This window comes from Sediminicola luteus, assembly GCF_002514735.1.
GTDB lineage: Bacteria > Bacteroidota > Bacteroidia > Flavobacteriales > Flavobacteriaceae > HQA918.
On record NZ_NBWU01000005.1, the window covers coordinates 57,672 to 173,014 of the forward strand.

Annotated in this window: 83 protein-coding genes, 3 tRNA genes and 1 pseudogene (1 of these 87 only partly in view); 60 read left to right on the forward strand and 27 right to left on the reverse strand. The window is 44.5% G+C overall.

Annotated features, from left to right (window positions below; translation table 11 throughout):
- Positions 1–52 precede the first annotated feature (52 nt).
- The 9 genes from B7P33_RS15550 to rplM form a co-directional block, all read right to left on the reverse strand.
- Positions 53–2,446, reverse strand: a complete 2,394-nt coding sequence (locus B7P33_RS15550) for an efflux RND transporter permease subunit (protein ID WP_097443138.1) — start codon at positions 2,444–2,446, stop codon at positions 53–55.
- 109 nt (positions 2,447–2,555) lie between these two features.
- Entirely contained in the window at positions 2,556–3,560 is a 1,005-nt protein-coding gene (locus B7P33_RS15555) for a hypothetical protein (protein WP_097443139.1), read from the reverse strand.
- A gap of 3 nt (positions 3,561–3,563) precedes the next feature.
- Entirely contained in the window at positions 3,564–4,244 is a 681-nt protein-coding gene (locus tag B7P33_RS15560; protein WP_097443141.1) for a hypothetical protein, read from the reverse strand.
- Between the two features lie 141 nt (positions 4,245–4,385).
- Positions 4,386–4,940 (reverse strand): ribosome recycling factor, encoded by a 555-nt coding sequence (frr, locus tag B7P33_RS15565; protein ID WP_097443142.1) that lies wholly within the window; start codon positions 4,938–4,940, stop codon positions 4,386–4,388.
- 24 nt (positions 4,941–4,964) lie between these two features.
- Positions 4,965–5,669: a UMP kinase gene (gene pyrH, locus B7P33_RS15570; RefSeq protein WP_097443144.1), complete on the reverse strand. Its 705-nt coding sequence runs from the start codon at positions 5,667–5,669 to the stop codon at positions 4,965–4,967.
- Between the two features lie 118 nt (positions 5,670–5,787).
- Entirely contained in the window at positions 5,788–6,753 is a 966-nt protein-coding gene (gene tsf / locus B7P33_RS15575) for a translation elongation factor Ts (RefSeq protein ID WP_097443146.1), read from the reverse strand.
- A gap of 106 nt (positions 6,754–6,859) precedes the next feature.
- Positions 6,860–7,912 carry a 30S ribosomal protein S2 gene (gene rpsB, locus B7P33_RS15580; protein ID WP_097443148.1) on the reverse strand — a complete coding sequence of 351 codons (1,053 nt, stop codon included), beginning with the start codon at positions 7,910–7,912 and terminating at the stop codon, positions 6,860–6,862.
- A 204-nt stretch (positions 7,913–8,116) separates the two neighbouring features.
- Complete coding sequence (gene rpsI, locus B7P33_RS15585) at positions 8,117–8,503, reverse strand: 30S ribosomal protein S9 (RefSeq protein ID WP_097443150.1); 387 nt, start codon at positions 8,501–8,503, stop codon at positions 8,117–8,119.
- Positions 8,503–8,958 (reverse strand): 50S ribosomal protein L13, encoded by a 456-nt coding sequence (rplM, locus tag B7P33_RS15590; protein WP_097443151.1) that lies wholly within the window; start codon positions 8,956–8,958, stop codon positions 8,503–8,505. Before rplM ends, rpsI begins: the two co-directional genes overlap by 1 nt.
- Before the next feature lie 286 nt (positions 8,959–9,244).
- On the opposite strand from rplM, the gene B7P33_RS15595 reads away from it, so the two are divergent.
- The 6 genes from B7P33_RS15595 (at position 9,245) to B7P33_RS15620 (ending at position 17,430) form a co-directional block, all read left to right on the forward strand.
- Positions 9,245–11,920 (forward strand): DUF5916 domain-containing protein, encoded by a 2,676-nt coding sequence (locus tag B7P33_RS15595; RefSeq protein ID WP_097443153.1) that lies wholly within the window; start codon positions 9,245–9,247, stop codon positions 11,918–11,920.
- A 2-nt stretch (positions 11,921–11,922) separates the two neighbouring features.
- Positions 11,923–12,408: a DUF4440 domain-containing protein gene (locus B7P33_RS15600; RefSeq protein WP_172435971.1), complete on the forward strand. Its 486-nt coding sequence runs from the start codon at positions 11,923–11,925 to the stop codon at positions 12,406–12,408.
- A 52-nt stretch (positions 12,409–12,460) separates the two neighbouring features.
- Complete coding sequence (locus B7P33_RS15605; protein WP_097443156.1) at positions 12,461–13,477, forward strand: LacI family DNA-binding transcriptional regulator; 1,017 nt, start codon at positions 12,461–12,463, stop codon at positions 13,475–13,477.
- A gap of 338 nt (positions 13,478–13,815) precedes the next feature.
- Positions 13,816–15,396, forward strand: coding sequence for a solute:sodium symporter family transporter (locus B7P33_RS15610; protein ID WP_097443541.1), 1,581 nt, complete (start codon positions 13,816–13,818; stop codon positions 15,394–15,396).
- A 7-nt stretch (positions 15,397–15,403) separates the two neighbouring features.
- A complete protein-coding gene (locus B7P33_RS15615; RefSeq protein WP_097443158.1) occupies positions 15,404–16,258 on the forward strand; it encodes an inositol oxygenase family protein in 855 nt (284 codons plus the stop codon).
- Positions 16,259–16,278: 20 nt separating this feature from the next.
- A complete protein-coding gene (locus B7P33_RS15620; protein WP_097443160.1) occupies positions 16,279–17,430 on the forward strand; it encodes a hypothetical protein in 1,152 nt (383 codons plus the stop codon).
- A gap of 245 nt (positions 17,431–17,675) precedes the next feature.
- Here the strand turns inward: B7P33_RS15620 and polA are convergent, their stop codons facing one another.
- Both polA and B7P33_RS15635 read right to left on the reverse strand, forming a co-directional pair.
- Positions 17,676–20,501, reverse strand: a complete 2,826-nt coding sequence (polA, locus tag B7P33_RS15625) for a DNA polymerase I (RefSeq protein ID WP_097443162.1) — start codon at positions 20,499–20,501, stop codon at positions 17,676–17,678.
- A gap of 413 nt (positions 20,502–20,914) precedes the next feature.
- Complete coding sequence (locus B7P33_RS15635) at positions 20,915–21,901, reverse strand: isoaspartyl peptidase/L-asparaginase family protein (protein WP_097443165.1); 987 nt, start codon at positions 21,899–21,901, stop codon at positions 20,915–20,917.
- A gap of 99 nt (positions 21,902–22,000) precedes the next feature.
- On the opposite strand from B7P33_RS15635, the gene B7P33_RS15640 reads away from it, so the two are divergent.
- The 3 genes from B7P33_RS15640 (at position 22,001) to B7P33_RS15650 (ending at position 24,426) form a co-directional block, all read left to right on the forward strand.
- Positions 22,001–22,723 carry a copper homeostasis protein CutC gene (locus B7P33_RS15640; protein WP_097443167.1) on the forward strand — a complete coding sequence of 241 codons (723 nt, stop codon included), beginning with the start codon at positions 22,001–22,003 and terminating at the stop codon, positions 22,721–22,723.
- Between the two features lie 92 nt (positions 22,724–22,815).
- A complete protein-coding gene (locus B7P33_RS15645; protein ID WP_097443169.1) occupies positions 22,816–24,036 on the forward strand; it encodes a metallophosphoesterase in 1,221 nt (406 codons plus the stop codon).
- A gap of 90 nt (positions 24,037–24,126) precedes the next feature.
- Positions 24,127–24,426, forward strand: coding sequence for a thioredoxin family protein (locus B7P33_RS15650; RefSeq protein WP_097443171.1), 300 nt, complete (start codon positions 24,127–24,129; stop codon positions 24,424–24,426).
- 539 nt (positions 24,427–24,965) lie between these two features.
- On the opposite strand, the gene B7P33_RS15655 is transcribed toward B7P33_RS15650, so the two are convergent.
- Positions 24,966–28,313 carry a glycosyltransferase family 117 protein gene (locus tag B7P33_RS15655; protein WP_097443172.1) on the reverse strand — a complete coding sequence of 1,116 codons (3,348 nt, stop codon included), beginning with the start codon at positions 28,311–28,313 and terminating at the stop codon, positions 24,966–24,968.
- 166 nt (positions 28,314–28,479) lie between these two features.
- Here B7P33_RS15655 and B7P33_RS15660 point away from each other — a divergent pair.
- The 4 genes from B7P33_RS15660 (at position 28,480) to infB (ending at position 33,355) form a co-directional block, all read left to right on the forward strand.
- Positions 28,480–28,551 (forward strand) — tRNA-Gln (locus B7P33_RS15660).
- Between the two features lie 228 nt (positions 28,552–28,779).
- On the forward strand, positions 28,780–29,241 hold the full coding sequence (gene rimP / locus B7P33_RS15665; protein ID WP_097443174.1) for a ribosome assembly cofactor RimP: 462 nt from the start codon (positions 28,780–28,782) through the stop codon (positions 29,239–29,241).
- Positions 29,242–29,262: 21 nt separating this feature from the next.
- Entirely contained in the window at positions 29,263–30,495 is a 1,233-nt protein-coding gene (gene nusA / locus B7P33_RS15670) for a transcription termination factor NusA (protein WP_097443176.1), read from the forward strand.
- Positions 30,496–30,547: 52 nt separating this feature from the next.
- A complete protein-coding gene (infB, locus tag B7P33_RS15675; protein WP_097443178.1) occupies positions 30,548–33,355 on the forward strand; it encodes a translation initiation factor IF-2 in 2,808 nt (935 codons plus the stop codon).
- A gap of 316 nt (positions 33,356–33,671) precedes the next feature.
- Here the strand turns inward: infB and B7P33_RS15680 are convergent, their stop codons facing one another.
- Positions 33,672–34,052 (reverse strand): SPOR domain-containing protein, encoded by a 381-nt coding sequence (locus B7P33_RS15680; protein WP_097443179.1) that lies wholly within the window; start codon positions 34,050–34,052, stop codon positions 33,672–33,674.
- Positions 34,053–34,270: 218 nt separating this feature from the next.
- On the opposite strand from B7P33_RS15680, the gene B7P33_RS15685 reads away from it, so the two are divergent.
- The 14 genes and pseudogenes from B7P33_RS15685 to sov all read left to right on the forward strand — a co-directional run bounded on the left by B7P33_RS15685 (position 34,271) and on the right by sov (position 59,458).
- Positions 34,271–35,614, forward strand: a complete 1,344-nt coding sequence (locus B7P33_RS15685; protein WP_097443180.1) for a c-type cytochrome — start codon at positions 34,271–34,273, stop codon at positions 35,612–35,614.
- A gap of 35 nt (positions 35,615–35,649) precedes the next feature.
- Positions 35,650–38,775: a TAT-variant-translocated molybdopterin oxidoreductase gene (locus B7P33_RS15690; RefSeq protein ID WP_097443181.1), complete on the forward strand. Its 3,126-nt coding sequence runs from the start codon at positions 35,650–35,652 to the stop codon at positions 38,773–38,775.
- Between the two features lie 39 nt (positions 38,776–38,814).
- Positions 38,815–40,215 (forward strand): annotated as a pseudogene (nrfD, locus tag B7P33_RS15695) (NrfD/PsrC family molybdoenzyme membrane anchor subunit); the annotation flags it as partial.
- A gap of 60 nt (positions 40,216–40,275) precedes the next feature.
- Positions 40,276–40,800, forward strand: coding sequence for a DUF3341 domain-containing protein (locus B7P33_RS15700; RefSeq protein WP_097443182.1), 525 nt, complete (start codon positions 40,276–40,278; stop codon positions 40,798–40,800).
- Between the two features lie 49 nt (positions 40,801–40,849).
- Positions 40,850–41,407, forward strand: a complete 558-nt coding sequence (locus B7P33_RS15705; protein ID WP_097443183.1) for a c-type cytochrome — start codon at positions 40,850–40,852, stop codon at positions 41,405–41,407.
- Between the two features lie 18 nt (positions 41,408–41,425).
- The gene (locus B7P33_RS15710) at positions 41,426–42,748 is read left to right on the forward strand and encodes a quinol:cytochrome C oxidoreductase (RefSeq protein WP_097443184.1); all 1,323 of its coding nucleotides are present in this window, start codon (positions 41,426–41,428) and stop codon (positions 42,746–42,748) included.
- 30 nt (positions 42,749–42,778) lie between these two features.
- Complete coding sequence (locus B7P33_RS15715; RefSeq protein WP_245871816.1) at positions 42,779–43,837, forward strand: cytochrome c oxidase subunit II; 1,059 nt, start codon at positions 42,779–42,781, stop codon at positions 43,835–43,837.
- 36 nt (positions 43,838–43,873) lie between these two features.
- The gene (locus B7P33_RS15720; protein ID WP_097443185.1) at positions 43,874–45,661 is read left to right on the forward strand and encodes a cytochrome c oxidase subunit I; all 1,788 of its coding nucleotides are present in this window, start codon (positions 43,874–43,876) and stop codon (positions 45,659–45,661) included.
- 113 nt (positions 45,662–45,774) lie between these two features.
- A complete protein-coding gene (locus tag B7P33_RS15725; RefSeq protein WP_097443186.1) occupies positions 45,775–46,596 on the forward strand; it encodes a GIN domain-containing protein in 822 nt (273 codons plus the stop codon).
- 42 nt (positions 46,597–46,638) lie between these two features.
- On the forward strand, positions 46,639–47,664 hold the full coding sequence (gene ruvB, locus B7P33_RS15730) for a Holliday junction branch migration DNA helicase RuvB (RefSeq protein WP_097443187.1): 1,026 nt from the start codon (positions 46,639–46,641) through the stop codon (positions 47,662–47,664).
- 58 nt (positions 47,665–47,722) lie between these two features.
- The gene (queG, locus tag B7P33_RS15735; RefSeq protein WP_097443188.1) at positions 47,723–48,661 is read left to right on the forward strand and encodes a tRNA epoxyqueuosine(34) reductase QueG; all 939 of its coding nucleotides are present in this window, start codon (positions 47,723–47,725) and stop codon (positions 48,659–48,661) included.
- Positions 48,662–48,772: 111 nt separating this feature from the next.
- Positions 48,773–51,070, forward strand: a complete 2,298-nt coding sequence (locus B7P33_RS15740; protein ID WP_097443189.1) for an NADP-dependent malic enzyme — start codon at positions 48,773–48,775, stop codon at positions 51,068–51,070.
- A gap of 676 nt (positions 51,071–51,746) precedes the next feature.
- Positions 51,747–52,328, forward strand: a complete 582-nt coding sequence (ruvA, locus tag B7P33_RS15745) for a Holliday junction branch migration protein RuvA (protein ID WP_097443190.1) — start codon at positions 51,747–51,749, stop codon at positions 52,326–52,328.
- Between the two features lie 5 nt (positions 52,329–52,333).
- Complete coding sequence (sov, locus tag B7P33_RS15750) at positions 52,334–59,458, forward strand: T9SS outer membrane translocon Sov/SprA (RefSeq protein WP_394341535.1); 7,125 nt, start codon at positions 52,334–52,336, stop codon at positions 59,456–59,458.
- Positions 59,459–59,774: 316 nt separating this feature from the next.
- Here the strand turns inward: sov and B7P33_RS15755 are convergent, their stop codons facing one another.
- Positions 59,775–60,395: a GNAT family N-acetyltransferase gene (locus B7P33_RS15755; protein WP_172435972.1), complete on the reverse strand. Its 621-nt coding sequence runs from the start codon at positions 60,393–60,395 to the stop codon at positions 59,775–59,777.
- A 665-nt stretch (positions 60,396–61,060) separates the two neighbouring features.
- Here B7P33_RS15755 and gcvH point away from each other — a divergent pair.
- The 4 genes from gcvH to B7P33_RS15775 all read left to right on the forward strand — a co-directional run bounded on the left by gcvH (position 61,061) and on the right by B7P33_RS15775 (position 63,516).
- A complete protein-coding gene (gcvH, locus tag B7P33_RS15760) occupies positions 61,061–61,441 on the forward strand; it encodes a glycine cleavage system protein GcvH (protein ID WP_097443192.1) in 381 nt (126 codons plus the stop codon).
- Positions 61,434–61,829 carry a VanZ family protein gene (locus B7P33_RS15765; RefSeq protein ID WP_097443193.1) on the forward strand — a complete coding sequence of 132 codons (396 nt, stop codon included), beginning with the start codon at positions 61,434–61,436 and terminating at the stop codon, positions 61,827–61,829. Before gcvH ends, B7P33_RS15765 begins: the two co-directional genes overlap by 8 nt.
- Before the next feature lie 53 nt (positions 61,830–61,882).
- A complete protein-coding gene (locus B7P33_RS15770; RefSeq protein WP_097443194.1) occupies positions 61,883–62,587 on the forward strand; it encodes an energy transducer TonB in 705 nt (234 codons plus the stop codon).
- Between the two features lie 104 nt (positions 62,588–62,691).
- Positions 62,692–63,516 (forward strand): energy transducer TonB, encoded by an 825-nt coding sequence (locus B7P33_RS15775; protein ID WP_097443195.1) that lies wholly within the window; start codon positions 62,692–62,694, stop codon positions 63,514–63,516.
- A gap of 136 nt (positions 63,517–63,652) precedes the next feature.
- Here the strand turns inward: B7P33_RS15775 and B7P33_RS15780 are convergent, their stop codons facing one another.
- From B7P33_RS15780 to B7P33_RS15790, 3 genes are all read right to left on the reverse strand, one after another.
- Positions 63,653–64,981, reverse strand: coding sequence for an OmpP1/FadL family transporter (locus B7P33_RS15780; RefSeq protein ID WP_097443196.1), 1,329 nt, complete (start codon positions 64,979–64,981; stop codon positions 63,653–63,655).
- Positions 64,982–65,187: 206 nt separating this feature from the next.
- Positions 65,188–65,643, reverse strand: a complete 456-nt coding sequence (locus B7P33_RS15785; protein WP_097443197.1) for a DUF1801 domain-containing protein — start codon at positions 65,641–65,643, stop codon at positions 65,188–65,190.
- A gap of 89 nt (positions 65,644–65,732) precedes the next feature.
- Positions 65,733–66,602: an MBL fold metallo-hydrolase gene (locus B7P33_RS15790; RefSeq protein WP_097443198.1), complete on the reverse strand. Its 870-nt coding sequence runs from the start codon at positions 66,600–66,602 to the stop codon at positions 65,733–65,735.
- Between the two features lie 131 nt (positions 66,603–66,733).
- Here B7P33_RS15790 and cyoE point away from each other — a divergent pair, with 131 nt between their 5' ends.
- The 17 genes from cyoE to tsaB all read left to right on the forward strand — a co-directional run bounded on the left by cyoE (position 66,734) and on the right by tsaB (position 82,390).
- Positions 66,734–67,627 carry a heme o synthase gene (cyoE, locus tag B7P33_RS15795; protein WP_097443544.1) on the forward strand — a complete coding sequence of 298 codons (894 nt, stop codon included), beginning with the start codon at positions 66,734–66,736 and terminating at the stop codon, positions 67,625–67,627.
- A gap of 11 nt (positions 67,628–67,638) precedes the next feature.
- Positions 67,639–68,223 (forward strand): cytochrome c oxidase subunit 3, encoded by a 585-nt coding sequence (locus tag B7P33_RS15800; protein ID WP_097443199.1) that lies wholly within the window; start codon positions 67,639–67,641, stop codon positions 68,221–68,223.
- Positions 68,224–68,369: 146 nt separating this feature from the next.
- Complete coding sequence (locus B7P33_RS15805) at positions 68,370–69,344, forward strand: cytochrome c oxidase subunit 3 (protein WP_097443200.1); 975 nt, start codon at positions 68,370–68,372, stop codon at positions 69,342–69,344.
- Positions 69,345–69,371: 27 nt separating this feature from the next.
- Positions 69,372–69,755, forward strand: coding sequence for a cytochrome C oxidase subunit IV family protein (locus B7P33_RS15810; protein ID WP_097443201.1), 384 nt, complete (start codon positions 69,372–69,374; stop codon positions 69,753–69,755).
- 206 nt (positions 69,756–69,961) lie between these two features.
- Entirely contained in the window at positions 69,962–70,588 is a 627-nt protein-coding gene (locus B7P33_RS15815; RefSeq protein ID WP_097443202.1) for a hypothetical protein, read from the forward strand.
- A gap of 1 nt (position 70,589) precedes the next feature.
- Positions 70,590–71,321 carry an SCO family protein gene (locus tag B7P33_RS15820; protein WP_097443203.1) on the forward strand — a complete coding sequence of 244 codons (732 nt, stop codon included), beginning with the start codon at positions 70,590–70,592 and terminating at the stop codon, positions 71,319–71,321.
- A complete protein-coding gene (locus B7P33_RS15825) occupies positions 71,318–71,845 on the forward strand; it encodes a DUF420 domain-containing protein (protein WP_097443204.1) in 528 nt (175 codons plus the stop codon). The genes B7P33_RS15820 and B7P33_RS15825 overlap by 4 nt, the downstream gene beginning before the upstream one ends.
- A complete protein-coding gene (locus tag B7P33_RS19290; RefSeq protein WP_141402500.1) occupies positions 71,838–72,056 on the forward strand; it encodes a hypothetical protein in 219 nt (72 codons plus the stop codon). Before B7P33_RS15825 ends, B7P33_RS19290 begins: the two co-directional genes overlap by 8 nt.
- Positions 72,057–72,209: 153 nt before the next feature.
- Positions 72,210–73,457, forward strand: coding sequence for an ABC transporter permease (locus tag B7P33_RS15830; protein WP_097443545.1), 1,248 nt, complete (start codon positions 72,210–72,212; stop codon positions 73,455–73,457).
- Positions 73,458–74,699: an ABC transporter permease gene (locus tag B7P33_RS15835; RefSeq protein ID WP_097443205.1), complete on the forward strand. Its 1,242-nt coding sequence runs from the start codon at positions 73,458–73,460 to the stop codon at positions 74,697–74,699.
- Positions 74,700–74,772: 73 nt separating this feature from the next.
- Positions 74,773–75,879: an efflux RND transporter periplasmic adaptor subunit gene (locus B7P33_RS15840; protein ID WP_097443206.1), complete on the forward strand. Its 1,107-nt coding sequence runs from the start codon at positions 74,773–74,775 to the stop codon at positions 75,877–75,879.
- A 102-nt stretch (positions 75,880–75,981) separates the two neighbouring features.
- A complete protein-coding gene (locus B7P33_RS15845; RefSeq protein WP_097443546.1) occupies positions 75,982–76,683 on the forward strand; it encodes an ABC transporter ATP-binding protein in 702 nt (233 codons plus the stop codon).
- Positions 76,676–77,905, forward strand: coding sequence for an ABC transporter permease (locus B7P33_RS15850; protein ID WP_097443207.1), 1,230 nt, complete (start codon positions 76,676–76,678; stop codon positions 77,903–77,905). The genes B7P33_RS15845 and B7P33_RS15850 overlap by 8 nt, the downstream gene beginning before the upstream one ends.
- 2 nt (positions 77,906–77,907) lie before the next feature.
- On the forward strand, positions 77,908–79,164 hold the full coding sequence (locus B7P33_RS15855; RefSeq protein WP_097443208.1) for an ABC transporter permease: 1,257 nt from the start codon (positions 77,908–77,910) through the stop codon (positions 79,162–79,164).
- Positions 79,165–79,205: 41 nt separating this feature from the next.
- Entirely contained in the window at positions 79,206–80,324 is a 1,119-nt protein-coding gene (locus B7P33_RS15860) for an efflux RND transporter periplasmic adaptor subunit (protein ID WP_097443209.1), read from the forward strand.
- Between the two features lies 1 nt (position 80,325).
- Positions 80,326–81,681 carry a TolC family protein gene (locus B7P33_RS15865; protein WP_097443210.1) on the forward strand — a complete coding sequence of 452 codons (1,356 nt, stop codon included), beginning with the start codon at positions 80,326–80,328 and terminating at the stop codon, positions 81,679–81,681.
- 19 nt (positions 81,682–81,700) lie between these two features.
- Positions 81,701–82,390, forward strand: coding sequence for a tRNA (adenosine(37)-N6)-threonylcarbamoyltransferase complex dimerization subunit type 1 TsaB (gene tsaB / locus B7P33_RS15870; RefSeq protein ID WP_097443211.1), 690 nt, complete (start codon positions 81,701–81,703; stop codon positions 82,388–82,390).
- A gap of 41 nt (positions 82,391–82,431) precedes the next feature.
- On the opposite strand, the gene B7P33_RS15875 is transcribed toward tsaB, so the two are convergent.
- From B7P33_RS15875 to B7P33_RS15890, 4 genes are all read right to left on the reverse strand, one after another.
- Positions 82,432–83,259, reverse strand: a complete 828-nt coding sequence (locus tag B7P33_RS15875; protein WP_097443212.1) for a mechanosensitive ion channel family protein — start codon at positions 83,257–83,259, stop codon at positions 82,432–82,434.
- 71 nt (positions 83,260–83,330) lie between these two features.
- Positions 83,331–85,361, reverse strand: coding sequence for a thioredoxin domain-containing protein (locus B7P33_RS15880; RefSeq protein WP_097443213.1), 2,031 nt, complete (start codon positions 85,359–85,361; stop codon positions 83,331–83,333).
- 118 nt (positions 85,362–85,479) lie between these two features.
- Positions 85,480–85,680: a dodecin family protein gene (locus tag B7P33_RS15885; RefSeq protein ID WP_097443214.1), complete on the reverse strand. Its 201-nt coding sequence runs from the start codon at positions 85,678–85,680 to the stop codon at positions 85,480–85,482.
- A gap of 107 nt (positions 85,681–85,787) precedes the next feature.
- The gene (locus B7P33_RS15890) at positions 85,788–86,684 is read right to left on the reverse strand and encodes a NifU family protein (protein ID WP_097443215.1); all 897 of its coding nucleotides are present in this window, start codon (positions 86,682–86,684) and stop codon (positions 85,788–85,790) included.
- 169 nt (positions 86,685–86,853) lie between these two features.
- Here B7P33_RS15890 and B7P33_RS15895 point away from each other — a divergent pair, with 169 nt between their 5' ends.
- Entirely contained in the window at positions 86,854–87,858 is a 1,005-nt protein-coding gene (locus B7P33_RS15895) for a PorP/SprF family type IX secretion system membrane protein (protein WP_097443216.1), read from the forward strand.
- Positions 87,859–87,913: 55 nt separating this feature from the next.
- Here the strand turns inward: B7P33_RS15895 and B7P33_RS15900 are convergent, their stop codons facing one another.
- Entirely contained in the window at positions 87,914–89,068 is a 1,155-nt protein-coding gene (locus B7P33_RS15900) for a vWA domain-containing protein (protein WP_097443217.1), read from the reverse strand.
- 209 nt (positions 89,069–89,277) lie between these two features.
- Between B7P33_RS15900 and B7P33_RS15905 the strand changes: the two genes are divergently transcribed.
- The 8 genes from B7P33_RS15905 to acs all read left to right on the forward strand — a co-directional run bounded on the left by B7P33_RS15905 (position 89,278) and on the right by acs (position 104,076).
- Positions 89,278–91,458, forward strand: coding sequence for a histidine kinase (locus B7P33_RS15905; protein ID WP_097443218.1), 2,181 nt, complete (start codon positions 89,278–89,280; stop codon positions 91,456–91,458).
- Positions 91,449–92,180, forward strand: coding sequence for a LytR/AlgR family response regulator transcription factor (locus B7P33_RS15910; protein WP_097443219.1), 732 nt, complete (start codon positions 91,449–91,451; stop codon positions 92,178–92,180). Before B7P33_RS15905 ends, B7P33_RS15910 begins: the two co-directional genes overlap by 10 nt.
- 16 nt (positions 92,181–92,196) lie before the next feature.
- Positions 92,197–92,706 (forward strand): gamma carbonic anhydrase family protein, encoded by a 510-nt coding sequence (locus B7P33_RS15915; protein ID WP_097443220.1) that lies wholly within the window; start codon positions 92,197–92,199, stop codon positions 92,704–92,706.
- Positions 92,707–92,940: 234 nt separating this feature from the next.
- A complete protein-coding gene (gene fabD, locus B7P33_RS15920; protein WP_097443221.1) occupies positions 92,941–93,825 on the forward strand; it encodes an ACP S-malonyltransferase in 885 nt (294 codons plus the stop codon).
- 136 nt (positions 93,826–93,961) lie between these two features.
- Complete coding sequence (locus B7P33_RS15925) at positions 93,962–99,043, forward strand: Ig-like domain-containing protein (RefSeq protein ID WP_172435974.1); 5,082 nt, start codon at positions 93,962–93,964, stop codon at positions 99,041–99,043.
- A gap of 8 nt (positions 99,044–99,051) precedes the next feature.
- Positions 99,052–100,023 carry a PorP/SprF family type IX secretion system membrane protein gene (locus B7P33_RS15930; RefSeq protein ID WP_097443547.1) on the forward strand — a complete coding sequence of 324 codons (972 nt, stop codon included), beginning with the start codon at positions 99,052–99,054 and terminating at the stop codon, positions 100,021–100,023.
- A gap of 14 nt (positions 100,024–100,037) precedes the next feature.
- On the forward strand, positions 100,038–101,966 hold the full coding sequence (locus B7P33_RS15935; RefSeq protein WP_097443223.1) for an OmpA family protein: 1,929 nt from the start codon (positions 100,038–100,040) through the stop codon (positions 101,964–101,966).
- A gap of 202 nt (positions 101,967–102,168) precedes the next feature.
- Complete coding sequence (acs, locus tag B7P33_RS15940; protein ID WP_097443224.1) at positions 102,169–104,076, forward strand: acetate--CoA ligase; 1,908 nt, start codon at positions 102,169–102,171, stop codon at positions 104,074–104,076.
- Positions 104,077–104,330: 254 nt separating this feature from the next.
- Here acs and B7P33_RS15945 read toward each other — a convergent pair whose 3' ends face one another.
- Positions 104,331–105,578, reverse strand: a complete 1,248-nt coding sequence (locus tag B7P33_RS15945; protein ID WP_097443225.1) for an NRAMP family divalent metal transporter — start codon at positions 105,576–105,578, stop codon at positions 104,331–104,333.
- Between the two features lie 464 nt (positions 105,579–106,042).
- On the opposite strand from B7P33_RS15945, the gene B7P33_RS15950 reads away from it, so the two are divergent.
- Positions 106,043–108,355 (forward strand): GumC family protein, encoded by a 2,313-nt coding sequence (locus B7P33_RS15950; RefSeq protein WP_097443226.1) that lies wholly within the window; start codon positions 106,043–106,045, stop codon positions 108,353–108,355.
- Between the two features lie 66 nt (positions 108,356–108,421).
- Here B7P33_RS15950 and B7P33_RS15955 read toward each other — a convergent pair.
- The 3 genes from B7P33_RS15955 to mutS all read right to left on the reverse strand — a co-directional run bounded on the left by B7P33_RS15955 (position 108,422) and on the right by mutS (position 112,159).
- A tRNA-Leu gene (locus B7P33_RS15955) sits at positions 108,422–108,506 on the reverse strand.
- Positions 108,507–108,650: 144 nt separating this feature from the next.
- A tRNA-Gly gene (locus tag B7P33_RS15960) sits at positions 108,651–108,726 on the reverse strand.
- An 817-nt stretch (positions 108,727–109,543) separates the two neighbouring features.
- Positions 109,544–112,159 carry a DNA mismatch repair protein MutS gene (gene mutS, locus B7P33_RS15965; RefSeq protein WP_216359398.1) on the reverse strand — a complete coding sequence of 872 codons (2,616 nt, stop codon included), beginning with the start codon at positions 112,157–112,159 and terminating at the stop codon, positions 109,544–109,546.
- Between the two features lie 385 nt (positions 112,160–112,544).
- Between mutS and B7P33_RS15970 the strand changes: the two genes are divergently transcribed.
- Positions 112,545–113,078, forward strand: coding sequence for an RNA methyltransferase (locus B7P33_RS15970; protein ID WP_097443227.1), 534 nt, complete (start codon positions 112,545–112,547; stop codon positions 113,076–113,078).
- A gap of 271 nt (positions 113,079–113,349) precedes the next feature.
- Here the strand turns inward: B7P33_RS15970 and folK are convergent, their stop codons facing one another.
- On the reverse strand, positions 113,350–114,495 hold the full coding sequence (folK, locus tag B7P33_RS15975; RefSeq protein ID WP_097443228.1) for a 2-amino-4-hydroxy-6-hydroxymethyldihydropteridine diphosphokinase: 1,146 nt from the start codon (positions 114,493–114,495) through the stop codon (positions 113,350–113,352).
- A gap of 220 nt (positions 114,496–114,715) precedes the next feature.
- On the opposite strand from folK, the gene sppA reads away from it, so the two are divergent.
- Positions 114,716–115,343 carry the beginning of a signal peptide peptidase SppA gene (gene sppA, locus B7P33_RS15980; protein WP_097443229.1) on the forward strand. The gene runs 1,130 nt beyond the window's last position, so 628 of the gene's 1,758 nt are visible here — the first part of the coding sequence; the start codon lies at positions 114,716–114,718; its stop codon lies off the right edge, out of view.

Genomic DNA, 115,343 nt, shown 5'->3' on the forward strand with positions numbered 1-115,343 from the left:
AAAGATAGTTTTTTTGCTAAAAAAGGCCAGCAATGAAAATCAGAAAGAAGGCTTAATTGCCCTCTTGGTCTACCTCTGACGGCAAGATATTGATCTGTGGTTTTTTTAAAGTCTTTCGGTTGGCGATACTACGCTCTAAAGAAAGCAGTAAAGAGGGTAGTAATACCAAATTGGCCAACATGGCGAACAATAGGGTGGCCGAGACCAAGGCCCCAAGGGCAACCGTACCCCCAAAATTGGAAATGACGAATACCGAAAAACCAAAGAACAGAACAATGGAAGTATAGAACATACTTACCCCGGTCTCACGTAAAGAGGCATATACCGATTTACGGATCTTCCAGCCGCTACTGTTCAGTTCTTGTCTGTATTTGGCCAGAAAATGTATGGTGTCGTCTACCGAAATACCAAAGGCGATACTGAAAACCAAAATGGTACTCGGTTTTATGGGTACGCCGGCAAAGCCCATAACACCGGCGGTTACTACCAAGGGGAGTAGGTTGGGGATCAACGATATCAAGATCATTTTAACCGACCGGAACAAATAGGCCATGAACAAAGCGATTAAGCCAATGGCCAAAGCTAGTGAGAGTATGAGGTTGTTTACCAGGTATTTGGTGCCTTTTAAGAACAATAATGCTTTCCCGGTCAAATACACCTCGTAGCGCTCGCTTGGAAAAATTTTGGCGACCTCTTCCAGAAGGTCTTTTTCAACTTCTTCCATACGTTCGGTATCCATGTCGCGCATATAGGTGGTCATGCGGGCCACTTGTCCGGTACTGTCTACAAACCCACTTAGAAGGTCACTGTTGTCCGACGATTTTCGGGCGTAATCGAGTATAAAGCTGTTCTCTTGGGAGGTGGGTAATTGATAGTATTTGGGAATGCCGTTATAAAAGGCCTGTTTGGAGTATTTTACCAAATTAACCACAGAAACGGGCGTTGATAGTTCAGGGACCTCTTCAATGGCCTGGCCCAGGCGGTCCATACGTTTTAGGGTGGCTGGCTTCATGATTCCCTTTTTTCGCTTACTGTCTACCACGATTTCTACCGGCATTATCCCTTTGAATTCCTCTTCAAAAAAGCGGATGTCCTCAAAAAAGGCTTCCCCCTTTGGCATGTCTTCAATAGGGCTTCCAGAGATGTCGATTTTATAAATACCGATAATACTGATGACCAGTAGGATGACAGACGTGATATATACATTGATACGTTGGTGACGAACAATGTTTTCCATCCATTTTACAAAACTGTCAATCCATTTTTTGTTCAAATGCTTCAAGTGCTTGGTCTTAGGCATCGACATAAAACTGTAAACGATAGGAATGATCAAGAGCGACAGTATGAAAATGCCTAGAATATTGATCGAGGCCACGATACCGAATTCCTTCAGCAATTTACTGTTGGTAAGAATAAAGGTGGCGAAACCCGAAGCCGTAGTGGCATTGGTCATTAAGGTGGCATTACCAATTTTGGCGATTACACGCGTTAAAGACAGAGCTTGGTTTCCGTGCTTCTTGACTTCTTGTTGGTATTTGTTGATCAAGAAAATACAGTTCGGGATCCCGATAACAATGATCAAGGGTGGGATCAGGGCGGTAAGCACCGTAATCTCGTATTGGAAAATACCCAAGGTGCCAAAAGACCACATTACTCCGATCAGTACGATACACATCGAAATCAGTGTGGCGCGTACGCTTCTAAAGAAAAAGAAGAAAATCAAAGAGGTGACCAACAGGGCGGCCAAAACAAACTTGCCCATCTCGTCAATAATGTTCTGGGCATTTTTGGTGCGTACATACGGCATGCCGGAAATACGTACATCCATTTGGGTCTCTTCCTCAAAATTGGCGACCAAGGTACTGAAGTCTTCCAGGATGAAGTCTTTACGTACATTGGTATTCACGATGTCTTTATCTAAATATACCAGGGTGCGTACCGTGCCACTCTCTTTGTTGAAAATCAAGTTTTCGTAGAAGGGTAGGTTGTTGAAAAGATGCTCGGTAAGGGCGTTTATTTCGCTTTTATCCTGAGGTGTGTCTTTTAGCCAGGGCTTTAGAGTAAATTGCTCGTTTATGGTATCCTTGACCAATTCTTGTAGGTTGTCCAATGACAGTACAAAGTCAACCTCAGGGAAAGCCTGAAGTTGTTTGCTTAATTTATTCCATCGGTTGAAATGGTTTGGAGTGAACAGGCTGGAATCTTTGATACCCAAGACCATTACATTTCCTTCTTCCCCGAATTGTTCCAAGAAGGTCTGGTACTCTATGTTAGTAGGATGGTCGTCCGGAAGAAGGTTTGCCTCAGTAGTAGCGAACTTCATGTGTTTCCACTGAAACCCCATAAAAACGGTTACCCCTGCAATTAGGGTAAGTATGAGAATACGGTTCCGTAAAATGGTGCGTGCCACAGTGGCCCAAAAGCCTTGTGTTATTTTAGATACCATAGATGGCCATTAATTGGCGGCAAAGGTAAGGATTATGCTATAGGCTTCCTACCGCAAACGAAGGATCTAACGGCAAATTAAGATGTATACCGGTTTTGGTTATGTTGAGCTAAGAAGAAACGCCCCATTTGGCCAAAAGATAGTTGGTGATCTTTCGTTTTTGGGATTCGTCGAACAATACTTCGGCTAAGAAGAATTCGTTGAATTCGGCGGCGATGTAGGTGTCCATATTTCGATTACGGTACAATCTGAGTTCGTCTATTATGGGCCCCATTTGGCCGTTTGAAGTATTAACGGTATGGTTTACGCGGGTTACACCATCTACCGAAACCAAAAGTCTATTGGCCGATTTGTCGTATTCGATATAAAATACATGAACCTGGGTGTCAAATGGAATTAGGGGTAGCCAACTTGTACCGCTGTTGGTTTTTCGACAATAGCCGAAATAGAAGGTGCTTCGGTCGTTGGTGGTGCTTACTTGCCAGGCCCCACCAATACGTGGTCCGTTCGGATTTTGTTGCGAGGTAGATGAAGAGCTGGCAATAAACGAATTATAATTCCCTGGATTGGGATTGGTCGCTCTCATTACGAAAATAAAGGTGAAATCGTCCGTAAGATTGGGTGAGATGTCTTTGAACAAATGGTCGTCTACTCCATCTCCCTGTACCTTGGCGTTGGTACGGTAACTGGGCGAGGTTGCGGTATTTGGCACATAGGTAGCCGAGGCCCAGGGGTCAATACTGGTTCGGTATCTGTTGTGTGCTGTGAGATGGTTATTGTTCGGAGTATCATTTATTCCATCGTTATTCGTGTCGCGGTACGAAATGTCTACCCATTGAAAAACATCGCCACTAAAAAACGGTTGAGAGGCATTATAGCCATTGGCAATGCCATTTGCGTTGAAATTGGTGTAATTGTAGTCGATTATGGTCTGGGTACTATCGGCCCTATAACGTGCGATCATACCCGGTAGGTTTTTGGGGTAATCGATCTCTACATAGTAAGGCGCGGTAGTGTAGCGGTTGGTACGCAGAACTGAGGAGAATACCTCCTTGTCTTGGGCTTGCACCAAAATAGGTAGTAAAACACAAAGTATTCCTAAAATTCTTCGCATTGGCTAGTTGCTAAAAGTAATGGTACAAGTAAGCCCTTCGGGTTCGTTGTTGGTTACTTGGGTAGTATTCAGGCGTAAAATGTCACCTGCGCTCACCGTAACGCTACCGCCAACAGTGGCTTGTCCTGTGTAATTTCCCGATGCAACCGATACAGTAACCACTGTGCTTTCCGAGCCTCCTTGTCTATGTCTAAGGGCTACTTGGGTGTTTCCGCCGCCAGAACCTGCGGTATACACGGAAGCCCTTATTCTTTGAATTTCCATGCCGTCCAGTTCATCTGGAATCACATATATAATCTGTCCATCTCTAGCGAGTACCAATTCTTCGGCCAAATATTCATTGATACTAACATGTTGGTAGGTTATGGCTTGATCTACATAGGTTTTGGTAGCGGCATCATTGTTATCTACCGGGGTGCCGAGGTTTTTAATGAGGGCACCATTGGCATCATTGCCAAAGTTCAAAAGTTCTTCAAGGTCTTTGTTGATGTTCCTGAGGCTGCCATCGGATAGGCCAACATAGAGTTGCCCGCTGGGCAAAGCACGGTACATATCGCCTTCCGAAGCGGTGTTATAGGTGGTAGCAGCGGCATCGGTGATATCGGTTTGCGCCTGTATTTGAAAACAACATATAAAAGCAATGGCAAAACAGCCTAAACGGGCTTTTATGGAATGTAATAACATAGGGTGTATATTCTGGACCAAAAACAAAGTAAAGCGGCTTGTTCCGTATAGGGAAATATTAGTTGTAGATTGGTAAAAAACTGTTGTATAAACCAAAAAAGACGGCACTTGGGCCGTCTTTTGCAATAGTATATTGATCGGTTAAACCGTCATAATCTCTTTTTCCTTTACCTCGTAGATGTCGTCGACCTTTTTGGTGTAACTATTGGTCAGGTCTTGGATATCCATTTCGGTATTCTTGGTCAAGTCTTCAGAAGCTTCTAAGTCCTTGAGCTCTTTATTGGCATCTTGGCGGGCGTTACGGATACTGACCTTGGCATGCTCGGCCTCTGCCTTGGCTTGTTTGGTCAATTCCCTACGTCGCTCTTCGGTTAATGGGGGTACACTGATAATTATAGTCTCGCCATTGTTCATGGGGTTAAAGCCCAAGTTGGCATAGGTAATGGCCTTTTCGATTTCTTGAAGCATGCTCTTTTCCCAAGGTTGAACCGAAATGGTACGGGCGTCAGGGGTATTTACGTTGGCAACCTGCGATAAAGGGGTCTGTGAGCCATAGTAGTCTACCATAACCGTAGAGAGCATTACGGGACTGGCCTTACCTGCGCGAATCTTGGCCAAAGCTTTTTCTAAATGGCCCAGGGCGGCGTCCATATTTTCTTTAGTGCTGTCTAGAATAAATTTTATGTCTTCTTCCATAATATCTAAAAATTGGTAGCTTGCTTATTTAACGGTAGTTCCGATCTGTTCCCCAGATAGCAACTTTTGAAGGTTGCCTTGGGTGTTCATATCGAAAACCACAATAGGTAGTTCGTTTTCTTTGCTTAGGGTAAAGGCTGTGGTATCCATGACCTTTAAGCCTTTGTTCAATACTTCGTTAAACGAAATCTTATCGAATTTGGTAGCCGTGGCATCTTTTTCAGGGTCGGAAGTGTAGATACCATCAACTCGGGTGCCCTTTAGAATTACATCGGCTTCAATTTCTATGGCGCGTAGTACGGCTGCGGAATCGGTAGTAAAGTATGGGTTTCCGGTTCCTCCTCCAAAAATGACCACTCTGCCTTTTTCCAGGTGTCGAATGGCTCTTCTTCTGATAAAGGGTTCGGCCACTTCGTTGATCTTTACCGCCGATTGTACCCGGGTTTCCAGACCTACGTTTTCCAAAGCGCTCTGTAGGGCCAAGGCATTGATTACCGTGGCCAGCATGCCCATATGGTCGCCTTGTACCCGATCCATGCCCGCACTTACACCTGAAACGCCCCTGAAAATGTTTCCGCCGCCAATAACAATGGCTACCTGGGTGCCTTTGTCAACAACGGTTTTGATTTCCTCCGCATATTCGGCCAGCCTTATAGGGTCTATGCCGTATTGTTGGTTACCCATTAGGGCTTCGCCACTTAATTTTAATAAAATGCGGTTGTATTGCATGGATTTAAGATTAGATTTTGGCAAAAATAATCAATTTTTAGGTGGGTAGGCCGTCGAATTTATAGAAACGAAAAAGGGCCGCCGAATGGCAGCCCTTTTGTATGCGATTATACTATGGTTATCCCAAAGAAACACGTTTGAATCCGGCAACTTCAACCTCGCCGTAAGAAGCTACGTGCTTGGCAACGTTGGCTTTTTCGTCTTTGATGAATACCTGGTCTAACAAACACTGCTCTTTGTCCAGGGTGGTGTTGTCAGAAACGAATCTGTCCATTTTACCTGGAAGGATCTTGTCCCAAATCTGCTCTGGCTTACCTTCGGCCTTCAATTGGGCTTTGGCGTCTTCCTCGGCCTGGGCCATAACCTCAGGGGTCAATTGGGACATAGAGATGTACTTAGGTACATTTTTCAATGTTTTTCCTAAACGGGCCAACTCTTCGTTGTCTTTTTCGATTACAGCGATACGTGCTTCGGTTTCAGAGGCAACATAAGCCGGGTCGAAATCTTTGTAAGACAAAGTAGTGGCTCCCATAGAAGCAACCTGCATGGCCAAATCTTTAGCCAACTCTTCGGCTTTGTCGATTTTAGCGGTAAGACCTACAACAGCACCGATCTTGTTGATGTGTACATAAGAACCAACATAAGGAGCTTCTACTTTTTCAAAAGCTTTAATCTCTAGTTTTTCACCGATAACACCAGTTTGCTCGATCAATTTGTCGGCAACGGTCATACCATTGAAGTCAGAGGCCAACATTTCTTCTAAAGAAGCGTAGTTTAAAGCGTGCTGGGCCAATTCTTTGGCCAAGCTTACGAAACTTTCGTTCTTACCTACGAAATCGGTCTCACAACCCAATACGATGGTAACACCTACAGTATTGTCGGCGTTAACAGCAGCTGCAGCGGCTCCTTCGGTAGACTCACGGTCGGCCCTTTTAGCGGCAACCTTTTGTCCTTTTTTACGAAGTACCTCAATGGCCTTGTCAAAATCGCCTTCGGCTTCTACCAAGGCTTTTTTACAATCCATCATTCCGGCCCCAGTGGCCTTTCTTAGTTTGTTTACTTCTGCGGCGGTAATCTTTACCATTTTTATCGCTTTTTAAAATTCCCCTAAAATAATTCCTGTATTACTACTTGGGTTTAGGGCAATGTTAAATTAATATTTAGTTATATCAATTCTATTGAAAAGGGGCTTATTCGATTCCTCCTTTTACTTCGTCTTGCCAAGTTTTCAACTCATCCCACTTGCCATCGGCAGCCATTTGGGCTTGCTTTGGCCAAGAGGCTGGGTTCTTAGAAGCATAAGCACCACCGGCTTCGGCCAAGATGGCTTTAAGGTCTTCTTCGCTTTTAGCGGCCAAATCGGCATAGGTGTTGATGCCTTTACCTTGGAAGATCTCGGCGATTTTTGGGCCAATACCTTCAACTTTGGTCAAATCTTCAGTGGCAGCTGTGGCCTCAGCGGCTGGAGCAGCCTCTGCAACTGGAGCGGCGGCTTCGGCTTTAGGAGCTTCCTCTTTTTTGGCAGCACCTTCTTTTTCAGCTTGCTTTTCAGACTTACGCTCGGCCAAACCTTCGGCAACGGCAGCAGTAGCGGCGGTCATAATAGCCTCGATAGAACGAGAAGCATCATCATTGGAAGGAATAACGAAATCGATAGGCCTTGGGTCGCAATTGGTATCGACCATAGCGAAAATAGGGATGTTCAACTTCTGGGCTTCCTTAACGGCGATGTGCTCACGCATAGTATCAACGATGAACAACGCACCTGGTAAACGGGTCATGTCAGAGATAGAACCTAAGTTCTTTTCCAGCTTGGCACGTAAACGATCTACTTGTAAACGCTCTTTTTTAGAAAGGGTGTTGAAGGTACCGTCTTTCTTCATACGATCGATAGAAGCCATTTTCTTAACGGCTTTACGAATGGTTACGAAGTTGGTCAACATACCACCTGGCCATCTTTCAGTGATGTACGGCATGTTTACGGCTCCGGCCTTTTCGGCTACAATGTCTTTAGCTTGTTTCTTGGTGGCTACGAAAAGGATTTTTCGTCCACTAGCGGCCAATTTTTTCAAGGCTTCTTGAGCCTCTTCGATCTTAGCGGCTGTTTTGTAAAGGTTGATAACGTGAATACCGTTACGCTCCATATAGATGTATGGGGCCATGTTCGGGTTCCACTTACGGGTAAGGTGACCAAAGTGTACACCTGCCTCTAAGAGGTCTTTAACTTCTGTTTTGTTTGCCATTTTTGTATAATAGTTTACGTTCCGTTGAATTAGCAATGGTAAAGTGGTACGCTTGGCGAGCCTCTACCATTTAGATGCTAAACTAATTTCCAGACCCGTTGGGCCCAGAACAACGACAACAATTTAAATAGTGCGGATAATACCGCGGGTTTCAATGAACATAAAAGGGTCGGTGACCCACCGACCCGAACAACCGTAGTTGTATTAACGTTTAGAGAACTGGAATTTCTTACGGGCCTTTTTCTGACCGAATTTCTTACGTTCTACCATACGTGGGTCTCTAGTCAATAGACCTTCAGGCTTTAAGGCAGTCCTGTTTTCAGCGTCTACCTCGCAAAGGGCGCGGGATAGGGCCAAACGGATGGCCTCGGCCTGTCCGGTAATACCTCCACCGTATACGTTAACTTTAACGTCGTAGGTGTCTTCGGTACCGGTCAAAGCGAAAGGCTGCTTTACCTTATATTGTAGAGGAGCCGTAGTAAAGTACTCGGCCAACTCTTTTTTGTTTACGGTAATGTTACCACTTCCTTGTGATACATATACACGGGCAACGGCAGTTTTACGCCTTCCAATTTTGTGTATTACCTCCATTACTTAATATCGTTTAAGTTTATTGCTTGCGGCTTCTGGGCTTCTTGCTTATGCTCGGCACCGGCATAAACTTTTAGGTTACGGAACAAATCGGCTCCCAACCTGTTTTTAGGAAGCATACCTTTGATGCTCTTTTCAACGATACGCTCTGGGGTTCTTTCCAAAACCTCGGCAGCAGTCCTTGAACGTTGACCACCTGGGTAACCGGTGTGACGTATATAGGTTTTTTGCTCCCACTTTTTTCCAGAAAGTTGGATTTTTTCGGCATTGATAACGACTACGTTATCGCCGCAATCCACGTGCGGTGTAAAACTAGGCTTGTGCTTTCCACGTAGCAAAACCGCTACTTTAGAAGCCAATCGGCCCAACGTTTCCCCTTCAGCATCTACTAGCAACCACTGCTTGTCAACGGTCGACTTGTTGGCCGATATGGTTTTGTAGCTTAATGTATCCACACTAACTAATATTTGATTATTAAACAGTCCAATCCCGATAAACGGGCTGCAAATGTACAATTATTAAGTTGAAATCCAAATGCTTGTTCCTAGAAATTTTTAGGGCGCTGGCCCGCTTCCTAGAACTAGGGTGTGTGCAAGTATAAATGAAGTAATCCAAAGGTAAGAAAACCTAGGCTCTTGTTAGCTTCTCGAGGGAGTAAAGATGTTAAGATTATCTAAAAAAACACGAAGATTGTAACAGTACCGAAAATGCTTGGTCTTTCCTATAAACCATCAATCAATTATGAAATCCAGAATTTGCTGCGCCATACTATTGCTTTTTGGCTTGGGGGCCTTTGCTCAAGATGCAGAGGAAAACAAAAAGCAAGGGGAGAATGGGGTTACCCTGATTCCAAGACGTATATATACTACTCAAAAAATTACAGGGGAGGCCCCGAAGATCGATGGTCTTTTAAACGACGCGGCATGGAAAACCGTGGATTGGGGCAACGATTTTATACAATGGACCCCCGATGAAGGGGAAGCCCCGAGCTATCAGACCAAATTCAAGATCCTTTATGACGATAAGAATATCTACTTTGGGGTATTGAGTTTGGACGATGAGCCCGATAAGATCGTAAAACGACTGTCGCGCCGCGATGGGTTCGAAGGCGATTGGATTGAGATCAATATAGATAGTTATCACGATCTGCGGACGGCTTTTTCATTTAACCTTTCGGCTGCGGGTGTAAAGGGCGATGAATTTATCTCGAACGATGGCCAGAATTGGGACGAAAGTTGGAACCCTATTTGGTATGCCAAAGCCCAGGTTACCCCGGAAGGATGGGTGGCCGAAATTCGGATTCCCTTAAGTCAATTGCGTTTTGGTAATGCCGAGGAACAGGTTTGGGGGCTACAGGTTATGCGTCGCTTTTTCAGGAATGAAGAGCGGTCTACTTGGCAATTGATACCACGGGAAGAAAATGGTTGGGTCAGTAAATTTGGAGAACTTCATGGCCTAAAAGACTTGGTGCCCCAAAAACAATTGGAAATACAGCCGTACATGGTTGCTTCCCTCGATACCTATGAAAAGGAGGAAGGGAATCCGTTTCGTGATGGTTCTGATTATACGCTCAGCGGAGGAATAGATGGTAAGGTCGGGGTGACCAATGATCTTACCTTGGATTTTACCATAAACCCTGATTTTGGCCAGGTAGAGGCTGACCCCTCTCGTATTGCGTTGGACGGCTTTCAGATTTTTTTCGAAGAACGCCGCCCATTCTTTGTAGAGAACAAGAATATTTTTGATTATAGATTGTCGTCTTCCGAGGCTGGGAACACCTTTGGGTTCGACAACTTGTTCTATTCGCGCCGTATCGGTCGCAGTCCGCATGGTTCTCCTGACCTTAACGATGGCGAATTTGCCGATACCCCCGACAATACTACGATTTTGGGCGCGGCTAAATTTAGTGGTAAGACCAAAGACGGTTGGTCTATAGGGGTATTGGAGTCGGTTACGGCCTCTGAAAAATCGGAAATCGAAGATGAGAACGGTAACCGGCGCGAGGTAGAGGTAGAACCCTTGACCAACTATTTGGTAGCCCGATTGCAAAAAGATTTTAACGACCGCAACTCGTATATAGGAGGTATAATTACGGCAACCAATAGAAATTTGCCCGAGAATCTGGAGTATCTACACAAGTCGGCCTATACCGGGGGGCTAGATTTTAAACACCGTTGGAACGATCGTAGCTGGTACGTTGGGGGCGATGTGGTCTTTAGTCAAGTTCGTGGGACCACGGAGGCCATAACCCGAACCCAGCAAGCGAACGAGCATAATTTTGACCGGGTAGATGCCTCGTATTTAGATGTAGATCCCAATGCTACCGATTTGGTGGGTACAGGGGGTAACCTACAATTGGGCCGTATTGGTAAAGGTATAATCTTCGAAAGCGGATTTACCTGGCGTTCGCCTAAACTGGAGCTGAACGATATTGGGTTCCAGCGTTTGGCCGACGATTTAAGGCATTATACGTGGGCGGGTTACCGTATCACCAAGCCCTTTTCCATTTTTAGGCGTATCCAATTCAATTACAATCATTGGTTTGCTTGGGACTATGGCGGCAACATCAAAAGGGTACAATGGAATACCAATACCAATATGACCTTTAAAAACAACTGGAATGCAGGTACCGGGTTCAATTACAAACCTACCTTATATAATAATACGGCCCTAAGGGGTGGGCCCCGTTTAAAACTGAACCCGGCCTTTAGCCAATGGTTATGGTTCAATACCGACCGGCGGAAAAAGGTGTATTTCAATGGGTTTATGAACTACGAAGTGGCCAAACAGAGTGCCTTTGGATATTTAGGGGTTGAAGCCGGGGTTACCTACCAACCGATTAATGCCTTAAAACTATCGGTCTTTCCGGAATATGGTAAGTTTACCGACAAGCTCCAATATGTAGAGAATGTTTCCCATGGCGATCAAACCCGCTATGTGAACGGCGATATTTCGCAGGAGACCCTGAGTGTTTCGTTGCGTTTGAGTTATAATATTAATCCGGACCTGACCCTACAGTATTGGGGGCAGCCCTTTGTCTCAAGAGGCCGCTACACCGATTTTAAATATGTAACCGACGCTACTGCGGCCGATTTCTACGACCGTTTCCATCAATATACCGACCAGCAAATTGCTTTTGATACCGATTCGGAGCAATACGAGATCGATGAAAATAACGATGGGGAAGTTGACTATAGTTTTGGCGACCCCAATTTCTCCTTTGTACAGTTCCGGTCGAACCTGGTACTGCGTTGGGAATACATTCCGGGCTCTGAAGCATATTTTGTATGGTCGCAAGGGGTAACCGGTTCCGGGGATCCCATGGCGAGCCTTGGAAATAACCTCGACACCCAGATTTTGGGGCAGACCTTGAACAATACGTTTCTGGTGAAATTAACCTATAGATTTATCCTTTGATGATGAAAAGGAGGATACAGCCGATTGGCCTGATAGTGTTTGTAGCTTTATTGGTCATAGGTTGTGGGCAGGGTAATGGTGTCTTTACGGATAAGCCTTCTAGGGTTGGTTTGTTGGCTACCTTAGACACCTTTAACCTTGCTTTTGAAAAAGCCGATGTAAAACGTTTAGATGCTTTGGTTTCCGATGGCTATGTACATACCAATGGAAGTTGGGCCCCCATTGGCAAAAAGGAATGGCTAGGGTATATACAACAGCGTAAAAACCGATTGGACAAAAAGGAATTACATTTACTTTCTTATCAAGTCCTCGATACCAAAGTGCATTGCCATAATACCATGGCTATCGTAACCAGTAAGGTCGAGGTTACTGAATTGGACAACGGACTTAGGGTGCATAAGGCTTTTCGGGTAACCCAAGCCTGGTCTTTTAAAGATGGGCAGTGGAAACGGGTAGCTTTTCAAGATACACCCATCGCGATCCAATAAAAGTTTGGTTCCTGATTTGGAAGGTTGGCCCTGCTTTTCATAGTTTAGGGGCATGGCCAAATACAGTAGCATTACCGATATCGCCAAAGCCTTGGGCCTGTCGCCCTCAACGGTCTCCCGTGCCTTGAACGACCATTATTCCATAAGTGGAAAGACCAAGGAAAGAGTTTGGAACTATGCCAAGGAAACCGGATTTCAAAAAAATCTGAATGCGGCCAATTTACTGCATGGTAAATCGAAGGTGATCGGGGTCTTGGTACCCGAGGCCACCAGTCATTTTTTTGCTACGCTTATCAGTGGTACCCGTAACGGATTGGCCGGTAGTGGATACGATTTGATTATCTTGGAATCGAACGAATCCTATGAACAGGAAGTGCGTAACCTACGGTATCTCTGTTCTATGCGGGTCGATGGCATTTTGTATGCTCCCAGTGTGGCTACTACCGATTTTTCTCATTTAGATTTGGTACAGAAGAATAAGATACCATTTGTGAACATCGATCGCGAAGTACAGGGGTTTCATTGTTGCAAGGTATTGTTGGATGATGGCTATGGCGCCCGACTGGCCGTTGAGCATCTCATTCAACGCGGGGCAAGGCGTATAGCCCATTTGGCCGGACCTAAAGAAGTCACCAATGCTGCCCAACGTTTACAAGCCTATAAAGACGTGCTCCAAGAACACCATATTCCATTTGATTCGGCACTGGTGGCGTTTTCCGATTTTAGAATGCCCAGTAGTGCCCCGGCCATAAGCCGTTTGTTCGACCAGAAACCGGAAGCCATTTTTTGCGTAAATGACGAAACCGCCCTAGGATGTATGGCCGAAGCCCGGAAACGAAAACTAAAGGTGCCCGACGATGTACTTGTGGTAGGCTTCGACGATGAGATCTATAGTCAGTACTTTAACCCAGGTCTGACCACAGTGCACAGCCCAATCGATCAAATGGCCCAAATGGCCGTAAAGAAATGCCTGAGGTTGATCCAAGATTTCGATGCCGTGGTGGTAGAGCGTATGGTGCTTCAGCCCGAACTGATCATCCGGAAATCTTCGCTGCGAAAGAAAAATTGATAACCCTTGTTTTAATCCGGCCAAGCCGTTATGGATCGTATCGATGGAAAATCCCCGCTTAGGTATATATGGACTACTTTAAAGCTTGTCTTCCATAGGTTCTTGTTTGCAATACAAAGGTTAGTGGGTTGAGAATCAACAGCAATAACCGGTGTTGGGCTTCGCTGTATGATAGGTCGATTTTTATGGGACACTCTTTGTAAAAGGTAGGTGAATACCGCTTCTAGTTATGCAAACGCTTGCGTAATTTACTTTACCCTTCTAGGGAATTCCTGAACTAAAATAGATAGTATTGTAGGGAACAAGGCGTTTTTCTTGTTCCGAATCAATTGATGTTTATGCAGGTTTTACTCTCCTTTATCGGTTTCACTCTTTTCGTTGGCTTTTACGCTTGGTATAAACTTAGAAAAGAAAAACTCGATACCAAGGACGGGTATTTTTTAGGGGGAAGGAGCCTTACGGGTATCGTGATTGCTGGATCTATGCTGTTGACCAATATCTCTACCGAACATTTGATTGGTATGAATGGCTCTTCCTATAAAAATGGCTTTATCATCATTGCTTGGGAGGTTACTTCAGCCCTGGCACTGGTGATTGCCGCCCTGTATTTTGTGCCTACTTATTTAAAAATGGGGCTAACCACCATACCCCAATACCTAGAAAATCGTTTCGATGGTACTACCCGTACCCTTGTTGCTTTTTTTCTATTGATTTCTTTTGTGGTTACCCTGTTACCTATTGTATTGTACACGGGGGGGATTAACCTAGAAAGTATCTTTAATGTTTCGGAAGTTTTGAATGTCTCTAAGACCCAAGGGCTATGGATTACCGTAATTGTAATCGGCGTCATTGGGTCTTTATATGCTATTTTTGGTGGACTAAAAGCCGTAGCCTATAGCGACACCATTAACGGCATAGGTTTGTTTATCGGAGGGTTGGCCGTACCGATTTTGGCCCTTTGGGAGATTGGCGATGGTAACGTGCTATCGGGTCTCGATAAGGTGTATCAAAATAGCCCGGAAAAATTCAATGTAGTGGGGGCGGCCGATTCCGTAATGCCTTTTGGGGTACTTTTTACCGGTCTCATGATCAATCAGATTTATTTCTGGGGCATGAACCAGACCATAATACAACGGGCCCTTGGGGCCAAGTCGTTGGCCGAGGCCCAAAAAGGCTTGCTGTATACCGGTGTATTGAAAATATTGGTGCCCATTATCATTGTATTGCCAGGGGTAATCGCTTTCTACTATTTCGGCGAGCAGTATTATGGGCCCGGGCAACAAGATCTCATTTATCCGGAATTGATCAAAAAAGTGTTACCACTCAGCTTCGTTGGCTTTTTCGCCGCCGTAGTACTTGGGGCCGTACTCAGTACCTTTAATAGTGTTCTGAACAGTACTGCTACCATATTCAGTGTTGGTATCTATAAGCGTTTAGTAAATACCGAGGCTTCCGACAAACGTTTGGTGCGTGTAGGTAAAGGGGTTTCTGTAATCTTGGCTTTGGCGGCCATAATCGCCGCACCTTTCGTAGCTAATGCTCCCGACGGCTTGTACCAGTTATTGCAACAGCTGAACGGTATTTTCTTTATACCCATTGCTTCGATTATGTTGGCCGGCTTCTTTTTGCCGAAAATATCGGCTACGGCTGCTAAAGCGGCCCTATTCGTGGGCTTGGCGTTTTATCTGTTAACCACCTTCATTTTTCCGGTAGATATCCATTTCGTACATATCTGGGGTATTGAATTCGTGCTCAACTTGGTGGTTATGTTCGTGGTATCACGCTTTTACCCGAGACAATCTTTTGAAATGCCACCTAATCCGGTGGGATTGGAGTTGAAGGAATGGAAGCATACCAAACCCTTCGGACTTATCTTATGTATCATTATAGTAGCCATATATATTTGGCTAGGTCAATAGTAAAGCTATGGAAGCAAAAAAGAACAATTTAGAGATTGAAGACTTTTGGGAAGCCGATTTAAGGGCCCGTTATCCGGAGATTGGAGAAAAAGAAAAAGAGGCTTTTCGCGATTATGATAATCCGGGAAGGGATACCGTTGAGGCTTTTTATAAAGAGAACCATAAAAAGCAGACCTATGAGTTCGTATTATCGAAAGAGAAAGAGTTCCTGACATTCGATAAACGTGAAATGACGCTCTGGGAGGCGGTGGAGTATTTGAATACCCTGGTCGATGATTCCGATCCGGATATTGACCTGGATCAAACCCAGCATTTGTTGCAAACCGGTGAGGCTATTCGTGCCGATGGTCACCCCGATTGGATGGTGCTGACCGGATTTTTACACGATTTAGGTAAAGTTCTCTGTCTTTTCGGTGAGGAACAATGGGCCGTAGTGGGCGATACCTACCCCGTGGGTTGTGCCTTTTCCGATAAAATCGTGTATCCTCAGTATTTTAAGAACAATCCCGATTACGATAACCCGAAATACAATACCAAGTATGGGGTATACGAACCCAATTGTGGGTTACGCAATGTGCATATGTCTTGGGGACACGATGAGTATCTCTATCATATTATGAAGGATTATTTGCCCGAACCGGCTTTGTATATTATTCGTTATCACTCTTTTTATGCACAACATAGAGAGGAAGCTTATGCGCATTTAATGGATGAACATGATCACGAAATGTTCAAATGGGTAAAACTCTTTAATCCGTACGATTTATACACCAAATCGCCTGTAAAACCAGATGTTGACGCCTTAAAACCCCTATATGAGGCCATGGCTGCAAAATATTTACCAGAGAAGTTGCGTTTTTAAGTAGGAATAACCCTACTGTAATGAGAAAGCTCATCATATTAGTGGGGCTCTTGGTTATTCCAGGGGCCCTTTTTGCTCAGGTACTTATTAATGCTGCCGATGTGTCTACTTACGCAACGGCTTCCGAAGGGGAAATGTACATTGATGAGAACAACGTGTATTACCTCGGATTGACCAACGGAAACTTAAAGCCGGTTGGGGTGGTTACCCAATTAGGTACGGCCGATGGCGAAGTCCTAAAATGGAATCAGACCAACCAAAGCTGGGAGGCACAAACGCCCGATATTGGCGCGCTTACCGTGAGTATGGGAACTGTGCGTACCGCCGATAGGGCCCGGGTAGTGGTAGCCTCGGCAGCAAATATTAATACGGGTGCCAGTTTTACCGTAACCCCGGCTTCGTTTGATCTTAACCAAACCACCGCGAGTGTCAGTGGCACTGCCATTACGGGTTTGGAGGGGAACCTGAGGTTTGTTTTTCAACCAAACTTGTTAAGTACGAGTGCCCGTACCAATTTTGATGCCGCCTTGCGGGTCAATGGCACCCGGGTCAGTGAGGTGGCTGGAGGGTTATACGCCCGTGTAGATACCAACCATAACGAGACCGGGGGCAGTTTTGTTTTTGAATACGAAGGTGCCATAGCTTCGGACCAGTTTGAATTTGAATTGATACGTGAGGCGAATATCGGTGGGGTACAGTTAGTAAGTGCGGGCTTACGGCGCAGTTATATTTTTATTGAGCAATACAGCGATTTGGATGTGGTCACCTCGGTATCGGCCCCAACCGACTTAAGTATTGCCCAAGGTCCGACAGGTCCAACAGGACCGCAGGGTCCGGTAGGGCCACCCGGTCCGCCGATCAGTTCCCCGACCGATGTATACCACGCTACAGGCAATGTGGCCGACGATGGTGATGCGAACTATATTTTGGGGGCTACCGTATTGCGAACTGCCGAGGGCAGGTATACCGTAACCTTCGATACGGCCCATGCCAACGGGGCCGATTATCCGGTACTCTTTTCCATGCAGCAGAATATAGGTCAAGACGATTATGTTCCGGCCTATACTAATGTTACGGCTATGGGTTTCGATGTAGAGATTACCGAACAGGATAATGGTGGCACCGCCGGGGTATATCGCGATGCTGGTTTTAGTTTTTATGTGCCTTTATAGGCTATTACTGCATAGACCTAGCTGAAATGGCAGAAAGATGGAATATAAAGGGTGTTGTGAATTAATGATAGAAGTCGTGTATGTTGTGGTTCCCAGCGTTATCCAAGAAAAATTTGATTTGCTATAACTTCTTGGGGCATGATAATCGAAAACACTATACTGGTAAATTAAATGAGTTTCGTGTAAACTCCATTACATTATTGGATCGAGTAATCGAAAAGGCATTTTCAAATCTTCAAATTAAATTAATGCGCCTCTAACCAATTCGCACCCAAACCTACCTCTACGTCTAAAGGCACGGCCAAGGTGTAGGCGTTTTCCATTTCGGACTTGATCAGGGCGCTTAGTTCGTCCAATTCGGGTTTGTAGATATCGAACACCAATTCATCGTGTACCTGTAATAGCATTTTTGAGGTATACTTCTTGGCTTCCATTTTTTTATGGATGTTGATCATCGCCAATTTTATGATGTCGGCCGCACTACCTTGAATAGGGGCGTTTACGGCATTGCGTTCGGCCGCCCCCCGTACCACGGCATTTCTCGAGTTGATATCTTTTAAATAGCGCTTACGGCCCATTACCGTTTGTACATAACCATTTTCGCGGGCAAAGGCGACTTGGTCGGCCATATAGCTCTTAAGTTTCGGATAGGTCTCGTAATAGGTGTCGATGAGTTCCTTGGCCTCTGATCGGCTGAGGTCGGTTTGGTTGCTCAAGCCAAAGGCCGATACCCCATAGATAATCCCAAAATTCACAGTCTTGGCATTGCTACGTTGTTCTCTGGTAACCTCATCCAGGGCTACATTAAAAACCTTGGCAGCGGTGGAGGCATGAATGTCGGCCCCGTTTTTAAAAGCGTCCATCATGGCTTCTTCTCCACTAAGGGCGGCAATGATCCGCAATTCTATCTGGGAGTAATCCGCGGCCAGCAGAATATGCTCGCTATCTTTGGGTATAAAGGCCTTGCGCACTTCGCGCCCCCTTTTGGTACGGATGGGTATGTTCTGTAAATTGGGGTTGTTACTACTTAAACGACCCGTTGCCGCTACGGCCTGACTGTATATGGTGTGTATACGTTGGGTATTCGGGTTTACCTCGTTCGGTAAAGCGTCTACATAGGTACTCTGTAGTTTTTTATACGAGCGCCATTCGAGTATATCGGCCACGATCTGGTGGTCTTTGGCCAAATAAGACAGTACATCTTCGGCGGTGGAATATTGTCCGGTCTTGGTCTTTTTGGGTTTGTCCACCAATTTGAGTTTATCGAACAAAATGGGGCCCAGTTGTTTGGGCGAGGCCAGGTTAAAGGTTTCCCCGGCTTGTTCGTATATGCCGGCCTCCAATCGGTCTATGTCTTTACTGAGTTCGTTAGAGAGCTCTTTTAAATAGGCCACATCTACATTGATACCGGCCATTTCCATTGCCGATAATACCGAAACCAAAGGTTCTTCCAAGCTTTGGTACAATTCAGTAAGCTTACCTTCTTCCAGCTCTTTTTCGAAATGTTCTTTTAGTTGTAGGGTTATATCGGCATCTTCAACGGCATATTCGGTCTGTTTGGCCAAATCTACCTGGCGCATACTCAATTGGTGTTTGCCTTTTTTACCGATCAGGTCGCTAATGGGTATGGGTTTGTAGTTCAAATAGGTTTCTGCCAAGACATCCATATTGTGCCGCATATCGGGGTTGATCAGATAATGGGCGATCATGGTGTCGAACAAGGGCCCTTTTACCGGCATGCCATAGTTGGCCAGTACCTTGATATCGTATTTAAGGTTTTGACCTATTTTTTCGATTTTTTCGTTGCTGAAGAAAAGGGCAAAGCGATTCAATAGGGTAATAGCCGCTTGTTTGTCTTCTGGAAAGGGCAGGTAATAGCCTTTTTGGGTTTCCCAGGCAAAGGCGATGCCTACCAACTCGGCCTGAAGCGGGTTCAGACTGGTGGTTTCCGTATCGAAACAAACGCTTTTTTGCTGCATCAGTTTTTCGATCAACAGCGCTACGCCGGTCTCGTGGGTTATGGCCTGATAGTGGTGGTGGTTGTTTTCGTGGGTCTTAAACCCGGAATCGGTTTCCGAAGCGGTGGTACTACCTCCACCTGGGGTAGCAAAAAGGTCGAACTGACCCGTATCGGCTGTGGTGGATTTTGGTGAACTGGCCACCTTTGGAGCTTGTCCTTCCGGCGTCTTGCCAAAGGTCTTTCGGAGGTTGTCGATCAGCCTGCGGAATTCCAACTCGCCAAAAACGGCCTCTACGGCGGCGAAATCGGGTTCTTCCATAATCAAGGTGTCGGGTTCGAAGGCCACGGGGACATCGAGCATAATGGTGGCCAGTTGTTTCGAGAGTAGCCCCAGTTCTTTGTTGGCTTCCACCTTTTCCTTCATCTTGCCCTTGAGCTCATGGGAATTTTCGAACAAGCCTTCGATGGAACCATAGGCGGCCAAGAACTTTTTGGCGGTCTTATCGCCTACGCCCGGTAGGCCAGGAATGTTGTCTACCGAATCGCCCATCATGCCCAAGTAATCGATTACCTGCTCGGGGCGCTCTACCTCAAATTTGGCCTGTACCTCGGGTATGCCCCAAACCTCGTAGGTATTGCCCATACGTGGCGGGCGATACATAAAGATATGTTCCGAGACCAATTGGGCATAGTCTTTATCGGGGGTAACCATATAGGTGGTAAAGCCTTCCTTTTCGGCCTTTTTGGCCAAGGTGCCGATAATATCGTCGGCTTCGTATCCTTCTTTGACTATGGCCGGAATGTTCATGGCTTCCAAAATCTTTTCGATATAGGGTACGGCTATTTTTATGGCCTCTGGGGTCTCGTCACGATTGGCCTTATACTCTGGAAATACCTCGAGCCGATCTACACTACCGCCCTTGTCGAAGCAAACGGCCAAATAATCGGGGCGTTCACGTTTGATCACATCCAAAAGGGAGTTGGTAAAACCCAATACGGCCGAAGTGTCCATGCCTTTGGAGTTGATACGTGGGTTTTTTATGAATGCGTAATAGCCTCTAAAAATTAGGGCGTAGGCATCTAGTAGAAAAAGCCTTTTGGTCTCGGCCATGGGTGTTTGTTTTTGAGTATTGAAATGATGGTTACGGTAACTGCCGCTACTTTGATAGATAAAATACGGGAGCCGTTTAGGCTAAGATACGATTCGAAATAGATATGGCAAGTGGCCCCGGTATCCCGGATTCTGGATCAGGGGGCGTAGCGGTTAGCCCACAGGCCTTTAGGGGAAATCGTTCCGGTTTCTTGGTTTTGCTCGTTTTGTTGGGCCCTGTCCTTGTAACGAACCGCTTATGGGCCGAGGACTATGAGCGTAGCACCCGGCCTGCCGTAGGCAGGGAGCCCCAAAAATCAAATATAATCCTTGAAAGGTGTAACAGATGGGCGCTTTAAGCTCCCCACTCCCTCAGGGAGAGGGGTCGGGGGTGAGGGCCAAGTCGGCCGACTAATTTACGGATGAGCGTGTAACTACCCCTTCAAATGCGAGCCTGAGGGTACATTTTCATGTCCGTCTGGGGAGTATTTTCGATAGCTAAACCCACTGTGGATGCAATAAGAACCGGTACGGCCCTGTTTGTCCATGGCGATAAAGCCTACCTGAAAATCTTTGCTGGGGTTCTTTTTTACGATACGGGCAATGGCTTCTTCACAGGCTTCCTGTGGGCTGCGACCCTGGCGCATAAGTTCTACGATCAAAAAGCTGCCGACCGTTTTTACGACTTCTTCGCCAACACCGGTGGCCGTGGCACCGCCAACTTCGTTGTCAATAAAAAGTCCTGCCCCGACAATGGGCGAATCGCCCACACGGCCGCCTAGTTTGTAGGCCATGCCACTAGTGGTACAGGCACCGGAGATATCACCGTTTTGGTCTAGTGCCAACATACCGATGGTGTCGTGGTTCTCTATATTGATAATGGGTTTGTATTGGGCGGTCTCTAGCCATTTTTCCCATTCTTTTTTCGATTTTTCGGTAAGGAGGTTCTCGGCTTTAAAGCCTTTTTCGAGGGCGAATTGCTTGGCGCCGACCCCAGCCAACATGACATGGGGGGTGTCTTCCATGACCTTACGGGCCACCGAAATGGCATGGGTAATGTCTTGCAGGTAAACCACGGCCCCGCAGTTGCCGTCCTTGTCCATGATCACGGCATCCAAGGTTACGTTACCATCGCGATCGGGCCTACCACCTTTACCTACGGTTTGGTTGGTTACATCGGCTTCTTCTACCATGACCCCTTGTTCCACCGCATCTATGGCACTGCCTCCTTTTTCAAGTACTTCCCAGGCTTTTTGGGTGGCGTTTAGAAAATTCCAAGTACAGATAACCACGGGTTTTATGACCTCGGCGGCCAATGGGGTAGTTGCTGTCGGTTTTTCTTTGCAAGAACCCATTAATGGGGTGGCGACTAGGGCCGCGGCCCCAGTGGCGGTACTTTCAATGAATTTTCTTCGTTTCATGTTTTCGTTGTGATTTGTTGGGCCTGTTGTCCGGGGATTTGGAAATGGGATTCGGATCACAGGTACATTTATAGTACTTTAGTGCCTAAATATAGGGTAATGCTAGTAGAAGTTTGTGCCAATTCGATGGAATCTGCCCAAGCGGCGCTGAACGCCGGGGCGGATCGGATAGAATTATGTGCCGAGTTGTCGGTCGGTGGGGTTACCCCATCGTACGGTTTGTTGAAAAAAGTGATGGATACCGTGCCGATCACTACTCATGTGTTGGTTAGGCCGCGTAGTGGTCATTTTACCTATACCGATGCTGAATTCGAAAGCATGCTTAACGATATTGACCTTTGCAGGGAGCTGGGGGTGCATGGTGTCGTAAGCGGGGTGCTTTTACCCGATGCCCGGTTGGATTTGGCCCGAACACAACAACTGATCGATCGTGCCAAGGGTATGGCTTTTACCTTTCATAGGGCCTTTGATTGGGTGCCCGATCCGGAGGCTACCTTGAAGAAATTAGAAACTATTGGGGTCGACTGGGTGCTGACCTCGGGGCAGGCTCATTCGGCCGAAGAAGGTCTTGGTCTGTTAAAACGATTGCAGGCCCAAGTACAACATATAAAGATCATGCCGGGTGCAGGGGTAAAGGCGGCCAATGCGAAACTGTTTAAAGAGGCAGGTTTTGCCGCCATGCATCTTTCGGGCAGTAGTCTGGTGCCTTTTCAGGGCCAGGTGGGTAACATTCCCATGAGTGCCTCGTCTAACCCAAAAGACGATAGCATACTGTATTCCAATGAAAAGCTGTTGCGCCAAGTGCTCGATTTGGTTAAATAAATCACAAAATAAGCCTGCTATCCCCCTTTTTTGTATTTCTAGGTGTAACCTTTGGTAAACATCATAGACTTAGGTGAAGTAATTATAGATTTATGTGGATACGCTTACTGATTTTGTTCGCCCTTTTGGCATTTTTGACCTTTTACGTTTTTCAAGGGTTTAAAAACCTGGGTAAAGGCTTATGGTTGGGTTATATTTATGTGGCCCTCTCGGTCCTGGTTTTCGCTTGGGTCATCTACCTTTTTAATGTTGATGGGACCAGCGATTTGGCCAAGTCATACTCCTTAGGGCTTACCCTGACCCTTTTGGTCTTCGGATTAGTCGCCTTGCCCTTTTTGTTTTTAGAGGATATAGGCCGTGTCGGTGTGGGGCTGTATCAAAAATTTTGGAGCGAATCCAAAAGTTTCCAATTGCCCGGAAGACGGAAGTTCATAAGCCAATTGGCCCTTGGTTTGGCGGCGATTCCCTTTGGGGCCATGTTGTACGGCATGGTACGGGGCAAGTATAATTTCAAGGTACTTAAATACGATTTGGCCTTTGATGATTTGCCCGATGCCTTCGATGGCTACCAGATTACCCAGATTTCAGATATACACAGTGGCAGTTTCGACAATAGGGAAAAGATAGCCTATGCCATTGATCTGATCAACCAACAAAAATCGGATGTGCTTTTCTTTACTGGCGATATGGTAAACAACAAGGCCGACGAAATGGAACCCTGGAAAGACCTTTTCGCCAAACTCGATGCCCCGGATGGTAAGTTCTCCGTTTTGGGTAACCACGATTATGGCGATTATGTACGATGGGAAAGCAAGGAGGAAAAAGCGGCCAATTTAGATCGTTTAAAGCAGTTGCAACAAGAAATGGGCTTTAACCTATTGCTTAACGAAAGCACCTATCTTGAAAAGAACGGACAACGTTTGGCCTTGGTCGGGGTAGAGAATTGGGGCCGTGGCGGTTTTAAAAAAGCCGGCGATCTTACCAAAGCAGCCGAGCAGGTAGGTGAAGAAGACTTTAAGATATTGTTAAGTCATGATCCATCGCATTGGGAAGATGTGGTGATTTCCGACCCATACCATTATCATTTAACATTAAGCGGACATACCCATGGCATGCAGTTTGGTATCGAGATTCCGGGATGGGTAAAATGGAGTCCGATCAAGTGGCGCTATAAGTATTGGGCCGGAATCTATAAGGAAGCCGGGCAATTCATTAATGTAAATCGTGGTTTTGGTTATTTAGGTTACCCAGGTAGGGTAGGTATGTGGCCCGAGGTTTCCGTGATTACCTTGAAAAAGAAAGCAAATGTTTAACAAGATATCGATGGAAACTGCATTAAATAAGGGACTTCCTTGTTTTTTTGCTTTTTTTCTTACATTTGAGTAATATTCGAATTGGTGCTTATGTCAAAGTTTGGAGAACTAATTGATGCGAATGTTCCGGTGCTATTGGATTTTTATGCAGATTGGAATGAGCAATCCATTGCCATGCACCCTGTCTTAAGGGATGTGGCCGCCGCCTTGGGCGATAAAGGCAAGGTTATTAAAATAGATGTGGACAAAAACAAAGAATTGTCCCAAGCATTGCGAATCAAAGGCCTACCAACGCTGATGATCTACAAAAAAGGGGAAATGGTCTGGCGCCAAAGCGGCGAACAAGATGCCAATACCCTCATTAGTCTCTTGCGGGACTATCTCGTATAAAAATATCGGAGCCTTAGTGCTCCGTTTTTTTTTGATGCCTCAATAGTGCCATCTGGGACCTGATGGATTCAGACGAAAAGAGCAAAAAAGGAATTTCGAAAAATAGGTCATTTACTTTTTTACCGTTCGTAAACCAATCTGAATTCGATAATCATATCTATGCTTTAATCAGATGTTCTACGAAAAACGTTGAATATCAAATAGTCTATGTTCGAGGATTGAAGTAAATTAGTTTTAGGATTTCAGTGGTAATCCGATACGGGGGTTTCATGAGTGATACTATCAAATGTAATAAAATATCAAAGGGTTTACTTGAAAACAAAAAACGGGACCCCGTGAAGGAATCCCGTTTTAAGAGGCTGTTTTGAAATGTGTGGTTGGAATTTTTATAAACAATTTTTGATGCCAAATGAGGCAAAATATTCAAGCATAGCAGTAGTTACGGTTTAATATTTTGGCGAAATAGGGCGCAAAAAGAGTCATAAAAAAACAAGTGACATATTTCAAAACAGCCTCTAAGTGTTTTTGTTGCGCTTTGTTTATTGCGCGCTATCCGTTCTAAGACTGTCTTGTGCCCTGTTTTGCTCCGGGTTCCCGGAATCCATTTGTACGGTATCTACCATGTCTGGGTCCAGTTCACGGTTTAAACTGCGTTCTAAGGCATTGCCTTCATAAAAATGACGGAACTTGTCTATATATTCGTTGAACTGTAAGGTCTCTTTTTCAATGAGCGTTTCGTCTCGGTTCTCGATCAAAATATCGAGGTTGCGACGGTAACCCTCCATATTGGCGATAATGTCCTCGATCTTTTCATATTGCTCGTCTAGGGTAAGGCTGGCAAAATAATCGAGGTATTCTTGATATACACCTTTAAGCTGACCGAACAAAGCCTGGGCCTTCTCCGTTTCACCAACTTTGTAATAGCCGTCTACAAATGGTTCTACGAAAGAATAGTATCCGAAACGATCTACCGGCATGTTCTGCATGGCGGTTTCAATCACATCCTTGGCCTTGTCTATCTTACCTTCTGCAATCAAAGTCTCAGTAAGTCGGGCCATATTGCCACGGAACGACAGGCTTTGGGTACGGGTCTGGGTGTCAAGATATACATTAGGGTCGCTAGAGTTGCCCCATTCCCAGTTTTTCACGATATCGTACATCAGGTCTCCATCGATACGGCCCATTTCGTAGGCATTTTTACGAGGGGTCTTGATCGGTACCAGTTTGTAGCAAAGTCCATCCAACTGTAAGTAGTCTTTTAACCATATATATTCGCCGCTATCAAAACTTCCTCCGGAGAAATAAATAGGTCTGTCCCAATTGTTGTTGGCTAATAAATCCAACATCAAGATCCGGTTTTTAGGTAGTGCGCTTTGGGGTAGGTCAATATCAATATAGTCTACGATCAATGCCGAGTCTTTGGCTTTTACCAGACCACTGGCCAAAACCTTATCCTTGTCTACCGGTACACGGATTTTGTTGGTGGGGTAGTATACCAGTTCCAAAGTACTTTCGGGATAGGCCCTAAGATCGGCACCCTGTTTTTCTAGAATGTACTTGAACTTGGTTTGGGGTTTGTCGCTGCCTACCCAATCCATAAAATCGTTAATGTCCCAGCGGTTCTCGGTTACTTGTTGGTAGTATATGGCATCACGGGTGCCGTAACGGTATTTATCGTGGGTCAGTTGCGAAGGAATAGGTTCGCTGCTGTAGGCCTTTTTCTTCATTTGGTCTATATACCAATCGGTGGCGAAAAGGCTGGTGTTTACCACGCGTACATCGGCACGGAAGCCTTCTATTTCCTGTAGGTACCAAAGCGGAAAGGTGTCGTTGTCCCCAATGGTAAACAAAATGGCCCCCACATCTTTTTCACAGCTGTCGAGATAGGCCTTAGCGGTAGAGTTGGCGGTATAACGCCCCGATCTGTCGTGGTCGTCCCAGTTCTGGTAGGCCATAAGTCCGGGTACGGCCAACAGACAGGCCATGGTAATAACCGGTGCGGCCAGCTTGGGCGAAAGGAACTTTTTGAACCCATCGTACAGTCCATAGGCCCCGATACCGATCCATAGCGCGAACACATAGAACGAACCCACCAACGAATAGTCCCTTTCCCTAGGTTGGAAGATATAGGGGTTGGTATAGAACTGTATCGCTAGACCGGTGAACAAAAAGAACACCAAGAGCACCCAGAATTGTTTGGGGTCTTTTTTGATCTGGAAGAGTATGCCTATGATACCCAATAGTAAAGGCAGAAAGAAATAGGTATTCCGGCCTTTGTTGTTGGCAATGTCCGAGGGTAGGTTATCCTGACTGCCCAAACGGATCTCGTCAAAAGCGTTGATACCGCTGAGCCAGTTACCATGCTCGTCGTAACGGCCCTGTACATCGTCTTGTTTCCCGGTAAAGTTCCACATAAAATAGCGCCAGTACATAAAGCCGAACTGAAAACGGATCAGGTAATCGATATTGTCCATTAGGCTCGGGGGCTTCACCTCCACGAAATCTTGGAACTCCCGAAGGAAACGGATGTACTCCGAAACCTCCACATCGCCATTGGACAGCCCGGCCTTGAGCTGGGCCACGGCCTGCCGCAATTCCTCATTGCTCAGGTACTCGGTCTTAATCTTAAAGTCGATTGGACCGAAATAACGCATATAGTTCTCGGCATGCTGTTCGCTCCACATACGGGGCATAAGGCCCACATGTTTTTCGTTGGGCCCGGGTATGGCACCCTCGTAGCGGTTCACGATCTCGTATTTGCCGGTCTTGTGGTTCTTTTCGTATTTGGGCTTGTCGTCCCTGTCATCCCCCGAAGGGGCGAACATATCGGAATAATAGGCCCCATAGACGGGCGAATCTACCCCGGGGTACTGTTCCCGGTTATAATAGGCCAAGAGCGAACGGGCGTCCGATGGGTCGTTCTCGTTGATCACCACCTTGGCATTGGCCCTGATGGGCAGCATAAGCCAAGACGAAAAGCCCAAGAACAGGAACAGGGCCGAGAGCACTAGGGTATTGGCCGTACGATAGCCATTCTGGCGGGTATAGCGCAGCCCAAAATAAAAGGCCGCCGCAAAGCCCAGCCCCACGATGAGGGTGCCCGAGTTAAAGGGTAGCCCCACACTGTTTACGAAGAACACCTCGCCCCAACCAAAGATCTTGAGTACATAGGTGAGCGAGAACTTATAGACCAACATCAATACGGCCACCACGGCCACATTGGCTAAAATGAAGTTGACCGGGGTCACCTTTTTGTAGTTCTTAAAGTAGTAGAGCAGTCCAATGGAGGGTATGGCCAAAAAGCCCATGAACTGTATCCCGAAGGTAAGCCCGATCACGAAACAGATCAACACCAACCAACGGTTGCCCCTAGGGCTGTGCATATCGTCAACCCAACGTAGGCCCAGGTACAATTGCAGGGCCATGATCAAACTGGCCATGGCATAGACCTCGGTCTCCACGGCATTGAACCAAAAACTATCGGAATAGGTAAAGGCCAGGGCCCCTACCATGGCGGCACCCAATACGGCCCAGGACTTCGATGGGCCCATTTCCTTGCCCTTGCCCACCAAATGGCGCAACAGGTTGGTCAGGGTCCAGAACATGAACAGTATAGTAAAGGCAGAGGATACGCCCGATACGTAGTTGATCATACGGGCCACCTGGTCGGCCTCGAGGGCGAACATGGCGAAAAAGGCCCCGATCATTTGCAAGAGCGGTGCCCCCGGGGGGTGGCCCACCTGTAATTTGGCCGAAGTGGCTATGTATTCACCGGCATCCCAAAAGCTGCCCGTGGGCTCTACGGTGATAAAGTAAGTGATCAGGGAAATCAAAAAAGCGGACCAGCCTAAATAAACGTTCCACTTTTCGAAGGTTTTCGAGAACATGCAGTATAAATTTAGCAGTTGGGGCGAATTTAGTAATTATACCGGATTCGTGGGATATTATTTCCCAAAGCTTTAACAGCTATTTTGAACTGAATTTCCGTTTTCGTGTAAAAAATGTTTGCATGCTCAAAAGTTTCTTTTAAATTTGCACGCTCAAAACAGGAATTGGCCTATGGTGTAATTGGCAACACAGCTGATTTTGGTTCAGTCGTTCTAGGTTCGAGTCCTAGTAGGCCAACTTAAAAACACTCTCGAAGAAATTCTTGGGTGTTTTTTTTTAGAAAACGAAAAAATACTGTTTTGAAGATTTCGTTTTCTTGGTCCTTCAAAACGGTTTTACCGTTGACCAAAAAATATTGTATTGCAGCTATTTACTTAATTAATGTATATTTGCAGTGCAGAAAGGGTTAAAGTTAATTGAGGGGACTACGGGTCCCCTCTTTTATTGTAATTTAGACAAGAACTTATGTTCAAGGATGTAGTCGAGGAATTGTTGGAAGAAGCATTGGCGAAAAAACCGTCATTGTTCCTTATTGAGTTCTATGTGTCGGACAGTAATGCCATTCGTGTAGTGCTAGACGGCGATAACGGCGTAAATCTTAAAGATTGCATGGATGTTAGCCGTGCCATTGAACATAACCTGGATCGCGAAGAGCAAGACTTTGCTTTAGAGGTGACCTCTGCCGGGGCTACCTCACCATTGGTTAACCCAAGACAATATGTAAAAAACCTTGGCCGTGTACTAGAAGTAAAAACGGCCGATGGGAAGTTTGAAGGGCAGTTGGCCCATGTAGATGGAACGTTGATACGATTGGAGTGGAAAGCAAGGGAGCCGAAACCCGTAGGTAAGGGCAAGCATACCGTGCTAAAACAAAAAGAAATCGAAATGGCCGATATCGAAGAGGCCAAGGTGGTAATAAAATTTTAAAAGCATTTTAATAGCAGGAACATGGAAAACATTGCGCTGATCGAGTCATTCTCGGAATTTAAAGACGATAAATTCATAGACAGGGTTACCCTCATGGCCATTTTGGAAGAGGTGTTCCGTAATGCGCTTAAGAAAAAGTTCGGTTCTGACGATAACTTCGATATCATTATTAACCCTGATAAAGGGGATTTGGAAATTTGGAGGAACCGTGTTGTTGTTGAAGATGGGGAAGTAGAAGAGCCCAATGAAGAGATTTCTTTGACTGAGGCCCGTAAGATCGAACCCGATTTTGAAGTGGGTGAAGATGTGTCTGAAGAAGTTAAACTTATGGATTTGGGCCGTAGGGCGATTTTGGCCTTACGTCAAAACCTGATTTCTAGGATCCATGAGCACGACAATACCAATCTATACAAGCAATTTAAAGACCTTGAAGGTGAGATTTACACTGCAGAGGTGCATCATATACGTCATAGGGCTATTATTTTGTTAGACGATGAGGGCAATGAGATCATTTTGCCCAAAGATCGTCAGATTCCATCGGACTTCTTCCGTAAAGGAGATAATGTTAGGGGGATTATTGATAGTGTAGAACTTAAGGGTAACAAGCCGGCCATTATTATGTCGCGTACCTCGCCTAAATTCTTGGAACAATTGTTCTTCCAAGAAATACCTGAGGTATTCGATGGTCTTATTACGATTAAGAAAGCGGTTCGTATTCCTGGTGAAAAAGCCAAGGTAGCCGTAGACTCTTACGATGATCGAATTGACCCCGTAGGTGCCTGTGTGGGTATGAAAGGATCGCGTATCCATGGTATTGTACGTGAGTTGGGTAACGAAAATATCGATGTTATCAACTGGACAAACAATCCGCAGTTGTTGGTTACCCGTGCGTTAAGTCCGGCCCGTGTTACCTCGGTAAAATTGGACGACGAGAAAATGACCGCCGAAGTATTCTTGAGACCAGAAGAGGTTTCCAAGGCTATCGGTAGAGGTGGGCATAACATTAAATTAGCCGGTCAATTAACTGGTTATGAGATAGATGTATATCGAGAAGGTGTAGAGGAAGATGTAGAGCTTTCTGAGTTCTCCGATGAGATCGATGCTTGGATAATCGAAGAGTTCAAGAAAATCGGTCTAGATACCGCCCGTAGCGTCTTGGAACATGACGTTAACGATTTGGTAAAACGTACGGATCTAGAGGAAGAGACCGTACTTGAAGTAGTTCGCATTCTTAAAGAAGAATTTGAAGATTAAGCTATATATTAGCGCAGAATTTTAGCAGAGGAATACAGGAATAATAGTTTTTATGACGAATAACGCAACGATAAGGCTCAACAAAGTCTTAAGGGAACTTAACATTTCATTGGATAGGGCAGTGGATTTCCTGGCGTCTAAAGGACACGCCATTGAGGCCAGGCCTACCACTAAGATATCCCGTGAGATACATCAGATCCTTTTGGACGAGTTCCAGACGGATATGAGTAAAAAAGTTGCGTCCTTGGAGGTGGGTGAGGAAAAACGCAAAGAGAAAGAGGCGATTCGTCTGCAGCTCGAAAAAGAGCAAGAAGAAAAGCGTATAGCACGCGAAAAGCGTGATGCTTCCAAGGTCATTAAGGCCAAAGCCTCGCTTTCGGGTCCGACTACCGTTGGTAAAATCGACTTAGATGGGGATAAAAAGGTTGAAGAACAGCCTGCACAGCCCGAGCCTAAAGCCGAAACCCCAGTTAAGGAGGAGGCGCCTAAAGAGGAGAAAGTAGCTGAGGTTAAAACGCCTGAGGTAAAGGAAACGCCTAAGCAACCTGAAGCCACCAAGGAAGAGAAAAAGCCTGTGGTTGAAACGCCTAAGGCGGAGGTGAAAAAGCCGGAGCCTGTAAAAGAAGCGGCCGCGGTTAAAAAAGAGGAATCTCCTGCTAAAGAAGAGGCGGCCAAACCGGAAGCTGATAAGCCTCAAGAAGAAAACGGTACCATTAAGACCCAGTATCAAAAGCTGACCGGTCCTAAGATTACGGGTGCTAAAATCGACCTATCGAAATTCGAGCGTCCTAAGAAGAAAAAAGAGGACAATAAAGATGGTGGGGCCGATAAAAAGAAAAAGCGGAAACGTATTGCCGGCAACAAGCCAAGACCTGGAGGTCAGGGCCAAGGCGGTGGTCGATTCAATAAAGGTAAAAAAGGAGGTCAACGTGCCAATAATGCACCTAAGGTTGAACCTACCGAAGAAGAAATCCAAAAGCAGGTACGGGAAACCCTTGAAAAACTTCAAGGTAAATCCAAGAAGGGTAAAGGGGCCAAGTACCGTAGAGATAAGCGTGATCAGCATAGGCAGCAGACCGAAAGGGATCTAGAGCAGCAAGAATTGGAAAGCAAAATCCTAAAGGTAACCGAGTTTGTTACCGTTGGGGAGGTTGCTACCATGATGGATATTCCGAGTACCCAAATTATTGGTACCTGTATGTCCTTAGGTATCATGGTTACCATGAACCAGCGTTTAGATGCCGAGACTTTAACTATCGTGGCCGATGAGTTCGGGTATGAAGTAGAGTTTGTTACTGCTGAAATCGAAGAGTCTATCGTTGAAGAGGTCGATGCTCCAGAAGATTTGCAAGAACGTGCCCCGATCGTTACGGTAATGGGTCACGTAGATCACGGTAAAACCTCTTTACTCGATTATATACGTGAAGAAAATGTTATTGCCGGTGAAAGTGGGGGAATTACCCAGCACATCGGAGCTTATGGTGTTACCTTGGAAAGCGGACAAAAAATTACTTTCTTAGATACACCGGGTCACGAGGCGTTTACTGCAATGCGTGCTAGGGGTGCCCAGGTAACCGATATCGCCATTATCGTAATCGCGGCCGACGACGATATAATGCCGCAAACAAAGGAAGCCATCAGTCACGCGCAAGCGGCAGGGGTGCCAATCGTGTTTGCGATTAACAAGGTCGATAAGCCAACCGCGAATCCCGATAAGATTAAAGAAGGGCTTGCCCAAATGAATTTATTGGTAGAAGATTGGGGTGGTAAGATTCAATCCCATGATATTTCTGCCAAAACCGGTACCGGGGTAAAGGAATTGTTGGAAAAAGTATTGTTGGAGGCCGAACTCTTAGAATTGAAAGCCAATCCTGACAAGCTGGCAACGGGTACCGTGGTAGAAGCCTTCTTGGATAAAGGTAGGGGTTATGTGTCTACTATCTTGGTTCAGGCAGGTACTTTGAAAATCGGTGATTATGTATTGGCCGGTACTACCTCAGGTAAGGTCAAGGCTATGCACGATGAGCGTGGTAATAATGTAAAAGAAGCAGGTCCTTCAAGACCAATTTCCATATTAGGTCTCGATGGTGCGCCTCAGGCCGGTGATAAGTTCAATGTGTTGGAAGATGAGCGTGAAGCCAAGCAGATCGCTTCCAAACGTGCGCAATTGCAACGTGAGCAGAATGTACGTACCCAGCGACATATTACCCTAGACGAAATCGGACGTCGAATTGCCTTGGGCGACTTTAAAGAACTGAATATTATCCTTAAGGGTGATGTGGATGGTTCCGTAGAGGCTTTGACCGATTCCTTCCAGAAATTGTCTACCGACGAAATACAGGTGAATATCATCCATAAGGGTGTTGGGCCAATTACGGAATCCGATGTATTGTTGGCTTCTGCCTCTGATGCGATTATTATCGGGTTTAACGTAAGACCGATGGGTAACGCCAGAATGGTGGCCGATAAAGAGGAAATCGATATCCGTATGTACTCTATCATCTACGATGCGATCAACGATTTGAAAGATGCCATGGAAGGTATGTTGTCGCCAGAGATGAAAGAAGAGATTACCGGTACGGCCGAAATCCGTGAGACCTTTAAGATTTCTAAAATCGGAACCATTGCAGGTTGTATGGTTACCAATGGTAAGATCTTTAGGAACTCGCAAATCCGCCTAATCCGCGATGGTGTTGTAATCTATACCGGAGAGTTGGCGTCCTTGAAGCGCTTTAAAGACGATGTTAAAGAAGTGTCTAAAGGATACGATTGCGGTATGCAGGTGAAGAACTACAACGACATTAAGGAGCTCGATGTTATCGAAGCCTTCCAAGAAGTAGCTGTTAAGAAAAAGCTGTAAGGCTATAACAACTAATAGATGTAAAGTCCTGGTCTTGTACTGGGGCTTTTTTTTTGTGTCTTAAGTTCCCTGCATATTAAAAATTAATAGTTGTTAGGGTAGGTGTTTATTCTGAGATCAATTCAAGTATTTCGACGTTTGGGCTTTCGGAGAGAATGGAGTTTCCGGCTTGGATAGGGAGTGTTTCAATAAATTGTGTAATGAGTTTGCCAAAACCTTGTCAATGATAAAAGTCATTGTTGGTTTTTCAGTAGTTGGGTAGGCCGATAATGGCCACGAAGTTGTTCTGGCTTTTGGGGTAGGGGTTGGCCTGTTTTTAGTCCTTGGTTTTGGTGGCGGGTAATAAGGCCCCGGGAAATTTTTTACGTACCTCGATCAATTGGCGTTCGGCTTCCAATTTGGTGTTGAAGCGCCCGATTTTAACCTTATAGTTAGGTTGGTCAAATGTGATTTTCACGCTCCAGTCCGGAAATTCTACCCGGGCTTCTTCCTTTGCTTTTTGTGAAGCTGCATGTGTGCCCGAGAAGATTTGAATGCGGTAGTAGCCCTTTTCTTTGTTCGATTCGGTGTATAATTCCAAAAGCCTATCGATTTTTGGGTCTTGCTCAATTTCGGTGGTGGCTTCCTGACCGTGGGCCAATTGAAGTCCGCCTAAACAAATTGCGCAATAAACGATTGATAATAAAGGCTTTTTCATGGATGTAAAATTTGTATTACAAAGATAATTTTTTGGGGTTTAAGCCCAGTGAATATAACTTATTTAGACGAATTATAAATTGTGCATTATAAAAGTATTAACATTTCCCATGTGAAGCGTATCACTTATTTTTGTGATCAATTTTAATGGCGGTTACTGCCTGTTTTTTTAGGTATAAGTAATAACCGTGCCAGGATTTCGATTGAAATAACTTTAACATGAAAAAGGTTCTGTACCGTAATCAATTCTCTAACGTTTTAGGTGTCAGTTTAGTAGTATTTCTACTCTTTTCCTCCATGGTTTTTGCCCAAGATGAGGCTGCGGCCGAGGGGGCTGCCGCCGAAGTGGCCGCAACTGGTGGTGATGTAGCTAATGGAAAGAAGCTCTTTAAGCAAAACTGTGCCGCGTGTCACGCTTTAGATCGTAAAATGACTGGTCCTGCCCTTGCCGGTATCTCTGAAAAAAGAGAGCGCGAGTGGTTGTATCAGTGGATTAAAAATAGCCCGGCTATGATTAAGGCGGGTGATCCGGATGCGGTTGCTATATATAATGAGTACAACCAAGCGGCTATGACGCCGTTCCCGACACTTTCCAATCAGGATATTGACGATATTTTGGCTTATGCCGATGCGCCGCCAGAAACACCAAAGGCTGTGGCTGCTGCCCCGGCAGGTGAGGCTGCTGCTCAAGAAGGTGGTGTGACCAATGAATTGATTTTGGCTGTTTTGGCCTTGGTGTTCGGTCTGTTGGTGATGATGTTGGTGTTGGTAAACAAGACCTTGCGTCGTATCGCCGAGGCTAATGGAGTAGATTTATCGCAAGTAGGTGAGGCGCGTATGCCACTTTGGAAGGCGTTCGTTAAGAATCAGTTCTTGGTGTTGGTTTCTGTGGTTTTCTTGTTGTTGATGGGTGCCTATTTCGCTTATGGTTATATGATGCAGATTGGTGTTGATCAAGGGTATGCCCCGGTTCAGCCAATCCATTATTCGCATAAGATTCACGCGGGAGACAATGAGATTGAGTGTAAGTACTGTCACTCTTCTGCTAGGGTTTCCAAGACTTCCGGTATTCCTTCGCTTAATGTGTGTATGAACTGTCACAAGTCTATTTACGAATACAAAGGAAATCCAGAAGGGCCATCTGCTGAAGATATTGCTAACGGGTATACCAATGAGTTCTATACTGGAGAGATCAAGAAATTATACGAAGCTGTTGGATGGGATGAGGAAAACCAGCGTTATACGGGTGAAACCAAACCTGTAGAGTGGGTTCGAGTGCATAACCTACCGGATTTTGCCTACTTCAACCACTCTCAGCACGTTAGTGTGGCTGGTGTAGAGTGTCAAACTTGTCACGGTCCTGTCGAGGAGATGGAGATTATGTATCAATATGCGCCATTGACGATGGGTTGGTGTGTTGATTGTCACCGCGAGACCAATGTTAAGGTTGAGGGTAACGAGTATTACGCCAAGATCCACGAGGAACTTTCCAAAAAGTATGGCGTAGAGAAACTGACCGCGGCCCAAATGGGTGGGTTGGAATGTGGTAAGTGCCACTATTAATTAATAGAACAAGAAGATAATTTCATATATATCGTATGGCTTCAAACAAGAAATATTGGAAAAGTGAGGCGGAGTTAAATCCTAACGATTCCATTGTTGAGACGTTAAAGCAGAACGAGTTCGTTGAGCAAATCCCGGTAGACGAGTTTCTTGGGGATAAAGAAACTTTAGCTTCTAGCTCAACCAATAGGCGTGACTTTTTAAAGTATGTCGGATTCAGTACCGCAGCGGCTTCTTTGGCTGCCTGTGAAGGTCCGGTTAAGAAATCCATTCCTTATGTAGTACAGCCAGAGGAGATCGTGCCTGGGGTGTCTAACTACTATGCTACCACTATAGCTAATGGTTTCGATTTTGCCAGTGTGTTGGTACGTACCCGTGAGGGGCGTCCGATAGCTGTTGGTGCGAATCGCGAGGCCAAAGTAATGGGTAGTGCTAATGCTAGGGTGCACGCTTCCGTGCTTTCGCTATACGATAGTACCCGGCTACAGGGTCCTAAAATAAATGGTGAGGATGCCGATTGGTCCGATTTCGATGCGGGGGTTGTTTCCCAGTTAAAGGCGGCCCAAGCTTCTGGTAAGCAAATCGTATTGTTGACCCAGACCTATGCCAGTCCGTCGGCTTCTAAATTGATTTCAGAGTTCGGTGCCCAGTTCGGTACCGTACGTCATATAGCATACGATGCGGTTTCTGAAGATGCTGCCTTAGATGCTTTTGCTGCCAAATATGGCGAGCGTGCCTTAGCGGATTACGATTTCGCCAAAGCGGATGTTATCGTGTCATTCGGAGCCGATTTCTTGTCGGATTGGAATGGTGGTGGTTACGAAGGTGGTTATGCCAAAGGACGTATTCCAGCAAAAGGAAAAATGTCCAAGCATATCCAGTTCGAGGCCAATATGAGCTTGAGTGGTGCCAATGCCGACAACCGGATTTTGGCAACACCGGCAGTACAAAAGAGGGCTTTGGCTGCTTTGTATGGTAAGTTGACCGGAAGTGCCATTAGTGTCGATCTTCCTGAAAATGTCGCTGCTGCCGTAGATGCTGCCGCGAAACACATTAAAAAAGCTGGTGAGAAAGCGGTTGTAGTTACCGGACTTAATGATGTTAATGCCCAGGCGGTTGTTTTGGCTATTAACGAGCACTTGTCCAGTGCGGCTTTTGATGCCGAAGCGCCAAAATATGTAAGACAAGGTAGTCGTAAAAATGTAGCCCAATTGATCAGCGATATGAATGCTGGTAAGGTTGGGGTATTGGTTATGGATGGGGTCGATCCTTTGTATACCTTGGATAATGCTACGGAATTTGCCGCTGGTTTGGAAAAGGTAGGCTTAAGTGTGGCTTTCTCTCAAAATGCCAATGATACTGCCCAGGCGGTACAGTATGTGGGTGCCGCTTCCAATTATTTAGAGGCTTGGGGCGATGTGCAGATGAAGAAAGGTTTCTATAGCCTTCAGCAACCTGTAATTAAAGAGTTGTTCGATACAAGACAGTTGCAGACTTCACTTTTAAAGTGGATGGGTAACGATACGTCTTACTATCAGTATATAAAAGATAATTGGAATACTTCCATTTTGGGTGGTTTAGATTGGAACCAGGCCTTGCATGATGGGGTGTTTACCGCGCCTATACTTGCTCCTGAGGAAGTAGTTGAGGCTCCTGTTGTAGAAGAGGCTACTGAAGAAGTGGCGGCGCCTTCTGCTGCTGCCCAAGCCAGAAGTTTGGCCAAGGCCAATGCAGATGGTATGGAGTTGGTACTGTATTCCAAAGTGGGAATGGGCGATGGCCAACAGGCCGGAAACCCATGGTTGCAAGAGTTTCCAGATCCTATTTCAAGGGTGTCTTGGGATAACTATGTTACCGTTTCCAAAGCCGATGCCGAAGCTATGGGGCTTGTTAATGAGCATGTAGCCAATGGCGGTTTGGATGGTAGCTATGTAAATATGACCGTAAATGGCGCAACTTTAGAAAATGTGCCGGTAATTATACAGCCAGGTCAGGCTCCAGGTTCTGTTGGTCTTTCCTTCGGATATGGAAGAAAAGCCGGGCTTAAGGTTGAGATGCAACAAGGGGTGAATGCCTACGCCTTGTATGCTGGAGGTGTGGCCGAGCAGTCGGTTAGCCTTGAAAAAGTAGGTGGCATGCACGAGTTTGCCTGTGTGCAGTTGCACAAGACCTTAATGGGTCGTGGCGATATCGTAAAAGAAACCACCCTTGAAATTTTCAATACTAAGAAAGCTGCGGAGTGGAATGTGAAACCAGAGGTTTCCCGTGACCACGCCATGATTCCTGCTTCTTCTCCGGAAGCCGATATGTGGGATAGCTTCGATCGTAGTATTGGGCATCACTTTAACCTTTCTATCGATTTAAATGCTTGTACTGGTTGTGGTGCTTGTGTTATCGCCTGTCATGCTGAGAACAATGTTCCTGTCGTAGGTAAACAAGAGGTTAGGGTATCCCGTGATATGCACTGGTTGCGTATCGATAGGTATTATTCGTCCGAAGATACCTTCGCTGCCGATGATCATAAGAAAGAAAGTTTTGAAGGCTTGTCCGGTGATAAAGGAAGTTTGGGAGGATTCGGTGAGTTGGAAGATCCATCTGCCAATCCACAGGTAGCTTTCCAGCCGGTAATGTGTCAGCACTGTAACCATGCGCCTTGTGAGACGGTTTGTCCGGTTGCTGCAACTTCGCACGGTCGTCAAGGTCAGAACCATATGGCCTATAACCGTTGTGTGGGTACTCGTTACTGTGCTAACAACTGTCCGTATAAAGTACGTCGCTTCAACTGGTTCTTGTATAACGACAATGACGAGTTCGATTTCCATATGAACAACGACCTTGGTAAAATGGTCTTGAACCCCGATGTAACCGTGCGTTCCCGTGGGGTTATGGAAAAATGTTCTTTCTGTATCCAGGCTACCCAGGCCATCATTCTTCAAGCGAAGCGTGAAGGTAGGCCGGTTGCCAAAGGTGAGTTTAACAATGCCGTGGCTTGTTCTGCAGCCTGTGATACGGGTGCTATGCGTTTCGGTGATGTAAATGAGGAAGGAAGCGTAATCGCTGATCTTGTTGCCGATGACAGGGCCTACCACTTGTTGGAGCATGTCGGAACCAAGCCTAACGTAGTGTACCAAGTTAAAGTAAGGAACACTACTGAAGCATAATCGAAAAAGAATAAAGGAAACGTAATTATAAAATAAATTATGGCGTCGCATTACGAAGCACCTATACGTAAACCGCTTGTAACCGGAGATAAAGGCTACCACGATGTAACCGTGGATATCGTTGCTCCGGTAGAGGGTAAGGCCAATAAACAATGGTGGTTGGTCTTTTCCATTGCCTTGGTTGCCTTTTTATGGGGTCTAGGGTGTATTATCTACACCGTATCTACCGGTATCGGAACTTGGGGATTGAACAAAACAGTAGGCTGGGCCTGGGATATTACCAACTTCGTTTGGTGGGTAGGTATCGGTCACGCTGGTACGCTGATTTCGGCGGTATTGCTTTTGTTCCGTCAGAAATGGAGAATGGCGATTAACCGTTCTGCGGAGGCTATGACAATTTTCTCTGTAATCCAGGCGGGTCTTTTCCCAATTATCCACATGGGTCGCCCGTGGTTAGGATACTGGGTATTGCCAGTGCCAAACCAATTCGGGAGCCTTTGGGTGAACTTTAACTCGCCGCTTCTTTGGGACGTATTCGCGATTTCTACCTACCTATCGGTTTCTTTAGTGTTCTGGTGGACAGGTCTTCTACCAGATTTCGCCATGATCCGTGATAGGGCCGTAAAGCCTTTCCAAAAGAAAATATACAGCTTGCTAAGTTTCGGTTGGTCCGGTAGGGCCAAAGACTGGCAACGATTTGAAGAGGTGTCCTTGGTATTGGCCGGTTTGGCAACGCCATTGGTACTTTCTGTACACACCATTGTATCGTTTGACTTTGCTACCTCTGTAATTCCAGGATGGCACACCACCATTTTCCCACCTTACTTCGTTGCGGGTGCGATCTTCTCTGGTTTCGCCATGGTAAACACCTTGTTGATCATTATGCGTAAAGTGGTAAGTCTTGAGAATTACATTACCCTACAGCACATCGAATTGATGAACATCGTAATCATGATTACCGGTTCTATCGTTGGTTGTGCCTATATCACCGAGCTTTTTATTGCTTGGTACTCCGGTGTGGAATATGAGCAGTATGCTTTCTTGAACAGGGCTACCGGACCTTACGCTTGGGCGTACTGGGCCATGATGACCTGTAACGTGTTCTCGCCACAGTTTATGTGGATTCCGAAGTTGAGAAGAAGTATCATGTTCTCTTTCATTATCTCTATTGTAGTGAACATAGGTATGTGGTTCGAGCGTTTCGTAATTATCGTAACCTCTTTGCACCGCGATTACCTACCATCTTCTTGGACCATGTTCTCGCCAACCTTTGTAGATATCGGGATCTTTATTGGAACAATCGGATTCTTCTTCGTACTCTTCCTATTGTATGCACGTACCTTCCCGGTAATCGCACAGGCAGAGGTGAAGTCTATCTTGAAGTCTTCAGGAGAAAAATATAAGAAACTAAGGGAGGCCGGTGAGCCCACCTATACCATGACCACCAATGGGGTAGTGAACGATCTAACCCAAGGGTCTAATAACGAAAAGCAGTAAAAAATGGCAGCATCTAAAGTAGTACAGGCATTTTTTAACGACGACGAGGTTTTGATGAAGGCCGTAAAAAAGGTCAAGTCGGAAAACCATCATATCGAAGAGATTTATTGTCCGTTCCCAGTTCACGGCCTAGACAAGGCTATGGGCTTGGAAGGTACCCGAATCGCTATTATGTCCTTCATTTATGGATGTATCGGATTGACTGTCGCGATTACCATGATCAATTATATCATGATTGCCGATTGGCCTCAGGATATTGGAGGTAAGCCTAGTTTTAGCTATTTGGAGAATATGCCGGCCTTTGTACCGGTAATGTTCGAGTTAACGGTTTTCTTTGCGGCCCACTTAATGGTGATCACCTTTTATATGCGATCTAAGCTGTGGCCTTTTAAAGAAGCTGAAAACCCTGATGTAAGGACTACCGATGATCATTTCTTGATGGAAATTCCCGTACACGGAGACCATCAGGGGTTAACCGATATGTTGTTGGCCCACGGTGCCGTTGAGATCAACATCACTGAAAAGTAGTAAGCCAAGGTCAAAAGACCGGAACTAGTATAAAAACAAAATTGAACTGATGAATACAGTAATGAAATATGGGTTTCTTTTAGGATTGGTAGCCGTGTTGGCTTCTTGTGCCGATTCGAACCGTCCTAACTACCAGTTCTTCCCGAATATGTATGAGTCTGTAAGCTACGAGCCCTACCAGCAAGTAGAATTCCTGCCAGGTACCATGGAAGCTATGGAGCCGGTAGAAGGAACGATTGCCCGTGGGTATATGCCATACAAATTCAGCAATAGCCCAGAAGACCGTGCCTTGGCCAAATTGGATCCAAGTCCTTTAGATTCCTTGAATATGGAGAAAAACCTAAAGGTAGGTAAAGAGCTTTACGATATCTATTGCGCCGTTTGTCACGGTGCCAAAGGTGACGGTAACGGTATTTTGGTAGAGCGCGAAAAAATATTGGGTGTACCTTCTTATGGAGATGCCGGTAGGGAAATTACCGTGGGTGGTACCTACCATACTATCTATTACGGATTGAACTCCATGGGATCCTATGCCAACCAATTGAATCCAACCGAGCGCTGGCAAGTGTCGGAATACGTGGTGAAATTGAAAAATGATTTAAAATAATATCTATATACTGATCGTATGTATACCTTTTCGAGTAAGCTTAAAATAGCCTCATTTGTTTTAATGATCGTAGGTGCCTTGGCCATAGGTTATGGCTTTTTGTCGTCTCCTTCTACTGTTGAGGAAGCCAAGGCCTTGGTTGCTGCCCACGACGATGGTCATGGCGATGCCCATGCCGCACCGGCCGCTCATGGAGAACATGCTTCTGCCGAGGCCCACGACGACGGACATAGCGCTGAGCACGATGCCCACCTTTTGAGCCAATTTAAAAACAGGCCTTGGGCCGCCTTGTATGTAGGCGCCTTCTTCTTTATGATGATCGCTTTGGGCGTTTTGGCCTTTTATGCCATTCAAAGGGCCGCCCAGGCGGGATGGTCACCCTTACTTTTCCGGGTTATGGAAAGTATAACCTCCTATATCGTACCTGGCGGGATTATCGTATTCGTGATTTTGGTACTTTCAGGTATGCATATGAACCACCTTTTCGTGTGGATGGATGCCGATGTAGTGGCTAACGATCACTTGTTACAAGGAAAACAAGGGTATTTGAACGTACCTTTCTTCTTAATCCGCGCCGCTGTATATTTAGCGGGTTGGATCGCTTACCGTACCATTTCTAGGAAATTATCCCTAAAGCAGGATAATGCCGAGGATACCAAAAGCTACCGAATGAACTTTAAGGTTTCTGCCGGATTCTTGGTATTCTTCTTGGTTTCTGAGTCCATGATGTCTTGGGACTGGATTATGAGTGTAGATCCGCACTGGTTCTCTACGCTTTTCGGATGGTATGTATTTGCCTCTATGTTCGTTTCCGGTATTACCGTAATCGCCATGGTAACCATCTACTTAAAATCTAAAGGATATTTAGAGCAAGTGAACAATAGCCATATCCACGATTTGGCCAAGTTCATGTTCGGTATCTCTATCTTCTGGACTTACCTATGGTTCTCACAGTTTATGTTGATTTGGTATTCCAACATTCCGGAAGAGGTAACTTATTTCATTACAAGGATCGAAGATTATAAACTACCCTTCTTTGGAATGGTAGCCTTGAATTTCATCTTCCCATTGTTGGTGTTGATGAACAGTGACTACAAGCGTATCAACTGGTTCGTTATCATGACCGGTCTGATCATCCTTTTCGGTCACTATATAGATATTTTCAATATGATTATGCCTGCTACCGTAGGAGATCAATGGGGTATCGGTGTACCTGAGATCGGGGCCGTGCTTTTCTTTGCCGGAGCCTTTATCTTTACCGTGTTCACCACCCTTACCAAAGCACCATTAGTGCCTAAAGGGAACCCGTTTATTGAAGAAAGTAAGCATTTTCATTATTAATCAGTAGTTAAGAATAATACAGACGTACCAATGGTTTCAACCTTATTGACATTATCTGTTTTGGTTTTGGTGGGCATCGCCATCTGGCAGATGACCAAAATCTTCGAATTGTCCCAGTTCCAAACAGAGAACTCGCAAGTAGCCAATGATAAGGACAACAAAATGAACGGATATTTGATGTTCGCTTTCCTTATCTTCATCTATGGTATTACCATTTTCAGCTTGGTAAAGTACACCAAGGTCCTTTTGCCTGAAGCAGCCTCTGCCCACGGAAGTGATTATGACACTTTGATGTGGATTTCGATGGCCATCATCTTCTTTGTACAGACCCTTACCCAAGCGCTTTTACATTACTTTGCTTATAAATATCACGGTAAAGAAGGTCGTAAGGCCTTGTTCTTCGCCGACAACGATAAATTAGAGCTTATTTGGACCATTATTCCGGTAATTACCTTGGCTGGTCTTATCCTTTACGGATTGTATACTTGGACCGAGATTATGTTCGATAATGCCGAAGACGATCCCATTACCATCGAATTGTATGCCCAACAGTTTAACTGGACGGCCCGTTATGCCGGTGAGGATAATGTTTTGGGTGATGCCAATGTTCGCTTGATCGATATCGATAACGCCAATATCTTGGGTATCGATACCGCCGATCCGAATGCCAATGACGATGTTATCGTTAAGGAAATACATATTCCGGTCGGGAGAAAAGTACACTTTAAAATGCGTTCGCAAGACGTGTTGCACTCCGCTTATTTCCCACACTTCCGTGCACAAATGAACTGTGTGCCCGGAATGGTGACCGAATTCGCTTTTACCCCTACCATCACTACGGCCGATATGCGTCAAAAGAAAGAAATTCAGGATAAGGTAAAACGAATTAATGCCATCCGTGCCGAAAAAGCGGCCAAAGGTGAGCCTAATTCAGATCCATGGGAATTTGATTACGTATTGCTATGTAACAAGATCTGTGGTAAATCGCACTACAATATGCAAATGCGTATCGTAGTAGAGACCGAAGAAGAATATAACAAATGGATGGCCGAACAATCTACTTTCGGTAAGAGTATCGCCGCCAACTAAGAAAGAGTATTAGCTAACAGAATATAACTAATAGATATGTCAGGAGCACATGATCATCACCATAAAGAGACTTTTATAACAAAGTACATCTTTAGCCTGGATCATAAAATGATTTCCAAGCAATACCTGATTACAGGCCTTATTATGGGCTTTATCGGAATTGCGATGTCTTTATTGTTCAGGATGCAGTTGGCTTGGCCAGGTGAATCTTTTCCGATTTTCGAGACCCTTTTGGGTAAATGGGCACCGGGTGGTGTTATGGATGCCGACGTGTATCTGGCCTTGGTAACCATTCACGGTACCATAATGGTATTCTTTGTATTGACCGCCGGATTAAGTGGTACCTTTAGTAACTTGTTGATTCCGTTGCAGATTGGGGCCCGTGATATGGCTTCCGGACTATTGAACATGATTTCGTACTGGTTGTTTTTCCTGTCCAGTGTTATCATGATCATCTCCTTGTTCGTTGAAGCAGGACCTGCTGCAGCCGGTTGGACGATTTATCCGCCGCTATCGGCCTTGCCACAGGCACAAGGTGGTTCCGGAATGGGTATGACCCTTTGGTTGGTATCCATGGCCATCTTCATCGCTTCATCACTCTTAGGTTCCTTGAACTATATCGTAACGGTATTGAATTTGCGTACCAAAGGTATGAGCATGACGCGTTTGCCTTTGACCATTTGGGCCTTTTTCGTAACCGCGGTAATCGGTGTGGTTTCTTTCCCGGTACTATTATCAGCTGCCTTGCTGTTGATCATGGATAGAAGCTTTGGTACTTCTTTCTTCCTTTCGGATATCTTTATCCAAGGTGAGGTATTGCACTACCAAGGTGGTTCACCCGTATTGTTCGAGCATTTATTCTGGTTCCTAGGTCACCCTGAGGTATATATCGTATTGTTACCGGCCTTGGGTATTACTTCCGAAGTAATGTCTACCAATGCGCGTAAACCTATTTTCGGTTACCGTGCCATGGTTGCCTCTATTTTGGCCATTGCTTTCTTATCTACGATTGTATGGGGTCACCATATGTTCGTATCCGGAATGAATCCGTTCCTAGGGTCTGTATTTACCTTTACAACTCTTTTGATCGCTATTCCTTCTGCGGTTAAAGCCTTTAACTATATTACTACCTTATGGAAGGGTAACCTGCAGATGAACCCTGCCATGTTATTCTCTATCGGTTTGGTTTCTACCTTTATAACAGGTGGTCTTACCGGTATCATCCTTGGGGATAGTACCTTGGATATTAACGTGCATGATACGTATTTCGTGGTAGCTCACTTCCACTTGGTAATGGGTATTTCCGCATTATACGGTTTATTCGCTGGAGTGTACCACTGGTTCCCTAAGATGTACGGGCGTATGTTGAACAAAAATCTTGGGTTTATCCACTTCTGGATTACCGCAGTCTGTGCCTATGGGGTATTCTTCCCAATGCACTTTGTGGGTATGGCGGGTGTACCACGTCGTTACTATGAGAACACCGCTTTCCCTATGTTCGACGATTTGACCGATGTGCAGATTTTGATAACTACTTTCGCCATTATCGCCGGATTTGCCCAGTTGGTGTTCGTTTACAACTTTATCCATTCTATTTTCTACGGAAAGCCTGCTACACAGAATCCGTGGAAATCGAATACTATGGAATGGACGACGCCGGTTGAGCGTATCCACGGAAACTGGCCAGGTGAAATTCCTGAAGTTCACCGTTGGGCTTATGATTATAGTAAGACCAATAAAGATGGGGAGTATGTAATCCCCGGTCAGGATTTTGTGCCGCAGACCGTGCCATTGCAAGATAATGAAGAGGAAATGCATCACTAAGATCGATGTATCCAAAATAAAGAAGGGCTTCCGTTTCGGAGGCCCTTTTCGTTTTACGTAACTTTTTGATTAGTTTGGTGTCTTAATGGTAACAGAAGTATAAATCACGAGATATGAAAGCCAAAATAACGATACTACTGGCCCTTGGTGTGGGTTTGCTCACCTTCGGTCAAAAGAAACCCAGTATTAAAGGAAGCAGGGTTGTGGTACAACAGGAAACCGATCTAAACGCCTTCCATACGGTACGTTTGGAAGACGAGCTGGAAATCACCCTAAAAAAAGGGGGAGAAGGTGTTTTCGTAAATGCCGACGATAACCTTCATGAGTTATTGAATTTCGATGTTACCGATAGCATACTTACCATAAGTTGTTTTTACAAAATAAAAGGTAAGAAGAAACTCGAGATCAATGTATCCTATAAATCCTTGAAGAAGCTGCATATCATTCAAGGTACCCTAAAAACCGTATCCCCGATCGATTCAGATAAGGTAGCAGTCCTTATTTCAGATAATGGTCGTTTTGAAGGCGAGGTGCATGGCGATTTGGTTACTTGGGAAATGATGGACAATGCCCGGGCCAAAGCCCAGATAAAAGCCGATAGCTTATCGTTGGCATTAACCGATAAGATTGTATTGGATGGCGTGGTAGATGCCCAAGAAATTGCAGGTAACCTACAAGGCAATGCCAAATGCGACCTTACGGGTACGGTACATAGTACGACAATGCAGCTACAGGGAAATGCCTCGGCGCGTATGGAAAAGTGTATTGCCGAGATGGCCAAACTTACCCTTGGGGGTAAGTCCGATGTTCGCGTGCAGGCCAACCAGCAATTGAATTTAGAATTATCGGGGAGCAGCAGGACCGAAGTTTATGGCGAACCTGCCATTACCCTGAACGGATTCTTCGATACCGCACAGTTACTGAAGAAGAATTAGAGGTGGCTATCTAAACCAGCCTTTTCCTTTATATTTGTGGGTATGAACGAGCACTTAGATCCCACATCGGCCCATTTTTCCCATGAGGAAATGGATATTGAAAGGGCCTTACGTCCTTTAAGTTTTGACGATTTTACGGGACAGGAACAGGTGCTCGAAAACCTTAAGGTATTCGTAGAGGCCGCCAATATGCGTGGCGAGGCCTTGGACCATACCTTGTTCCATGGCCCTCCCGGTTTGGGAAAGACAACCTTGGCCCATATTTTGGCCAATGAATTGGGGGTGGGGATCAAAATTACCTCAGGCCCGGTTTTGGACAAACCCGGTGATTTGGCGGGTCTTTTGACCAATCTCCAGGAGCGCGATGTGCTTTTTATAGACGAAATCCATAGGTTGAGCCCAGTGGTTGAAGAATACCTCTATTCGGCCATGGAAGACTATAAGATTGATATCATGATCGAATCGGGTCCCAATGCGAGAACGGTGCAGATTCATTTAGCGCCATTTACCTTAATCGGCGCCACAACAAGATCCGGATTGCTTACCGCACCTATGCGTGCCCGTTTTGGAATCCAGAGCCGATTACAATACTACAGTACCGAATTATTGGCGACTATTGTGGATCGTTCTGCCGAAATATTAAAAGTTCCTATTGATTATGAAGCCGCCATCGAAATCGCGGGCCGATCTAGGGGAACCCCACGTATCTGTAACGCACTCTTGCGCCGGGTACGTGATTTTGCCCAAATCAAAGGGAACGGACATATCGATATGGCCATTGCCAAGTATGGTTTAAAGGCGCTGAACGTAGATGCCCACGGCCTCGATGAAATGGACAATAAGATATTGGCCACCATTATCGATAAATTCAAAGGCGGACCTGTAGGGATGAGTACTTTGGCCACGGCCGTTTCGGAGAGTGGGGAAACTTTGGAAGAGGTATACGAACCCTTTTTGATACAACAAGGCTTTATCGTACGTACCCCGCGCGGTCGCGAGGTAACGGAACTGGCCTATAAACACCTAGGCCGATCCCGCGGCGACATTCAAGGTGGGTTGTTTGGGTAATCTTGTCAATGCACTGTCATTTCGACCTTGGGGAGAAATCACATAAAAAGGGAGCACCATCAACCTAAAACAAACCTATAGCGACCTGATCAAAACCGAAGCCAAACGCCTCGGGTTTTTGGCATGTGGCGTCTCCAAAGCAGATTTTTTGGAAGAAGAGGCCCCGCGATTGGAACAATGGCTCCAAAAAGGCATGCACGGCCAAATGGGGTATATGGAAAACCATTTTGATAAACGCCTCGATCCCCGAAAATTGGTGCCGGGGGCCAAATCGGTGGTTTCCTTGTTGTTAAATTACTTTCCAGAGAACCAGCAGCGCCAAGATGCCTACAAAATCTCGAAATATGCTTATGGCCAAGATTACCACCATGTGATCAAAGGGAAACTACGTGAATTGCATCATTTTATAACTACCGAAATCGGGGAGGTCGGCGGAAGGGCTTTTGTAGATTCGGCCCCGGTACTCGATAAGGCCTGGGCGGCCAAAAGTGGTTTGGGCTGGATTGGTAAACACTCCAACCTTTTGAGTAAACAAACCGGCTCTTTTTATTTTATTGCCGAACTTATTTTAGATCTAGACTTGGAACCCGATGGGCCTACTACCGATCATTGCGGCCAGTGTACCGCCTGTATCGATGCTTGCCCTACCCAAGCGATCGTGGCGCCCTATGTGGTCGATGGATCGCGATGTATTTCTTATTTCACCATAGAGTTAAAAGAAGCTATCCCTGCCGAATTCAAAAACCAACTAGACGACTGGATGTTCGGCTGCGATGTTTGCCAGGATGTTTGTCCGTGGAACCGTTTTGCTACCCCCCATAACCAATCCGAATTTGAACCGCATCCGGATTTACTGAACATGGGCAAGTCCGATTGGGACGAAATTACCGAAGAAGTATTCCGGACCGTTTTTAAAAAATCCGCTGTAAAACGCACCAAATTCTCCGGGCTCACCCGAAACATCCGATTTCTGCATAACCACCAAAATGGGAAGTAGAGGTTTTTGAATCGTTGATAATAAATAGGTTATAGATCTAGGTGCAAAGGGGTAGTTTTCGATTCCTCCATTCTATAGAGAACCGTACCTTTGCAGCTTAATCCGTCGGATATGAATGAGCAGCAGAAAAGGAGACAGGCTTTGGTATACCATGCCAAACCCCAACCTGGAAAAATAAAGATAGTACCCACCAAACCTTACGCGACCCAAATGGATCTTGCCTTGGCCTATTCCCCCGGGGTGGCCGAGCCTTGTTTGGAAATCGCCAAAGACGTAGAAAACGTATATCGTTATACCGCCAAAGGAAATATGGTGGCCATTATCTCGAATGGAACTGCGGTTTTGGGCTTGGGCGATATTGGCCCGGAAGCTTCCAAGCCGGTTATGGAAGGCAAAGGCCTGCTGTTCAAGATTTTTGCCGATATAGATGGAATCGATATCGAGCTCGATACCAAAGATGTAGATAAGTTCGTAGAGACCGTAAAAACCATAGCTCCTACTTTTGGGGGTATCAACTTGGAAGACATTAAAGCGCCGGAAGCCTTTGAGATCGAACGGCGCCTTAAAGAAGAGCTTGATATTCCGGTCATGCACGACGATCAGCACGGTACGGCCATTATCTCGGCGGCCGCATTATTGAATGCAGCGGAATTGGCCGGTAAAAAAATGGCAGACCTAAAGATCGTGATCAGTGGGGCAGGGGCTGCGGCTATTTCCTGCTCTAGGCTTTATAAGGCATTCGGTACCCGTGCCGAGAATATGGTAATGTTGGATAGTAAAGGGGTTATCCGACAAGATCGTGAGAACCTTACCAAGGAAAAGGAAGAGTTCGCTACCCATAGAAAAATAGATACCCTAGAAGAAGCGATGGTAAATGCCGATGTATTTATCGGACTTTCCATTGCCGATATCGTGAGTCCGGCCATGCTCGAATCTATGGCCAAAGACCCTATTGTTTTCGCCATGGCCAATCCGAACCCTGAGATTGCCTACGATTTGGCCTGTAAGACCCGTAAAGATATTATCATGGCAACGGGGCGTTCCGATCACCCGAACCAGGTGAACAATGTATTGGGCTTCCCTTTTATTTTCAGGGGTGCCTTGGATGTGAGGGCCACCAAGATCAATGAAGAAATGAAAATGGCCGCGGTACGGGCCTTGGCCGAATTGGCCAAAGAACCAGTACCGGAGCAAGTGAATATTGCCTATGGTGAAAAAAGCCTAGGTTTTGGTACCGAGTATATTATCCCGAAACCGTTTGATCCTCGCTTAATATCGACCATTCCACTAGCGGTGGCCAAAGCGGCTATAGAAAGTGGCGTGGCCCAGGCACCAATTGAAGACTGGGATCGTTACGAAGAAGAATTGCTAAAACGCTCGGGTAGTGACAATAAAGTGGTTCGTCTTATGCACAACCGTGCTAAACTGAACCCGAAGAAAATCATCTTTGCCGAGGCCGATAACCTCGACGTACTAAAAGCCGCCCAAACGGTTTACGACGAAGGTATCGCCACACCGATCCTTTTGGGGAATCGTGAGATTATTGAAGAGCTACAACAAGAAATAGGGTTCGATGGCGAGTGTATGATCATCGATCCCCATATGGATGAATCCAAGGCGACCCGAGAACGTTATGCCCAAAAATTCTTTGAGCAGCGTAACCGCAGGGGTGTCACCTTATACCAGGCCCAGATTAAGATGCGCGAACGCAACTATTTTGGTTCCATGATGGTGCTCGAAGGGGAGGCCGATGGAATGGTTTCCGGATATACCCGGGCCTATTCTACCGTAATCAAACCTATTTTTGAAGTCATCGGTCGTGCCAAAGGGGTTGAGAAAGTGGCCACCGTAAACATTATGGTTACCGATAAAGGGCCTTTGTTATTGGCCGATACCTCTATAAACATAGACCCAAGTTCGGAAGATATTGCCGAAATCGCCAAAATGACGGCCAATGTAGGTAAAGCCTTTGGTTTTGATCCGGCCATGGCCTTGTTATCTTACGCCAACTTTGGCTCTTCCAACCATCCGAATGCCATAAAAATGAGAAGGGCGGTTAAGCAGTTACATGAAGAATGTCCCGATTTGGCGGTAGATGGTGAAATCCAAATCGATTTTGCCTTGAATAGGGAGCTAAGTCAAAGTCAGTTTCCCTTTTCACGATTGGCTGGTAAAAAGGCCAATACCCTTATTTTTCCGAATTTGGAGTCGGCCAACATTACTTATAAACTTCTAAAGGAGGTGAATAAAGCCGATTCGATCGGACCTATTATGATGGGGTTACGCAAATCGGTGCACGTGTTACAATTAGGTGCCAGTGTCGATGAAATCGTTAATATGGCAGCTGTAGCCGTAATCGATGCCCAGGAACGTGAGAAACGTAAAAAAGCCCATTTGAATAAACAATAGGATTTTTAAGTACGAGGTTCGGACTTGGAAATTGGAATAGGGAGATTTTTTCAATGTACCAATGTAACCATGTATCGATTAAGCAATTGGTCAATTTGATGATGTATCAATTTGAAAATGGGTGCGAAAAGTACGAGTTTGGTAGTACGAAGTTCAAGGGACTTTTTTGATTGAAAATTGATTATAGCTGATTGATTAATGTGGTACTGTAAAACTGTAGAATCGTTTAAAGAACTCTCTGTGCCACTCTGCGCCTTCTCAGTGAAACTCTGTGTAACAATCTGTTTTTGGGGTCACTTCGGGGGCTAAAACATCCCCTTGGGGGATTAAGGGGGATATTCGTGTCAGCTTCTTCAATGTATCGATTTATCAATGTACCGATGAAGCAATGTACAATGTAACCGCGTGGTGATTTGAAAATTTGAAAATGAAGTTGGATTACGAAGTTGGTTGTACGGGTAAATCGATTAATGAATATTCTGCAATGCGCCAGTGTTCCAAAACACCAGTGAATTTGGTTGATCTAACCTTCAAGGCATGGGGCTTCTCATGTAAATTGAGAAGATAAACCATAAACGCTAAACATATAAACCAATAATACCATTGGGTTCCTTAGATTTGTAGTTCAGACGATTCTTTGTCAATTTCGATTAGCTAACCCAAAACAAGTATCCCCATGATCACCCATCTCAACGGAAAACTCGTAGAAAAGAACCCAACTTTTGTAGTTTTAGAATGTAGTGGGGTGGGCTATTATGTGAATATTTCCCTGAATACCTTTTCCAAGATTCCGGATCGAGAAAACCTGCGTTTACTTACCCATTTACAGATAAAGGAAGATGCCCACACGCTTTTTGGGTTTATGGATGAGGGCGAACGCGCCATGTTCCGTTTGCTAATTTCCATTTCGGGTATAGGTGCTAGTACGGCCCGAACTATGTTGTCATCTTTAAGTCCTGAGCAAGTTCGCGATGCTATCTTAAGCGATAATGTAGGCCAGATTCAATCTGTAAAAGGCATTGGTGCCAAAACGGCCCAAAGGGTAATTATAGAGTTAAAAGACAAAGTACTCAAATTGCCCGAAATGGGCGAAGTTTCCACTGTTACAAACAATACAAATAAAGATGAAGCGTTATCTGCTTTAGAAGTCCTTGGCTTTGCCCGAAAACAGGCGCAAAAGGTCGTGGACAAGATCGCTGGCGAAGATCCTTCCCTAAAGGTGGAGGAGCTGATAAAGCTGGCGCTTAAAAATTTGTGATAAGTTTGAAAACAGGGGCAGTAAAGACATCTAAATATGCATTTAGGAGATTAACCCTATGCGTATTTTTCCTCTTGGCCATGGCGGTAGGTTATGGTCAGGATGCAGAAGGGCAGGCGCAGGACTCCGTAAAAACCGGGTACGACCTGGGCCAATTGTCTTTAAAGAACCCCAATAGTATCGTTTCCAAATATAGTTACGACCCCAAATTGGATCGGTATGTATACACTGAAAAAATTGGGGATTTCGATATCAACTACCCCATAATCCTTACGCCCCAACAGTACTACGAATTGGTGCGTAAGGAAACTATGAAAGACTATTTCAAAGAGCGGGTCTCTGCCTTCGACGGAAAGAAAGAGGGTAGTGAAGAAGCCCGTAAAAACCTATTGCCCAACTTTTATGTAAACAATTCGTTCTTCGAATCGGTTTTTGGGGGAAATACCATAGAGGTAATCCCGCAAGGTTCGGTAGCCATGGACTTGGGCGTTATTTGGCAGAAAAACGATAACCCGGCCTTATCGCCACGAAACCGTTCCAACCTTTCCTTTGATTTCGACCAGCGTATTAGCCTATCGCTTTTGGGTAAGGTGGGTGAGCGTTTACAAGTAACGGCCAATTACGATACCGAGGCTACCTTCGATTTCCAGAACTTGGTGAAATTGGAATATACCCCCACCGAAGACGATATTATCAGAAGTATTGAGATTGGTAATGTAAATATGCCGCTCAACTCATCGTTGATCACCGGGGCCCAAAGTCTTTTTGGGGTTAAGACCCAGTTGCAGTTCGGTAAAACTACGGTATCTGCCGTTTTCTCAGAACAACGCTCCCAAAACAATACCGTAGTGGCCCAAGGCGGTGGCACGGTTGAAGAGTTTGACCTTTCGGCCCTCGATTACGAAGAAGACAAGCACTTTTTCTTATCGCAATACTTCCGTGATAATTATGATGTTGCCTTAGAACAATACCCTTATATACGCTCTGGAGTGCAGATTACCCGTTTGGAGGTTTGGGTGACCAATAGAAACCAGCAGACCTTGAACGTTCGTAATGTAGTGGCCCTTCAAGATTTGGGTGAGCCTATAGAAGACCGCACCCGAATTGGGCAACAAGGGGGAACTCCTCCTGGGTTCTTTAATCCGGGTGGTCCCGATCCGCGTTTGCCTCGAAACAATGCCAATGGGTATGATCCGGCCGAGATAGGGGAGCCGGGTAGTGTGCTGGGCGACGAGATTCGCGATATTGCCACCGTAGAGTCGGCCTTTAATTTTACTAATGGTTACGTGGCCAACCAGGGCTTTGATTATGCCATTTTGGAGAATGCTCGAAAACTTGAGATCAATCGTGACTATAGTTTTAACCAACAGTTGGGTTATATCTCGTTAAACCAGCGTTTGAGTAACGATGAGGTATTGGGTGTGGCTTTTCAATATACCTATAACGGCGAGGTGTTCCAGGTAGGGGAATTTGCCAATGGCGGACTCGATGCCACTACCATTGCGCCTGGGGTAGATCCTATTATTGAAAACAATACTTTGGTGTTAAAGCTCTTGAAAAGTAACATTACCAGTGTGGCCGATCCCATTTGGGATTTGATGATGAAAAACATCTATGGCACCGGGGCTTTTCAATTGGATCAAGAAGATTTTAAGATGAATCTTTTGTACACCGATCCCACGCCGCGAAACTATATTACACCCGTAGACCCAAATACCGGCTGGCCTACCAACCCCAAACCTTTGGAAGAACGCATTTTGTTGGAGGTTTTTAATTTCGACCGCTTAAATGCCTATAACGATTTACAGCCTGGGGGTGATGGTTTCTTCGATTTCATTCCAGGTATTACTGTAGACCAACGTAACGGGCGCATCATATTTACCAAGGCGGAGCCTTTTGGGGAATTCCTTTTTGAATTGCTCGGTGGGGGTAATTACGATGTGGAAGATGATGCCGGTTATAACGTAAACCAGCAAAAATATGTTTGGCGTAACCTGTATAAACAGACCAAGGCAGCCGCTTTGGAGGAAGCCGAAAAGAATAAATTCCAGATTAAGGGGCGCTATAAGTCTTCCGGAAACAATGGTATTCCGATCGGGGCATTTAACGTGCCTCGGGGTTCGGTTCGTGTTACCGCTGGTGGGCGACAGTTACAAGAAGGTATCGACTATACCGTAAACTATCAGGCCGGTACGGTACAAATTATCGACCCTAGTTTGCAGAATTCCAATACCCCAATCAATATCTCGGTAGAGAACAATGCGGTATTCGGACAACAAACCCGTCGTTTTTCGGGGGTAAATGTCGAGCATCAGTTCAATAAGAATTTTGTGTTGGGCGGTACCTTTCTTAACCTTAACGAACGACCGCTAACCCAAAAATCGAACTATGGCGTAGAGCCGGTAAACAATACCATTTTCGGTTTAAACGGAAACTATTCTACCGAAGTGCCTTTCTTGACCCGTTTGGCCAATAAGTTACCCAATATAGATACCGATGAACCCTCGAACGTTTCCGTTCGTGGCGAAGTTGCCTGGTTAAAACCCAACTCGCCCAAAGCGGCCGATTTTAATGGGGAGACCACCACTTATCTTGACGATTTCGAAGGCGCCCAGGCCTTGATAGATATCCGCTCTTCCTTGGGTTGGTTCTTGGCTTCAACGCCTTTAGAATTTACCCCAAGCGGACAGTTGGAGGGTAGCAGTCCGGAGGACCCCTTGAATTTGAACAACGGCCATGGTAGGGCTAAAATGGCCTGGTATACCATCGACCCTATTTTCTATACCAATCAAAGACCTTCGGGTATAACCGATAACGATGTGTCTACCAATGCCACCCGCCGTGTATTTATAGACGAGGTTTTCCCGCAAACGGATATCGCCCAAGGGCAGACTACGGTACAAAGCACACTCGATTTGGCCTATTACCCAACTCAAAAAGGGCCTTATAACAATAGCGACGATTTCGATACCGAAAATGCCGATGAAAAATGGGCCGGTATCATGCGACCGATGACCTCTACCAACTTTGAACAGGCCAATGTAGAGTTTGTGCAGTTTTGGGTGTTGGATCCTTATGTAGATGGAGAGGCTACCAGTACAGGGGAATTGGTCATCAATTTTGGTAATATCTCTGAGGATATCTTAAAGGATGGCCGTAAACAATATGAAAACGGACTGCCAGGGGTTGGTAGTAACGAACTTACCAGTCCTACCTCTTGGGGTAGGGTGCCGGCTACCCAGTCGTTGGTATACGCCTTTGATGCCGAAGAGGCCAACCGGAATTTGCAAGATATTGGGTACGATGGTTTGAGCGATGCCGACGAAGGGGCGATCTATACCAATAACCCAGGTGAAGATCCGGCCTTGGATAACTACGAATATTATATTGCTGCCGATGGCGATATTTTAACACGTTACAAAAACTTCAATAACCCCGATGGTAACTCGCCAGTGGCGGTAAACAATACCGATCGTGGTAATACGACCCTACCCGACGTAGAGGATATTGACCGTGACCTTACCATGAACACGGTAAACAGTTATTACGAATACCGCATCCCTATCCGTCCCAATACCACGGTGGCCGATAAGTATGTTACCGATATACAAGAAGGGGAGACCCCTGAACTACCCAATGGTACCCGATTGAACCGCAGGTGGATCCAATACAAGATTCCGTTAAGCGATTTTACCGATGCCGTTGGTGGTATCAACGACTTTAGGTCCATCAGTTTTATGCGTATGTACCTTACCGGTTTTAGTAGTGATGTAGTCTTGCGTTTCGCTACCTTGGATTTGGTGCGTGGCGATTGGCGTACCTACACCCGTTCGTTGACCGAAGACGGCGATGACCCCCAAGACGATGGTACCATTCTCGATGTGAATACGGTAAATATTGAAGAGAATAGTCAACGCACCCCAATTCCTTATGTATTGCCTCCTGGGGTGGTTCGTGAGCAATTGAACAATAACAATACTATAATACGACAAAACGAGCAATCGCTTTCCATGAAGGTAGAGAACCTTCAGGCCGAAGATTCACGCGGGGTTTTTAAAAACCTGAATATAGATATGCGCCAATATCAGCGTATCAAAATGTTCATGCATGCCGAAGAGGTAATCGAAAATACCATTGTTCGCGATAATGTGGTCATCGGGTTTTTACGGATCGGTACCGATTTTTCGGAAAACTATTATCAGGTAGAATTACCCTTACAGCTTACCGAATGGGGTAGCACTAGCACCGATGCCATTTGGCCTGCCTTAAACGAGATCGATTTAGATCTGAACCTGCTTTCGGCTATCAAATCCATTGGTATTGCCGATGGTACCCTAAATGATGTGGTCTATTACGATATTGTGAATGGTGAGCCTGTACAAGTATCCGAATTTGCACCAAGAACCGAAGGGCAATTACGTATTGCCGTTAAGGGTAACCCGTCTATGGGTAGTATCCGATCTATGATGGTAGGTGTTAAAAATGCCGATGACCGTTCGCTCAGTACCGAGGTTTGGTTTAATGAATTACGTTTGGTAGGCCTCGATAATAACGGGGGTTGGGCAGCAATAGCCGCCATTGACGCCAATATGGCCGATTTTGCCAATGTAACCGCCACTGGGGCCATGAGTACCTCTGGTTTTGGTTCCATTGATCAAATGCCAAATGAAAGGGCTAGGGAAGATGTGGTTTCTTACGATGTAGTAACCAATATAAATGCCGGACAATTGTTACCGAAAAGTTGGGGGGTTCAGATCCCTTTCAATTATGGGATAGCCGAAAAGAAGATTACACCCGAGTTCGATCCGGTATATGACGATTTAAAATTAGACGATAGGATCAATGCGGCCAATAGCCAAGAGGAGGCCGACGATATTCGCGAACAGGCCGAAGATTATACCAAGCGTACCAGTATTAACCTAATCGGGGTCAAAAAACAGCGTACTACCGAAAAGAAGCCCATGCCCTACGATATTGAAAATTTCACTTTCAATTACTCGTATAATGAAACCCAACAACGTAATTTCGAGATAGCCAAATTACGCGATCAAAGGGTACGTACCGGGGCCATTTATGCTTACAATTTCCCGGAATCGAATATTGCACCCTTGGCCAAAAAAGATTCGGTACTAACCGGCGATTATTGGAAATGGCTGAAGGATATGAACTTTAATTGGTTGCCTACCCAAATTGCCATTAATGCCAATTACGATAGGGCCTTTAACCAGCAAACCTTTAGGGATGTTCTAGAGCCAGGAGTAGATAAATTAGAGCTGCCTGAATTGCAACAGCGTAACTTTATGTTCAATTGGCAGTATACCTTAAATTATAGTATCAGTAATTCCTTGTCGGTAAATTTAACGGCCGCCAATAACAATATCGTTCGCAATTATTTCTTGGAAGCTGGGGACCCCGATTCTGGGATCAATCCGAATTTGGCCCTCTACGATGGTTTTTGGGATATTGGCGAACCTAACCGCCATGCCCAACAGTTCGAATTGAACTACGATATTCCTTTCGATAAAATACCTGCCCTAGACTTTATCTCGGGGCAATACCGCTATACGTCTAATTTCGATTGGCAGCGTGGGGGCGATGCCTTGGCCGCAGTAGCCGGGGAGACCATTAATACCGTTCAGAATGCCAATACCCACGAGATTACGGGTAGTATGACCATGCAACGTTTGTACGATTATATTGGTTTAGGTAAAAAGAACAAGGCCAAATCTAGGTCGGCCGATCCTAACGATCCCGATGCTAAAGTCAAGAAAACAGGTTTTACCGATGCGCTTAAAGATGTACTTACCATGGTAAAACGTATTAACGTAAACTATAGCGAGACCAATGGTAAGGTGCTTCCGGGTTATACACAGTCTATTGGTTTTATTGGTACGACCAAACCTTCCCTTGGTTTTGTATTCGGTAGCCAGGCCGATGTGCGTTTTGAGGCCGCTAAAAATGGTTGGCTTACCGAATTTGAGGATTTTAACGAACAATACATTCAAGAGACCCGACAGCTGCTGAATATCTCGGCCGAAGCCCGACCGGTACGTGATCTTACGATAAACTTGGCAGCCGATCGCCAATATGCCGATCGCTACCAAGAAAACTTTAGGGTAGAAAACCAAGAGTATGTTAATCTTTTGGGGAATCAATCGGGTAATTTTAGTATTTCTACCATTATGATCGGTACCGCTTTTGGTAAAAGTGATGAGATTACCTCCAAGAATTTCGATGAGTTTAAAGCCAATCGCTTGGCTGTGGCCCAACGTTTGGCGGCCCGCGATGGTTTGGATCCGACCGATGTAGACGAAGAAGGCTTTCCTACCCGTTACGGTAAAACCCAACAAGATGTATTGTTGCCTGCTTTTTATGCGGCCTATGCCGGTCAAGATGCCGGAAAGGTAAAATTGGGCTACTTTAGGTCTTTCCCTTTACCGAATTGGGATCTTAAGTATACCGGATTTATGCGCTACAAATGGTTTAAAAAACGCTTTAGACGTTTTTCATTGGCCCATGGTTACCGTGCTTCTTATAGCATTAACTCGTTCCAGACCAATTTAGAGCGTACCCAATTGATCAATGAAGGCAACGAACCTATAAATCCGGAAAACGACGATTATTTACCACAAGACATTATTAGTAATGTGGTAATGACCGATCAGTTCAACCCCTTGATGCGGGTCGATTTTGAGATGAAAAATTCCTTGAGCGTATTGGCTGAGGTAAGGCGCGATCGTTCCATGGCCCTGAGTTTCGATAACAACTTGCTGACCGAGATCAATGGTAAGGAGTATACCTTAGGGTTGGGTTACCGTTTTAAAGATGTAAAAATGGTAACCAATATCGGCGGACAAAAACAACGTCTAAAAGGTGATCTGAACTTGAAGGGCGATCTTACCTTGCGCGATAATATTACCATAATCCGTAACCTGGAACTGGATAATAACCAGATTACCTCGGGGCAGAATTTGTTCTCTTTTAAGTTTACCGCTGATTATGCGCTAACCAAAAACCTGAACGCCTTGTTCTTTTATGATCATTCGTTCTCCAAGTTTAAGGTGTCTACGGCCTTTCCGCAAACTACGATCAACGCCGGCTTTACCATTCGCTACAATTTCGGAAACTAAGTTTTTAAATACGCGATAGCAATTTTGTCGAAGTTTATGTCGATAAACGAATGGTTTAGTGATGTATTCGATATCTGAGTAATCCGAAATAGTTACGGTAAATTCAATCCGACTTGAAATTTGCCCCCTCTCCAAGCGGGAGAGGGATGGGGTGAGGGTATTACAGAAGAATTGTTTTATGGGCTACTCGGAAATTCCGTTTTCGCCTAATTTGATTAACTGTGTGTTACGCTTTAACAGTGCATGGTATAAATTTTTCCCTTGAATGTGTTGGTTAAAGATGCGTTCAGAGATATTGATAGTAGCTCAGAAAAGTTTAACCCGCCAACTCCATACGATGATGGCTGGGTACGTGTCCGTACTGGTTTTTGAGAGTAGATTGTATAGTTTTAGAAACTTTAAAACCGAGGGTTTTATAAAGTTTTTTGGCCCTGGGATTCTCAAGGGACACATCGAGAACGAATTTTTCACCCATTGCGCCAAGGGGTAGCTGTTGCATTAACAAGGCTACTAGGGTAGTACCCAAACCTTGTCCCCGTAGTTGGGGATCAATGGCCAAATGTACCAGGCTATGTTCAAAGGTTTTGGGAGGCTGTATTATTTTTTCGGTCCGTAAGCCTTTAACTAACACCTGAGGACTTTGAAGTTTATAGTACCTCATAATATTTTGCGCATCTGTCAAAGGGAAACCCAAAGCTTTTTTACCATCGAAAATAGCGCCGATACCTATGGGCCTGCCTTCAAGGGTGAGCGCATAATGGTTGTCAAAACTGAACTCGCCTCCTTTTCTTTTAAATGCAAAAGATAAAAATTCTTGAGCCTTTTGGTTTTTGGTTTGGAAAACATAATCAAAAGCATCGGGACCTGAGGCATAAATAAGGGGAACGGCCCAATGGGCGTCATTTGGGGTGCAATTTCGTAAGCTGGGTTGGTGCATAGTTGTGGTTTGAAGGGAAAAGATAAGGGGTTTGGCCATAGTAATGAAATGGAGCGGTGGTTTAACTGGTGCATACTATTAAGTGGTTAACGTGAATCAAGAGTTGAACGCTCTGTGGTTCTCTGTGCTACTCCGTGAAACTCTGTGTAACAACACATAAGGCTCAAGTTACGCAGAGGCACACCGAGAATACGCAGAGTTACACTGAGAAATTGCATTTGGTTTTCAGTAGATTACAATAGCTCTTGATTCTCATGGTTATCCTTTATCTATGAAGGTACGAAGTTGGAAGTACAAGGTTGTCATAACCCATAATTCTTAACTCATAACTTGGTTGTGTAATTTTTTATGGTTTCATGTTGGTTTCGTTGAATCGGGAAGCTTAGTTCGTGAAATAGTATGGCGGTTGCGTTAGGGATTGGAACGAAAAACCCACAGGCCTTGAAGTATGAATGGCCGCGGATTTGCAGTGTAAAGCCCGACCCCCGAGGCTGGCGAGGGGGGAACGCCCAAAGCACACTAGGGAAAATTAGCCAAAACTTTGCCTATATAACCAGACCGGGACCAAAATTAGGTGAATTGCCGTTTTTGAAGCCGTACATTTGATTACGGGCTTTTGACATTGACAACAATCCGTTACATTTGCTAAAACAAATACAATCGCAATGAACATTCCTGCAGAACTTAAGTATACCAAAGATCACGAATGGGTAAAGATCGAGGGCGATGTGGCCACCGTGGGTATTACCGACTTTGCACAAGGCGAATTGGGTGATATCGTTTATGTTGAGGTGGAAACCGTAGACGAAACCTTGGATCGCGAAGAGGTGTTCGGTACCGTTGAGGCCGTAAAAACCGTTTCTGATCTTTTCTTGCCTTTGAGTGGCGAGATCATCGAATTCAATGAAGGTTTGGAAGATGAGCCTGAAAAAGTGAATTCTGATCCTTATGGTGAGGGTTGGATGATTAAAATTAGATTTTCCGATACTTCGGAACTCGAAGATCTTATGAGCGATGCCGATTATAAGGCGTTGATCGGTGGGTAACAAAACTGTATATACCTTATTGTTTATAGGCTGGATGCTGTTTATAACGGTGTCCAGCCTAATTCGTTTAGACGGTTTGGATACCGAGGGGATACGTATACCCCATGCCGATAAATTGGTACATGCCGCATTTTATGGGGGTATGGTGGTTTTTGGGGTGTGTATGAGCTTCCAATATAAACCAAGTCCCAGCATAAAATCGAAGCTATGGTTTTGGGTAATCGCCGCTATGGGTTATGGCATGATTATTGAAGTGTTACAAAATCAGGTATTTATGCGCGATGGCGATGTATTCGATGCCTTGGCCAATACTGTTGGCGCCCTTTTGGGGGCGTTGAGCCTTAGCTTTCTTTTTAACAGATTACCCGGGTTAAAATGGAAAGATTAGTTGTTTTTGTTAAAAATATTTAATTAAATTAGCCCACATTAAAACTAGACCCTATGGAACTCAAGAAAAATCCCAAAGCGGACTTATCGAAAAGAAGCGGCCTCTTTTTCGTTATCGGTCTGGCCGTAGTGATGTTAGTCGTATGGCAAGCTTTGGAATACAAAAAATATGATAAAGTAAAGCAGTACGATACCTCCATGGACGTCGATGATCTTTTGGATGAGGAAGTACCGATGACGGAACAGATTAAGACCCCTCCGCCTCCACCACCTCCGGCAGCTCCGGAAGTTATTGAGATTGTTGAAGATGAAGAGGAAGTAGAAGAAACCGTAATCGAGTCTACTGAAACTTCGCAGGAAGAGGAAGTTATCGAGGTAGAGGATGTAGCCGTAGAAGAGGAGTTCGAAGATGTTGAGGTACCTTTCTCGGTTATTGAAGACGTACCTGTTTTTCCTGGATGTGAAAAAGAAAGCGATAAAAAGAAGTGTTTCAATAGTATGATGCAAAAACATATCCGTAAGCACTTCCGCTATCCTGAGATTGCCCAAGAGATGGGTATTCAAGGAAGGGTAAGCGTTATGTTTACCATTCAAAAAGATGGTAGTATCGGTAACGTAAGAATGCGTGGTCCGGACAAGAACCTAGAAAAGGAAGCGGCCCGTATCATCTCTAAATTGCCAAAGATGACCCCAGGTAAGCAAAGGGGTAGGGCAGTAAAGGTACCATTCGCTATTCCGATTACCTTTAAATTGCAGTAATTACAACTACTACATAGTTAAAAACCCGTGCCTTGGCACGGGTTTTTTTTGTTTTGGTACGCTTCTTGTGTTTTAACAAAATACTAACACTCAAATTCAGTATTATGGAAAACGCAGATTTTAAGCATCCAAGCCATTGCAGTGGCGGGGAGCACGAAGCGCGCCAGAAACCCAAAAATCCCGATAAGCATCGGGGCAAGTGGGGATTCTTGCCAAATTTAGAAAAAAACGGCTTCTTCCGTTTTCAATTGGCCCTGATTTTTGCCTTGGTCATGGTCTATTCGGCCTTTCAGTTTACCGTGGCGGTAATGCCACCACCCGATGTCGCCGACCCCGGTAGCATTGAAGAAGATGTAACCTATGAGGTGTATCCGGAACGAAAGATCATTATTGAGCCGGATAAAGTACCGGAAAAGGTGCCGAAGGTGAAGCAGGTGAAAAACCCAACAAAAATCAAAATCGTGGATGACCGTGAAAAAGTCTTGGCGGCAAATGTGATTGACGATGTAGAGCCAAGTCCTGATTTAAAAGTCAGTGATATTGACTATACCGATGAGGGACCACCCGTAGAAGTGCCTACCATGATAATCAATTTGGTGGAAGAGGCACCTATTTTTCCGGGCTGTGAAAATGTAGCTAAAGACGAGCGGGTCGCTTGTTTTCAAAAGCAGCTGCAAAAACACATCAAACGAAAATTCCGCTATCCGGAATTGGCCCAGTCCTTAAAACAACAAGGGCGGGTAAATGTAGTATTCAAAATCGGTGTAGATGGCACCATAGAGGATCTTCGGTTAAAGGGGCCGCATCAGATCCTAGAAAAAGAGGCCGCCCGTATCATGGGTTCGGTGCCCCAAGTGGTGCCGGCCAAGCATGGAGGCAAGCCCGTAAAAGTAAATTACAGTATTCCGATTACGTTTAAGTTGTATTGATCTTGTATACATAAGTTTAGTTACATGATCTTGCTTAAACCGAGACATCGGGTACTCTAGTATTTCCAAAAAAGAGACCCAGACGATAGATTTTTTACGCTATGTCTGGGTCTTATTGCATTTAAAATCGGGGAATTTATGGCGTATTGGTGTTTCGCTTAAAGGTGTAGCTTACCCCAAACTGAATCATGCTGGTGGTCATATCGTATGAGACCGAACTTCCTGGAAAGGCACCGTGTGGTGGAAATAGGGGTTGTAAGGCCGGATTGAGCAATGGGCCTTCGGTGGCCCCGTCGCTGGTGCCGTAATGAAAGACCGCATCCAAAGAAAGAGTGTCGTTGGGTTGATAACTAAAACCTACTTGAAAAGCATGTTTGATTATAGCCGTAGCCGGAATATTGAAAAAGGTCACTTCTTCCGGAATGGGGTTTCCACTATAGGTATAGCCAACCCGTAGGGGGAGTTTGTCAATTCCTTTAAATTGAAGTCCGGCAGAAACAATAGATATGTTCTCCCAGCCAAATCCGGCTACCGAAGCCGTGGGTGTCCACCCGGTTTTTGAAAATCCGTCTGTGTTTTCGTAATCTACAAAACGATAATCCAAGGCCAGGTCGAATAGACCTTTGGAATACCCAATTCCTAATGAGGCAATGGCGGGGTAGTCCATATTGAATTTGTTTTCGGCAGAGGTTCCATCTAGATAGGTGTTGTCGAACTCAAAATCGCCAAATGCTTGTGTGGTTTTATAGGATAGGCCGAATTTAAAGCCGGTCTGGGTGTCGTAAAACACACCGAACTGTGCACCAAAACCTAAGGCGGTGGCGGTATCTGTACTGGGATAACCCGCAGTTGGCGACGGGTTGGCCGTAGGATTGGGCATAAGCTCTAAACTGGCCCAATTTATATTCGGACTTACACCTATCGAGAGTTTATCGCTTAGCTGATAGGCCCAGGCCCCACTGATTTGCAACAACATATAATCGGATTCGATATGACCGAACCCACCCATATTTTGTGGAAAATTAATGGGGTTGGTGGTGCTTTCGGGAAAAGTTACCCCAAATCCGCTGATACCAAAGGCCGAGACGCCGAAGGTATGTTTGCTTTCCTTGTTACCCCAAACAAAGGCCAGGGCCGGCATAGGCGAAACGCCCCGGTCGTCTTCCGTAACCCCGGAAACAAAGTTTCCGGTTGGGGCACCGGTACCGTCTAAAACAGGTACGGTAGAACTAAGTTCGGGCGATGAGAAAAATAGACCGATATCGAGCTTGGCAATTCGGTCGTCAAAGACCGAAATGGCGGCCGGGTTCCATTGTAAGGCTCCCGAGATATCGAGCGGTTGGGCGGTGGCGGCACCTCCCATAGACATGTTTACCGCACCCACCCCTTGCATAATGTGTCCGGCTTGTGCAAAGACCGCAAGGGTGAACAACCCCAATACGGCCGTACTTATAAAATGCTTCATTTACTTGTATTTAAGTTGGTACTCCGTAAGCCCAATAAACGAACCACGGCAAAAGTTGCAGTGCTGCGTAATTGGCGATAAAAAGGGTGGTTCCTTCTTCAAAGGTAGCCCGAGAAGGGATTTTGGAATATGACCAAAGTCATTGAAAGAGCGCTGTCAAGTAGAGCAAAGGGTGGGCTAAATCGTTTATGGATTGAGTAGGTGATTCACCTTTTAATTCTGTGCTCATAAAGCTTTACCCAATCGCTTGCCGTCATTTTTTGGCAGAGTTGTGCAATCAGTTCATAGGGGATGTTGTTCCATTTTTTAAAACGGATACAGCTTTTGCCCATATCGAGTTTAGTAGTGCTGTGTTTTGGGTATTCGGCCACAAACCAATCGTGAAGCTCCGGGTCGGTGTACAGGCCGGAATGGTAGAGGGCCACAAAATTCTTTTGGGCCGCGATATTGATAAAGGGCAGGGGTAGCTTAGGGTCGCAATGGTATCCGGCCGGGTAGGTGGTATGGGGTACCACATAACCGATCATCTTATAACTGATGCATTCTTCAAATCCTTTGGGTAGGTTCTGCAAAACGGTATTCCGGAGTCGGGTTACCGCTTCCCGCTTGTCCTTTGGTACTTTTTCAAGGTATTCCGCTACGGTTTTTGCATCTATGGTCATTTCGCTCGTTTCTTCAATGTCTTTTTAAAGATACCAAAAGTGTTGTAATTGGATTATGGCACAAGTCTTTTGTCTTTAATCTGAGGGGTCTATTCTCTTTTTTCTAGCTTCAGGCTGTTATAAAAAGTGGCCCGTATTTTCTCACCGGTAATCCAGCCTTGTCCAAAACGAGCGTTGTATTTTTCGTCTATTTTGGTGTCGGCCTGAACCTGTTCCAGAGTTTTGCTTTGGTCGATACTTGTTTGTACTCGTGTTCTAAGGTCTTTGAGCATGGCCGTATATTGTTGTAAATCGGCTTTGCTGGAAAGTTGGCCATGGCCCGGAATAATCTTGGTATCGTCATTGATCAGCATCAATGCTTTTTCATGGGCCGCTATATAGCCGTTTACACTACCACCACTTTTTAGGTCAATATAGGGGTAGCCCTGCGAAAAATAAGTGTCGCCCATATGTAACACATTATCATTGACGAAATAAATCATGGCGTCGCCATCGGTATGGGCCTTGTGTACATGAAATATCATTATGGTTTCGTCGCCTTCATATAAGGTAATGTCGTCTGAAAAGGTCAGTTCGGGGAATTTTTCAGCTTCCTTGCCCTGGGATTTTAAACTCTTTCGCACATTGGCATGGGCCACCAAGGTGGTTTCGGTGATGTTGAAGTTGGCATTGCCTCCGGTATGGTCGCCATGCATATGGGTGTTGACCAAAAATCGGATAGGTGTATCGGTAATTTTGCTTATGGCCGCTTTGATTTTGCTGCTCAGTGGGGCGAATTGGTCATCTATCATTAAGGTGTATTCGGCACCTTTGTAAATACCGATGTTACCACCACGGCCCGTTAGCATATACACATGATCACTAACCTGTATTGTCTCAATTTGGGTGTCTTTCATATCCTGGGCAAAGGAAATCAGTGCCAATAAGAGGGCTAAAAAGGAAAATAAGGGCTTTTTCATGGCGAATACTTGAGATGTGTTGTGTAGTGAGACGTATTTTGATTACTAAAATAACACAAACAAGGCCAGCCTTTTGCAAAACTATGTTTGGCCACCTATCTTTGCGGCCTTTAAGGGAAACAGTATTTTTTATGGCCGTAGGCACCGTAACGAGCACTTCATGGGCTTCCGTTCTGGCGGATTTTAAAGAACTCACCAAAGTCAAATTGGCGGTTAGTGTGGTTTTTTCTGCTGTGGCGGGTTATTTTTTGGGTGCCGATGTTATCGAAATCCGATCATTGCTTTTGTTGGCCATTGGGGGTTACGGACTCGTTGGGGCTTCGAATGCGTTCAATCAGGTTATTGAGCGGGATTTGGATAAATTGATGAAGCGCACCCAAAACAGACCGGTACCGGCAGGGCGGGTCTCGGTTAAGAATGCCATGGCGGTAGCCATTGCCTTGACCATTATGGGGATCGTTTCCCTCTATTACCTGAACCCGAAAACGGCCATGTTCGGGGCTATTTCCTTGTTTTTGTATACCTCGGTCTATACCCCTTTAAAAACCATAACCCCTTTGTGTGTATTCGTTGGGGCATTTCCTGGGGCCATTCCTTTTATGTTGGGCTGGGTAGGGGCCACTAACGAGTTCGGTATAGAGCCGGGCACCTTGTTTATGATCCAGTTCTTTTGGCAATTCCCCCATTTTTGGGCCTTGGGCTGGATGCTAGACGAAGATTACCGCCGGGGTGGTTTTAAAATGTTGCCCACTGGGAAAAAAGATGGTAAGACCGCATTTCAGATAATAATGTATACCATTTGGATGCTGGTTATTTCCATTATTCCGGCTTTTGGTATTACTGGCAAACTTCAATTGTCGGTGGTAGGGGCCATTATTATCGGTCTTATGGGGCTGGTAATGCTATATTTTGCCTTTAAGTTGTATGAAAAACGGGATAATGCCACCGCCCGAAAATTAATGTTGGCCAGTGTGAGTTACATCAGTCTTATGCAGATCGTGTATGTCATCGATAAATTTATTTGATTCCGAATAATATGGATCTTACCCAAGCGAGTTATAAAGAAAAGAATGCCCGAGCGAAAAAAATGATGCTTTGGTTTGCCATCATAAGCCTTTCCATGGGTTTTGCGGGTTGGACATCGGCCTATATCGTAAGTAGTAGCCGTGAAGATTGGTTGAAGGATTTTGAGCTGCCTTCCGCCTTTTTTATAAGTACGGTACTGATCATTATCAGTAGTCTTACCTATGTGTGGGCCAAAAATGCCCTAAAAAAAGGAATGTCGCAACAAGTAAGCCTGGCCTTGGCCATTACCTTATTATTAGGGTTGGCGTTTATAATTATGCAGTTTCAAGGTTTCGGACAATTGATCGGCCAAGGGTTTTATTTTACGGGCGAGACCAGTAATATTACCATGTCGTATATCTATTTGATAGCTGCCGTACATATATTGCACGTGGTGGCCGGACTCATCAGTCTTTTGGTGGTTTTGGTGCAGCAACTACGTGGCAAATACAGTCCCGACAATATGTTGGGCTTTGAATTAGGGGCCACTTTTTGGCACTTTTTAGGGGTGTTGTGGTTGTACCTGATTCTGTTTTTCCATTTCTATAGGCCCTAGCGGACACTAAAGTAAATCGGAAAACGTTTTTGTTGTCGTTTAAATAGGCTCCTTAATTAAAAATGATATAAATCATCTAAGGGGTTTTCTAACGTTGGAAAAAGTGTAAATTTGTGAAAATTTTAATAATAGGATAATTAAATTGTATGGATACTACGGTTACTACGGGTGCTGAAGGAAGTGTTTGGGGCGGCGGTAATAAGCCTTTGAACGCAAGCTATGGCAAAATGATGATGTGGTTCTTCATCGTTTCCGATGCGCTTACCTTCTCCGGGTTTATTGCAGCTTATGGCTTCTCTAGATTTAAGTTTATTGAAACCTGGCCGATCGCCGATGAGGTGTTCACCCACGTACCTTTCTTTCATGGCAATTACCCCATGTACTATGTGGCCTTTATGACCTTTGTTTTGATCATGTCTTCGGTTACTATGGTATTGGCGGTAGATGCCGGTCATAAACTTCAAAAAACCAAGGTAACTTGGTATATGTTCGCTACCATTATCGGCGGACTTATATTCGTTGGGTCGCAAGCTTGGGAATGGGCTACCTTTATCAAAGGTGATTTTGGTGCTGTTGAGACCAAGGGCGGCCAGATCCTACAATTCGTAAAAGCCGATACCGGCGAGCGTGCCGCTTTGTCCGATTTTGCCAAAGACCTTCATGAAGATAGGGTGCAGCACGAACGTAAAAACGGACTTTGGTTTACCAGTGAAGGAGCTGGTGAGGCTTTTTCCGTAAATGAGGTGGTTGAAGGTTTTAAAGCCAATCCTAATATTTTGGTGCGTACCGAAATGTTGACCGAAGAAGGGGAAAAGACCTTATTGACCCGTCAGCAATCCCTAAAAGAATTGGAGAACGCCAAATATGTAATCAAAGGGGCCAACTTGATTCGTAACGAATACGGAACCCGTTTGTTCGCCGACTTCTTCTTCTTTATTACCGGTTTCCACGGTTTCCACGTATTCTCTGGGGTGGTAATCAATATCATCATCTTTTTTAATGTGATTTTGGGCACTTATGAGCGCAGAAAGCAGTATGAAATGGTGGAGAAAGTGGGACTTTACTGGCACTTTGTAGATTTGGTTTGGGTATTCGTATTTACCTTCTTCTACTTGGTTTAATTCAATAATAGATTTTAAGAGCTGAACATGGCACACGAACATAAATTAGAGATATTTAGAGGACTGGTAAAGTTTAAGTCCAACATCCAAAAGATTTGGGGTGTATTGATTTTCCTAACCATCGTTACCGCTGTTGAGGTAGCCTTGGGTATCATTAAACCCGATTTCTTGGTGCATACCCGTATCCTTGGAATGAAATTATTGAACTGGATCTTTATCATTCTTACTATCGTTAAGGCCTACTATATCGCATGGGACTTTATGCACGTACGTGACGAAAAGCCCGGTCTTAGAAAATCGGTAGTTTGGGTACCCGTATTTTTGATTGCGTATTTGGTATTCATCTTATTGATCGAAGGGGATTATATCTACGAAGTCTACAAAGACGGATTCGTAAAATGGAACTTCTAACCGATTCACGGTTATAAAATAATAAAGGCGGTAGTGATACCGTCTTTTTTTTGTTTAAGGGGCAAACACATAATGCCCTCACCCCCAATTCCCTCTCCCAGAGGTAGAGGGGGCTACAGCCAAAAAGCCTTAATTTTTGGTTTAGTACCTATTCAAGTTTTTAGATATCTAAGGATGCCTTATTTTTGTACCCATTTTGTTCGTTTATGAATTTCAAAAAAGCCTTTGTTCTTTTCGTACTCTTTGTGCTGCCATTGGTGGCCTATCTTTTCTTTGCTTCTGGGATCCATAATTTTGGAAAGCTTCCCGTCTTGACCGAGCAGGTGCAAGAATTGGGACAAGGGGAGGTGCGCTTGCAAGATAAGATTACGGTTTTGGGTTTTTTGGGGGCTCAGGTTGATCAAACCAAAGGCATCGTATTCAACTTAAACCAAAAGATTTATAAACCTTTTCACGAGTTTTCCGATTTTCAATTTGTAATGGTGGTGCCCCAAGGTCAGGAAGCGGCCGTGGAAAGCCTTAAAAAAGAAATGGGTCAATTAGGGGATATCGATAAATGGTATTTCGTGTTTTTATCCGAGGAAGAAATTGGGGAAACGTTTCAGAGCCTGGGATCCAATATTAGCTTGGATGCCCATTGGGGAAGCCCCTATGTATTTTTGGTAGATAAGGACAGAAACCTACGTGGACGTACCGACGATGAAGATGAAGGCGTAAAGTATGGTTTTGATGCCCGCTCAGTGGCCGAGATCAATAACAAAATGGAAGACGACGTAAAGATTTTGTTGGCCGAGTACCGTATGGCCTTAAAAAAGAATAATGTAGCGCGTTAGTATGGCAGCAAAAAAGAACTATACCTATGTGTGGGTCTCCTTGATCATTCTGGTTTTCGGTATTCTGACCGTACCCCGGCTGGTAGAACGTTTTACCGGTGGCGATATAATAGAGAACGATCGTATGAGTGCCGAAAACGATCCCAATCGGTTGGCCTATGTGGTACTGAACGGAGAAAGGGCCAAAGCGCCTGGTTTTGCTTTAATGAACCAAGACAGCCTTTTGGTAACCGAGGCCGATTTTGGCGGAAAAGTGTATGTAGCCGAGTTTTTCTTCACTACTTGTCCTACCATTTGTCCGGTGATGACCAAAAATCTGGTCAGCCTACAAAATACCTTTAAAGATTCGCCCGATTTTGGGATTGCCTCCTTTAGTATCAACCCACGTTACGATACCCCTGGGGTGCTCAAGGCCTATGCCGAAAAATATGGCATCGATAAATTGGAGTGGCATTTGCTCACTGGGGAACAAGACGCGATCCATAAATTGGCCAATGAGGGCTATTCTATTTTTGCTACCCAAATGGATGAGGCTCCGGGCGGTTTTGAACATTCCGGATTATTCGCCTTGGTAGATAAGGAAGGTTTTATCAGAAGTCGTAAAGACCAGTTTGGAAACCCCATTGTGTATTACCGTGGGGCCATTTTGGAGGGTAAAGGGAAGAACCGTGAAGGTGAAACCGAACAGATAGGCATTTTACGGGAAGATATTAAAAAGTTATTGGAAGAATGAGTGTACAGGCAGATGAGAAGAGGATAAAACGATTGATTACCATCGTTTCAATAGTAATACCAGTAGCTGTAGCGGCCTTGTTCGGTATTAAAATACCCGATGTAGAGCCTTTACGTTTTCTGCCCCCCATTTACGCTACCATCAACGGATTGACTGCGGTATTGCTCGTTTTTGCGGTATGGGCGATAAAGAATAAAAATAGAAAACTACATAATCGTTTAATCAATGTGTGTATAGGGCTTTCCTTGGGCTTTTTGCTTATGTATATCGCCTATCACATGACCTCCGATTCTACCGTGTTTGGTGGTGAAGGTTGGATCAAGCCCGTATATTACTTTATTTTGATCAGCCATATCGTGTTGTCCATTCTAGTAATCCCCATGGTGTTGCGCACTTATGCTGCTGCTTATTTGGGCGATTGGAAAAAACATCGGAAAATGTCGAAATGGACTTTTCCTGTTTGGCTGTATGTGGCTGTTACCGGTGTGGTGGTTTATCTAATGATTTCCCCTTATTATGTCTAAGCGAATTCTAAAATCTGTTACAGTTGCCGTATTGTTGTTCCTGCCTACAATAATGCAGGCCCAATGTGCCATGTGTAGGGCCGTTTTGCAAAGTGAGGAAAACAATGCCGTGGCCGAAGGCATTAATAACGGTATCGTATATCTAATGGCCTTACCCTATGTTTTGGTAGCTGGGGTGTTTTACTTCGTTTATAAAAAATTGAAATCCTAGGTTATTTGCTGATATTTTACCAAATAGCAATGCCATTCTGCCCAATACTTTCTTTTTAACTTAATTTTTTCATTTTTAACGTAACATTTTCGTCGCTTTGTTGTCTATTAATTGAATTCAAGCAATCAATCAAAAAACAAAGCCAACCCAATTATGTTCGATCTCGATAGGTGGAAGGAAATCTTCGACGCCATCCTTAAGAACAAATTACGGACTTTCCTAACCGGGCTTTCCGTAGCCTCCGGTATTTTTATCCTAGTCATCCTATTAGGGTTCGGGCAAGGTATGCACAATGGTATCGCCAAAGAATTCTCTAACGATTCGGCCAACCGTATCTTCGTCTGGACCTGGCGTACCACCAAAGAGCACAAAGGGCTTAACCCGGGCAGGCGTATTGTGATGAACAATGAAAACGCCGCCTATATCGAAAAGGCCTTTGGAGAGTATTTAGATGCCAAAAGTCCGCTTCTTCGGGTACAGACCACCAGTATAACCTACGGAAAAGAGACTTTGGGTTATCGGGTACAAGGCGTGGGCCCGGATTATCAGCCTATTGAAAATGAATTTATGAGCGAAGGCCGTTTTTTGAGTGAAAAAGATATGGCCGAACGCGCCAAAGTGGCCGTGCTCAGTAATAAAATGAAACGGGAAGTCTTTAAAAAAGACGATGAGCCCTTGGGCAAGTTTATCAAGATTTCAGGCGTGCCTTTCAAGATCATCGGTTTCTATGGTGATCCGGGTGGGGATCAAGAAGAACAACGGATCTATATTCCGTTCACTACGGCCCAAATCGTGTTCAATGGTTCCGATACCGTGAATAATTTGGCCTATAACCTAAAACCCCAAGCTACTTTCGACGAGACCGTAAAGGCGAGTATGGAGTTCTCCGAGAACCTAAAGACCTATTTGAAACAAGTACATATGGTGGCTCCGGAAGATGAAGGTGCCATAAGGGTATTCAATACCTTGGAGCAGGCCAAACGCTTCCATAACCTGACCGGTGGTATAAAACTGTTCTTTTGGTTCGTTGGCATCTGTACCATTGTGGCCGGGGTAGTTGGTGTAAGCAATATTATGCTGATCGTTGTCAAAGAACGTACTAAGGAAATTGGGGTCCGAAAAGCTTTGGGGGCCAAACCTTGGTCTATTGTGGCCATGATCGTACAGGAAGCGGTCTTTGTAACGGCCGTATCCGGTTTTGGCGGACTTATTTTCAGTATGGGTCTTTTGGAATTGGTAGGGCCTAATATTGAGGTGGATTATATCCTGAACCCATCCGTGAATTTCCAAGTGGCGATAACCACGGTATTCTTATTGATTGGGGCAGGGGTTTTGGCCGGTTTTTTCCCGGCTTGGCGTGCTGCACGCATGAGTACCATTGATGCATTAAGAGACGAATAGATGTTTAATAGAGATCGTTGGATAGAGATTCTGGAGGTGCTCACCTCAAATATGTTCCGAACCATATTAACGGCCTTCGGGGTGTTTTGGGGTATTTTGATATTGATGATCCTATTGGCAGCCGGCAAGGGTCTGGAAAATGGTATCCGGTCCGATTTTGGCGATATTGCCACCAATACCATGTTCATGTGGACCCAGACCACCACCAAACCTTATAAAGGGTTGCCCCAAGGAAGACGCTTCAATTTTAAGATTTCAGATATAGGTGCCATAAAGCAGAATATTCCCAATATGCGCTTCGTATCGCCTCGGAATGGGTTAGGGGCTACCGTAATCCGAGGGTTAAATACCGAATCGGCCCAAGTATTCGGCGATTATCCTGAAATTATACAACAAGACCCCATTTCCATATTGGAGGGTAGATTTATCAACCATAGCGATATTAACGATAAACGTAAAGTAGCGGTAATTGGTGAGGGTCTCCAAAAGAGCCTATACAATGCCAAGGAATCGCCCATTGGCACCTATATAAAGGTACAAGGGGTCAATTTTTTGGTGATCGGGGTGTATAACAAAAAAGAAAACGGCGGAAGCGATAACGAACAAAAAGATATATACGTACCCTTTACTTCCTTTTCACAGGCCTTTAACCGAGCCGATAATGTGGGATGGATGGCCTTGACCGCAGTAGATGGGGCCTCGATTTCACAGTTGAAGGAAGATATCATTGCCTTGGTAAAGGAGAATCGAAAGATCCATCCAGATGATATGCGGGCCATAGGTCATTTCGATCTCTATGAACAGTACCGCAGGGTAGAATCTTTATTCGGGGCCATGAGTTTTATCGCCTATTTTGTGGGTATCTTAGTGTTGCTTAGTGGTATTATCGGGGTGAGTAACATTATGCTCATCGTGGTAAAAGAGCGTACCAAGGAAATCGGTATCCGTAGGGCTTTGGGCGAGAGTCCTTGGTCCATTAAACTACAGGTATTGTTAGAATCGATTACCCTGACCCTGATTTCGGGTATTGCCGGCATTGTTATGGGTACCTTGTTCATCTATGCGGTAAACTATGTGCTCGATATGAACGGACCCGTAGACATGTTCATGAATCCCTCGGTAAGCCTGGGTGTGGTACTTGGAGCCTTGGGCATTTTGATCGGTGCAGGAATCTTGGCAGGTTTTATCCCGGCCAACGGCGCCATAAAAGTAAAGCCCGTAGATGCGCTACGTGCCGAATAAATATGTAAATAATAAATCAATCAAATATATAGGTCATTGAAATTGATCTTGGAATTTCCATAAATCCTAACACATGAAAAAGACAGTCGTATTAAGTATAATCGTACTCTTGGTCGCCAGTTTTTCCTTTGCGTTGTACTATCTATATCAGAAAAATGCCGAGGATCCCGTGGTTTATGAAACCGAAAAACCCGAAACCCGTACGGTAACCCGAAAAACTGTGGCTACCGGTAGTATTTTACCTTTGGAAGAGGTGTTGATAAAACCGAACATTTCCGGGGTTATCGAAGAGGTATTCGTAGAAGGTGGCGATTTTGTAAAATCGGGAGATCTTTTGGCCCGAATCAAAGTAGTGCCGAACCTGAATGCCCTGAACGATGCTAAAATGTCCATTGACGATGCCAAGATCAATATGATGGATAAAAAGAGGGATTTAGACCGTCAAAAAACTTTGTTCGACAAGGGAGTAGTCTCCAAAGTAGATCTGGAAAGGGCCCAAGTGGCCTTTGATCAGGCCAAGCAAGCCTTAAATGCAGCCAACAAACGCTTTGATATTGTTAAGACAGGTACCACAAAGGGTTACGGAAATGCTGCGAATACCATGATTCGGGCCACCGTGAGCGGTATGGTGCTCGATGTGCCTGTAGAAAAGGGTAACCAGGTTATTGAGAGTAATAACTTTAACGAAGGTACCACCATTGCTGCCATTGCCGATGTAAATAAAATGATCTTTGAAGGCAAGGTAGACGAGTCGGAAGTGGGTAAGATCCGCGAAGGATTGAACTTAGAGATTGCCGTGGGTGCCTTGGAGAACAATGTGTTCGATGCCACTTTAGATTATATCGCCCCTAAAGGTGTTGAGGAAAATGGCGCCATTCAGTTCGAGATTAAAGGTACGCTCACCAAGCAAGATACGGTGTTCATTAGAGCTGGCTTAAGTGCGAATGCCTCGATTATTCTCGAAAAGGCCGAAGATGCCCTTAGTATAAAAGAAGCTTTGGTGCAGTACGACGATGAGACCCAAGATCCGTATGTAGAGGTGAAAACCGGGGAACAACAGTTCGAACGTCGCGATATTGAATTGGGTGTTAGCGATGGTATTTATGTGGCCATCGATTCGGGCTTGGCCGCAGAAGACGAGATAAAAGTCTGGAACCAAATCAAGGCCCCAACCGAATAGAAATCTTAAAATAATCAAAAAATTGTGCGGGGATCGTAACGTTTTAGGTCCTGTATAGTCCTATACGTGTCAACTCGCAACTCAACAAAAAACGAGCCAACCATGATACAGATTAAAGATCTTCACAAATCCTATAAAATGGGGAGTAACTCCCTTCATGTACTTAAAGGAATCGATTTTAATGTAGAAGATGGCGAACTGGTGGCCATTATGGGATCTTCGGGTTCCGGTAAATCTACCCTTTTGAATATTTTGGGCATGCTCGATAATGCCGATACCGGTGACTATATTTTAGATGGGGTGCCGATCAAAAACCTGAACGAGACCAAAGCGGCCCAATACCGTAATAAATTCCTTGGGTTTATATTCCAGTCTTTTAACCTGATCAATTATAAAACAGCGGCCGAGAACGTAGCCTTGCCTTTGTATTACCAAAAGGTGGGTCGTAAAGAACGCCAGGAAAAAGCCTTGAAGTATTTAGAGCAAGTTGGCTTGAAAGAGTGGGCTACGCATTTGCCCAGTGAGCTTTCTGGTGGACAAAAACAAAGGGTGGCCATTGCCCGTGCCATGGCGGCCGAGCCTAAAGTACTTTTGGCCGATGAGCCTACCGGGGCCTTGGATAGTAAAACATCCTATGAAGTAATGGATCTGATCCAAAAAATCAACGATGCCGGTAATACTATTTTGGTGGTGACCCACGAACCCGACATTGCCGATATGTGTAAGCGTATTGTGCATTTGCGCGATGGGGTAATCGTTGAAGATAAAAAGGTAGAACAGGTAAGGGCCCAACAGTATGTTTGATCGCGACGTTTGGCAAGAGATTTTCCACAGCATCAAAAATAACAAGCTGCGTACCTTCCTAACTGGTTTTTCGGTAGGTTGGGGTATCTTTATTTTGGTGATGTTGTTGGCCTCCGTTAATGGAATGCAGAACGGTTTTACCGGGCAATTCAATGACGATGCCACCAACTCTATTTTTATCCGTACGGGGAGTACTGTTAAAGCCTATGGTGGGTTTGAGGCCGGTAGACGTATCCGGTTTAAAAACGACGATATAGAATATATCCAAAAGAGTTTTCCGGACGATTACGTAGAGATCAGTGGGCGATTCTATCGTTCGATTTCGGCCCGTTATAAGGCAGAGACCGGTACTTACACGGTAACGGCAGTCCACCCGGATCATCAGGTTATAGAAAAAACCATCGTTACCAAAGGCCGCTATATCAATGAAAACGATATCAGGGCTAAGGCCAAAGTGGCCGTAATCGGTAGAAAAGTGGCCGAGGATCTTTTCGATAAGGAAGACCCGATTGGGCAGTTTGCCGAGTTCAATGGTTTGCCCTTTAGGGTAATCGGGGTGTTTACCGATGAGGGCGACGATAATGCCGAACGTGGTATTTATGCACCCATAACCACCTATCAAAGAATTTATGGAAATACGGATCAGGTAGATGTGATTACCCTGACCTATAACCCGGATTATAAGCTTCAGGAAGCTATCGCTTTTTCGGACCGTATAGAGACTTTGTTGAAACGTAAACATCGAATCTCGCCAGAAGATCAGGCTGGTATCCGTGTCTGGAACTATGCCGAAGCCTTTGACGATATCAGCAATTTTACCTCAGTACTTTCAGCCATTAGTATAGGTGTGGGGCTACTTATTTTAATAGCCGGTATCGTAGGTATCGGAAATATTATGGTGTTCATCATTAAAGAACGTACCAAGGAAATTGGTGTGCGAAAAGCTTTGGGTGCTGCTCCTGGCCAAATCGTAAAATTGGTGCTTTTTGAGTCGGTATTCATCACGGCTTTGTCCGGATTTATCGGTCTTTTGTTTGCCACGGCCATTTTGGCCTTGGTAGGGCCCAATATACAATCTGATGCTTTTGCCAACCCATCGGTACGCATGTCTACCGTAATTACCGCCACCATAATTCTGGTTGTGGCCGGGGTCTTGGCCGGATTGATACCTGCCATGAAGGCTGCGAATGTTAAACCTATTGTTGCACTAAGGGATAAATAGTTATGTGGATATTTGATCGCGATTTATGGCTTGAGATTTTCAATACCCTGGGCAAGAATATGTTCCGAACCTTCTTGACCATGCTAGGAGTAATCTTCGCTATGATCATTCTTATGTTGCTCTTGGGTTCGGCCAATGGTATGAGCAATGGGTTCAATAGGATTTTTGCCGGTACGGCCTCCAATAGTCTTTTTGTATGGAGCCAACGAACTTCTGAACCGTATAAAGGATTTGAAAGGGGAAGGCGCATCCGTTTTAGAATAGATGATGCCAATATATTAAAGAAAAACATCCCGGAAATCGATGTGTTGGCGCCACGAATAGAATTGGGTAGCCATAGGGGTGTGGTAACCGTGTACCGAAATGGTAGAACCAGTGGTTCTTCTGTATATGGTGATTTTCCCGAAATAGATAATATTACCAAAAAGAAATTGGTTAAAGGCCGGTTCTTGAATAACAATGATATCGAAGGCTCTAAAAAGGTATGTGTTATCGGTGAGGAGACCTTTAAACTATTATTCGATAAAAGTGAGGACGCCATTGGGCAAGAGATTAGGGTTAACGGGGTATTCTTTACCGTAGTAGGTATTTATAAACCCAATAACAATATCAATATTGATGGTGAGAATGCCATTTTCGTTCCCTTCACTACCTTTCAAAAAGCCTTTGGTTCGGGTGATCGTATGGGTTGGATGGCAATATCGGTCAATGAAGATACCAAGGTGGCCATCGTAGAGGACAAGATCAAAAAATTATTGAAGAACAAATACGATATCGCTCCTAATGACGAAAGGGCTATTGGAAGTTTCGATATGTCGGAAATCTTTAACAATATCAGTTCCTTTACCACTGTGTTACAAGGTTTCTCCTTCTTTGTAGGCATTTTTACCTTGTTAGCCGGGGTAATCGCCATTAGTAACATTCTATTGATTACGGTAAAAGAACGTACCAAAGAAATTGGGGTACGAAGGGCCTTGGGGGCCACCCCAAAGATCGTGCGTAGGCAAATCGTAATGGAAGCTATCGTTTTAACCGGATTTGCCGGCCTTATAGGATTTGCGATTTCTGTGGGGATGCTAACCCTACTCGATAAGATGTTTGGCCAGGGCAACGATTTCCCATTTAAAAATCCTATGGTAGATATCCCACAGTTTACCATCGCCTTTTTACTAATGGTGGGGCTTAGTGTTCTTATTGGGTTAATACCTGCCAATAGGGCGGTTAAGGTAAGACCCATTGAAGCGCTTCGAGAAGAATAGAAAAACCAAAAAAGAATTAAATAACAGTCAAATTACGAATAATGAACAAGTATGTTAAATACGGATTGATCGGACTTGTATGTATAGGCATCTTGGGGGCCACGGTCATTTTCCTGAAAAAGAACAGCGAGCCGTTAAAGTTGTACGAGACGGCCGAATTGGAGAAACAGGATATCGTAAACAAGGTAATCGTGACCGGTAAGGTCATTCCCGAGGACGAGATCAATATAAAACCGCAGATTCCGGGTATTATCGATGAGATTTTCTTGGAAGAAGGTGAAGAGGTTAAAGAAGGTGATCTAATTGCCACGATTAAGGTTGTCCCTAACGAACAGTCTTTGGCCAGTGCCCGAGGTAGGGTAAAAACCGCTGAGGTAAACCTATCCAATGCCAAGATCGAATACGACCGTAACAAGGCCATTTTTGATAAAGGGGTAATCTCTAGCCAAGATTTCAACCAGATCAAATTGACCTATGATCGTGCCGTGTTAGAGTTGGAGAATGCCCGTAACGACTATCAGATTATTCGTGTAGGTTCTACCGGAGGTTCGGCTGCTGCCAATACCAATATCCGTTCTACCGTTGCCGGGACCATTTTGGAAATCCCGGTAAAAGAAGGAGATCAGGTTATTGAAAGTAACAGCTTTAACGAAGGTACCACTATCGCTACCATTGCCGATATGCAAAAACTGATTTTTGAGGGCGAGGTAGATGAAGCCGAGGTAGGTAAGCTAAAATTGGGCATGCCTTTACAGATTAGTATGGGGGCTCTTGAAAAGTCTGAGTTCGGAGCCAAATTAAAATTCATTGCCCCTAAAGGTATTGAAGAAGAAGGAGCCGTTCAGTTTAAGATCGAAGGTGACCTTGTGTTAAACGATAGTACCTATGTACGTGCCGGTTATAGTGCCAACGCCTCTATTGTATTAGATGAAAAGAAAGACGTATTGGCCATTAAAGAAGCTTTGTTACAATTCGATAAGGAAACCGAAAAACCCTACGTAGAAGTAGAGACTGGGGAAAACGAATTCGAAAAACGCGAATTGGAACTTGGGGTAAGTGATGGCATCAATGTCGAGGTTTTATCTGGGATTACAGAAGATGATAAAATCAAAATTTGGAACGAATTAGAAAAGAGTGATAACGAAAATTCAGACGACTAAGATGAACCTAAAAACTATTGTAGCAGGTGTGTTCATTCTAGTTGGACTTAGCCTGCAGGCCCAGACCAAAAGATGGACCTTGGAAGAATGTATCGCCTATGCCGAAGAACATAATATATCTTTGGCACAAAGCGAGTTAGATCTTGAAAATGCTAAAATTGATAAATCAGACGCACTAGGTGGGCTATTACCATCACTAAATGGCTCTATGGGAGGTACCTTTAGCTCCGGTCTTTCCCAGAACCCGGTAACCGGTATCAATACACGGGTAACCAATTTTTCGGCCAATGGAGGATTAAGCTCTGGCGTAAATCTTTTTGACGGTTTGCGTAATTATAAGCGATTGGATCGTGCCAAGTTAAACGCATTGGCCGCCGAATACCGTCTCGAGGATATGAAGGACGATATCCGTTTGGCCGTGGCCAATGCCTATTTGCGTATTTTGATGAATAAGGAGGCCTTAAAGGTTGCTAAAGCCCAATTGGCCGTTACCGAAAAAGATATAGAGCGCACCAAAGAATTGGTTGAATCCGGTGTAGTGCCACGCGGAGATCAATTGGAATTGGAAGCCACTGCCGCCAATCAGTTACAGCAAGTGGTCAGTTCAGAGAATGAGGTGGTAATTGCCAAACTTTCCCTGGCCCAGTTATTACAACTGGAAGATTATAATGAGTTTGCGGTTGTCGACGAGCAATTCGAAGTACCACCATCCGATATCCTTAATAATTCGGCCAAAGATATTTTTAACAAGGCCATGGAGGTGCGTAACGATATTAAATTATCGGCGGCAAGCGTTGATTTGGCCGTAAAAGATGTAGAAATTGCCAAAGGGGCCTATTATCCTACATTAAGGGGCTTTGTAAATTACAATACGAACTACTTTAACAACAACAGATACTTTAATCCGGATGGCTCCCTTGGGGATAAAATACCGTTTAAAGAGCAATTGTGGATGAATGATGGTATCGCTTATGGTGCCAGTTTGAACATCCCGATTTTTAATGGTTGGTCGGCAAAGAACGGCGTAAAACGTTCTAGGATCAGCTTGGATAAGGCCCGTTTACAATTAGAACAAGATAAATTGGATTTGGAAGCCACCGTAAATCGAGCGTACACTGATACCAAAGGTAGTTTTAAAACCTATGAAGCTGCCGAAAAGACCTTGGAGGCACGTCGTTTGTCTCATCAATATGCCCAAGAGCGGTTTAATGTGGGGCTCATGAACGCTTTTGAGTATAGCCAAGCCCAGGCCCGTGTAGATGATGCAGCCGCTTCGGTTATCCGATCCAAGTTCGATTATATCTTTAAATTAAAAGTATTAGAATTCTATTTCGGACTTCCGATTACTTTAGAGTAGACGTATATTTGTGGCCATTATGGCTACGATATTACATATAGAGTCGGCAACGACCAATTGTTCGGTCAGTGTGGCCAAGAACGGAAAGCTCTTGGTGCTGAAAGAGGATAATGGAATCAACTATTCCCATGCCGAACAATTACATATTTTTATCAGGGAAGCCTTGCAAGAGGCTTCCCTTTCTTTTTCTGAATTGGACGCCATTGCGGTATCAAAGGGGCCTGGTTCCTATACGGGCCTGCGTATAGGTGTCTCTGCGGCCAAAGGATTGTGTTTTGCACTCGATTTACCACTGATTTCCGTGCCCACCTTGCAATCTATGGCCTTACAAAGCCCAAGCGATACCATAGATTTTATTATTCCCTTGTTAGATGCCCGGCGTATGGAGGTATATTCGGCCGTGTATGATGCCCAGGGAGTCGAATTGCGGGAAACCAAGGCTGAAATTATCGAAAAAGGTATCTTTGGGGCTTGGACATCGAAGGGAAAGACCATGCTGTTAGGCAATGGGGCTGTTAAATGTAAAGAAGTATTGTCGCATCCGAATTTGTCGTTTGCACCTTATATTTTCCCTTCTGCCCGGGAAATGGCATCATTGGCTTTTGCAAAATTCCAGCAAAACGATTTTGAGGATGTGGCCTACTTTGAACCCTACTATCTCAAAGATTTTATGGTGACTACAAAAAGAAACCCTCCTAAGGACGATTAGAAGGGTTTGCGGGTTATAGTTAAATCTTGGATTATCTTGAACTAGGCTTCAGCTGGCTGTTGTAATACCATATGAGGGAAAGGGATCTCGATTCCGGCCTCGTCGTATTTGTATTTTAGGGTTTCCAAAACATGGAAATGAGCAGCCCAGAAATCTTCATTTTTCGCCCAAAAACGTAGACTAAGGTTTACCGAACTATCTGCCAAGGCATCGACATATACCTCAGGCGCCGGATCTTCTAAAATTTGGGGGAACTCATTACAGATTTGAAGCAAGATTTCTTTAGCTTTCTTTATATCGGAACCATAGGAGATACCGACTGTGATTTTATCGCGACGCGTGCTTTCAACGTTGTAATTCACGATATTGTTGTTGGCCAATTGTCCGTTGGGCAAAATGGCCAATTGGTTACCAAAAGTGTTGATTTTGGTAGATAATACACTTATATCCTTAACCGTACCTTCAATACCCTGGGCAGAAATATAATCGCCCACTCGGAAAGGTTTAAAAAGCAGGATTAGCACTCCGCCTGCAAAGTTTGACAACGATCCCTGAAGGGCCAGTCCGACCGCCAAACCGGCCGCGCCCACGACGGCTACCAGTGACGACGATTTAACCCCCAATTGGGTAACTACAAGCACGAATACCAATAGTTTACAACCCATACTGATAAAACTCAACAAAAAGCTCTCTAAGGTAGGGTCGTAATCTTTTTTGACGAACAATCGTCTTATCATGCGGGTTACCATTTTAGTCAGCCAAAGGCCCACCACCAAAATGATTATTGCGGTGATTAAATCGGGTAAAAATGCCATAAGCCATTCCATGGCCGTGTCCATAAAAGTTTCAATATTGGCTATGCTTTCCATATGTTAGGTTTTTATGCGGCAAAAGAAAGAAAAAAGAGACGTATTACCAATGTTTTGACACTAAGATTAGGTTACCGTATATATTCCAGAACCTCTTTGGGGTCTTTTTCGGGTTTGGCGCAACTGCCATGTGTACAGTGGTATATGTAGGTTTCACCTGGCTTGAAACGATTTTCGAATAAGCTAAAATTGTTTTGCATAGTTGAAGCGGCCAATACTATTTGGGGTAAGTAAGCACTGGAAAATTCGGAAGCCATGGTTAGCGCCTGTTCCCCACTGATGACGATTTCATGGTAAGGGTGAGATTCTAGTAGCACTAATTTCCACCAATATGGATAGCCTGAAATCTGACTGGAAAACCGTTGTTGGGCCGTTTGTAATTGTTTTTGGTAAATCTCACCATACCCAGCATTGGGGTAATGATGATGTAGGATTTTTAATCCATGAGCCATAACCGCATTCGATGAAGGGATCACATTGTCTTCCAGTTCGAATTGCCCTGGAATGATGTCGTTTTCCACTTGGTTGTAGTAAAATAGTCCGGTATTAGTATCGAGGAAGCGGTCGATGGTTTGGTCTGCCATTTTTTTAGCTTTTTCTAAAAACCTGGTATCAAAGCAAACTTCATACAGGGCCAGATAGGCCTGAATCAACCAGGCGTAATCTTCTAAATATGCCGGGATTTTTGCGTTACCTTCCATATAGGTTCGTAACAATTGCCCTTCGGGGTCAAGTAAATGGTCTTCTATAAAAGCAAGTGTGTTTTGGGCTTGGAATTGATACTGGGGCATTTCTAAATAACGGGAGGCATCGCATAGTCCGATTACCATCATGGCATTCCAAGAGGTCAGGGCCTTCTGGTCTAGGAATGGTTTTGGTCTTTTATCACGAATTTCCTTTAGTTTAGCAAGACAGCTGCGTATTTTGGATTCAAGGGCTTCGGAGTTCAAACCGTATTTTTCTGCAATCTCTAAAGTATTGGTGTCCAGAATCAACACATAGTTTCCGGCTTCCCAATGCCCGTATGCATTGATGTTATAATAGTCGGCGAATAAGGAAAAGTATTCTTTCAGAATGGTTTGTAATTCTTCTTTTGTCCAAACATAATAGGCCCCTTCCTCTTGTTTTCCTTCCTTATTCATACTATCGGCATCTAAAGCCGAATAATACAAGGGGGTATCCCCCTTAAACTCAGAGTCGAGAAAATCCAATGTTTCTTCAACTACTTTTTTGTACAACGGATTTTTACTTGCCGCAAAAGCCTTGGCATAGAGACTTACCAATTGGGCGTTATCGTATAACATTTTTTCAAAATGGGGAATATGCCACTTTATGTCCACGGAATAGCGTGAGAATCCACCACCTACATGATCGTAGATTCCACCGAGGGCCATACGCTCTAAGGTGGTATGCACATATTCCAGTACGGTTTTGTTTTTCTTAACCGTACCTAGGTGAAGTAGGAAATCGAGATTTACGGGCATCATAAATTTAGGGGCCCTTTTGAATCCGCCCAAATAGGTGTCCCAAGAAGCGCGCCATTGGGTTAGCAATGCTTCTACATCCGATGCACTGGGAAGATGGGTTTCTTTTTCCGGCAAGGGAATCAGATGTAATTGTTTTAGGCCAGCAGCTAACTTTTGGGCATAGGCCTCAACTTTGGGCCTGTCATTTTTATAGAGTTTGCCCAGTTGTTCAAGTACTTGTAGCCATTGGGTTTTGTTTACGTAAGTGGCTCCCCAAAAAGCACGGCCATCGGGTAAGGCGATAATGTTCAAAGGCCAACCCCCTTGTCCGCTCATAAGTTGTAGGGCCTCCATATATTGTCGGTCAACATCGGGTCGTTCTTCACGATCCACTTTTATATTCACGAAGTAGTGGTTCATGAGTTCGGCCACTTCCATATCGGCAAAGCACTCGTGCTCCATAACATGGCACCAATGGCAGCTAGAGTAACCAATGCTGATCAACAAAGGTTTGTCGGATCTGCGCGCCATGGCCAAGGTTTTTTCGGACCAGGGTTTCCAATCTACCGGGTTATGGGCATGCTGTTTTAAATAAGGGCTACTTTCGTAAAAGAGTTCGTTTGTGAATTCGGACATGTTACAAAAATACGAAACAAAAAAGGCGCCTACAGAGACGCCTTTGATCAAGGTTTCTTGATAGTTTTGGTAGGGGCTTACTGAAATTTGTGTTGCCCTTATTGCCCCTACCAATGCATTATTTTACCTCGAAAGTGATTTTTACGTTCACCCGAAAATCGGAAACCGTACCATCGGTTACGGCACAACTTTGATCTTGTACATAAACCGAACGGATGTTCTTAACGGATTTGGCAGCTTGTTTTACTGCTTTCTTGGTGGCATCTTCCCAACTTTTGTTGGAGTTGGCCATTACTTCAATAACTTTTAAAATTGCCATAATGGTTATAGTTTTTCATAAACCCGGAATTAGGTGCCGGGCCGTTTAATGTAAACGAAATTATAGCCGATTATTGTGCAAAAAGTAAGAAAAAGACTATACTGTTTTTAGCCATTGATGGCCACTACCTCACCAATGGTATCGCCCATCATTTCTTTGAGCATACTTTCGATACCGTTTTTTAAAGTGAAGGTAGAACTTGGACAACCGCTACAAGCACCTTGCAGTACCACTTGTACCTGCTTGGTCTGTTTGTCGTAGGATTCAAAACGGATGTTACCACCATCACTCGCCACCGCAGGCTTAACATACTCATCTAAAATAGACACGATTCTTTGCGATATGGGGTCTAGGTCTTTGGCTTGTTCCTTGACCGGAATACCTACTACTTCATGAGCCTCTTGGGCTGCTTGATCCACTACCGGTAGGCCCTGTACCAAATACTCCCGGATCATTTCGCGAAGTTCTAGGGTTACCTCGTTCCAATCGGCTACTTCATATTTAGAGATAGAGACATAGTTTTCATCTAAAAACACCTCTTTTACGAAAGGAAAGTTGAACAATTTGGCTGCAAGGGGGGCATTTTTGGCCTCGTCTATATTCTTGAATTCGTAGGGCTGGGATACCAATAATGTATTGGCCACGAATTTCATTACGGCCGGGTTGGGGGTGCTTTCGGCATAGACCGTTACGGCTTTTGGTTTTTGCTCTTTTTCCAATACCACTGGGGCTCCAGAGTTTAAGTAGTCTACCAACTGTTGGGCCACCTCGTCTTTAACATCGGGCCATTCTACGATATTGAATTTCTCCAAGGCTATAAAATTCCCCGATACATAAACGGTTTTTATAAAAGGTAGATAGAACAATTGTTGGGGCAAAGGGGCATCCTTGGCGTCGTCAATGTTCTTGAATTCATAGTTACCCTTAACCAAGAATTGATTGCTTTCGAACTTTAATATAGACGGATTACTGGTTTCCGAAACGGTAATGATATGCTCTTCCATAGTATACTAATTTCTGCATTGTCTCATTCTTAGGTAATGGACAATAATTGGGTATTTTGGCAAAAATACGAACAATACGTCCGAAAATATCTAATACTAAAGCGTTAATTTGTACGTTAGCATACTAGTTCTAATGCCCAGAACTGAACACTTAGCCTAAAGAAGGAAAATGAAAAAAACACTGCTATTGACTTTTTTTCTGACTAGCTTTTGCTTTTCAGTTAAGGCCCAAGAGGGCATACCTGTATATTTCGACTATTTATCGGACAACTATTATTTAGTGTATCCTTCCATGGCGGGCATTAGTCCGGGTGGAAAAATTCGCGGTACGTATAGAAAACAATGGTTCGATGTAGAAGATGCGCCTAACCTACAAACACTAAGCGCCCATATGCGGGTTGGCGAAAAAAACGGACTTGGTCTTATCCTCTTTAATGATGCCAATGGCTACCACTCTCAAGGTGGGGTGAAATTGACCTATGCCTATCATTTAAAATTGGGTGGCGACATTAGATCGTTGAACCAATTGTCTTTTGGACTAAGCGGGGTGTTTTTACAGAATAAATTGGACGAAAGCCAGTTTAGATCGGTAACCCCCGATCCTTTATTGACCGGCGGAAGCGTTTCGGCCGCTTATTATAATGTCGATTTTGGTATGTCGTATAATATCATGGAATTCTATGCCCATGCTGCCGTTTTGAACGTTTTGGGTAGGCGTAGTGAAATTTATGAGTTGGAAGATCAATTTATCGATAACGCCCGTAGATATTTGGTTTCTATTGGTTATGTTTTTGGTAGGAGTGAATGGAAAATAGAACCGTCGCTTTTATACCAAGTTACGGATTTTACCCAGGAGAAAAGTATAGATATCAATGCCAAGGTGTATCGTGATCTCGATTTCGGAACCCTATGGGGTGGGGTTTCCTATAGACGTAGTTTCGATGGGGCCCAATACCAAACCAATGGGTCGTTCGGCGAGCAGCGTTTACAGCTGTTTACACCTATTGTGGGGGTGAACTTCAATAACTTTATGGTCTCCTATAACTATTCGTACCAAACCGGAGATATTCGTCTAGACGATGGTGGTTTTCATCAGATTACCATTGGGTACGACTTTGGTCAGGAAGGCAGGGGAAGTCGCTATGATTGTTATTGCCCAGCCACGAATTATTAAAAGGATGACCTCCTAAGAAATCATCCTTTAGTTGTCTTAAACTGTCTTAGATAGGTTATTCCCAATGATAATCTTTTTCGGCCGCTTTGGTCTTAATAGCCTTAAGTAAGGCATTTTCCAATTCACCTTTAGCTCCCTCTTTTTGGTTCCTGATTAAATAGGTATCGCGTTTGGCGTTAAGTGCCTGGATCTCTTTCTGTATTTTTTGTCTTTCGGCCTTTTGTTGGGCAATGTAACGATTCAATTCTGCCGTACTTTTATCCTGAAGATTTTTGGGTAAATCAGACTTTTTGACTTCGGCAATATTAAAATTGGCATCGTCAGAGGCATCTACCAGATCCCAAGTACTGTTTTTATATAATCTAGAACTTTTGCTTACACTTCGTTTTACGGCAACCGCTGCTTCCATCTCCATGGCGTTAGTGTCTTGCAAGGCCTGCTGTTTGGCTTTGGCCGCCCCAAGGCTTCCGTAGGAAATATAGGTTTTGTTCAACTTTTTGTTCAAAATAATGATCTGGTCGTCGTAAGGAGTGGGTATATGAACCACTTCCTTATTGTGATCTATGGCCATGTACTCACCGCCTGAAAGGGTGGCACCGTCTTTCCAGTGGGTAAAAACACCTTGTTGAAAATCACCACAGAAAATGGTATTAACCACCACATCTTTTTCCTTGGCTTGAAGCACGGCATCTTTATAATCTAATTTACCTTGTGAGAAAGGTTCGTTTCCGGCGATAAATATCATTTTAAGGTCATTGCGGTTTTTACCCCAATCCAGCTGCTTTAATGAACGATCTATTACCGTACCACAGTACTCTTCGCCGCCATCGGTGCGCAGGGCAAATAGCTTTTCAGAGATCTCATCCAAATCATTGCTAAAGGGCATTACTTGTTGTATATACCCTTCACGGGCCGATAATCTGTCGTTTCCGTATTGGTACAAGGCAATCTCTAGATCGGGCCTATTCCCATTACCGCATTTCGCATAGGAAAAAGAATTCACGATATCCCAAAGTTGGGTCTTGGCCTGATTGATCAATCCATCCATACTATTACTAGTGTCTAGCAGTAGGGCAATTTTAACGGTTTGTTTTTTGTCCAGATTTTCATGGCTTTCAGGAGTTGAACATTTGTCCGATTTTTTATCGTTGGCCTGAATGCCTAGGATTCCGAAACAGCTAAAAGCGAGTATTAAGAGTGACTTTTTCATAAGAATGTGTTTTTGAATTATGATGCTAAACTAGCTGGCCTATGCTTGAAGAAAAACCTCCAATGCGTAAACTGGTCTTTTGAATGCGTAAACGGGTCGTTTCAATATGTAGTTACCGTATTTTAGGCGTAAAATGGAGTGGAAACACGGAATCGTCATTTTTTCGAACCATATAAAACCACTAAGTTTATCAAGTATTTTAGCTAATAATGATGCTTAAAACCTGTATTTCATTGGTTCTCTTTCTGAACTTCTTCTTTGGGGTGGCCCAAGAAGTTCAACACATTTCCGGTAGGGTAACAGATGCCTCTGGGAAAACCTTGGAGCAGGTTTTGGTGGTGGGGCCGTTTGAAACGGTGTTTACCAATGCCAATGGAGCATACGATATCCTTGGTTTTCCTGGGGAGGAAATACGTTTCATTAAATCGGGAAGGCAAAGCCGTAATTTAACGGTAAAAGCAAAAGGCCAGACCGTTGGGGATATGGTTATAAGTCCATCTAGAGCGAGACTAAACGAAGCCAAGAAAAGCAAGGTTGCCCGGCCTGATTATTCCGGGTATTTTGATGAAGCCCAATATATCTATCGACAGCAGGCCGGGGATGCCATTGACCAGATTACCCAGGCCCTTTCACTTATGGGTAGTCGCGGATCGAAAAATGAGCGAGCCCGGGCCTATGTGCTTCTGGGTGATGTTTATGCGTTTCATAATCAATTTGAATTGGCTCAAACCAATTATAAGGAAGCCTTATCCTTGGGTAGAGATAACTACTCTATTATAAAATTAGCCCAAATACAGTTGGAATTAAATCGCTTGGGAGAGGCACGTAAAACGCTTTTGGCGATGGGTGATAAAGGTCTGAACCCGTATCACCAAATAAAAAAAGAGCAAGGATTGGCACAAATAGCCTTTGGACTGGGCGATTTTGACCGTGCCAAAAAGGCCTATGAAAGTGCTAGGTCACAAGCGGTGGAAAGTGGTTTCCCAAGCTTGGTTCTCGATATAGACTCACAATTGGCCGAATTGTTCGAGGCCCAAAATAATTTTGGTAAGGCCCAGGCCAGTTTTAACAATGTGTTGGAGGTGTCACGGGCCCAACCTAGTAAACGTGGGGTGCTCGAAAAAGAAAAGGCAGCCGATTTTTATAGCCGTAACCAATTGTACGACCAAGAGATAAAATTGCGCCAAGAAAGTTTAGAAGATCTTATGGATTTAGAACCGGATGAGGTTGAGGCGGCTAATACCCCTTCGCCAGATACCCTGACCGGTCAGCGTATAAACTTCAAGATCGCCAATGCATATATTGCCCAAGATAAACCAGAAGAGGCTGTAGGGTTTTTAGAAGAAAGTATAAAAACCGCCGATGCTGCCGATGATCTCGAAACCCAGAAAGATGCGGTTAAAGCCTTATCCGAAGTATATCGCGAAACTGGGGATTACGATAAGGCCTTGGTGGCTTATCAGCAATATGTTTCGGTAATGGATACCTTGTATGCCCGTAAGGAAGCCGAGATTGAACAAGCAGCACGATTCAATCGTGAGATTGCCACCAAACAAGGAAGAATTACGGGATTAGAACAAGAACAGGCCTTGGTTAAAAGCCAATACGATCTCTCGACCACCCGCGAACAATTGGCTATGGAGACCAATAAAAGACAGCTTTGGTTGATCTATGCACTTTTGTTGGGCACCCTTATTATGGCAGTCGCATTACTTTTGGTCTATCGCGCGAACCTTAAACAGAAGCAAGCTAATAGGGTATTGGCCTTAAAGTCGCTGCGTTCACAAATGAATCCGCATTTTATTTTTAATGCCTTGAATTCGGTAAATACCTTTATCGCTCAAAACGATGAAAGGGCAGCAAATCGCTATCTAACCGGTTTCTCCACTTTAATGCGTTCGGTTTTAGAGAATTCCGATAAAGATTTTGTTCCCTTGGCGAAGGAATTGGAAACTTTAAAAACCTACGTATTACTGGAGCATCAACGCTTTAAGGATAAATTTGATTATCAATTTGAGATTGCCGAAGGTTTGGCTGTCGGGGCCTATGCCGTACCAACCATGCTTATACAGCCCTATATTGAAAATGCGGTTTGGCATGGGTTACGCTATAAAGAGGATTTCGGACACTTAAATATCGATTTTTCGGAAGTGTCGGATCACTTAATGGTGTCGATAACTGACGATGGCATAGGTCGTGAGAGATCCAAGGCTTTAAAAACCAAACATCAAAAGAAACAAGCCTCTAAAGGCATGGGAAATATCGCAGACCGTGTGGTAATTCTCAATAAAATGTATGGAAATAGAGTCTCGGTGCGTATTGAAGACCTGAACCCAGACGGAAGTGGCACCCGTGTCGAGTTAAAAATCAAAAAAGGAAAATGGGATTAAAGGCCATATTGATTGAAGATGAGGTCTCCGGTAGGGAGATATTACGAAACTATATCGCAAAATACTGTCCGGAGATAACGCTGTTGGGTGAGGCGGCCAATATTACCGAAGGGGCTGAATTGGTGAGAAAGCATCAGCCTGAATTGGTGTTTTTAGATGTGGAGATGCCTTATGGCAATGCCTTCGATTTTTTAGAACTTTTCCCTAATCGCGATTTTGAAACCATTTTTGTTACGGCCTATGATCAATATGCCAAGGAGGCCTTAAACCAACATGCCGCCTATTATTTGATGAAACCGATCTCCATAGACGAACTTATCAAGGGTGTGGCCTATGTTATCGATGTAAAGGAAAAAGAGAAAAAACTGTTGGAAGGTACTGGGGTGCCAACCACGATCAAGGCGACCGGAAAGTTAAGGGTGCCCCAGCAACAGGGGTTCAAACTCTTGGAAACAAGTACGATTCTATATGCAGAAGCCGATGATAACTATACCCATTTACACTTAAAAGAAGGGAAAGTGTTGGCCAGTAAAACCTTAAAATACTTTGAGGAGGCGTTGAAAGGAGGGGCTTTCGTGCGTGTGCACAAATCGTATTTGGTCAATATCAATGAAATAACGGAATACGTAAAAGGAAAAGGAGGGCATATTATTCTTTCCAGTGGCAAACAATTACAGGTGTCTGCCGGGCGCAAAGGAGAGTTACTTTCCTATTTTCAATAAAATATACAAGAGATTGATGATAATTAAAGAAGTTCAGGGTAAAAAGCCCAAAATGGGTAAAGACTGTTTTATTGCCGAAAACGCCACCATCGTTGGGGAAGTCGAAATGGGAGACCAATGCAGTGTATGGTTCAATGCGGTAGTTCGTGGCGACGTGCACTATATTAAAATGGGGGATAAGGTAAATGTGCAAGATGGGGCCGTGGTGCATTGTACCTATAAAAAATCGCCAACGACTATTGGTAATAATGTATCGATAGCCCATAATGCCATAGTGCATGGTTGTACCATACACGATAATGTATTGGTGGGTATGGGCAGTATCGTCATGGACGATTGTGTAGTGGAAAGTAACAGTATAATTGCCGCCGGGGCCGTACTGACCAAAGGTACCCATGTTCCGGCAGGAACTGTTTTTGCCGGAATGCCAGCCAAAAAAATCAAGGATATTAGCCCAGATCTTACCCAAGGTGAGGTAGAACGCATAGCCAATAATTATGTAAAGTATGCCTCTTGGTACGAATAAGGAATTGATCCCGAATACTGTTGAACAAAGAATGGGATTCCGTACATTTGACCCATAGTATACTCTTTCTGTTTTGAAATCCGAGAAAAATCAAGGCAGCTATTTTTGTTCCTGTTTAGGCAAATTTTCTCGGCATAGCCTAAGCTACGGCGATAAAATTTAACAACGACAGGGGCAAAAAGAGCAAGTGGCGTTTTCGGGTTTGAAAATGGAAGGAGTATTAAATAGCAACACATGAAAGCATATATATTTCCAGGTCAAGGGGCCCAGTTTGAAGGTATGGGTCTTGATTTGTATGAAAAATTCCCATTGGCCCAAGAACTTTTCGAAGAAGCCAATGAAATCCTTGGTTTTTCCATTACCGATATCATGTTCGAAGGATCGGCCGAGGAGTTAAAGCAGACCAAAGTTACACAGCCGGCCATTTTCTTACATTCGGTTATTTTGGGCAAGGCCATGGGCGATGCTTTTAAACCGGATATGGTGGCAGGGCATTCCCTAGGGGAATTTTCGGCATTAGTGGCTAATGGTACGCTAGATTTTAAAGATGGCTTGTCTTTGGTTTCGCAGCGGGCACAGGCCATGCAAAAAGCCTGTGAATTGCAACCTAGTACCATGGCTGCTGTATTGGGTCTGGAGGATAAAGTAGTGGAAGATCTTTGCGCCCAAACCGATGGTGTGGTGGTGGCTGCCAACTATAATTGCCCGGGACAATTAGTGATATCTGGTGAGGTGCCTGCCGTAGAGGCCGCCTGTGAAAAGATGAAGGAAGCCGGTGCCAAAAGGGCCCTGGTCTTACCTGTGGGAGGTGCGTTCCATTCCCCATTAATGGAGCCGGCGCGGGAACAATTGGCCGCGGCCATAGAAACTACCCAATTCCATACACCAAATTGCCCTATATATCAAAATGTAACGGCTAGTGCGGTTACCGATGCGGCTTCTATCAAACAGAATTTGATAACTCAATTAACGGCTCCAGTACGGTGGACCCAAAGCATGCAGCAAATGATCGTCGATGGTGCTACCGAGTTCATTGAAGTAGGACCGGGCAAGGTATTGCAAGGTCTTATGCGAAAGATAGACCGTAGTGTTGTAGCGGCTTCTGGTACAGTGGACTAAGGATGGGTATGTAGTTCATCCTAAAAAAGATGCGTTAGGCTGTTAATAGTTTGATGCATCTTTTTTTTTCCTATTATTGGGCTCCCAAATGCCCCCGACCTACCTTTTGGATTGCTTGGCATTTCAGGACTATGAAATGAAAATTATGGTAATCAATACTACAGTCGTCAGATTCGATTATATAGCCAACCTTAAATACCTAGGTTGTTTTTTACTCTTCTTTTTGGGATTGACCGGTGTTTTTGGGCAAACCCTGACAATTTCAGATCCTTCGGCAAATGAAGATGATGGGCCTGTAACGGTTAATGTTACCTTGGATCAAATTGTACCCGGAGGATTTGAAGTAGAGATAATTACTACTGATGGCACAGCGACAACTGCTAATAATGATTACAACAGTATTGCATTAAACGGTCCTAGTTCAGTGACACTGAATTTTGTTGGGAATTTGAATGAGGTTCAGTCTTTTCAGGTTGAGCCTATTAGTGATGTGGTAATTGAGCCGGATGAAACTTTTACGGTAAGTGTTGGAGATATTTCCGTTGTTGGGATAGATACTACTGATACAGGAGTAATTACTATTCAGAACGATGATAGTTGTCAAGGTGGTACTTCTGCACCAACCATTAATGGCGATCCAACAGTTTTTTGTGATGTGATTAGTAAAGACCTTGACGATTATGTTACGGGTACTGATCCTGTAGGTAGCATCCTTACTTGGAGTACTAACAATGACCCACTGGTTACCGGGGCCCACTTGGGGAACAGTACGGTTACCGCCACGGGAACCTATTATGGCTTTTATTGGGATGCAACCAATAGTTGTGCGAGTCCGACGGTGGACGTGACCTTGACGCAAAACAATACGCCAAGTGCTGGGGTGGCTTCTAACACAACGGCATGTAATGCGGGAGGAACGCCTACAAGCATAGATTTGGATGATCGATTGGATGGTAGTCAAGATGTCGGGGTTTGGAGTGTAACGACAGATCCGTCTGGGTCAATGACCATTGGGGTTGGAAACGTTCAGGATTTTTCTGGTTTGGCCGCTGGCGATTATGTTTTTACCTATACAACCACCGGAGCTGTAGCTCCTTGTACCAATGCAACATCGCAAGTAACCATAACTGTTTCTGATTGTTCGCCCCCTTGTAATGCGGGTAGTTCGGCACCAACCATAAATGGGGATCCAACGGTATTTTGTGATGCATTCAATAAAAATCTAGATGATTATGTTACCAGCGCGACCCCTGGAGGGAGTTTTCTGGCCTGGAGTACGAATCCAGATCCATTGGTTACCTTGGACCATACATCGAATACAGTATCCCTACCTGGTACATATTATGGTTTTTATTATGATGCCGTAAATACTTGTGCTAGCCCTACCGTTACCATAACATTAATTCAAAACAATACGCCAAGCGCTGGAGTGGCAACCAATACTACGGCTTGTAATGCTGGAGGAACACCCACAAGTATAGATTTGGATAATCAATTGGATGGAAGCCAAGATGCCGGTGTTTGGAGTGTTACGACAGATCCTTCCGGAACCATGACCATTGGAGTTGGGAACCTTCAAGATTTTTCGGGATTGGCCGCCGGTGATTATGTGTTTACCTATACTACATCCGGAGCGTTAGCACCCTGTACTAGTGCCACTTCTCAAGTTACAGTAACGGTTTCTGATTGTACTCCTCCATGTAACGCGGGTAATACTGCGCCAGTGGTTAATGGAGATTCAACGGTATTTTGTGATGCCATCAATAAAAACTTAGATGACTATGTAACTAGTCCAACTCCTGGTGGTAGTTCTCTTACCTGGAGTACTAATCCGGATCCTTTAATTACTTTAGATCATACGGCCAATACGGTCACTTTGGCCGGAACTTATTATGGTTTCTATTATGATGCCGTAAACACATGTGCGAGTCCGACCGTAACCGTTATTCTTACTCAAAATACAACGCCCACAGTAGATACAACAACACCCGGTTCGGTTTGTGGATCGGGCACGGTACAATTGGAGGCCACCGCCTCTAGTGGTACGGCAAGTTTGACCTGGTTCGACCAGGCCGTGGGAGGTTCTTCCGTTGGCACGGGGAGTCCATTTACGACGCCATCAATTAATACTACGACAACCTATTACGTTGAGGCCTCCGAAGGAGGTTGTACCTCTGCGCGTACTGCTGTTGTGGCCACGGTAAATACTGTTCCCACGGTAAATACAACGACACCTGGATCGGTTTGTGGATCGGGTACGGTTCAATTGGAGGCCACAGCCTCTAGTGGTACGGCAAGCTTGACCTGGTTCGACCAGGCCGTAGGAGGTTCTTCCGTTGGCACGGGAAATACCTTAACGACGCCATCTTTAAATGCGACTACTACCTATTATGTCGAAGTATCCGAAAACGGATGTACATCTGGGCGTACAGCTGTTGTTGCTACCGTTTATGCCATACCGACCATAACCGGATTTACAACGAATTCAATTTGTGGCTCTGGTTCTATAACAATTTCGGCCACCACCTCCAGTGGTGGGGCAACGATTCAATGGTTTGATGCCCTAACGGGTGGCACCCAATTGGGTGTTGGAGCCAACTATACCACCCCGGTTATTAATACGACTACGACCTATTTTGTCCAAGCCACGGAAAATGGTTGTACCACTTCAAATAGAACGGCCGTAAATGTCATAGTTAATGAGGTGCCAACCGTAGATAGCACTACCCCTGATTCCGTTTGTGGTTCAGGAGTTGCCACCTTACAAGCAACCGCTTCTTTTGGCGCCACACTAAATTGGTATGACCAAGCTGTTGGTGGGGTAAGTTTAGGTTCAGGAACCTCTTTTGACACGCCGAACTTGACCACTACCACTACTTTTTATGTAGAAGCTTTAAGAAATAGTTGCGAATCTGTGCGAATTCCTGTGTTGGCTACAGTTGTGCCTTTGCCTGAAATCGATGATACCAACGCCTCCGACCAATGTGGCCCGGGTACCGTTCAGCTTCAGGCTACAAGTTCCAGTGGGTCTGGCAATTTTATGTGGTATGCCCAAGCAGTAGGGGGTACGGCCATTGCTACGGGCTCTACTTTCGATACCCCACAATTAAATGCCACGACTACGTATTGGGTTGAGGTGGAAGAGAATGGATGTGTGTCTTCTAGAGTTGCCGTAGATGCGGTTATTACCGATCCACCTAATGCCGGGGCTGCCAATAATACGGTGGCTTGTAGTATTCCGGCCAACGGAACTTCCGTAATAGATTTAGACGGGCAGCTTACTGGGGCCGATGCAGGAACATGGACTGTTGGTTCAGGGCCTGGGGCCGTAACCATCAACGCCCAAAATGAGGTTGATTTTAATGGCGCGACCTCCGGAGATTATATTTTTAGATATACCGTTAGTGGTTCAGGGCCTTGTCCGGATGATTTTGTTGAGGTAACCGTAACCGTTACCGATTGTATCGGGCCTTGTGATTTATTGCAGCCCCCTACTTTAGATGCAACAGAACCGACTCTTTTCTGTGATACCTTTACCAAGGATTTGAATGATTATATTACGAGTACCGCCCCAGCCAATACCGAATTGGTGTGGAGTGTTAATGATGATCCATTAGTTACCGATGCCCATCTTGAGAATACCGTAGTCACTATTCCACGGAATTATTACGCTTTTTATTATAATGAAACCGAAGGATGTGCCGGGCCTGTTTTAGAACTGGAAATCGTTCAGATTACCTCACCCGAAATAGTAACTACCACCGGAGATACCCGTTGTGGTACTGGCGATGTGGTGTTAACGGCCAGCTCCAATAGGGGGAGTATCAATTGGTATAGTAGTGAGACCGGTGGAACCTCCTTGTTTACAGGGCCTGAGTTTACCGCTTTTAATATCACGGAAACCACGGTTTTCTATGTAGAGGCTAATGTAGATAATTGTACCTCGGAGCGTGTTCCTGTAACCGCTACCGTTTTAATTGCACCCACTGCAGGTACGCCATCTAATGGGCAAGCTTGTAGTACGGCTGAACTAGGGAACAATACGGTAGATTTAGACGATTTGTTGGCAGGTGCCGATACGGGCACTTGGGCAGTTACCACCGACCCTTCCGGCAGTATGGTCATTGGTGCCGATAATATTCAAGATTTTACCGATTTACCTTCGGGAGACTATGTATTCACATTCACCACCAATACCGCAGTAGCCCCTTGTACCGATAGCTCAGAATCTGTAACGGTTACCGTTACCGACTGTTTGGTAGATTCCGATAGCGATGGACTCTTTGATCATATAGAGGCCAATTTAGGAACCGACCCTAACAATAACGATTCCGATGCCGATGGTATTCTCGATGGTATTGAAGTAGGGGATGATACCAATAATCCCTTAGATAGCGATGAAGATGGTATTATCGATGCCTTGGACAGCAATATTGCCGATAGTGATAATGATGATGTAGTAGATCAAGAAGACCCCGCCAACGATAACCCTTGTTTGCCCAATCCGCGTCATCCGAATTGTCCACAAGAACCAATCGATTTAGAGGTATTAAAAGAAGTGGATGAAGTAAGACCGCTTGTTGGGGCCGAAGTGGTATTTACCGTTACGGTTACCAATTTAGAAACGGAAACCACAGTAGAAACCATAACGCTACGTGACCCTATTTCAACGGCCCAAGGTTTCGAATTTATTGAAGCCACCGAATCTACGGGGGTTTATGATCCCGTATCGGGCGATTGGTTAATAGATGCCCTGGCCGCTGGCGAAAATGCCACCTTGACCGTAAGGGTTCGGATTTTGGAATCGGGCACCTATATAAACCGGGTCGAATGGATAGATAGTTTCCCCTTGGATGAGACTACAGCTAATAATGTAGCAGAAGTTATCTTGGATGTGAGAAGACGGACCGAAGCCGTATGCGGCGCCCTATTTAATCAGTTTAGCCCGGATGGAAACGGTGTTAACGACTTTTTGGTCGTGAATTGTATAGAGAATTTCCCCAATAACTCCCTGACCATTTTTGATCGTTACGGAAACGAGGTATTTGCGGCCCAAGGCTATGACAATAGCTGGGACGGTACCGGTGATAACGGTGAATTACCCAAGGGAACTTACTTTTATATTTTGGATTTAGGCGAGCCGTTAAATACCGATGGCCCCAATGGCACGACCATCGTCGGAGGGTTGTCTAAAGGTTGGATCCAAATTATCAGATAATGCACGCTATGGATAATAGAATAAACCAATATACATTGAAAAGCTGTTTCTTTCTGCTTCTGGCCATGGGACTTGTATGGCAGGTACAAGCCCAAAAAGAGCCACAGTATACCCAGTATATGTACAATATCGGGAGTTTTAACCCAGCTTATGTAGGCACGGTTGAAACCCCTGAGATCATTGGGCTCTATAGGGCACAATGGATAGACATAGAAGGTGCTCCCCGTACCATACGTGTCGGGGCCAATTTACCCATGAAAAATGAAAAACATGGCTTGGGTATCAATATCGTTAACGATCAATTGGGACCGTCGACACAAACCTTTATCGATGCCTCCTATTCCTTTCAAATCAAACTGGACGAAGCCGTAAAACTCTCTTTCGGAATAGATGCCGGGGGCTCTATGCTCAATGTCGATTATTCCAAAGGACTGTTCGAAGTCTCTGGTGAGGTGGAGAACGTCAATAAATTCTACCCTACCGTAGGAGCCGGTACTTTTTTATATAGCGATAAATGGTATGTCGGGATTTCGGCACCGAATTTCTTGACCAACGGGCTTTATGACGAGGAGGTGGCCAAGGTAATCGAAGAGAAGATTCAACTGAATTTTATAGCAGGATACGTATTCGACCTCTCGGAAAACTTGGAATTTAAACCGGCGGCTTTGCTCAACACACTATCCGGTGCGCCTTTAAACTTGAACCTTTCGGCCAATTTTAGGTATGCCCGGCAATTTACCCTTGGGGTTGGCTATCATGTAGATAATGCCATAAGTGGTTTAGCTGGTTTTCAATTGGCGCCTTCCACCTTTGTGGGTTATGCCTATGATTATAATACCAATAACCTGGCCGATTACAATAACGGCTCTCACGAAATCATCCTGAAATTCTATCTCGGTAAAAAAGGATCGAGCACCAAGAAAAAAGGAGGCAAGGATAAGAATAAGATAAAACAAATCGATACACCCCGATTCTTTTGATTAATTTAAGCCATATGCGACTACCAAAAATATCGTTACTTATCTGTTTAGTGGGGACCATGGCCTTCGCCCAAGAATCGAAAGCCGATAAACTGTTTTTTGGCTATAATTATGCAGAGGCCATTGCCGAGTATAAAAAAGAAGCCCAGAAGAATGCCTTGACACACGGGCAACAGTTAAATTTGGCCGATGCCTATTTTAAGACAAAAAACTATCCGAAAGCCCTAGAAGGTTATATTGAGGTTAACAAGGTGGATAGTATCATGACCGACCTGCACTTCAATAGAATGTTCAGGGCCATGCAGAAAACAGGTAATACCGAGCGTATTGCTGCCTTTATCGCTACGCGACCTAGTTTCTCTAAAAGCGAGTGGATCGAGAATTACGATTTTAACCGCGAGCTAATGACGGCCGAGGGACAGACCGAACTGGATTATAAATTGTTCAATCTGGATAATAATTCGCCTAATACCGATTTTTCCCCAACCTTTTACGAAGATAAATTGCTATTCTCCAGCGGTAGGCCTCAAGAGAAACGCGAGCAATATGGGCCGGCACAAGAGGCGTATTTAGATGTCTTTGTGGCCAAGGTGGGTGCTAACGGAAATATGCTGGGTGCCCAACCGTTTACAGGATTGGCGCAAACCGCCCACCATAGGTCTACCCCATTCTATTGTAATGAGACCCAAGAATTTTTCTACATACTATCTAATGAAGAAGAAGGGGAGTTGCTCTTTGACGATAACGGTAAAAATGCCTTGGCCATAGGTAAAACCGGTGCCGATGGCGATTTTCAATTCCTTTTACGCGATTTAAGTACATCTTTTTATTATCCGTATTTCGATGCGGAAAAAGGTAACCTATATTTTGCCGCCAATTTTGAGGGCATGGGCTATGGTGGAACCGATATCTATTATGTACGGGTAAATGAAGGACGTATTATGACGGCACCACGTAATTTGGGGCCACGTATTAATTCACCTGGTAATGAGATCGCACCTTATTTGTTTGAAGGTAGTTTGTACTTCGCTTCCGATATATTCTATGGTTATGGGGGTATGGATATTTACAAATCCAATATACAGGAAAATGAAACCTATAGTACCCCGATTAATTTAGGAAAGGGTATCAATTCGGAAGAAGACGATTTTGGTTTCATTATCAAAAATTTCGGGGAACAGAGTCTTTTGGGGTATTTGGCCTCTAACCGTAAAGGGGGAAAGGGAAAAGATGATATCTATGGTTTTAAGGTAGATGAAAAGCCAGGTATAAAAACCCTTTTGGTGCAAGGTAATGTCAATCGTGAAAAAGATCAGAGTGGTATTGAGAAGGCCCATATCAAAATTTTTGATGTGAAAGGCAACCTGCTACGCGAAACCTATACCCAGGCCAATGGAACTTTTCATATGGAAATGCCTTGGCAAGATGTCGTTGAGATCAGTGTAGGTAAGCAGGGTTTTTCGAACCAAAAAGGCTATTTTGAAAAGAAAGATTTCGGGAAACAGAACAACCTTTTGTTCCAGCCTACTTTGACAGCCATAGAAGATATGGTACATAAGAAGGAAAAACAGACCGTGGTTAAGATGGATCCCTTTTTCTTTAATCGAGGTTCTTCTAGTCTAACCCCCGAGATTACGACCCAATTGGACAAGGCCGTAAAAGTAGCCAAGTTGTTTCCGGAGGTACAATTGCGTATCGAAACCCATACCGATAGTAGGGGAGGCAGCAGTAGTAATCACCGTGTTTCGCAAAGTAGGGCCAATGCCATAAAGGCCTATATGATCAAAAATGGGGTGCCGGCTTCTAATATATTGTACGCCATTGGGTATGGTGAGGACAAATTATTGAATAATTGTTCTAACGGGGTGTATTGTATAGAAATGATGCACCAGAAGAACGACCGCTCCCTAGTGGTAATCTTGAACTACGATTTGCTGTATTGATAAAATCGTAATTTCTCCGGGCATTTATTAGTTAGTTTATCGAATCGGACTTCCGGTTGGTAAGGGTTCTGTTGATATTGGTCGAATCCATTGCCGGATTCTTGGCTTTCCCTTATATTTAATCCTTCGGGGAATTAGCAAATACTGTTAGGCCGGATTTGGTGGCTAGGCCTGCCCCTCCAAAACTAAACGATCAAAAACTATGAGTAATTATCACATTAAGCATCTGGAGGAATATTATCAAGTGTATCGGAAATCGGTACGGAATCCGGAAGCCTTTTGGGAAGAAATAGCCGAAGAACATTTTGTTTGGCGAAAGAAATGGGACAAAGTATTGGAATGGGATTTTTCCAAGCCTGAGGTAAGTTGGTTTAAAAATGCCAAATTGAACATTACCGAGAACTGCCTAGATCGCCATTTGCCCACCCGTCGCGATAAGACCGCTATATTATTCGAACCGAACGACCCTAAAGAGGGAGCGCAGCATATTACCTATGGTCAATTACACGAAAGGGTTTGTAAAATGGCCAATGTTTTGATAGAAAAAGGGGTGAGAAAAGGCGATCGGGTCTGTATATACCTGCCCATGATACCCGAGTTGGCCATTTCTGTTTTGGCTTGTGCCCGCATTGGGGCCATTCACTCGGTGGTGTTTGCCGGTTTTTCATCTACAGCACTGTCTACCCGTATTAATGACTCTGATTGTAAAATGGTCATTACCTCCGACGGTTCGTATCGGGGCAATAAAACTATCGACCTTAAAGGTATTGTAGATGCGGCATTGGAAGATTGCCCAGGAGCGAATACCGTATTGGTAGCCAAAAGAATCCACTCGGATATATCCATGCAAGAGGGTCGTGATTTTTGGTTGGCCCCACTTTTGGAGAATGCCTATGGCGACCGAAATGCCGAGATTATGGATGCCGAAGACCCTTTGTTTATCTTGTATACCTCGGGTTCTACGGGTAAACCCAAGGGTATGGTACATACTTGTGGGGGCTATATGGTGTATACGGCCTATACCTTTAAAAACGTATTTCAGTATCGCGAAGAAGATGTGTATTGGTGTACTGCCGATATCGGTTGGATAACCGGACATTCGTATATCGTTTACGGTCCGTTGGCCAATGGCGCTACTACGGTAATGTTCGAGGGTGTGCCTTCGTATCCGGATTATGGTCGTTTCTGGGAAATCGTTGAAAAACATAAGATAAACCAATTCTATACGGCCCCGACCGCCATTCGAGCTTTGGCCAAAGAGAATTTGGATTATGTAGAAAAATATGACCTATCGTCTTTAAAGGTGCTAGGGTCTGTGGGAGAGCCTATTAATGAGGAAGCTTGGCACTGGTATAATAACAATATTGGTAAAAAACATAGTCCGATCGTAGATACTTGGTGGCAGACCGAGACCGGGGGCATTATGATTACACCTATACCCTATGTAACTCCGACTACCCCAACCTATGCCACTTTGCCTTTTATTGGTATACAACCTGCCTTAATGGACGAAAACGGACAAGAAATTGAAGGCAACCAAGTCGAAGGTAGGTTGTGTGTGAAATTCCCATGGCCTTCTATGGCACGTACCATTTGGGGCAACCATGAACGTTATAGGGACACCTATTTCTCGGCCTATGACAATAAATACTTTACCGGCGACGGAGCCATGCGCGATGCCGTGGGTTACTATCGAATAACAGGTAGGGTAGACGATGTGATTATTGTATCTGGACATAATCTGGGTACGGCCCCAATTGAAGATTCGATCAATGAACACCCAGCCGTTGCCGAATCGGCCATTGTTGGTTTCCCACACGATGTTAAGGGGAATGCCTTGTATGGCTATGTGATCTTAAAGGAAACCGGCGAAAGTAGGGATCGCGATAATTTGAGAAAAGAGATCAACCAGCAGATAACCGAACAGATCGGCCCAATCGCTAAATTGGACAAGATCCAATTCGTGCCCGGTTTGCCCAAAACCCGTTCGGGTAAGATTATGCGTCGTATTTTGAGAAAGATAGCTTCTAAAGACACTTCGAACCTTGGCGATGTAAGTACGCTACTGAATCCGGAGGTGGTCGAAAAGATTATGGACGAGGCTTTGTAGTCGTCTAATTAACTATGGCATGGTATTGTCACACTGAGCGCAGTCGAAGTGGTTTTAAACGATGGGTTTAAGATGCTTCGACTGCGTTTTTTATTGGAACGAAGTTTAATTTGTGGCAACCCCTGCGTTAGGGGGCGTATAGAAAAGCCCACAGCCCGGAAGCATGTAGGGCGCGGACTTGTATGGGAGCACCCGACCGCGACCTTATACCATTTCAAAATTGAAATGGTATTGGGCGGGGTAACGCCCAAAACTCAAAACAAAATAATATAGCCGTAATAGGCGGCGAAAAGGGTTAGGACCACAATACCGATATAGCTTAAAATATGGAGCCAAGTACCGGGCCGGGCCGTTGCGGGAATATGGTCTTGGTTCACCACTTTTAAGTTCATGTAGCCAAGCAAGGGGGCCATAACAAAAGATACAAAGGTGGCTATGCCCACCAGTATTCCCATATTGGCACCAAAACCAAGAATGACCAAGAAGTTCACCAAGGCTAATAGCAATACCATTACCGTAAAACCTTTGGAGCTGCGCCATTTTAATTTTGGGGCCAACAGACTTACAACATCGGTATTTACCCGGGCAAGGGCATCGTGGGCGGTCATACAGGTACTGAACATGGTAGCGAAGGCGGCTATGGCGATTATGGGGTAGCTCCATGCTCCGATATGGGTCGTGAACAACGATACCAATTGATCGGCAAATGCGATTCCGTTCCCGCTAATTTCGGTGCCACTACCGTATAAGGTTAGCCAGCCGATAAGTAGAAAGAACAGGGCCAAAAGGGCGGTTAGGGCGTAGCCAAAGCCAAATTCGGTAAGGGCTTCGGACAGTGAGGGTTTGCGGGGGAGTAGTTTTTGTTTTTCCAGTCCCCAGAAACTCATCCAGGTACTGGCCTCTACGGCCGTTGGCATCCACCCGACCAAACCGATGATGAACAAAATACCGGCCCCATCGAAAAATGGTTGTGGGTTAAAATCGGGACTTGGGGAGATACTCCCTTTTACGACCACGGCTACGGTGGTTACCAATAAGGCTAAAAAAAGTAGGCTAACCACCCATTTTAAAGCGTTTTCGAGAAATTTATAACGCCCGATGATCAAAAGGGCCGAGATTAAGACGAAAAGTACCAAAGCCACGGTGGCCATAGAATAGCTAACCCCAAGAAGATTGATCAATAAGCCGGCCGTAACGGTGTATAAGGCGGCCAACATGGTCAGGGAAGAAACCAAATTGATCAGGGCATAGAACCAAAGGTACCAACGGCCCTTTTCGGCATAGCCTTCAATAAGGGTTTTATCGGTAAGATTGGTATAGCGCACCCCGAATTCAAAAAAAGGATATTTGAGTACATTGGCCAAAACGATCGGAATGGCCATAAGCCAACCGTATTGGGCACCGGCCTTGGTAGAAAGTACCAAATGCGAGGTGCCAATGGCCATAGAGGCAAACAATAGCCCAGGGCCTAGGTAGCGTAATAGGTATTTTAGGTTTGGCATGGTTAAAGTATTGCTGGGTGTAAAATAGGGAAAAACTATGGGAAATTTGAGTCGGGTCGTATTCTGAACCGTGTATAACCGGCGCCATGTTTGGAAATATCCTAGTTAGGTCGGTATTCGAAAAATGCCAGGTAGGTTCAATACGTATAGGGGGTTCTTGGGATTTTGCAATGCTGCCATGATTTTTTATAAATGCGTAGGTCCTTGGTCTTTTGGGTGTAAGTATCATAAAGTGTGACCGTTATATTGTGGTCGGTTTTATGACTTGGCCGTGTCACGGCAAAAGCATGAAGGATTTTCCATCAGCGGATGCAATACTTTGACAGTATTAACAGTTATGTATAAAAACAAACGCACGATCTGAGGCCAGCCCATGGCATAGACCTCCAACTAGCCCAGACTAGTTTTCCTAACATATAATCAACCAAAACTTCAGGTGCTTTGGTGCCCTGGCCAATTATTGTATGATCTCTTCCGGTTCCCCCCTGAAGCATGACGATGAAATGGAGATCGACCTTCAGGAATTATTGGGTTTTGTACTGTCCCAATGGAAAAAAATGGTACTTGGTGGTCTTATTGGGGCCTTGTTGGCCTTTGGGTACTTAAAAACGGTTAATCCAAAATTTAGGGTTGAAACATCGGTACTGTTAAAGAGTGTAACGAATAGTATTCCAGATGAACTTTCGGTTTTTGATGATTTAGGTATGGTTTCAGGGTCGGCTAGTACCTTGGAAGATGAGATACAGTTATTTCGATCCCGCCCCTTAATAAAGCAGATGGTTGAAAAACATAACCTGCATATCCGTTATTATTCAAAAAATAGCTTTAAAAACACAGAGCTCTTTTTAGATAAACCATTTAAATTGGAATGGTTAAGTCCCATTAATGATTCTTATACCTTTGATTTTGCCTTACTAGATTCGGAAAACTTTAGTTTATCGATTAATGGTTCCGAGGAAATGCCTCTGCACTTTAATAAGGAAATTGGCTATGAGAATGTTCGTTTTCGAATTATTCCATTATTGGATATAAACGCCTTAAAGGGGCAATCTTATCAGATTTATTGTACTCCTATCTCCAAAACGGTCAATCAGATTATTAACAACTTACAGATAAATCCACTTAGTGATAAAACCCACGGACTTACACTGACTATGGAAGTGGAGCAAGCAGAGAGGGGACAATTGATATTGGAGGAATTGGTTGCTACCTACAATAAACTGGAGCAAGATGATAAAAATTTAATATCTGAAAATACGGCGGCATTCATTGATAGCCGACTAAAGGGAATTACCAAAGAATTAGTAATGGTTGAAGGTCATCTGGAATCATTTAAGACCCAACGGGTGTTGACCGATTTAGATATGGAATCGGGGCTTTATCTGCGGGATAATGCGCAATCGAGGCAAGAAATTAACACCTTGAGCACCCAATTGGAGTTGGCCCTTTTGATGAAAAAATCCGTTCTCGAGGGTGGTATTCAGCTGTTGCCGACCAATATTGGTTTGGATCATAGTGGGGTTAAGGAAACCATAGATAATTTCAATCAATTGATTTTAGAAAAAAACCAATTGCTGGAAAGTGCCTCGGAGAACCATCCTACCATTTTAACTATGAATGAACGTTTGACCGAGTTGCAAAAAGGAATAGCGATTAGTCTCGAAGGTTATATAGGGCAAATCGGTCAGCAAATTAAAGGGGCGGGTTCTTTTCAAGGGCAAACTTCAACGGCCTTGAGGGCTATGCCCAAAAAAGAAAGGGAATATCGTAGTATACAGCGTCAGCAGCATGTAAAAGAAAGTCTGTATTTGTATTTATTAAAGAAAAGGGAGGAAATAGCCATTTCATTAGCTTCGGTGGCCCCAAACGCCAAATTAATAAATAACCCCCATGTTCATGAGTCTCCCGTTTTTCCGAAGTATCATTTGATTTTGGCCGCTGGTACCGGTTTGGGGTCGGTTATTCCTTTGGTAATTAGTTTTTTACTGTTTTTTTTAAATGGAAAAATCAGCAATGGTCAAGAATTAGAAGCTATGGTCGGCATACCGGTATTGGCCGATATAGCGAAGCATAAATCCAAAGTGAAGTACCTTTTTGGGGATGATGATTTTAGTAGTACGGCCGAATCGTTCCGTCTTTTGGATGCCAACCTCGATTTTATGTTGGATACCCATCCGGATGACACTTGCCGTACCGTTTTGGTGACCAGTTCCATTAGTGGGGAAGGTAAGTCTTTTGTGGCTTTGAATTACGCCCGTAGTTTGGCGTTGGCCGGAAAAAAAGTGTTGTTATTGGATACCGATGTCCGCGCTTCGAAACTGATGGGGTATTTAGGGGTAGACCATGAATTCGGGCTCTCGGATTATTTAAGATACCCGCATATTTCTGTTTCCGACATTGTTTTCAAAGCAGAAGGTATACCTAAGCTCGATGTTATCGGTGCGGGTCAATTGTTAAAATCGGTATCTGATTTTATGACGAACAGAAAACTTCGAGAATTAATAGAGCAACTCCAGTTAGATTATGATTACTTGATCATTGACACCCCGCCTGTGGCTACCCTTTCCGATACGTTACGTTTAAAAGACTACGCGGATATATGTTTGTATGTGGTCCGTGCGAATTATGTAGACAAGAAACTTCTTCATTTTCCAAAGAAACTATTTCAAGAAAATCGTTTTCGTCATTTTGCATTGATTATGAACGATGTAGATTATACCAAAACCGACTATTACAAATATGGGTATCTGTATACTGAAAAAGGGGAGGTGGGGTAGGAATTAAGTATGTTATTGCCGGCATGAAAAAACCCTTCAAAATCAATTGATTAAGAAGGGTTTTCGTACTCGAGGCGGGACTTGAACCCGCACGGCCATAATGGCCATTGGATTTTAAGTCCAACGTGTCTACCAATTCCACCACTCGAGCATCCTTGGCTCAGTGTCTCCCTCCCTCCCGTTAGCTATCGGGATATCGGGACCACCACTCGGGCCCTTGGCCATACGACATATGGCATTTCGGTAGTGTGTTAACAAAAAACGATTCCATTGGTAGTAATGGAACCGCTTTCGTTGGAGCGAAAAACGGGATTCGAACCCGCGACCTCAACCTTGGCAAGGTTGCGCTCTACCAACTGAGCTATTTTCGCGTATATCACGCGGTTTCCCATCGTGATCGTCTGTTTAAGAACATGCACCCAACCTTGTGGTGTGATGCGGAGGCAAATTTAATACATTTCTTGAAAAAGCAAAGCAAACCCTGCGGAAAAATGTACTTTTTCTTTAGCTAGATTTTTGTTTGAAACCTAAACCTCGGGTTCTGAGGTGTTCAGATGAATTAAGAATTTGGTTTTATTCCCCCCCTCTACCTCTGGGAGAGGGGGCTAGGGGGTGAGGGCATCATGTCCCCGGATTACATGTAGCAATAACGGAAACCTTATTTATGAAATTTGAATGGAGGTAAACTACGCAGGTAACCAAATCCCAGAAACGCTTACTACAGGTACATAAAATGTCCACTTTAAGGCTAGGGGGTGAGGGCAGCGCGTCACGGATTAAATGTTAGGAATAACGGAAACATGATAAAGGAATATGAAAAAGGGTAAACTGCGCAGTCAAACAAATACTAGGATGGATTCTTACGGGTACACCAAGTGTTCACTTTAAGGCTAGGGGGTGAAGGCAGCGCGTCACGGATTAAATGTGCTAATGGAAATCAAGGTTAATTAAAAACGTTATTTGGAAGTAGACTTCTATCTCTCTATTAAGTGCTTCAAGATAACCGTATGGGCTGTAACACAGAGTTTCACGGAGTAGCCCCGAGTAGCACAGAGATACTCAATTCGTCATTGATATTACTCTCACAAAGCTTTAACAGTATAAATCCATTAAACAACCATAAACCCTTCAAACAGGCGAACTGAGTTACCCCCTTTGGGGTCCCGATTAATATCGGGGAGGGGGCTCTTAATTCGCCTTCTTCTTGGTGAGTAATCGTTTGATCTCATTCAATTTCATCAAGGCCTCGACCGGGGTAAGCGTATTGATGTCGAGATGTATGATTTCTTCCTTGATTTCTTCCAACAAAGGGTCGTCGAGCTGGAAGAAACTCAATTGCATTTCGTTTTGGGCGGCCACCAAACCATCGGTCAATTCTTCATTGGAATGCGATTTTTCGAGTTTGGTCAGTATTTTATTCGCCTTTTGGATCACTTGTTGGGGCATTCCGGCCATTTTGGCTACATGTATACCGAAACTGTGCTCGCTTCCACCGGGCACCAACTTGCGCAAAAAGAGTACATTGTCCTTGGTTTCGCGTATAGAAACGTTATAGTTTTTGATCCGTTCGAAACTACTGGCCATTTCATTCAGTTCGTGGTAGTGGGTCGCAAAGAGGGTTTTGGCCTTGGCAGGATGCTCATGCAAATATTCCGAAATGGCCCAGGCAATGGAGATACCGTCGTAGGTACTGGTACCCCTACCGATTTCATCTAACAAGACCAAGCTGCGCTCCGATAGGTTGTTCAAAATAGAGGCAGTCTCGTTCATCTCTACCATAAAGGTCGATTCGCCCATAGAGATATTATCACTGGCACCTACACGGGTAAAAATTTTGTCTACACAACCGATATGGGCTTTTTTGGCAGGCACGAAACCCCCCATTTGTGCCAAAAGCACGATAAGGGCGGTTTGTCGTAAAATAGCCGATTTACCACTCATATTGGGCCCCGTGATCATAATGAGCTGTTGCTGTTCCCGATCTAACCGAATGTCGTTGGTTATGTATTGTTCGCCAAGGGGCAGTTGTTTTTCTATAACCGGATGGCGGCCTTCGGTAATATCCAAGGCGGTAGAATCGTCAACCAATGGCTGGTGATAGTTGTTGTCCAAGGCCAATTGGGCAAAACCGCATAAACAATCGATTTGGGCCAAACCATGGGCATTGGCCTGCACAGGTTCGATATATTCATGCATCCAGAGCACCAATTGGGTGAATAGTTGCTGCTCTAAACTTAAGATGCGCTCTTCTGCCCCAAGTATTTTAGCCTCTAGTTCTTTAAGTTCTTCGGTAATATAGCGCTCTGCATTCACCAAGGTCTGTTTGCGGATCCACTCTGGCGGTACTTTGTCTTTATGGGTGTTACGGACTTCTATATAATAACCAAACACATTGTTGGAGGCGATCTTTAAAGAGGTGATGCCCGTGCGTTCGGTTTCCCGTTCCAGCATTTTTTGCAATACATCCTTGCTCGAAAAAGCGAGTTCTCGTAAACTGTCGAGTTCTTCGGAATAGCCGGTGGCAATGGCATTGCCCTTTAAAATGTTCGCTGGGGCCTCTTCGTGCAACATCTCTTTGATACGTGTGCGAAGGGCATCGCAAGAATCTAATTGCTGGGCATAGGCCTGTAAGGCGGCATCGCCACTTTGTACCAAAAGGTTCTTTATGGGGCCAACCACCTCCAATGAATTTTTGAGTAGCACGGTCTCTTTCGGACAAATCTTACCCGTAGCCACTTTAGAGATCAAGCGCTCCAGATCGCCTAAATGTTTTACGTAATTCGTTAACGAACCCAAGAGTTCAGGGGTTTTTACCAAATGGGCCACCATTTGGTGCCGTTGCTGTATACGGGTCATGTTCTTTAGGGGCAAGGCCAACCAGCGTTTAAGCATACGCCCGCCCATCGGGCTTATGGTCTTATCGATGACATCGAGTAAAGTAACCGCATTTTGGTGGGGACTTTGATACAGTTCTAGGTTACGGATGGTAAAACGATCCATCCATACGTATTCATCCTCTACAATGGGTTGCAGGCGATTGATGTGTTGTAACTGCCTATGTTGGGTTTCCGATAGGTAATGTAATACCGTGCCCGAGGCAATAATACCATGGGGCAGGTGATCTATCCCATACCCTTTTAGGTTCTTGGTCTTAAAATGTTTGGTGAGGGTCTCATGGGCATAATCTTCTTGAAAGATCCAATCTTCAAGAAAAAAACTGTGCCATTGGTCACCAAAACGTTCCAAAAATTCCGTTTTATGGGCCTTGGACACCAAAACCTCGGAAGGAGAAAAGTTCTGCAGTAATTTATCGATTTGCTCAGTACTACCTTGGGCGGTTAAAAATTCGCCCGTAGAAATATCCAAAAAGGCAATGCCCATAAACCTTTTGGCAAAATGTACCGCACAAAGAAAGTTATTGGTTTTGGCATTGAGTATGTCGTCGTTCAGGGCTACCCCGGGGGTAACCAGTTCGGTAACCCCACGTTTAACAATGGTTTTGGTTTGTTTGGGGTCTTCCAATTGGTCGCAAATGGCCACCCGCTGACCTGCTTTTACCAGTTTGGGTAAATAGGTGTGCAACGAATGATGCGGAAAACCGGCCAATTCGGTTTTGTCGCCCCCATTGTTCCTATAGGTTTGCACGATACCCAAAATTTGGGCAGCTTTTACGGCATCTTCACCAAAGGTCTCGTAAAAATCGCCCACACGGAAAAGCAACATGGCATCGGGGTATTTTTGTTTGATGCTATTGTATTGCTGCATTAAGGGGGTAACTTTCTTTGATGCCGATTTTTTAGCCAAGCCTTGGTATTTTAAGTTAATTTTGCTGCCAATCTAATGGACGAAAATAGCGTTTTCCCTCAGGAAATATAACTTTTGTTGATATTTTGGCATAAGTGTCCGAAAGTTAGTTCGAAGAAGGCTTCGCTATCCTCGCCCTGCCCCATGGCATGGGAAGAAATTAGAAAATTGACTTTGTGATAATCACCGTTTTATGTTTTCGATTTTTGTAAAAAAATCTGCTAAAATAAGCAAGAAGGATTCTTTTGATTCGGTTTGGGAATTACAAAAGTGTAAGCGGCTGGTTTTATTAGTCTTTTTTCTTTGTTCTTTGCTCTTTTCGTCTAAAGCCATCAAGTTTCAGATGGCTTTGATATTTGGGGATAACTAAAAGCTAAGGTAAAAGATGCGAAAACTACGGAATAACGAATTGGAACGTTTGTCGGTTCAAGACTATAAAGATAGCGATAAGACTCCCTTGGTGGTAGTGTTGGATAATATCCGGAGTTTAAACAATATTGGTTCGGTTTTCCGTACTGCCGATGCCTTTTTGATAGAAAAAATCATTTTGTGCGGTATTACGGCCCAACCACCCCATAAAGATATCCATAAAACCGCATTGGGGGCCACCGAAAGTGTAGACTGGTCTTATGAAGAAGACACCTTAACGGCTGTTGCTGGGCTACAGCAGCATGGCTATTCGGTTTGGGCCGTAGAACAGGCCGAAGGGGCCCAAATGTTGGATACATATTCTACAGCGAACCAACAAAAAATGGCCGTAGTTTTCGGTAATGAGGTAAAAGGGGTGCAACAAGAAGTGGTATCGGCCTGCGATGGGGTATTGGAAATCCCGCAATTCGGCACTAAACATTCCTTAAACATTTCGGTGAGCGTTGGAGTGGTGCTTTGGGATTTGTTTTCTAAGATAAAACGTCGGTGATTTTCACTCCTTCTCCTGCGCCTGTCCCGCAGAATGGCGGGAAGGGAGGGGGGAGGGGGTGAGGGTCCACTAAGCTTCGGTAATTACCGGGTTTTAGGATTTGTTCACCAAATTGAAAAGGCGGTAAAGTTTAATTCCCAGTCTCTTAAAAAGAAAAAACCCGTGCTAGGCACGGGTCTTTCAATATATAGTTTGAGTTAGTTGTTCGTTATTTTGGGTACGCAATAAAACAAATCCTTGCCTTCCTTGCAAATAAAATGTGAAATATTCCTTAAAAAAGCTGGCGTATCATGAATTTTTTAAGGGCTTGTAAGATAATTCCATAATCTGTAGGGCGTTCTACAAAATCGAGTTCACTAACATCGATTACCAAGGCGTTACGGTCCGGAGAACCCTTGATAAATTCAAAATACCCTTTGTTTATTTTCTCCAAATAATCGGGTGATATTTCTTGTTCGTAGCCGCGTCCCCTTTTTCTAATGTTGGCCAATAGTCTTTCGGTATTCTGGTATAAATACACGTAAATGTCGGGTTTTTTAACCTCCTTATACATAAAATCGAATAGCTTTCGATATAGTCGAAACTCTTCCTCTGGCAAGGTGACTTTTGCAAAAATCAGTGATTTACGGATGTCGTAGTCACTGACCATAAAGTTCTTAAATAGGTCAAATTGTGAGGTATCGTCCGTAAACTGTTGGTAGCGGTCGGCCAAAAAAGACATCTCTAAGGGAAAGGCATACCTATTCGGGTCTTTATAGAATTTGGGCAGGAATGGGTTGTCGGCAAAACGTTCCAATACCAATTTGGCATTGAAATCCTCGGCGAGCATATGGGTCAGTGTGGTTTTACCTGCACCGATATTGCCTTCAATGGTCAAAAACTGCAATTGAGTCAAAAAGGCCAGCTCCGTTTTTGTTAAGTTTTGGTCGAGTTTCCGCAAAGGACTTTGGTCACTACATTGCTGTAAAAGGTTTCTGCTGTCTTTCTTTAGCTGGGGATGGTAATAATTCGGGGCTATGTCACAAAGGGGCTTCAATACGAACCTACGTTCCTGCAATTTGGGATGCGGAATGGTCACGGTATCGTTCGCAATTACAATATCATCATAGTATAAGATGTCTAAATCTAGACTGCGGGAAGCATACCCTTCGTCCGGGGTTCGGGTACGTCCCATTTCTGTTTCGATTTTCAGTAATTCCGACATGAGTTCGGTGGGCTCCATAGCCGTTTCCAGTTCAATACAGGCATTGTAAAAATCGTCTCCCTCAAAACCAATAGCGGCATTTTCATAAACACGGGAAATTTGGGTGACCGAACCCAAACGTTTACCCATAAGAAAAACCGCTTCCTGTAGGTTATAAAAGCGCTCCCCTTGGTTGCTTCCTAACGAAATATAGGCCGTGTGCATCTCCTTCATAACCTACAAAGAAACGAAACCATTTTTATATGTTGCCACACACTGACTACTAAGATTGGGCAAGCCTTTGCGTAGGTTTTATCTAGTATGACAACAGTAGAAGTAGGGCAATACTTATATTTGCTGATTTTTAATGGGTTGTGTCTTTAGCGTAACAAATTGCTGAAAACCGAGACTAACCTTTAAAAGAAAGTGGTATAACCACAATATTGTATTGTATATGAAATTCTTACGAAATCTTCTGGCCTCTATTTTAGGAGGACTAATAGCGATGGGTATCGCATTCTTTATGTTTTTTATGTTGATGGCACTATTGGGTCAGGCGGAGCCGGTTACGGTTAAAAACGACTCTGTTTTATTGTTCGAACTTAAAGATCCGGTAAAGGATTATGTAGGTGGCGACAAAGAAGACCCCTTTGCCGGGCTCTTCGATGAGGCCATGGGGCTCGATGAGATATTGCATGCAGTCGAAGCCGCAAAATCCGATGATAAAATTAAAGGCATTGTCATTAAAAACGTCTTTGCCCAGGCTGGTTTGGCCCAAGTACAGGCCATGCGAAAGGCCCTGGAGGATTTTAAGACCTCCGGAAAATTCGTCTATGCCTATAGTGATTACTATCCGCAAAAAGATTATTATTTGGCCTCAGTTGCCGATTCGGTTTATCTGAACCCGGTCGGTGGTATGGATTTTATGGGCTTGGCTTCTGAAGTCCTATATTTTAAAGATGTACAGGAGAAAAGCGGACTCAAAATGGAGGTAATCCGTCATGGTAAGTATAAAAGTGCCGTTGAACCCTTCTTGGCCAATGAGATGAGTGCCGCCAATAGAGAGCAGATTTCCGAATTAT

Excerpts from the sequence above, each read along its gene's own strand:
- B7P33_RS15800 (WP_097443199.1), top strand. The coding sequence starts at position 67,639 with ATGGATCTTACCCAAGCGAGTTATAAAGAAAAGAATGCCCGAGCGAAA.
- B7P33_RS15785 (WP_097443197.1), bottom strand. The coding sequence starts at position 65,643 with ATGACCATAGATGCAAAAACCGTAGCGGAATACCTTGAAAAAGTACCA.
- B7P33_RS15810 (WP_097443201.1), top strand. The coding sequence starts at position 69,372 with ATGGCACACGAACATAAATTAGAGATATTTAGAGGACTGGTAAAGTTT.
- B7P33_RS15770 (WP_097443194.1), top strand. The coding sequence starts at position 61,883 with ATGGAACTCAAGAAAAATCCCAAAGCGGACTTATCGAAAAGAAGCGGC.
- ruvB (WP_097443187.1), top strand. The coding sequence starts at position 46,639 with ATGAACGAGCACTTAGATCCCACATCGGCCCATTTTTCCCATGAGGAA.
- rimP (WP_097443174.1), top strand. The coding sequence starts at position 28,780 with ATGTTCAAGGATGTAGTCGAGGAATTGTTGGAAGAAGCATTGGCGAAA.
- B7P33_RS15910 (WP_097443219.1), top strand. The coding sequence starts at position 91,449 with ATGGGATTAAAGGCCATATTGATTGAAGATGAGGTCTCCGGTAGGGAG.
- B7P33_RS15830 (WP_097443545.1), top strand. The coding sequence starts at position 72,210 with ATGTTCGATCTCGATAGGTGGAAGGAAATCTTCGACGCCATCCTTAAG.
- B7P33_RS15825 (WP_097443204.1), top strand. The coding sequence starts at position 71,318 with ATGAGTGTACAGGCAGATGAGAAGAGGATAAAACGATTGATTACCATC.
- B7P33_RS15895 (WP_097443216.1), top strand. The coding sequence starts at position 86,854 with ATGAAAAAAACACTGCTATTGACTTTTTTTCTGACTAGCTTTTGCTTT.
- B7P33_RS15595 (WP_097443153.1), top strand. The coding sequence starts at position 9,245 with ATGAAATCCAGAATTTGCTGCGCCATACTATTGCTTTTTGGCTTGGGG.
- B7P33_RS15755 (WP_172435972.1), bottom strand. The coding sequence starts at position 60,395 with ATGCACCAACCCAGCTTACGAAATTGCACCCCAAATGACGCCCATTGG.
- B7P33_RS15720 (WP_097443185.1), top strand. The coding sequence starts at position 43,874 with ATGTCAGGAGCACATGATCATCACCATAAAGAGACTTTTATAACAAAG.
- B7P33_RS15600 (WP_172435971.1), top strand. The coding sequence starts at position 11,923 with ATGAAAAGGAGGATACAGCCGATTGGCCTGATAGTGTTTGTAGCTTTA.
- B7P33_RS15925 (WP_172435974.1), top strand. The coding sequence starts at position 93,962 with ATGAAAATTATGGTAATCAATACTACAGTCGTCAGATTCGATTATATA.
- cyoE (WP_097443544.1), top strand. The coding sequence starts at position 66,734 with ATGGCCGTAGGCACCGTAACGAGCACTTCATGGGCTTCCGTTCTGGCG.
- B7P33_RS15715 (WP_245871816.1), top strand. The coding sequence starts at position 42,779 with ATGGTTTCAACCTTATTGACATTATCTGTTTTGGTTTTGGTGGGCATC.
- B7P33_RS15915 (WP_097443220.1), top strand. The coding sequence starts at position 92,197 with ATGATAATTAAAGAAGTTCAGGGTAAAAAGCCCAAAATGGGTAAAGAC.
- tsaB (WP_097443211.1), top strand. The coding sequence starts at position 81,701 with ATGGCTACGATATTACATATAGAGTCGGCAACGACCAATTGTTCGGTC.
- fabD (WP_097443221.1), top strand. The coding sequence starts at position 92,941 with ATGAAAGCATATATATTTCCAGGTCAAGGGGCCCAGTTTGAAGGTATG.
- gcvH (WP_097443192.1), top strand. The coding sequence starts at position 61,061 with ATGAACATTCCTGCAGAACTTAAGTATACCAAAGATCACGAATGGGTA.
- B7P33_RS15690 (WP_097443181.1), top strand. The coding sequence starts at position 35,650 with ATGGCTTCAAACAAGAAATATTGGAAAAGTGAGGCGGAGTTAAATCCT.
- rpsB (WP_097443148.1), bottom strand. The coding sequence starts at position 7,912 with ATGGCAAACAAAACAGAAGTTAAAGACCTCTTAGAGGCAGGTGTACAC.
- B7P33_RS15725 (WP_097443186.1), top strand. The coding sequence starts at position 45,775 with ATGAAAGCCAAAATAACGATACTACTGGCCCTTGGTGTGGGTTTGCTC.
- B7P33_RS15645 (WP_097443169.1), top strand. The coding sequence starts at position 22,816 with ATGTGGATACGCTTACTGATTTTGTTCGCCCTTTTGGCATTTTTGACC.
- polA (WP_097443162.1), bottom strand. The coding sequence starts at position 20,501 with ATGGCCGAGACCAAAAGGCTTTTTCTACTAGATGCCTACGCCCTAATT.
- B7P33_RS15875 (WP_097443212.1), bottom strand. The coding sequence starts at position 83,259 with ATGGAAAGCATAGCCAATATTGAAACTTTTATGGACACGGCCATGGAA.
- ruvA (WP_097443190.1), top strand. The coding sequence starts at position 51,747 with ATGATCACCCATCTCAACGGAAAACTCGTAGAAAAGAACCCAACTTTT.
- B7P33_RS15560 (WP_097443141.1), bottom strand. The coding sequence starts at position 4,244 with ATGTTATTACATTCCATAAAAGCCCGTTTAGGCTGTTTTGCCATTGCT.
- B7P33_RS15905 (WP_097443218.1), top strand. The coding sequence starts at position 89,278 with ATGATGCTTAAAACCTGTATTTCATTGGTTCTCTTTCTGAACTTCTTC.
- B7P33_RS15950 (WP_097443226.1), top strand. The coding sequence starts at position 106,043 with ATGATCTCTTCCGGTTCCCCCCTGAAGCATGACGATGAAATGGAGATC.
- B7P33_RS15835 (WP_097443205.1), top strand. The coding sequence starts at position 73,458 with ATGTTTAATAGAGATCGTTGGATAGAGATTCTGGAGGTGCTCACCTCA.
- B7P33_RS15970 (WP_097443227.1), top strand. The coding sequence starts at position 112,545 with ATGCGAAAACTACGGAATAACGAATTGGAACGTTTGTCGGTTCAAGAC.
- B7P33_RS15890 (WP_097443215.1), bottom strand. The coding sequence starts at position 86,684 with ATGGAAGAGCATATCATTACCGTTTCGGAAACCAGTAATCCGTCTATA.
- B7P33_RS15865 (WP_097443210.1), top strand. The coding sequence starts at position 80,326 with ATGAACCTAAAAACTATTGTAGCAGGTGTGTTCATTCTAGTTGGACTT.
- B7P33_RS15805 (WP_097443200.1), top strand. The coding sequence starts at position 68,370 with ATGGATACTACGGTTACTACGGGTGCTGAAGGAAGTGTTTGGGGCGGC.
- B7P33_RS15850 (WP_097443207.1), top strand. The coding sequence starts at position 76,676 with ATGTTTGATCGCGACGTTTGGCAAGAGATTTTCCACAGCATCAAAAAT.
- B7P33_RS15655 (WP_097443172.1), bottom strand. The coding sequence starts at position 28,313 with ATGTTCTCGAAAACCTTCGAAAAGTGGAACGTTTATTTAGGCTGGTCC.
- pyrH (WP_097443144.1), bottom strand. The coding sequence starts at position 5,669 with ATGCAATACAACCGCATTTTATTAAAATTAAGTGGCGAAGCCCTAATG.
- B7P33_RS15775 (WP_097443195.1), top strand. The coding sequence starts at position 62,692 with ATGGAAAACGCAGATTTTAAGCATCCAAGCCATTGCAGTGGCGGGGAG.
- B7P33_RS15840 (WP_097443206.1), top strand. The coding sequence starts at position 74,773 with ATGAAAAAGACAGTCGTATTAAGTATAATCGTACTCTTGGTCGCCAGT.
- folK (WP_097443228.1), bottom strand. The coding sequence starts at position 114,495 with ATGAAGGAGATGCACACGGCCTATATTTCGTTAGGAAGCAACCAAGGG.
- B7P33_RS15550 (WP_097443138.1), bottom strand. The coding sequence starts at position 2,446 with ATGGTATCTAAAATAACACAAGGCTTTTGGGCCACTGTGGCACGCACC.
- B7P33_RS15815 (WP_097443202.1), top strand. The coding sequence starts at position 69,962 with ATGAATTTCAAAAAAGCCTTTGTTCTTTTCGTACTCTTTGTGCTGCCA.
- B7P33_RS15845 (WP_097443546.1), top strand. The coding sequence starts at position 75,982 with ATGATACAGATTAAAGATCTTCACAAATCCTATAAAATGGGGAGTAAC.
- B7P33_RS15880 (WP_097443213.1), bottom strand. The coding sequence starts at position 85,361 with ATGTCCGAATTCACAAACGAACTCTTTTACGAAAGTAGCCCTTATTTA.
- B7P33_RS15885 (WP_097443214.1), bottom strand. The coding sequence starts at position 85,680 with ATGGCAATTTTAAAAGTTATTGAAGTAATGGCCAACTCCAACAAAAGT.
- B7P33_RS15935 (WP_097443223.1), top strand. The coding sequence starts at position 100,038 with ATGCGACTACCAAAAATATCGTTACTTATCTGTTTAGTGGGGACCATG.
- B7P33_RS15680 (WP_097443179.1), bottom strand. The coding sequence starts at position 34,052 with ATGAAAAAGCCTTTATTATCAATCGTTTATTGCGCAATTTGTTTAGGC.
- B7P33_RS15640 (WP_097443167.1), top strand. The coding sequence starts at position 22,001 with ATGCTAGTAGAAGTTTGTGCCAATTCGATGGAATCTGCCCAAGCGGCG.
- B7P33_RS15740 (WP_097443189.1), top strand. The coding sequence starts at position 48,773 with ATGAATGAGCAGCAGAAAAGGAGACAGGCTTTGGTATACCATGCCAAA.
- B7P33_RS15855 (WP_097443208.1), top strand. The coding sequence starts at position 77,908 with ATGTGGATATTTGATCGCGATTTATGGCTTGAGATTTTCAATACCCTG.
- rpsI (WP_097443150.1), bottom strand. The coding sequence starts at position 8,503 with ATGGAGGTAATACACAAAATTGGAAGGCGTAAAACTGCCGTTGCCCGT.
- B7P33_RS15610 (WP_097443541.1), top strand. The coding sequence starts at position 13,816 with ATGCAGGTTTTACTCTCCTTTATCGGTTTCACTCTTTTCGTTGGCTTT.
- B7P33_RS15650 (WP_097443171.1), top strand. The coding sequence starts at position 24,127 with ATGTCAAAGTTTGGAGAACTAATTGATGCGAATGTTCCGGTGCTATTG.
- B7P33_RS19290 (WP_141402500.1), top strand. The coding sequence starts at position 71,838 with ATGTCTAAGCGAATTCTAAAATCTGTTACAGTTGCCGTATTGTTGTTC.
- B7P33_RS15790 (WP_097443198.1), bottom strand. The coding sequence starts at position 66,602 with ATGAAAAAGCCCTTATTTTCCTTTTTAGCCCTCTTATTGGCACTGATT.
- B7P33_RS15620 (WP_097443160.1), top strand. The coding sequence starts at position 16,279 with ATGAGAAAGCTCATCATATTAGTGGGGCTCTTGGTTATTCCAGGGGCC.
- nusA (WP_097443176.1), top strand. The coding sequence starts at position 29,263 with ATGGAAAACATTGCGCTGATCGAGTCATTCTCGGAATTTAAAGACGAT.
- B7P33_RS15820 (WP_097443203.1), top strand. The coding sequence starts at position 70,590 with ATGGCAGCAAAAAAGAACTATACCTATGTGTGGGTCTCCTTGATCATT.
- B7P33_RS15615 (WP_097443158.1), top strand. The coding sequence starts at position 15,404 with ATGGAAGCAAAAAAGAACAATTTAGAGATTGAAGACTTTTGGGAAGCC.
- B7P33_RS15555 (WP_097443139.1), bottom strand. The coding sequence starts at position 3,560 with ATGCGAAGAATTTTAGGAATACTTTGTGTTTTACTACCTATTTTGGTG.
- B7P33_RS15685 (WP_097443180.1), top strand. The coding sequence starts at position 34,271 with ATGAAAAAGGTTCTGTACCGTAATCAATTCTCTAACGTTTTAGGTGTC.
- B7P33_RS15605 (WP_097443156.1), top strand. The coding sequence starts at position 12,461 with ATGGCCAAATACAGTAGCATTACCGATATCGCCAAAGCCTTGGGCCTG.
- B7P33_RS15710 (WP_097443184.1), top strand. The coding sequence starts at position 41,426 with ATGTATACCTTTTCGAGTAAGCTTAAAATAGCCTCATTTGTTTTAATG.
- acs (WP_097443224.1), top strand. The coding sequence starts at position 102,169 with ATGAGTAATTATCACATTAAGCATCTGGAGGAATATTATCAAGTGTAT.
- B7P33_RS15635 (WP_097443165.1), bottom strand. The coding sequence starts at position 21,901 with ATGAAACGAAGAAAATTCATTGAAAGTACCGCCACTGGGGCCGCGGCC.
- B7P33_RS15700 (WP_097443182.1), top strand. The coding sequence starts at position 40,276 with ATGGCAGCATCTAAAGTAGTACAGGCATTTTTTAACGACGACGAGGTT.
- B7P33_RS15930 (WP_097443547.1), top strand. The coding sequence starts at position 99,052 with ATGGATAATAGAATAAACCAATATACATTGAAAAGCTGTTTCTTTCTG.
- B7P33_RS15900 (WP_097443217.1), bottom strand. The coding sequence starts at position 89,068 with ATGAAAAAGTCACTCTTAATACTCGCTTTTAGCTGTTTCGGAATCCTA.
- B7P33_RS15945 (WP_097443225.1), bottom strand. The coding sequence starts at position 105,578 with ATGCCAAACCTAAAATACCTATTACGCTACCTAGGCCCTGGGCTATTG.
- B7P33_RS15705 (WP_097443183.1), top strand. The coding sequence starts at position 40,850 with ATGAATACAGTAATGAAATATGGGTTTCTTTTAGGATTGGTAGCCGTG.
- frr (WP_097443142.1), bottom strand. The coding sequence starts at position 4,940 with ATGGAAGAAGACATAAAATTTATTCTAGACAGCACTAAAGAAAATATG.
- tsf (WP_097443146.1), bottom strand. The coding sequence starts at position 6,753 with ATGGTAAAGATTACCGCCGCAGAAGTAAACAAACTAAGAAAGGCCACT.
- B7P33_RS15860 (WP_097443209.1), top strand. The coding sequence starts at position 79,206 with ATGAACAAGTATGTTAAATACGGATTGATCGGACTTGTATGTATAGGC.
- infB (WP_097443178.1), top strand. The coding sequence starts at position 30,548 with ATGACGAATAACGCAACGATAAGGCTCAACAAAGTCTTAAGGGAACTT.
- B7P33_RS15780 (WP_097443196.1), bottom strand. The coding sequence starts at position 64,981 with ATGAAGCATTTTATAAGTACGGCCGTATTGGGGTTGTTCACCCTTGCG.